The organism is Collimonas sp. GW821-FHT02H07 (assembly GCF_059421505.1).
The window spans coordinates 364,756-476,108 of the sequence record NZ_JBWKVC010000002.1 but is presented as its reverse complement, the minus strand read 5'-3'; the positions used below and the strand labels follow the sequence as shown (position 1 = coordinate 476,108).

At 60.1% G+C, this 111,353-nt stretch carries 106 protein-coding genes, 1 tRNA gene, 2 pseudogenes and 1 riboswitch (2 of these 110 only partly in view); of the genes and pseudogenes, 50 read left to right on the top strand and 59 right to left on the bottom strand.

Annotated features, from left to right (window positions below; all coding sequences use genetic code 11):
• The 4 genes from AC07V8_RS05350 to AC07V8_RS05335 form a co-directional block, all read right to left on the bottom strand.
• On the bottom strand, nucleotides 1-315 hold the 5' end (the start) of the coding sequence (locus tag AC07V8_RS05350; RefSeq protein WP_494721450.1) for a nicotinate-nucleotide adenylyltransferase. 360 nt of this gene lie to the left of the window's left edge; the window shows 315 of its 675 coding nt (coding positions 1-315); its start codon is at nucleotides 313-315; its stop codon lies off the left edge, out of view.
• Between the two features lie 23 nt (nucleotides 316-338).
• Nucleotides 339-1,277, bottom strand: a complete 939-nt coding sequence (hemF, locus tag AC07V8_RS05345; protein WP_494677614.1) for an oxygen-dependent coproporphyrinogen oxidase — start codon at nucleotides 1,275-1,277, stop codon at nucleotides 339-341.
• Between the two features lie 143 nt (nucleotides 1,278-1,420).
• The gene (purD, locus tag AC07V8_RS05340; RefSeq protein WP_494677613.1) at nucleotides 1,421-2,695 is read right to left on the bottom strand and encodes a phosphoribosylamine--glycine ligase; all 1,275 of its coding nucleotides are present in this window, start codon (nucleotides 2,693-2,695) and stop codon (nucleotides 1,421-1,423) included.
• Nucleotides 2,696-2,721: 26 nt separating this feature from the next.
• Complete coding sequence (locus AC07V8_RS05335; protein WP_494677612.1) at nucleotides 2,722-3,447, bottom strand: YebC/PmpR family DNA-binding transcriptional regulator; 726 nt, start codon at nucleotides 3,445-3,447, stop codon at nucleotides 2,722-2,724.
• 91 nt (nucleotides 3,448-3,538) lie between these two features.
• Here AC07V8_RS05335 and AC07V8_RS05330 point away from each other — a divergent pair, with 91 nt between their 5' ends.
• The 4 genes from AC07V8_RS05330 (at nucleotide 3,539) to AC07V8_RS05315 (ending at nucleotide 7,336) form a co-directional block, all read left to right on the top strand.
• Nucleotides 3,539-5,041 (top strand): helicase HerA-like C-terminal domain-containing protein, encoded by a 1,503-nt coding sequence (locus AC07V8_RS05330; RefSeq protein ID WP_494677611.1) that lies wholly within the window; start codon nucleotides 3,539-3,541, stop codon nucleotides 5,039-5,041.
• A 127-nt stretch (nucleotides 5,042-5,168) separates the two neighbouring features.
• A complete protein-coding gene (locus tag AC07V8_RS05325; protein ID WP_494677610.1) occupies nucleotides 5,169-6,080 on the top strand; it encodes a DMT family transporter in 912 nt (303 codons plus the stop codon).
• Nucleotides 6,081-6,163: 83 nt separating this feature from the next.
• Nucleotides 6,164-7,138 carry a quinone oxidoreductase family protein gene (locus AC07V8_RS05320; protein ID WP_494677609.1) on the top strand — a complete coding sequence of 325 codons (975 nt, stop codon included), beginning with the start codon at nucleotides 6,164-6,166 and terminating at the stop codon, nucleotides 7,136-7,138.
• Nucleotides 7,139-7,156: 18 nt separating this feature from the next.
• A complete protein-coding gene (locus AC07V8_RS05315; protein WP_494677608.1) occupies nucleotides 7,157-7,336 on the top strand; it encodes a hypothetical protein in 180 nt (59 codons plus the stop codon).
• An 81-nt stretch (nucleotides 7,337-7,417) separates the two neighbouring features.
• Here the strand turns inward: AC07V8_RS05315 and AC07V8_RS05310 are convergent, their stop codons facing one another.
• On the bottom strand, nucleotides 7,418-8,068 hold the full coding sequence (locus tag AC07V8_RS05310; protein WP_494677607.1) for a DUF4136 domain-containing protein: 651 nt from the start codon (nucleotides 8,066-8,068) through the stop codon (nucleotides 7,418-7,420).
• 485 nt (nucleotides 8,069-8,553) lie between these two features.
• On the opposite strand from AC07V8_RS05310, the gene pepN reads away from it, so the two are divergent.
• The 4 genes from pepN (at nucleotide 8,554) to AC07V8_RS05290 (ending at nucleotide 13,547) form a co-directional block, all read left to right on the top strand.
• Nucleotides 8,554-11,265 carry an aminopeptidase N gene (gene pepN / locus AC07V8_RS05305; protein ID WP_494677606.1) on the top strand — a complete coding sequence of 904 codons (2,712 nt, stop codon included), beginning with the start codon at nucleotides 8,554-8,556 and terminating at the stop codon, nucleotides 11,263-11,265.
• A gap of 67 nt (nucleotides 11,266-11,332) precedes the next feature.
• The gene (locus AC07V8_RS05300) at nucleotides 11,333-12,334 is read left to right on the top strand and encodes a class 1 fructose-bisphosphatase (protein ID WP_211444045.1); all 1,002 of its coding nucleotides are present in this window, start codon (nucleotides 11,333-11,335) and stop codon (nucleotides 12,332-12,334) included.
• Between the two features lie 138 nt (nucleotides 12,335-12,472).
• Nucleotides 12,473-12,757: a hypothetical protein gene (locus AC07V8_RS05295; RefSeq protein WP_098495752.1), complete on the top strand. Its 285-nt coding sequence runs from the start codon at nucleotides 12,473-12,475 to the stop codon at nucleotides 12,755-12,757.
• A gap of 232 nt (nucleotides 12,758-12,989) precedes the next feature.
• The gene (locus AC07V8_RS05290; RefSeq protein WP_494677605.1) at nucleotides 12,990-13,547 is read left to right on the top strand and encodes a DUF2726 domain-containing protein; all 558 of its coding nucleotides are present in this window, start codon (nucleotides 12,990-12,992) and stop codon (nucleotides 13,545-13,547) included.
• A 23-nt stretch (nucleotides 13,548-13,570) separates the two neighbouring features.
• Here the strand turns inward: AC07V8_RS05290 and AC07V8_RS05285 are convergent, their stop codons facing one another.
• The gene (locus tag AC07V8_RS05285; protein WP_494677604.1) at nucleotides 13,571-14,974 is read right to left on the bottom strand and encodes a GGDEF domain-containing protein; all 1,404 of its coding nucleotides are present in this window, start codon (nucleotides 14,972-14,974) and stop codon (nucleotides 13,571-13,573) included.
• A gap of 238 nt (nucleotides 14,975-15,212) precedes the next feature.
• Between AC07V8_RS05285 and AC07V8_RS05280 the strand changes: the two genes are divergently transcribed.
• Complete coding sequence (locus AC07V8_RS05280) at nucleotides 15,213-15,599, top strand: nucleotide pyrophosphohydrolase (RefSeq protein ID WP_494677603.1); 387 nt, start codon at nucleotides 15,213-15,215, stop codon at nucleotides 15,597-15,599.
• Nucleotides 15,600-15,640: 41 nt separating this feature from the next.
• Here the strand turns inward: AC07V8_RS05280 and AC07V8_RS05275 are convergent, their stop codons facing one another.
• Nucleotides 15,641-16,081: a MerR family transcriptional regulator gene (locus AC07V8_RS05275; protein WP_494677602.1), complete on the bottom strand. Its 441-nt coding sequence runs from the start codon at nucleotides 16,079-16,081 to the stop codon at nucleotides 15,641-15,643.
• A gap of 66 nt (nucleotides 16,082-16,147) precedes the next feature.
• On the opposite strand from AC07V8_RS05275, the gene AC07V8_RS05270 reads away from it, so the two are divergent.
• Nucleotides 16,148-17,383, top strand: a complete 1,236-nt coding sequence (locus tag AC07V8_RS05270) for an NADH:flavin oxidoreductase/NADH oxidase family protein (RefSeq protein WP_494677601.1) — start codon at nucleotides 16,148-16,150, stop codon at nucleotides 17,381-17,383.
• A gap of 13 nt (nucleotides 17,384-17,396) precedes the next feature.
• Here the strand turns inward: AC07V8_RS05270 and AC07V8_RS05265 are convergent, their stop codons facing one another.
• A complete protein-coding gene (locus AC07V8_RS05265) occupies nucleotides 17,397-18,257 on the bottom strand; it encodes a PhzF family phenazine biosynthesis protein (protein ID WP_494677600.1) in 861 nt (286 codons plus the stop codon).
• Between the two features lie 210 nt (nucleotides 18,258-18,467).
• On the opposite strand from AC07V8_RS05265, the gene AC07V8_RS05260 reads away from it, so the two are divergent.
• From AC07V8_RS05260 to AC07V8_RS05245, 4 genes are all read left to right on the top strand, one after another.
• On the top strand, nucleotides 18,468-19,466 hold the full coding sequence (locus tag AC07V8_RS05260) for a M14 family zinc carboxypeptidase (protein WP_494677599.1): 999 nt from the start codon (nucleotides 18,468-18,470) through the stop codon (nucleotides 19,464-19,466).
• Complete coding sequence (locus AC07V8_RS05255) at nucleotides 19,459-20,268, top strand: alpha/beta fold hydrolase (RefSeq protein WP_494677598.1); 810 nt, start codon at nucleotides 19,459-19,461, stop codon at nucleotides 20,266-20,268. Before AC07V8_RS05260 ends, AC07V8_RS05255 begins: the two co-directional genes overlap by 8 nt.
• Nucleotides 20,269-20,327: 59 nt before the next feature.
• A tRNA-Arg gene (locus tag AC07V8_RS05250) sits at nucleotides 20,328-20,402 on the top strand.
• 421 nt (nucleotides 20,403-20,823) lie between these two features.
• A complete protein-coding gene (locus AC07V8_RS05245) occupies nucleotides 20,824-21,186 on the top strand; it encodes a hypothetical protein (protein ID WP_494677597.1) in 363 nt (120 codons plus the stop codon).
• Between the two features lie 403 nt (nucleotides 21,187-21,589).
• Here the strand turns inward: AC07V8_RS05245 and AC07V8_RS05240 are convergent, their stop codons facing one another.
• Nucleotides 21,590-22,150, bottom strand: coding sequence for a phasin family protein (locus AC07V8_RS05240; RefSeq protein ID WP_494677596.1), 561 nt, complete (start codon nucleotides 22,148-22,150; stop codon nucleotides 21,590-21,592).
• A 600-nt stretch (nucleotides 22,151-22,750) separates the two neighbouring features.
• On the opposite strand from AC07V8_RS05240, the pseudogene AC07V8_RS05235 reads away from it, so the two are divergent.
• Nucleotides 22,751-22,876: pseudogene (locus AC07V8_RS05235) on the top strand (GDCCVxC domain-containing (seleno)protein); the annotation flags it as partial.
• A 27-nt stretch (nucleotides 22,877-22,903) separates the two neighbouring features.
• Here the strand turns inward: AC07V8_RS05235 and AC07V8_RS05230 are convergent.
• Complete coding sequence (locus AC07V8_RS05230; RefSeq protein ID WP_494677595.1) at nucleotides 22,904-23,530, bottom strand: LysE family translocator; 627 nt, start codon at nucleotides 23,528-23,530, stop codon at nucleotides 22,904-22,906.
• A 248-nt stretch (nucleotides 23,531-23,778) separates the two neighbouring features.
• Between AC07V8_RS05230 and AC07V8_RS05225 the strand changes: the two genes are divergently transcribed.
• Both AC07V8_RS05225 and AC07V8_RS05220 read left to right on the top strand, forming a co-directional pair.
• Nucleotides 23,779-26,250: a S9 family peptidase gene (locus AC07V8_RS05225; protein WP_494677594.1), complete on the top strand. Its 2,472-nt coding sequence runs from the start codon at nucleotides 23,779-23,781 to the stop codon at nucleotides 26,248-26,250.
• Between the two features lie 263 nt (nucleotides 26,251-26,513).
• Nucleotides 26,514-27,509, top strand: a complete 996-nt coding sequence (locus AC07V8_RS05220; RefSeq protein WP_494677593.1) for a hypothetical protein — start codon at nucleotides 26,514-26,516, stop codon at nucleotides 27,507-27,509.
• Nucleotides 27,510-27,526: 17 nt separating this feature from the next.
• Here AC07V8_RS05220 and AC07V8_RS05215 read toward each other — a convergent pair whose 3' ends face one another.
• Complete coding sequence (locus AC07V8_RS05215; RefSeq protein WP_494677592.1) at nucleotides 27,527-28,291, bottom strand: MHYT domain-containing protein; 765 nt, start codon at nucleotides 28,289-28,291, stop codon at nucleotides 27,527-27,529.
• Nucleotides 28,292-28,712: 421 nt separating this feature from the next.
• Between AC07V8_RS05215 and AC07V8_RS05210 the strand changes: the two genes are divergently transcribed.
• A complete protein-coding gene (locus AC07V8_RS05210) occupies nucleotides 28,713-30,620 on the top strand; it encodes an ATP-binding cassette domain-containing protein (RefSeq protein WP_494677591.1) in 1,908 nt (635 codons plus the stop codon).
• Nucleotides 30,621-30,645: 25 nt separating this feature from the next.
• Nucleotides 30,646-31,230, top strand: a pseudogene (locus tag AC07V8_RS05205) (GNAT family N-acetyltransferase).
• 11 nt (nucleotides 31,231-31,241) lie between these two features.
• Here the strand turns inward: AC07V8_RS05205 and AC07V8_RS05200 are convergent.
• Complete coding sequence (locus tag AC07V8_RS05200) at nucleotides 31,242-32,093, bottom strand: SirB1 family protein (protein ID WP_494677590.1); 852 nt, start codon at nucleotides 32,091-32,093, stop codon at nucleotides 31,242-31,244.
• Between the two features lie 46 nt (nucleotides 32,094-32,139).
• The gene (gene murJ / locus AC07V8_RS05195) at nucleotides 32,140-33,690 is read right to left on the bottom strand and encodes a murein biosynthesis integral membrane protein MurJ (RefSeq protein ID WP_494677589.1); all 1,551 of its coding nucleotides are present in this window, start codon (nucleotides 33,688-33,690) and stop codon (nucleotides 32,140-32,142) included.
• A 324-nt stretch (nucleotides 33,691-34,014) separates the two neighbouring features.
• Here murJ and rpsT point away from each other — a divergent pair, with 324 nt between their 5' ends.
• Nucleotides 34,015-34,284 (top strand): 30S ribosomal protein S20, encoded by a 270-nt coding sequence (gene rpsT, locus AC07V8_RS05190; protein ID WP_038486574.1) that lies wholly within the window; start codon nucleotides 34,015-34,017, stop codon nucleotides 34,282-34,284.
• A 156-nt stretch (nucleotides 34,285-34,440) separates the two neighbouring features.
• Here rpsT and AC07V8_RS05185 read toward each other — a convergent pair whose 3' ends face one another.
• From AC07V8_RS05185 to AC07V8_RS05175, 3 genes are all read right to left on the bottom strand, one after another.
• Nucleotides 34,441-34,896 carry a DUF192 domain-containing protein gene (locus AC07V8_RS05185; RefSeq protein WP_494677588.1) on the bottom strand — a complete coding sequence of 152 codons (456 nt, stop codon included), beginning with the start codon at nucleotides 34,894-34,896 and terminating at the stop codon, nucleotides 34,441-34,443.
• 138 nt (nucleotides 34,897-35,034) lie between these two features.
• Nucleotides 35,035-35,256 (bottom strand): hypothetical protein, encoded by a 222-nt coding sequence (locus AC07V8_RS05180; RefSeq protein WP_494677587.1) that lies wholly within the window; start codon nucleotides 35,254-35,256, stop codon nucleotides 35,035-35,037.
• Between the two features lie 153 nt (nucleotides 35,257-35,409).
• Nucleotides 35,410-35,979, bottom strand: a complete 570-nt coding sequence (locus tag AC07V8_RS05175) for a pseudouridine synthase (RefSeq protein ID WP_494677586.1) — start codon at nucleotides 35,977-35,979, stop codon at nucleotides 35,410-35,412.
• Between the two features lie 139 nt (nucleotides 35,980-36,118).
• Here AC07V8_RS05175 and icd point away from each other — a divergent pair, with 139 nt between their 5' ends.
• Entirely contained in the window at nucleotides 36,119-37,372 is a 1,254-nt protein-coding gene (icd, locus tag AC07V8_RS05170; protein WP_494677585.1) for an NADP-dependent isocitrate dehydrogenase, read from the top strand.
• A gap of 142 nt (nucleotides 37,373-37,514) precedes the next feature.
• On the opposite strand, the gene cspE is transcribed toward icd, so the two are convergent.
• Nucleotides 37,515-37,718, bottom strand: coding sequence for a transcription antiterminator/RNA stability regulator CspE (cspE, locus tag AC07V8_RS05165; protein ID WP_009665919.1), 204 nt, complete (start codon nucleotides 37,716-37,718; stop codon nucleotides 37,515-37,517).
• A gap of 327 nt (nucleotides 37,719-38,045) precedes the next feature.
• Between cspE and clpS the strand changes: the two genes are divergently transcribed.
• Nucleotides 38,046-38,354 carry an ATP-dependent Clp protease adapter ClpS gene (gene clpS, locus AC07V8_RS05160; protein WP_014007243.1) on the top strand — a complete coding sequence of 103 codons (309 nt, stop codon included), beginning with the start codon at nucleotides 38,046-38,048 and terminating at the stop codon, nucleotides 38,352-38,354.
• A complete protein-coding gene (gene clpA / locus AC07V8_RS05155) occupies nucleotides 38,351-40,651 on the top strand; it encodes an ATP-dependent Clp protease ATP-binding subunit ClpA (protein ID WP_494677584.1) in 2,301 nt (766 codons plus the stop codon). The genes clpS and clpA overlap by 4 nt, the downstream gene beginning before the upstream one ends.
• A gap of 97 nt (nucleotides 40,652-40,748) precedes the next feature.
• Here clpA and AC07V8_RS05150 read toward each other — a convergent pair whose 3' ends face one another.
• From AC07V8_RS05150 to speE, 12 genes are all read right to left on the bottom strand, one after another.
• Entirely contained in the window at nucleotides 40,749-41,837 is a 1,089-nt protein-coding gene (locus AC07V8_RS05150; RefSeq protein ID WP_494677583.1) for a M48 family metallopeptidase, read from the bottom strand.
• 11 nt (nucleotides 41,838-41,848) lie between these two features.
• Complete coding sequence (gene dut, locus AC07V8_RS05145) at nucleotides 41,849-42,298, bottom strand: dUTP diphosphatase (RefSeq protein ID WP_494677582.1); 450 nt, start codon at nucleotides 42,296-42,298, stop codon at nucleotides 41,849-41,851.
• Nucleotides 42,299-42,473: 175 nt separating this feature from the next.
• Nucleotides 42,474-43,679 (bottom strand): bifunctional phosphopantothenoylcysteine decarboxylase/phosphopantothenate--cysteine ligase CoaBC, encoded by a 1,206-nt coding sequence (coaBC, locus tag AC07V8_RS05140; protein WP_494677581.1) that lies wholly within the window; start codon nucleotides 43,677-43,679, stop codon nucleotides 42,474-42,476.
• 58 nt (nucleotides 43,680-43,737) lie between these two features.
• Nucleotides 43,738-44,250, bottom strand: coding sequence for a signal peptidase II (gene lspA, locus AC07V8_RS05135; RefSeq protein WP_211444096.1), 513 nt, complete (start codon nucleotides 44,248-44,250; stop codon nucleotides 43,738-43,740).
• A 155-nt stretch (nucleotides 44,251-44,405) separates the two neighbouring features.
• Complete coding sequence (gene ileS / locus AC07V8_RS05130; RefSeq protein WP_494677580.1) at nucleotides 44,406-47,300, bottom strand: isoleucine--tRNA ligase; 2,895 nt, start codon at nucleotides 47,298-47,300, stop codon at nucleotides 44,406-44,408.
• 78 nt (nucleotides 47,301-47,378) lie between these two features.
• Nucleotides 47,379-48,377, bottom strand: a complete 999-nt coding sequence (locus tag AC07V8_RS05125; protein ID WP_494677579.1) for a bifunctional riboflavin kinase/FAD synthetase — start codon at nucleotides 48,375-48,377, stop codon at nucleotides 47,379-47,381.
• Between the two features lie 235 nt (nucleotides 48,378-48,612).
• Entirely contained in the window at nucleotides 48,613-49,068 is a 456-nt protein-coding gene (locus AC07V8_RS05120) for a YidB family protein (RefSeq protein ID WP_494677578.1), read from the bottom strand.
• A gap of 235 nt (nucleotides 49,069-49,303) precedes the next feature.
• Nucleotides 49,304-50,029 (bottom strand): 16S rRNA (uracil(1498)-N(3))-methyltransferase, encoded by a 726-nt coding sequence (locus tag AC07V8_RS05115; RefSeq protein WP_494677577.1) that lies wholly within the window; start codon nucleotides 50,027-50,029, stop codon nucleotides 49,304-49,306.
• 35 nt (nucleotides 50,030-50,064) lie between these two features.
• A complete protein-coding gene (locus tag AC07V8_RS05110; protein WP_494677576.1) occupies nucleotides 50,065-50,472 on the bottom strand; it encodes a DUF350 domain-containing protein in 408 nt (135 codons plus the stop codon).
• A 67-nt stretch (nucleotides 50,473-50,539) separates the two neighbouring features.
• The gene (locus tag AC07V8_RS05105; protein WP_494677575.1) at nucleotides 50,540-51,685 is read right to left on the bottom strand and encodes a glutathionylspermidine synthase family protein; all 1,146 of its coding nucleotides are present in this window, start codon (nucleotides 51,683-51,685) and stop codon (nucleotides 50,540-50,542) included.
• A 2-nt stretch (nucleotides 51,686-51,687) separates the two neighbouring features.
• On the bottom strand, nucleotides 51,688-52,107 hold the full coding sequence (locus AC07V8_RS05100; RefSeq protein ID WP_494721449.1) for a hypothetical protein: 420 nt from the start codon (nucleotides 52,105-52,107) through the stop codon (nucleotides 51,688-51,690).
• A 42-nt stretch (nucleotides 52,108-52,149) separates the two neighbouring features.
• A complete protein-coding gene (gene speE / locus AC07V8_RS05095) occupies nucleotides 52,150-53,409 on the bottom strand; it encodes a polyamine aminopropyltransferase (protein WP_494677573.1) in 1,260 nt (419 codons plus the stop codon).
• 281 nt (nucleotides 53,410-53,690) lie between these two features.
• Here speE and tkt point away from each other — a divergent pair, with 281 nt between their 5' ends.
• From tkt to AC07V8_RS05075, 4 genes are all read left to right on the top strand, one after another.
• Nucleotides 53,691-55,685, top strand: a complete 1,995-nt coding sequence (gene tkt / locus AC07V8_RS05090) for a transketolase (protein WP_494677572.1) — start codon at nucleotides 53,691-53,693, stop codon at nucleotides 55,683-55,685.
• Nucleotides 55,682-56,257, top strand: a complete 576-nt coding sequence (locus AC07V8_RS05085) for a GNAT family N-acetyltransferase (protein ID WP_494677571.1) — start codon at nucleotides 55,682-55,684, stop codon at nucleotides 56,255-56,257. The genes tkt and AC07V8_RS05085 overlap by 4 nt, the downstream gene beginning before the upstream one ends.
• A 60-nt stretch (nucleotides 56,258-56,317) precedes the next feature.
• Nucleotides 56,318-57,331: a type I glyceraldehyde-3-phosphate dehydrogenase gene (gap, locus tag AC07V8_RS05080; RefSeq protein ID WP_014007231.1), complete on the top strand. Its 1,014-nt coding sequence runs from the start codon at nucleotides 56,318-56,320 to the stop codon at nucleotides 57,329-57,331.
• A gap of 117 nt (nucleotides 57,332-57,448) precedes the next feature.
• Nucleotides 57,449-57,799: a putative signal transducing protein gene (locus AC07V8_RS05075; RefSeq protein WP_494677570.1), complete on the top strand. Its 351-nt coding sequence runs from the start codon at nucleotides 57,449-57,451 to the stop codon at nucleotides 57,797-57,799.
• Nucleotides 57,800-57,815: 16 nt separating this feature from the next.
• Here AC07V8_RS05075 and glnE read toward each other — a convergent pair whose 3' ends face one another.
• Nucleotides 57,816-60,566, bottom strand: coding sequence for a bifunctional [glutamate--ammonia ligase]-adenylyl-L-tyrosine phosphorylase/[glutamate--ammonia-ligase] adenylyltransferase (glnE, locus tag AC07V8_RS05070; protein WP_494677569.1), 2,751 nt, complete (start codon nucleotides 60,564-60,566; stop codon nucleotides 57,816-57,818).
• Between the two features lie 25 nt (nucleotides 60,567-60,591).
• Between glnE and AC07V8_RS05065 the strand changes: the two genes are divergently transcribed.
• From AC07V8_RS05065 to AC07V8_RS05035, 7 genes are all read left to right on the top strand, one after another.
• Entirely contained in the window at nucleotides 60,592-60,774 is a 183-nt protein-coding gene (locus AC07V8_RS05065; protein WP_494677568.1) for a hypothetical protein, read from the top strand.
• Nucleotides 60,775-60,800: 26 nt separating this feature from the next.
• Entirely contained in the window at nucleotides 60,801-65,012 is a 4,212-nt protein-coding gene (locus AC07V8_RS05060; protein ID WP_494677567.1) for a YhdP family protein, read from the top strand.
• A 30-nt stretch (nucleotides 65,013-65,042) separates the two neighbouring features.
• Nucleotides 65,043-65,867 (top strand): carbon-nitrogen hydrolase family protein, encoded by an 825-nt coding sequence (locus AC07V8_RS05055; protein ID WP_494677566.1) that lies wholly within the window; start codon nucleotides 65,043-65,045, stop codon nucleotides 65,865-65,867.
• A gap of 139 nt (nucleotides 65,868-66,006) precedes the next feature.
• Nucleotides 66,007-67,467 (top strand): metalloprotease TldD, encoded by a 1,461-nt coding sequence (gene tldD, locus AC07V8_RS05050; protein ID WP_494677565.1) that lies wholly within the window; start codon nucleotides 66,007-66,009, stop codon nucleotides 67,465-67,467.
• A gap of 4 nt (nucleotides 67,468-67,471) precedes the next feature.
• A complete protein-coding gene (locus tag AC07V8_RS05045; protein ID WP_494677564.1) occupies nucleotides 67,472-67,945 on the top strand; it encodes a GNAT family N-acetyltransferase in 474 nt (157 codons plus the stop codon).
• A gap of 9 nt (nucleotides 67,946-67,954) precedes the next feature.
• The gene (locus AC07V8_RS05040) at nucleotides 67,955-68,977 is read left to right on the top strand and encodes a cupin-like domain-containing protein (protein WP_494677563.1); all 1,023 of its coding nucleotides are present in this window, start codon (nucleotides 67,955-67,957) and stop codon (nucleotides 68,975-68,977) included.
• Nucleotides 68,978-69,056: 79 nt separating this feature from the next.
• Nucleotides 69,057-69,428: a cupin domain-containing protein gene (locus AC07V8_RS05035; protein ID WP_494677562.1), complete on the top strand. Its 372-nt coding sequence runs from the start codon at nucleotides 69,057-69,059 to the stop codon at nucleotides 69,426-69,428.
• A gap of 34 nt (nucleotides 69,429-69,462) precedes the next feature.
• Here the strand turns inward: AC07V8_RS05035 and AC07V8_RS05030 are convergent, their stop codons facing one another.
• The 5 genes from AC07V8_RS05030 to AC07V8_RS05010 form a co-directional block, all read right to left on the bottom strand.
• Complete coding sequence (locus AC07V8_RS05030) at nucleotides 69,463-69,702, bottom strand: Ada metal-binding domain-containing protein (RefSeq protein ID WP_494677762.1); 240 nt, start codon at nucleotides 69,700-69,702, stop codon at nucleotides 69,463-69,465.
• Between the two features lie 38 nt (nucleotides 69,703-69,740).
• Nucleotides 69,741-70,820, bottom strand: coding sequence for a bifunctional DNA-binding transcriptional regulator/O6-methylguanine-DNA methyltransferase Ada (gene ada, locus AC07V8_RS05025; RefSeq protein ID WP_494677561.1), 1,080 nt, complete (start codon nucleotides 70,818-70,820; stop codon nucleotides 69,741-69,743).
• Between the two features lie 88 nt (nucleotides 70,821-70,908).
• Nucleotides 70,909-71,568 (bottom strand): DNA-3-methyladenine glycosylase family protein, encoded by a 660-nt coding sequence (locus AC07V8_RS05020; RefSeq protein WP_494677560.1) that lies wholly within the window; start codon nucleotides 71,566-71,568, stop codon nucleotides 70,909-70,911.
• Nucleotides 71,568-72,221: a DNA oxidative demethylase AlkB gene (gene alkB, locus AC07V8_RS05015; RefSeq protein WP_494677559.1), complete on the bottom strand. Its 654-nt coding sequence runs from the start codon at nucleotides 72,219-72,221 to the stop codon at nucleotides 71,568-71,570. The genes AC07V8_RS05020 and alkB overlap by 1 nt, the downstream gene beginning before the upstream one ends.
• Nucleotides 72,222-72,230: 9 nt before the next feature.
• Nucleotides 72,231-72,974 carry a 2OG-Fe(II) oxygenase gene (locus tag AC07V8_RS05010; RefSeq protein ID WP_494677558.1) on the bottom strand — a complete coding sequence of 248 codons (744 nt, stop codon included), beginning with the start codon at nucleotides 72,972-72,974 and terminating at the stop codon, nucleotides 72,231-72,233.
• 232 nt (nucleotides 72,975-73,206) lie between these two features.
• On the opposite strand from AC07V8_RS05010, the gene AC07V8_RS05005 reads away from it, so the two are divergent.
• Both AC07V8_RS05005 and aroG read left to right on the top strand, forming a co-directional pair.
• Nucleotides 73,207-74,412, top strand: coding sequence for an MFS transporter (locus tag AC07V8_RS05005; RefSeq protein ID WP_494677557.1), 1,206 nt, complete (start codon nucleotides 73,207-73,209; stop codon nucleotides 74,410-74,412).
• Nucleotides 74,413-74,707: 295 nt separating this feature from the next.
• Nucleotides 74,708-75,775, top strand: a complete 1,068-nt coding sequence (aroG, locus tag AC07V8_RS05000) for a 3-deoxy-7-phosphoheptulonate synthase AroG (RefSeq protein ID WP_494677556.1) — start codon at nucleotides 74,708-74,710, stop codon at nucleotides 75,773-75,775.
• Between the two features lie 66 nt (nucleotides 75,776-75,841).
• On the opposite strand, the gene AC07V8_RS04995 is transcribed toward aroG, so the two are convergent.
• Both AC07V8_RS04995 and AC07V8_RS04990 read right to left on the bottom strand, forming a co-directional pair.
• Nucleotides 75,842-76,483: a retropepsin-like aspartic protease family protein gene (locus AC07V8_RS04995; RefSeq protein WP_494677555.1), complete on the bottom strand. Its 642-nt coding sequence runs from the start codon at nucleotides 76,481-76,483 to the stop codon at nucleotides 75,842-75,844.
• A 124-nt stretch (nucleotides 76,484-76,607) separates the two neighbouring features.
• Entirely contained in the window at nucleotides 76,608-77,093 is a 486-nt protein-coding gene (locus tag AC07V8_RS04990; protein WP_014007212.1) for a YajQ family cyclic di-GMP-binding protein, read from the bottom strand.
• A 197-nt stretch (nucleotides 77,094-77,290) separates the two neighbouring features.
• On the opposite strand from AC07V8_RS04990, the gene murB reads away from it, so the two are divergent.
• Complete coding sequence (gene murB / locus AC07V8_RS04985) at nucleotides 77,291-78,322, top strand: UDP-N-acetylmuramate dehydrogenase (RefSeq protein WP_494677554.1); 1,032 nt, start codon at nucleotides 77,291-77,293, stop codon at nucleotides 78,320-78,322.
• A 177-nt stretch (nucleotides 78,323-78,499) separates the two neighbouring features.
• On the opposite strand, the gene ppnP is transcribed toward murB, so the two are convergent.
• The 6 genes from ppnP to AC07V8_RS04955 form a co-directional block, all read right to left on the bottom strand.
• Nucleotides 78,500-78,814 (bottom strand): pyrimidine/purine nucleoside phosphorylase, encoded by a 315-nt coding sequence (gene ppnP / locus AC07V8_RS04980; protein ID WP_494677553.1) that lies wholly within the window; start codon nucleotides 78,812-78,814, stop codon nucleotides 78,500-78,502.
• A gap of 86 nt (nucleotides 78,815-78,900) precedes the next feature.
• Complete coding sequence (gene argG, locus AC07V8_RS04975; protein WP_494677552.1) at nucleotides 78,901-80,235, bottom strand: argininosuccinate synthase; 1,335 nt, start codon at nucleotides 80,233-80,235, stop codon at nucleotides 78,901-78,903.
• Between the two features lie 25 nt (nucleotides 80,236-80,260).
• Entirely contained in the window at nucleotides 80,261-80,656 is a 396-nt protein-coding gene (locus AC07V8_RS04970) for a VOC family protein (RefSeq protein ID WP_494677551.1), read from the bottom strand.
• A 3-nt stretch (nucleotides 80,657-80,659) separates the two neighbouring features.
• The gene (gene argF, locus AC07V8_RS04965; RefSeq protein WP_061938174.1) at nucleotides 80,660-81,577 is read right to left on the bottom strand and encodes an ornithine carbamoyltransferase; all 918 of its coding nucleotides are present in this window, start codon (nucleotides 81,575-81,577) and stop codon (nucleotides 80,660-80,662) included.
• 255 nt (nucleotides 81,578-81,832) lie between these two features.
• A complete protein-coding gene (rsgA, locus tag AC07V8_RS04960; RefSeq protein ID WP_494677550.1) occupies nucleotides 81,833-82,798 on the bottom strand; it encodes a ribosome small subunit-dependent GTPase A in 966 nt (321 codons plus the stop codon).
• Nucleotides 82,791-84,062: a M48 family metallopeptidase gene (locus tag AC07V8_RS04955; protein WP_494677549.1), complete on the bottom strand. Its 1,272-nt coding sequence runs from the start codon at nucleotides 84,060-84,062 to the stop codon at nucleotides 82,791-82,793. Before AC07V8_RS04955 ends, rsgA begins: the two co-directional genes overlap by 8 nt.
• A gap of 209 nt (nucleotides 84,063-84,271) precedes the next feature.
• On the opposite strand from AC07V8_RS04955, the gene orn reads away from it, so the two are divergent.
• Entirely contained in the window at nucleotides 84,272-84,877 is a 606-nt protein-coding gene (gene orn / locus AC07V8_RS04950) for an oligoribonuclease (protein WP_494677548.1), read from the top strand.
• A gap of 60 nt (nucleotides 84,878-84,937) precedes the next feature.
• Here orn and AC07V8_RS04945 read toward each other — a convergent pair whose 3' ends face one another.
• A complete protein-coding gene (locus AC07V8_RS04945; protein WP_494677547.1) occupies nucleotides 84,938-85,648 on the bottom strand; it encodes a UPF0149 family protein in 711 nt (236 codons plus the stop codon).
• A 142-nt stretch (nucleotides 85,649-85,790) separates the two neighbouring features.
• Between AC07V8_RS04945 and AC07V8_RS04940 the strand changes: the two genes are divergently transcribed.
• Nucleotides 85,791-86,324, top strand: a complete 534-nt coding sequence (locus AC07V8_RS04940) for a GNAT family N-acetyltransferase (protein WP_494677546.1) — start codon at nucleotides 85,791-85,793, stop codon at nucleotides 86,322-86,324.
• Here the strand turns inward: AC07V8_RS04940 and AC07V8_RS04935 are convergent.
• The 3 genes from AC07V8_RS04935 to AC07V8_RS04925 all read right to left on the bottom strand — a co-directional run bounded on the left by AC07V8_RS04935 (nucleotide 86,302) and on the right by AC07V8_RS04925 (nucleotide 88,201).
• Nucleotides 86,302-87,174: a DNA ligase gene (locus tag AC07V8_RS04935; protein ID WP_494677545.1), complete on the bottom strand. Its 873-nt coding sequence runs from the start codon at nucleotides 87,172-87,174 to the stop codon at nucleotides 86,302-86,304. The two genes, AC07V8_RS04940 and AC07V8_RS04935, sit on opposite strands and share 23 nt — an antisense overlap.
• Nucleotides 87,175-87,269: 95 nt before the next feature.
• Nucleotides 87,270-87,662 carry a VOC family protein gene (locus AC07V8_RS04930; RefSeq protein WP_494677544.1) on the bottom strand — a complete coding sequence of 131 codons (393 nt, stop codon included), beginning with the start codon at nucleotides 87,660-87,662 and terminating at the stop codon, nucleotides 87,270-87,272.
• A gap of 137 nt (nucleotides 87,663-87,799) precedes the next feature.
• On the bottom strand, nucleotides 87,800-88,201 hold the full coding sequence (locus AC07V8_RS04925) for a type II toxin-antitoxin system MqsA family antitoxin (RefSeq protein ID WP_494677543.1): 402 nt from the start codon (nucleotides 88,199-88,201) through the stop codon (nucleotides 87,800-87,802).
• 174 nt (nucleotides 88,202-88,375) lie between these two features.
• On the opposite strand from AC07V8_RS04925, the gene AC07V8_RS04920 reads away from it, so the two are divergent.
• Nucleotides 88,376-89,368, top strand: coding sequence for a serine/threonine protein kinase (locus AC07V8_RS04920; protein ID WP_494677542.1), 993 nt, complete (start codon nucleotides 88,376-88,378; stop codon nucleotides 89,366-89,368).
• An 18-nt stretch (nucleotides 89,369-89,386) separates the two neighbouring features.
• Here AC07V8_RS04920 and AC07V8_RS04915 read toward each other — a convergent pair whose 3' ends face one another.
• Together AC07V8_RS04915 and AC07V8_RS04910 are read right to left on the bottom strand one after the other, a co-directional pair.
• Nucleotides 89,387-89,716 carry a DMT family transporter gene (locus AC07V8_RS04915; RefSeq protein WP_098495873.1) on the bottom strand — a complete coding sequence of 110 codons (330 nt, stop codon included), beginning with the start codon at nucleotides 89,714-89,716 and terminating at the stop codon, nucleotides 89,387-89,389.
• A gap of 64 nt (nucleotides 89,717-89,780) precedes the next feature.
• Complete coding sequence (locus tag AC07V8_RS04910) at nucleotides 89,781-90,677, bottom strand: LysR family transcriptional regulator (RefSeq protein ID WP_494677541.1); 897 nt, start codon at nucleotides 90,675-90,677, stop codon at nucleotides 89,781-89,783.
• 144 nt (nucleotides 90,678-90,821) lie between these two features.
• Here AC07V8_RS04910 and AC07V8_RS04905 point away from each other — a divergent pair, with 144 nt between their 5' ends.
• From AC07V8_RS04905 to fahA, 3 genes are read left to right on the top strand one after another with little or no spacing between them, the layout of a single operon-like run.
• Complete coding sequence (locus AC07V8_RS04905; protein ID WP_494677540.1) at nucleotides 90,822-92,186, top strand: MFS transporter; 1,365 nt, start codon at nucleotides 90,822-90,824, stop codon at nucleotides 92,184-92,186.
• Between the two features lie 25 nt (nucleotides 92,187-92,211).
• Entirely contained in the window at nucleotides 92,212-93,522 is a 1,311-nt protein-coding gene (gene hmgA, locus AC07V8_RS04900; protein WP_494677539.1) for a homogentisate 1,2-dioxygenase, read from the top strand.
• Nucleotides 93,523-93,535: 13 nt separating this feature from the next.
• Nucleotides 93,536-94,804, top strand: a complete 1,269-nt coding sequence (fahA, locus tag AC07V8_RS04895; protein ID WP_494677538.1) for a fumarylacetoacetase — start codon at nucleotides 93,536-93,538, stop codon at nucleotides 94,802-94,804.
• A 127-nt stretch (nucleotides 94,805-94,931) separates the two neighbouring features.
• Here the strand turns inward: fahA and AC07V8_RS04890 are convergent, their stop codons facing one another.
• The 4 genes from AC07V8_RS04890 to lpxO form a co-directional block, all read right to left on the bottom strand.
• Nucleotides 94,932-95,315, bottom strand: a complete 384-nt coding sequence (locus AC07V8_RS04890) for a type II toxin-antitoxin system HicB family antitoxin (protein WP_494677537.1) — start codon at nucleotides 95,313-95,315, stop codon at nucleotides 94,932-94,934.
• 8 nt (nucleotides 95,316-95,323) lie between these two features.
• Complete coding sequence (locus AC07V8_RS04885; RefSeq protein WP_494677536.1) at nucleotides 95,324-95,506, bottom strand: type II toxin-antitoxin system HicA family toxin; 183 nt, start codon at nucleotides 95,504-95,506, stop codon at nucleotides 95,324-95,326.
• Nucleotides 95,507-95,827: 321 nt separating this feature from the next.
• Nucleotides 95,828-96,892 (bottom strand): purine-nucleoside phosphorylase, encoded by a 1,065-nt coding sequence (locus AC07V8_RS04880; protein ID WP_494677535.1) that lies wholly within the window; start codon nucleotides 96,890-96,892, stop codon nucleotides 95,828-95,830.
• Between the two features lie 141 nt (nucleotides 96,893-97,033).
• Nucleotides 97,034-97,936, bottom strand: coding sequence for a lipid A hydroxylase LpxO (gene lpxO, locus AC07V8_RS04875; protein WP_494677534.1), 903 nt, complete (start codon nucleotides 97,934-97,936; stop codon nucleotides 97,034-97,036).
• 157 nt (nucleotides 97,937-98,093) lie between these two features.
• A riboswitch (yybP-ykoY riboswitch) is annotated at nucleotides 98,094-98,269 on the top strand.
• 129 nt (nucleotides 98,270-98,398) lie between these two features.
• Here lpxO and AC07V8_RS04870 point away from each other — a divergent pair.
• The gene (locus tag AC07V8_RS04870; RefSeq protein WP_494677533.1) at nucleotides 98,399-99,403 is read left to right on the top strand and encodes a sodium:calcium antiporter; all 1,005 of its coding nucleotides are present in this window, start codon (nucleotides 98,399-98,401) and stop codon (nucleotides 99,401-99,403) included.
• A gap of 19 nt (nucleotides 99,404-99,422) precedes the next feature.
• On the opposite strand, the gene AC07V8_RS04865 is transcribed toward AC07V8_RS04870, so the two are convergent.
• Complete coding sequence (locus AC07V8_RS04865; protein WP_494677532.1) at nucleotides 99,423-99,746, bottom strand: YnfA family protein; 324 nt, start codon at nucleotides 99,744-99,746, stop codon at nucleotides 99,423-99,425.
• 166 nt (nucleotides 99,747-99,912) lie between these two features.
• On the opposite strand from AC07V8_RS04865, the gene sugE reads away from it, so the two are divergent.
• Nucleotides 99,913-100,233 (top strand): quaternary ammonium compound efflux SMR transporter SugE, encoded by a 321-nt coding sequence (sugE, locus tag AC07V8_RS04860; protein WP_494677531.1) that lies wholly within the window; start codon nucleotides 99,913-99,915, stop codon nucleotides 100,231-100,233.
• A 275-nt stretch (nucleotides 100,234-100,508) separates the two neighbouring features.
• Here the strand turns inward: sugE and AC07V8_RS04855 are convergent, their stop codons facing one another.
• Both AC07V8_RS04855 and AC07V8_RS04850 read right to left on the bottom strand, forming a co-directional pair.
• Complete coding sequence (locus tag AC07V8_RS04855; RefSeq protein WP_494677530.1) at nucleotides 100,509-100,829, bottom strand: ribbon-helix-helix domain-containing protein; 321 nt, start codon at nucleotides 100,827-100,829, stop codon at nucleotides 100,509-100,511.
• A 71-nt stretch (nucleotides 100,830-100,900) separates the two neighbouring features.
• Nucleotides 100,901-101,482: a DJ-1/PfpI family protein gene (locus AC07V8_RS04850; RefSeq protein WP_211444144.1), complete on the bottom strand. Its 582-nt coding sequence runs from the start codon at nucleotides 101,480-101,482 to the stop codon at nucleotides 100,901-100,903.
• Nucleotides 101,483-101,774: 292 nt separating this feature from the next.
• Between AC07V8_RS04850 and folE the strand changes: the two genes are divergently transcribed.
• Complete coding sequence (gene folE / locus AC07V8_RS04845; protein WP_494677529.1) at nucleotides 101,775-102,401, top strand: GTP cyclohydrolase I FolE; 627 nt, start codon at nucleotides 101,775-101,777, stop codon at nucleotides 102,399-102,401.
• Nucleotides 102,402-102,476: 75 nt separating this feature from the next.
• Here folE and AC07V8_RS04840 read toward each other — a convergent pair whose 3' ends face one another.
• Both AC07V8_RS04840 and AC07V8_RS04835 read right to left on the bottom strand, forming a co-directional pair.
• Nucleotides 102,477-103,721 carry an MFS transporter gene (locus AC07V8_RS04840; RefSeq protein WP_494677528.1) on the bottom strand — a complete coding sequence of 415 codons (1,245 nt, stop codon included), beginning with the start codon at nucleotides 103,719-103,721 and terminating at the stop codon, nucleotides 102,477-102,479.
• A gap of 176 nt (nucleotides 103,722-103,897) precedes the next feature.
• A complete protein-coding gene (locus AC07V8_RS04835; RefSeq protein WP_494677527.1) occupies nucleotides 103,898-104,806 on the bottom strand; it encodes a LysR family transcriptional regulator in 909 nt (302 codons plus the stop codon).
• Between the two features lie 143 nt (nucleotides 104,807-104,949).
• Between AC07V8_RS04835 and AC07V8_RS04830 the strand changes: the two genes are divergently transcribed.
• From AC07V8_RS04830 to AC07V8_RS04820, 3 genes are all read left to right on the top strand, one after another.
• The gene (locus tag AC07V8_RS04830) at nucleotides 104,950-105,834 is read left to right on the top strand and encodes an MBL fold metallo-hydrolase (RefSeq protein ID WP_494677526.1); all 885 of its coding nucleotides are present in this window, start codon (nucleotides 104,950-104,952) and stop codon (nucleotides 105,832-105,834) included.
• Nucleotides 105,828-106,544 (top strand): DsbA family protein, encoded by a 717-nt coding sequence (locus AC07V8_RS04825; RefSeq protein WP_494677525.1) that lies wholly within the window; start codon nucleotides 105,828-105,830, stop codon nucleotides 106,542-106,544. Before AC07V8_RS04830 ends, AC07V8_RS04825 begins: the two co-directional genes overlap by 7 nt.
• Nucleotides 106,545-106,931: 387 nt before the next feature.
• Nucleotides 106,932-109,748 (top strand): autotransporter domain-containing protein, encoded by a 2,817-nt coding sequence (locus AC07V8_RS04820; protein WP_494677524.1) that lies wholly within the window; start codon nucleotides 106,932-106,934, stop codon nucleotides 109,746-109,748.
• Nucleotides 109,749-109,885: 137 nt separating this feature from the next.
• Here the strand turns inward: AC07V8_RS04820 and AC07V8_RS04815 are convergent, their stop codons facing one another.
• Nucleotides 109,886-111,046: a saccharopine dehydrogenase family protein gene (locus AC07V8_RS04815; RefSeq protein WP_494677523.1), complete on the bottom strand. Its 1,161-nt coding sequence runs from the start codon at nucleotides 111,044-111,046 to the stop codon at nucleotides 109,886-109,888.
• Between the two features lie 155 nt (nucleotides 111,047-111,201).
• Between AC07V8_RS04815 and AC07V8_RS04810 the strand changes: the two genes are divergently transcribed.
• Nucleotides 111,202-111,353: the 5' portion of an Lrp/AsnC family transcriptional regulator gene (locus tag AC07V8_RS04810; RefSeq protein WP_061938265.1), read on the top strand. Its footprint extends 295 nt past the window's final position; the window shows 152 of its 447 coding nt (coding positions 1-152); the start codon lies at nucleotides 111,202-111,204; its stop codon lies off the right edge, out of view.

The following is a 111,353-nucleotide window of genomic DNA, read 5'->3' as shown; positions in this document are numbered from 1 at the left end:
GAGTTCGGCCCGCAATGATTGCAATGTATCAATGGTATACGTTGCCGTCTTGCGCTCGATTTCCTGGCTGTCGATGACCAGCGGCACGCTTTGCTGGCTGAAGGCGCGCTTCACCATCTCGACCCGTTGCTCCGGGCTGGCTTCCAGCCCGTGTTTTTGCCAAGGGTTGCCGGTAGGAATTACCCGCAACTCGTCTGGCGCCAGCAAGGTGACAAAATATTTCGCCAGCGCCACATGACCATTGTGGACCGGATCGAAACTACCGCCGAGAACTGCTACGCACTGCCTGGATCGTGGAGAATGATTGGATGTCATTGCGGACTTGCTTATCAAATCCATCAAACCCACTCGCGATGGATCAGGAAATCGGAATATAAACGGGCTTCCGGGCTTCCTGCCGCTGGTTGCCAGTCGTAGCGCCACTTGACCACGGGCGGCATCGACATCAGGATAGACTCGGTACGTCCCCCGGATTGCAGACCGAACAAAGTGCCGCGATCATACACTAAATTGAATTCAACATAGCGTCCGCGACGATATGCCTGGAAATCGCGCTCGTTTTCGCCGTAGGGAATATCCTTGCGGCGCGCCAGGATCGGCGTGTACGCCGGGATGAACGCATTGCCCACGCTTTGCATCATGGCGAAGCTTTGTTCAAAGCCCAGAGCATTGAAATCGTCGAAGAAAATGCCGCCGACGCCGCGCGGCTCCTTGCGGTGCTTCAGGTAGAAATAGTCGTCGCACCATTGCTTGAAGCGCGGATACAGTCCCGGGCCCTGGTCGCCAGCGGTGTCGAACGGCGTCAGCGCGTCGCGGCAGGTGCGGTGAAAGTGTTCCACATCTTCGCTGAAACCGTAATACGGAGTCAGGTCGATGCCGCCGCCAAACCACCAGACCGGTTCCTTGCCTTCAGCACTGGCGATGAAGAAGCGCACATTCATGTGCACGGTGGGCGCGAACGGATTGCGCGGATGCATGACCAGCGAGACGCCCATGGCTTCCCAGGTGCGGCCAGCCAGTTCCGGCCGGTTGGCGGCAGCGGAGGGCGGCAGGCTGCTGCCCATCACGTGCGAGAAGCCGACGCCGCCGCGTTCCAGCACATTGCCTTCTTCGATGATGCGGGAAATGCCGCCGCCGCCTTCGGCCCGTTGCCATTGATCGCTGCCGAAGGGCTTGCCGTCAATCTGTTCCAGGGCCGCGACAATGCGCGCCTGCAGGTCGAGCAGATAGGATTTGACGGCGCTGGCCGGACTGCCGGGAGAGATGTTTGAAGTCATCGTGCGAATCGGTGGTGCCTATAAATATGCTGGTTTGCCAACGTCAAAAGCATAAACCGTTTAGGTAAATTGGGGTCAGGATTTTTCGCCGTGCATGACGAAACTCCTGACCCCAACTTGTTTTGCCGCAGCCGCCAAGCGGCTCAGCCGTGCTTTTTCAGTGCGCGCCAGCCGATATCGCGGCGGAACTGCGAGCCGCTGAAATGAATCAGGTCGACCACGCCGTAAGCTTGTTTCTGCGCCATCTTGACGCTGTCGCCCAAACCCACCACGCACAGCACGCGGCCGCCGGAAGTGGTCAGGCGTTCGCCGTTCAGGGTGGTGCCGGCATGGAATGTCACGGTATCGGCGTTCTCGGGCGGGATGCCGGAAATCAGGTCATCCTTGCGTGGTGCGTCCGGGTAGCCGGCGGCTGCCATCACCACGCCCAGCGCGGTGCGGCGATCCCATTCCAGCTCGATGGTATCCAGCGTGCCGTTGACGGCATGCTCCATCACCACCAGCAGATCGGTCTTGAGGCGCGCCATGATCGGCTGGGTTTCCGGATCGCCCATGCGGCAATTGAATTCCAGCGTCTTCGGATTGCCTTTGTCGTCGATCATCAGGCCGGCGTACAGGAAGCCGCTGAACGGAATGCCGTCCTTGGCCATGCCTTGCACGGTCGGCGTGATGATTTCACGCATCACGCGCGCATGCAGCGCCGGCGTGACGATAGGCGCCGGCGAATACGCGCCCATGCCGCCGGTATTCGGTCCCTGGTCGTCGTCCTTGAGACGTTTGTGGTCCTGGCTGGTCGCCAGCGGCAGGATGTTCTTGCCGTCCACCATGACGATGAAGCTGGCTTCTTCGCCGGCCAGGAATTCTTCGATCACGACACGCGCGCCGGCATCGCCCAGGCGATTATCGGACAGCATCATGTCGACCGCGCCATGCGCCTCTTCCAGGGTCATGGCCACGACCACGCCCTTGCCGGCGGCCAGGCCGTCGGCCTTGATGACGATCGGTGCGCCTTTTTGGTCGATATACTGGTGCGCCGCGGCGACGTCGGAGAAGGTCTGGTATTCCGCAGTAGGGATGTGGTGCCGCTGCATGAAGGACTTGGCGAAATCCTTCGAGCTTTCCAGCTGCGCCGCTTCCTGCGTCGGGCCGAAGATCTTCAGGCCGCGGGCGCGGAAAATATTCACGATGCCGGCCGCCAGCGGCGTTTCGGGGCCGACCACGGTCAGCGCCACGTGCTCGCTTTCGACGAAGTCTGCCAGGGCGACCGGATCGGTGATATTGATGTTTTCCAGGCGCTGGTCAAGCGCCGTGCCGCCGTTGCCAGGCGCGACGAAGACCGTTTGTATGCGCGGGGATTGGGCGATTTTCCACGCCAGGGCATGCTCGCGGCCGCCAGAGCCCACTACCAGAATTTTCATATGAGTCCGTGTATCTGTCTTCAGTATCAGTCTTCAATGACTGCGTTGCTATAAATCTCTTGTACGTCGTCCAGGTTTTCCAGCGCGTCCAGCAGCTTTTGCATCTTGACCGCGTCGTCGCCTGTAAACACGGTTTCGGTCGCCGGTTTCATGATGATTTCCGCCATTTCAGCCTTGAAGCCGGCCTTTTCCAAGGCTTGCTTCAGCGCGGCAAAGTCGTGCGGGCCGGAAATGACCTCGATGCCGCCTTCTTCGTCGGTGATGACGTCTTCGGCGCCGGCTTCCAGCGCTGCTTCCATCAAGGCATCCTCATTGGTGCCGGGCGCGAACAGCAGCTGGCCGCAATGCTTGAACATGAACGCCACCGAACCTTCGGTGCCCATGTTGCCGCCGAACTTGGAAAAAGCGTGGCGCACTTCAGCCACCGTACGGATTCTGTTGTCAGTCATGCAATCGACAATGATCGCCGCGCCGCTGATGCCATAGCCTTCGTAGCGCACTTCTTCATAGTTGACGCCGTCCAGGCTGCCGCTGCCGCGCTGGATCGCGCGGGTGACGTTATCCTTGGGCATATTGGCGTCGGACGCCTTGTCGACCGCCAGCCGCAAACGCGGGTTGGCGTCGATGTCGCCGCCGCCCATACGGGCCGCAACGGTAATTTCCTTGATCAAGCGGGTCCAGATTTTGCCGCGCTTGGCATCGGTGGCGGCCTTCTTGTGCTTAATATTGGCCCATTTGCTGTGTCCAGCCATGATGGTTCTTTCTTGCTCTAGTTAGCTATAATCAAAGCGCAATTTTACCATATTGGCCTTTCTTGAAATCCACTTCTGAGCTCGCGAAAACATGTCAAACCCTCTCCTGATAGCCAAGAATGCCCAGCAAGACCTGATGCTCCTGCCGGCATTGGTGAACCGTCACGGCTGCATTACCGGCGCCACCGGCACCGGCAAGACCGTGACCTTGCAGGTGATCGCCCAGGCCTTGTCGGAGCGCGGTGTGCCGGTGTTCATGGCGGACGTCAAGGGCGACCTGTCCGGCATGGCCAAGGCCGGCGCCGCTTCCAGCAAGATGAAGCAGCGCCTGGAGACGCTCGGCATTGAGGAGCCGCAGTGGGCGGCGACGCCGGTCACCTTCTGGGACGTGTACGGCGTGCAAGGCCATCCGGTGCGCGCCACCATTTCCGACATGGGACCGCTGCTGCTGGCGCGCATGCTCAATCTCAACGACACCCAGCAGGGTGTGCTGCAGCTGGTGTTCAAGATCGCTGACGACAACGGCTTGCTGCTGCTGGACCTGAAGGACTTGCGGGCGATGCTGCAGCACGTCGGCGACAACGCCGCCAGCTTCCAGACCGAATACGGCAATATTTCGGCGGCCAGCATCGGCGCCATCCAGCGCGGCCTGATCGGCATCGGCGAGCAGGGTGGCGAGCAGTTCTTCGGCGAACCGATGCTGAATATCGACGACCTGATCCAGACCGACGGCAATGGCAAGGGCGTGGTGAATATCCTGGCGGCAGACAAGCTGATGAACGCGCCGCGCCTGTATTCCACCTTCTTGCTATGGATGCTGTCGGAACTGTTTGAACATTTGCCGGAAGTAGGCGATCTCGATCAGCCCAAGCTGGTGTTCTTCTTCGATGAAGCGCATCTGCTGTTCAGCGAAGCGCCCAAGCCCTTGCTGCAAAAAATCGAGCAGGTGGTGCGCCTGATCCGTTCTAAAGGCGTGGGCGTTTTTTTTGTCACGCAAAATCCGCTCGACATTCCCGACACCGTGCTGGGCCAGCTCGGCAACCGCGTGCAGCATGCGCTGCGCGCTTATACCCCGCGCGATCAAAAGGCGGTGCAGGCGGCCGCCGACACCTTCCGTGCCAATCCGGCCTTGAATACCGCGGAGGTGATCGGCGAACTTGGGGTCGGCGAAGCGCTGGTATCTTTCCTCGACGAGAAGGGCCGTCCGACCATTGTCGAACGCGCGTTCATCCTGCCGCCGGCTTCACAGATCGGGCCGATCAGCGATGAGGAACGCAAGCAACTGATGGCGACATCCATCGTCGCCGGCGTTTATGAAAACGCGGTCGATCGCGAGTCCGCTTACGAAAAACTCAAAGGCCGCAGCGCCGCTACGCCAGCGGCCAAAGGCGGCGCCGAAGCTGGCGCGGATTCATCGATAGGCGCGACCGTCAGTTCCTGGGGCAGCGCCCTGGGCGGCCTGCTCGGCGGCGGTTCCGGCCGCAAGGATAGCGTGGTGCAGGCGGTGGTGAAATCGGCTGCGCGCACCATCGGTTCGCAAGTCGGCCGCGAACTGATACGCGGCGTGCTGGGCTCCTTGCTGAAGAAAAAGTAACCCCCTGCGCTTTGCAGGCAATCCGTGATCGCGTGAACGGGAAAAAATGGCATGGCCATTTTTTCCTATCCAATCCCTTAACAACGCGATCTTCACATACCCATTACAATTCCCCCATGAGCATTCGATGAGCAGCAAGTTACCGGCGGTCGATCGCCAGCTTTTTCTTGGCGGCCTGGCAATTGCCGTCGCCGGCGCGATTCTGTTTTCGGCCAAGGCGATTGTGGCCAAGCTGATTTATCGCTATCCGGTCGATGCGGTGTTGCTGATCACTTTTCGCATGCTGTTCGCCTTGCCCTTGTTTGCTGCGGTGGCGGTGTGGAAGGCGCGCAGCGAAACGCCGCTGTCGAATCCGGACCGGGTGCGGATAGTGGTGCTGGGATTGATCGGCTATTACCTGTCGAGTTTTCTTGATTTCCTCGGCTTGCAGTATATTTCGGCCGGGCTGGAACGCTTGATACTGTTTTTGACGCCGTCTTTCGTGTTGCTGATGTCTTTCTTTTTTTATCAGCGCCGGGTGAGCTGGCTGGAGTGGGCGGCATTGCTGATTTCCTATCTGGGAACGGTGCTGGTGTTTTTGCACGACGTGCGCCTGGGCGGCGCCAATATCGGCCTGGGAAGCATGCTGGTGCTGGGCGCAGCAGTCAGCTATGCGCTCTACCTGATGCTGTCGGGCGAGCTGGTGAGCCGGGTTGGAGCGATGCGGCTGGTGGCGTATGCGATGTGCGTTTCATGTGCCGCCTGCATCGTGCAGTTCCTGCTGTTGCGGCCTTGGCCGATGCTGTTGCAGCAGCTGCCGCAAGTGTATGGCTTGTCGTTGATTAATGCGGTGTTTTGCACGGTGCTGCCGGTGTTCCTGACGATGATCGCGGTGGCGCGTATCGGCCCGGCGACGGCGGCGCAGGCGGGCATGGTGGGGCCGGTTTCAACCTTGTTTTTAGGTGCGCTGATCCTGGGAGAGCCGATTACGGTGATCCAGCTGACAGGCACCGGTCTGGTGTTGGTGGGGATTTATCTGATCTCAAAGAAGAAGGCGTAAAAGCCCAGTCAGGTAATGATTTTTGCAGTTTCATGCGATGTTAAGCAATAGCACAAGAGAATCATTAGGAGGTGAAAGCAATCATGGTAAAAGCAATCAGGATATCGAAAACCGGCGGTCCCGAAGTCATGGAGTATGTCGACGTGGAAGTTGGCGACCCTGGCCCGGGAGAGGTCCGGATCCGGCACGCCGCCTGCGGCTTGAATTTTATCGACGTCTATTTTCGCACCGGCCTGTATCCGCAGCCCTTGCCGGGTGGCCTTGGGCAGGAAGCCGCCGGCGTGATCGAGGCGGTCGGCGCGGGCGTGACGCACGTGAAAGTCGGCGACCGCGTGTCCTATGCGACCCGGCCGAACGGCGCCTATTCCGAGGCGCGCGTGATGCCTGCCGCATTCCTGATCAAATTACCCGATGCCATCAGCTTCGATACCGCGGCCGCCATGACCTTGCAAGGTTTGACCGCACAGTACCTGTTTCGCCGTACCTTCCCTTTGCGCGGCGGCGAAACCATCCTGTTCCACGCAGCCGCCGGCGGCGTCGGCCTGATCGCCAGCCAATGGGCGCGGGCGCTCGGGGTGACCATGATCGGTACCGTCAGCTCGGCTGAAAAAGCAGCGCTGGCGACGGCGGCCGGCTGTACCCATGTCATCAACTACAAGACCGAGAATTTTGTCGAGCGGGTGCGTGAGATCACCGGCGGCAAGGGCGTGCCGGTAGTGTACGACTCGATCGGCAAGGATACCTTCATCGGCTCGCTGGATTGCCTGGCGCCGCTGGGCACCATGGTCAGCTTCGGCAATGCCTCAGGCGCGGTGCCGCCGTTCAGCCTGAACGAACTGGCGTCGCGCGGTTCGCTGACAATTACACGGCCGTCGCTGCCGAGCTATATCTCGACCCGTGCCGATCTGGACGCCGCTGCAGCGGATCTGTTCCAGATGGTGGAGAGCAAAAAAATCACGATTGAAATCAACCAGCGCTATGCTCTGAAAGACGTGGCGCAGGCGCACGCGGACCTGGAGGGGCGCAAGACTACCGGTTCCACCATCCTGATTCCCTGAGTACCCACTGAGGCATGAATGAACGACCCAATGAAAGACCAGCCGCAGGCTGGGCTGGAAAATCCGATGCAGCATCCGGAAGAACAACCGGCCGGCAGTGACGGTTCGCCCAAATTCGGCCGCCTGCTGATCGTGCTGGTGCTGGTGGTGATACTGATCGGTTTTATCACCTTTGCCAGTGAATGGTTTTATAGCTAACGCCGCTGCATAAGAAAACGGCCTGTGACCCCGCTGGTGCGGGAGCACAGGCCGTTTTTTTTGACCGCTGTTTACTGCTGGTCACTGCTGGTCTCCCACCTTTATTTTGACCACATGCGGCACGCCGCTCTTGCCCGGGAAATCGGTAAAGGCGCTGCGCACCAGATACGGCATCACGGCCGGCAGCGAACCCATTTTTCCTTCGCTGTTCACTGTTACGTCGTACAGCTTTTGCCCGCCGGCGGCGCGCGTGATCGTGACATTCAGGCGGCGCAGGAACAATTGATAGTTATATTCGCGCTGGCCGACCACTTGGGGCGCATACCAGAACGGATCGTAGAAGGGATCATAAAAACGCGGACCATAGAATCCTGGCCGTCCCCAGCCATAGGGGCCATATCCGCCGTACCACATCGGATCGGCGACAACCGGTTCGACCACATGGACGTCGCGCGCGCTGATGCCGTAGTTCAGGGCGACCTTCAATTGTGCCGCAGAGGCATTGTCCTGCTGCACAAATCCCAGCCGTTGCAGTTCGGACCGCACCAGGCCTTCGTAGTTGCGGTATTCCAGGTCATTGTTTTGTGCATCGGTGTGCTCGAATACGAAGGATTTGTTCGGCAAGTCCGCCGGCCATTCGTTAAATGCGGTGACATTGCTGCTGACGACGGTGGCGCAGCCGCCTAGCAGCAATAACAGCGAGGCGAAACAGAGACTGATGATGCGTTTCATTGCGATTCCTCTTCGTGGGGGATATGCGCTGCAATTCCAAAGCTTGCCTGGCAGGCAAGGGCGGCAGCTGGCACATGGGACGAGCGGTCTTCTGGCTGGAGGCTGAAAGAGCAGCTTGATAACAGCATTTTAGCCAAGTCTTGATAGCGCTGCTCTATCGCATTGTCACGATCTGTAACTTGCGCCAGCGATCTATTCCGAATGGCAATTTCTATTACCTATTATTATATTGTTCGATTGATATTTGTTGTTTGGCGATACAGCGCATATCTCCCTCAAATTGGATGATGCATTGCGCTTTGATTGGTAGAATCACTGTCTGCCCGAATTATTAACACTGATTAAGACTGACCAGCACGTCATTAAGCAAGTCACTGGGCTATCGCCCATGCAGACCGCTTAGTTGCCGACTGTCGTTACCAACCATAGTTGTCAACCGAAGTTATCACCATTAACCCGTTACGTTACCTTAGCGACCATCTCCTATGCGCACCGATACTTCCGTCACGCCTCCAACCATCCATCGTAAGGATTACACCGTTCCCGCCTTCCTGGTCGACAGCGTCGACATGGGCTTCGATCTCGATCCGGCCGCTACCCGCATTGCCACCCGCATCACGATGCGCCGCAATCCGGCCAGCGCCAGCAAGGAAATCGTCCTGTTCGGCGAAGAACTGGAACTGGTGCAGTTGCGCCTCAACGGCAAGCAACTGAAGGCCAGCCAGTACCAGCTGGAAGGCGGCAAGCTGCGGATTCCGTCCGCGCCCGCCAAGGTGGTGCTGGAAATTGAAACCCTGACCAGCCCGGAAAAGAATACTTCGCTGATGGGACTGTATGTCTCCAACGGTAATTTCTTCACCCAGTGCGAGGCCGAAGGCTTCCGCAAGATCACTTACTTCCCGGACCGTCCGGATGTGATGGCCAAGTACACCGTCATGCTGCGCGCGGACAAGAAGCAGTATCCGGTGCTGCTGTCGAACGGCAACCTGATCGAAGAGGGCGACCTGCCTGACGGCCGTCACTACGCCAAGTGGGAAGACCCGTTCAAGAAGCCGTCCTACCTGTTCGCACTGGTGGCCGGCGACCTGGTCTGCCAGGAACAAAAATACACCTTGAAATCCGGCCGTGAAGTCTTGCTGCAGGTGTGGGTGGAAGACGGCAACCTGGACAAGACCCAGCACGCCATGGATTCCCTCATCAACAGCATCCGCTGGGATGAAGAGCGCTTCGGCCTGGAGCTGGACCTGGACCGCTTCATGATCGTCGCCGTTGGCGACTTCAACATGGGTGCGATGGAAAACAAGGGCCTGAACATTTTCAACACCAAGTTCGTGCTGGCCAATTCGCGCATCGCCACCGATGTCGACTACGCCAATATCGAGGCGGTGGTCGGCCACGAATACTTCCACAACTGGACCGGCAACCGCGTCACCTGCCGCGACTGGTTCCAGTTGTCCCTGAAGGAAGGCCTGACGGTATTCCGCGACCAGGAATTCTCGGCCGACATGGTCGGCACCGACAGCGGCCGCGCCGTCAAGCGCATCGACGACGTGCGCGTCTTGCGCCAGGCGCAGTTCCCGGAAGATGCAGGTCCGATGGCGCACTCGGTGCGTCCCGATTCCTACGTCGAAATCAATAATTTCTACACTGTCACGATCTACGAAAAGGGCGCCGAAGTCGTGCGCATGTACCAGACCTTGTTCGGCCGCGACGGCTTCCGCAAAGGCATGGACCTGTATTTCGAACGCCACGACGGCCAGGCCGTCGAGTGCGACGATTTCCGCGCCGCCATGGTCGACGCCAACGGCCGCGACCTGAGCCAGTTCGAGCGCTGGTACAGCCAGGCCGGCACGCCGCGGGTGCAGGCGCAGGGCAAGTACGACGCCGCCAAGAAAACTTACGAACTGACGCTGTCGCAGACTTGCGCGCCGACGCCAGGACAAAACAAGAAACTGCCGTTCCACATTCCGGTCGCGGTCGGCCTGCTCGACAGCAGCGGCAAGGACATGGCGCTGCGTCTCAGCACCGACAACAAAGGCAAGGCAGGCAACGAAACGACCCGCGTGCTGGAGCTGACCAAGGCGCAGCAGACTTTCCGTTTTGTCGATGTCGCCGAAGCGCCGGTGCCGTCCATCCTGCGCAATTTCTCCGCGCCGGTAGTGCTGGATGTCGAATACAGCGATGCCGAACTGGCTTTCCTGCTGGCGCACGACAGCGACGCCTTCAATCGTTGGGAAGCGGGCCAGCGCCTGGCGACCCGCAGCCTGCTGGCGCTGACCGCGGCGGTGCAGGAAGCATCGCAGGCGGGCCACGTGGTGGCGTTGGAAGAAGTGATGAACCACGCCGCGTCCAACAGCGCGGCGCTGGGCCAGGCGCTTGGCCTGATCCTGAATGACGGCGCACTGGATGCGGCATTCCGCGAGCAAGCGCTGACCTTGCCGTCGGAAGCACTGCTGGCCGAGCAAACCGAAGTCATCGATCCGCAAGCGATCCACACCTCGCGCCAATACTTGCGCGGCAAGCTGGGCGCAGCGCTGAAGGACGATCTGCTGGCCGCGTATCACGCCAGCCAGACGCCTGGCGACTACAGCCCGGACGCCCAAGCCGCCGGCAAGCGCGCCTTGAAGAACGTCGCCCTGTCGTACCTGATCCAGGCCGACGATGCCGCCGCCCATGCGCTGGCGCAGCAGCAGTACGACAACGCCAACAACATGACCGACCGCCTGGCCGCGCTGGTGGCGCTGACCAACAGCAGTGCGCCGGGCAAGGCCGCAGCGCTGGAAAAGTTCTACACGGACTTCGAACAGGAAGCGCTGGTGATCGACAAGTGGTTTGCCCTGCAAGCCATGGCCTATACCGCCGACGTCGCCACCATTCGCACCCTGGCCGAGCATCCGGCTTTCACGCTGAAAAACCCGAACCGCGCACGCAGCCTGATTTTCAGTTTCTGCAGCGGCAACCCGGCCAATTTCCATGCGGCCGACGGCAGCGGTTACGAGTTCTGGGCAGATCAGGTGATCGCGCTCAACGGCGTCAATCCGCAAGTGGCTTCGCGGCTGGCGCGCAGCATGGACCGCTGGCGCAAATATGCGCCAGCGCTGCAGGAAAAAATGCGCAGCGCCCTGCAGCGGGTGGCGGCAGCGCCCAACTTATCTAAAGATGTACTGGAAGTGATTGGCAAGGCATTAGCCAATTGATTTTGGCCGCTTCGCCGCCTTGGCATGCCAGCTCGGCGGCGAACAGCTACAACGAAGAAAGAGCAATATGAAACGTGTCAGTCTTACGCAGCACCTGATCGAGCAACAGCGTTTGCACAACAGCATCCCGGCCGAATTGCGCCTGCTGATCGAAGTCGTGGGCCGTGCCTGCAAAACCATCAGCCACGCGGTGGGCAAGGGCGCGCTGGGCGAGGTCCTGGGCAGCGCCGACAGCGAAAACGTGCAGGGCGAAGTGCAGAAAAAGCTGGATATCATTTCCAATGAAATCCTGCTGGAAGCCAATGAGTGGGGCGGCCACCTGGCGGCCATGGCGTCGGAAGAGATGGAATCCATCCACCCGATTCCCAACCGCTATCCGCAAGGCGAATACATGCTGCTGTTCGATCCGCTCGACGGCTCCAGCAACATCGATGTCAACGTTTCCATCGGCACCATATTCTCGGTGCTGAAGGCGCCGGACGGCATGACAACGCCGACCGAGCAAGACTTCATGCAATCCGGCCGCAAGCAGGTTGCCGCCGGCTACGCCGTCTACGGTCCGCAAACCATGCTGGTGCTGACCACCGGCAATGGCGTCCATTGCTTCACCCTGGACCGCGAAATGGGTTCCTGGGTGCTGACCCAGCGCGACATGCAGATCCCTGCCGAGACCAAGGAATTCGCCATCAACGCTTCCAATGCCCGCCACTGGCATCCGCCGGTGACGCGCTACGTCAACGAAATGCTGGCCGGCAGCACCGGTCCGCGCCAGAAGGATTTCAACATGCGCTGGATCGCTTCGATGGTGGCGGACGTCCATCGCATCCTGAACCGCGGCGGCATCTTCATGTATCCGGCCGATGCGCGTGAACCGGACAAGCCAGGCAAGCTGCGCCTGATGTATGAAGCCAATCCGATGGCCTTCATCGTCGAACAGGCCGGCGGCGCCGCTACCGACGGCAAGCAAGCCATCCTGGATATCCAGCCGGAGAAACTGCACCAGCGCGTGCCGGTGTTCCTCGGTTCCAAGAGTGAAGTGGAACTGGTGACGCGCTATCACCAGGAGTGAGGGAACCCTCTGCGCGGGGCCGAGTCAGAGTAGAAGACCCGGCGCCTGCGCGGCAGTGAAATGCCAGGCGTTGTAGAATCCCGCACTGGCAGCAAACGCTTGACCGCAACACACATTGATAGAAATAAGAGGAAAAGATTGAAAACTGCACTAGTCGGAGATAAGAGCATCCCCGAGTTCGACAAAGACATCATGACCAACCTGCTGATCACCATCGCGGAAGAGAAGCTGGTGCGGCAAGAACAGATGCTGATTGCTGTCCTCAATGCGAAGCAAGAGATTTACCGTGTTATCGGCGCCGCCGACCGCAAGCAGTTCAACAACGCGGTGGAAGAGCTGGAAGACCTGGAGCTGAGCAATGAGCTGAAGGAAATCGACCGGGTCAAGAACGGCTACGATGCGATTTTCGGTTTAAGCGCATAACGACATAGTTATCGGCATAGTTTTATCGCTTTATCGAAGCTGTCAGCGCGGCGCGCCGGCAGCTTCATGGCGACAACGGCAACTCATGCATCGGCGCCCGCTTCTTCCGCTGCTCGCGCTGCCATCCCTCCCGCATCCTCTCGTACTATCCCTCTAGCTTTACATTTTTGTCTTCATTATATTTCTATATGGAAATATAATGGCCGCTGCATTCAACCAGGGGAACAGAATAATGAAAGCAATCATCACACTGACGGTGCTGACGCTCATCATCTTGGCGGTGATTACCGTGCTCACCAGAGAGAAGCAGGCGGCACAGCAGAAGCGCCGCGAGTACATCAAGAAAAAACCTCTGTCGAACCATGAGCAAGTCCTGTACTGGCGGCTGGTCGGCGCCTTGCCGGACCATATGGTGCTGGCGCAAGTCAGCCTGGGCCGCTGCCTGGGCACCAAGGATAGCGGCGGCCTGGATTCCATGACCTCGAAGAATCTCGATTTTGTGGTGTGCGATAAAGCCAGCGACGTGGTTGCGGTGATCGAGATCGATACTAAAAACTACAGCTCCAAGATCGTCAGCAAGGAAGATGAAAGAAAATACAAGGCGCTGAAAAAGGCCGGCATCGACATCATCCGCTGGCGCGCCAATTCCTTGCCCAGCGAAGCCGATATCCGGGAGCGCTTCACCTTGCTCGATCCGAGCAAGAAGCTGCGGGTGGTGAAAAACAAGACCCATCAGACCAGCATCTTCGGCATCGGCATCGGCAGATACCGGAATACCGGCGCCGGTTAAGCCAGCAGCGCCGGGCGCCCGGTTTATGCCGTAATCACGCAGTTCCGGCCCTGATCCTTGGCGCGGTACAGGCGTTCATCCGCGGCCCGGAATATGGTGTCGATCGTGCTGCCATCGAGCTCGAACTGGGACACGCCGATACTCACCGTCAGCGTCAGCTTGGGAATCAGGATGCTTTCGAATACGGCGTTTTCGGTCGCCGAACGGATCCGCTCTCCTATCGTCACTGCCAGTTCCTGCGTAGCCTGCGGCAGCAATACCATGAATTCCTCGCCGCCCATGCGCGCCACGCTATCGTAGGGACGGATCTGTTCCGTGCATTTCTGCACGAAGCCCTGCAGCACCTGGTCCCCCACCTGATGACCGTAACGGTCGTTGATCGCCTTGAAATTATCCAGGTCCAGCGCCAGCAATGCGAATGACAGATTGTCGCGCTTGGCGCGGGCGATCTCGGCATCGACCCGTTCGATGAAGTGACGCCGGTTGGCGGCGCCGGTGAGCGGATCGGTCGATGCCAGGTGCTCCAGCATCTGGTTGCTGCGCTGCAGTTCCTGCAGGGCGTTTTCGGTCCTCACCATGGCCATCGCCAGGCGGTTCACCATCTCTTCCTGGTTATAGATATTGGCGAACGAGCGCGTGGTATGAAACGCCTTGACGATGCCGTAGCTGAGAATGAAGAAGCCGCCGGCAAAGATTGCGTGTGCTAGCCACCACATATGATTCCACGGCTTGCCGAGAATGAAGGCCAGCGAGGACAATCCAAACAAGGCGATGGCGATCCCGAAAATCGTCATCAGCGGCGAGCGGATCCGCCCCACCAGCATGACGGTGAGGTTGATCGCCGCAAACATCAACGCGCCTCCCTCCATCGCCAGCCGTAACGGCGGGCTGCCTGCGATCGGTGAATTGGCGGCAATCGCCACCGCCACGTTAATCGCCAGGAACGCCGCTATCCAGGCCAGCCATGTGCGCGGATTGACCCGTTGTGCCGGCGTGTCGGGTTCCTGGTTGAAAGACAGCAGGCCGATCAGCAGCAGGATCGCCATCGCCAGCCTCGAGGCCGGGCCATACAGCAGGAACAGCCAGATATTTTGGTGCGCCATGCCGGTGAATGCGCCGTGCGGCACATAGATCAGGGTGAAGCCGAGGAAGCCCAGTGTCAGCCAGCGAAGTAGCGGTTCTCCCGACGACAGATAGCAGCGCCAGCTGACATAGGTAACGAACAGGCCTTCGATGGTGGCGCCGGTAATGGCGATTTCATGGAACAGGTGGTTCTCGAATTTGAGCGTCGGATCCTGGAAAAAATACAGGTAAGCAATCAGAAAGGCGGGCGACAGGGCGAAACCGGCGATCAGGAAAGCAGCATAGATTTTGGTAACCCGGCGGATGGTTTCAGGCCGTTCGCCGATTTTTGCGCTCATGTCCATATGCATCCTTGGTCCAGATGATAATTCCGTCAGGTAACGGCGGCACGGCAGTTCACAAAATGTCTGTAGGAACATGTTCCTATACGCAAGGTAACAAACATTTCCCCATTTCGATAGGGTTTTATGTAGGATCGATTGTTAATCTGTTATTTTTAACAGTCTTTAACAGCCGGAGCAGGGACGCATTTTTGTCTCGGCTGCATATATGATGTCGGGAATTTCAACAGGGAGTTTCAGCATGAATGATCAGCCAGGCAAGGGTGAACACGGGGGCGAATTTGCCAAACTGCGCGAGGAAATTCGCGCTTTCGTCGACGAGCGCGACTGGGACCAGTTCCATACGCCGAAAAACCTGTCGTCCGCGCTGTGCGTCGAGGCGGCCGAACTGCTGGAACATTTTCAATGGCTGCAGACTGGCAGCAGCCAGGAGCTCGGCCCTGACAAGCTGCAACAGGTCGGACACGAAATGGCCGATGTGCTGGTTTATCTGATCCGGCTGGCCGACAAGCTGGATATCGATCTCAACGCGGCGGTGGCAGAAAAAATGGTGCTTAACCGCGCCAAGTATCCGGCCGATCAAGTGCGCGGCGATGCGCGCAAATACTACGAATACAAAAATCCCTGACCCTCCCGCAGGCCGCGCTGCCGTGCCCCTTGTACCGCCGGTCAGCCGTGGGCATTGGCTTTAGGGCGATGCGGGCGGGCCGGCTTGGCCAGTTTGTCTTGCGCCAAGGCGTCTGCATTCAGGCACTCGCCTTCAGCCCAGCTTTCACGCAGCGTCACGCGCAAGGCCAGCAAGTGTTGCTGCTGCTGGCGCAAGGTACCCATGAGCTGTTCGATCTCTTGCAGCCGGCCGCCCAGCTTGCTCAGCAACGCATCTTTGGCCAGGTCTCCATGGCTGGCAAACACGCTGCGTATCGCCTCCAGCGAAAAGCCCAGTGCCTGCGCCATCTGGATCCGCCGCAGACGTTCCACCGCTGCATCGGCATATTCGCGATAGCCGTTGGCGCCACGTTCCGCCTTGGGCAGCAGGCCGCTTTGCTCGTAGTAGCGGATGGCGGAGGGCGCCACGCCGGTTTTTTCCGCCAGTTCCCCGATCTTCATCATGCTTGACCTTCAAGTTGACTTTAAACTTAGGATACAGTATTTCCACCTTTCATTGACGGATCCGCCATGCAATCAGCCCTGTTTTCAAGCTTGCAACTACCGAATGGCAGCGTGCTGCCCAACCGCCTGGCCAAGGCCGCCATGGAAGAAAACATGGCTGACGCGGGACAGCTTCCCGGTCCGGCGATACGGCGTCTGTACCAGGCCTGGGCCGAGGGCGGCGCCGGGTTGATCATCACCGGCAACGTCATGATCGATGGCGCGGCGCTGACCGGTCCCGGCGGCATCGTGCTGGAAGCCGATACCCCGCTGGAGCCTTTCAGGCAATGGGCCGACGCCGCCAAACACAAGGGCGCGCAAGTGTGGATGCAGATCAATCATCCAGGCCGCCAGGTGATGGCGGCCATGGGTGGCCGCGCCTGGGCGCCTTCGGCGGTGGCGCTCGACATGGGCAAGCACAGCAAGCTGTTTGTGCAGCCGAAAGCCATGAGCGGCGCCCAGATCGAGGAAGTCGTCGGCCGTTTCGCCGCCACTGCCGCCGCCGCTGAGCGGGCCGGCTTCAACGGCGTCGAGATCCACGCCGCGCATGGCTACCTGATATCGCAGTTCCTGTCGCCGCTCAGCAATCAGCGCCAGGATGACTGGGGCGGCAGCCTGGCCAACCGGGCGCGTCTGTTGCTGGACGTGGTGCGCGCGGTAAGAGCAACGGTCTCGGCCGGGTTTTGCGTGGCGGTGAAGCTGAACTCCGCCGACTTCCAGCGCGGCGGCTTTACCGAAGACGACGCGCGGCAAGTGATTCTATGGCTGAACGAACTTTCCGTGGACCTGGTCGAGCTGTCTGGCGGCAGCTATGAAAGCCCGGCCATGCAAGGCACAGCCGCCGATGGCCGCAGCCTGGCGCGCGAAGCCTATTTTCTTGAATTCGCCAAAGAGCTGGCCGGCGTTGCCCGCATGCCGCTGATGACCACCGGCGGCATCCGGCGCAAGGCAGTTGCCGAGCAGGTGCTGGCCGGCGGAGTAGCCGTGGCCGGCATGGCCACCGCACTGGCGCTGGCGCCGGCTCTGCCGGCGCAATGGCGGGCAGGCGGCGACCAGGCTGCGCAAAGTCCGCAAGTCGACTGGAAAGACCAGGTCATGGCGGCATTGGCGCGCATGGCTCTGGTCAAGCGCAGCTTGCGCTTGCTGGGCGCCAGCCGCAGCACGAGCGGCAATCATTCACCGTTGCTGAGCCTGATTGTCGACCAGCTGCGTACGCGGCGGTTGACGCGGCGCTACCGGCGCTGGTCGCAGGCGCGCGCCTGACGCATGAATGCGCTTATAAGGTAATGGTGCCGCGACCCAGTTCGATGACATTGCCGCCCACCTGGATCGCGGCGTCGGCCGTTACTTGCAGGCGCAGCAGGCAAGGGCGCTTGACTGCCGCGCCCTGTTCAATCTGGTATTGCAGCGGCAGCGCATGGCCCTTGGCGATCAGCCAGCCGCCGAGATTGGCGCAGGCCGAGCCGGTGCCGGGATCTTCGACCACGCCGCCGCCTGCCTTGGCGAAGAAGTAACGCGATACCACCCGGCCGGGACGCTCAGGATCGAAGGCAAACACATAGACGGTCTTGCGTTCGAGGCTGCTGACCGGCCAGGCGTCGAGCCGCCCGCTGTCGGGACAGGCGCGCTGTACCGCATCGACGCTGCGCAACACCACCAGCAACTGATCGCTGCCGGTATCCACCCATAAAGGCGCATCCAGCACATCATCCGGATGCAGGCCCAGCAATGCCGCCATCGCGGCGCTTGTCATGTTCTCCGGCGCGGTCTTCAAGCCGTCCGGCTGCGGTGCGGTCAAGGTCCAGACATTACCTTCCGCGCGCACCGGCACCACGCCGGCCTTGAATTCCAGCGTCAGCGCGTCGCCAGTGCCGGCCAGCTCCCGCACCACCTGGGCCGTACCCAGCGTCGGATGGCCGGCAAAACGCATTTCATAGTCGGGTGTGAAGATGCGCACCTTGGCATCGGCCCGTTCCGAAGGCAGGATGAAGGTGGTTTCCGAGAGATTGAACTGCAGCGCCAGCGCCCGCATGGTGGCGTCGTCCATGCCGCGCGCATCTTCAAATACGCACAGCTGGTTGCCGCCGAAAGTGGATTCCGCGAAAACGTTGAGGAGCCGGAAGGCATATGTGCTCATGGATGTCCTGTGGTTCTTTAGTGAGTTGAAAAGTGAGTTGAAAAAGCCGCACGCACTGCATCTGCGCGCGATTCTTGCGCAAGGGCGAAAGCGCTATCCTACCGCACCGAGCATGTGGTTTTCAGGTATTTCCTTGACAATATCCACAACATGGCGCAAAAGTTTACCTTGTGCCGATCCATCGTTCATCGGTCAGCGGAGGCTCCAAAAATGGACTTCAATTTACCCGAATTGATCGAGCTGGAACGCATCATCCAAGAAGGCCAGCCTTACCTGGACAGCAGGATTGTGTGCGACATCGAACTGAAGGGCCATCGCTTTCCAGTCTACGTGCTCGGCATCGGCAGCAAGGATCCGGCTGCGCCCGCGGTCGGCTTCTTCGGCGGCGTGCACGGCCTCGAAAAGATCGGCACCCGGGTGTTGCTGGCCTTCTTGCGCAGCTTGCTGTCGCGGATGAAATGGGACGCGGTGCTGCATCACCAGCTGGCCTCGGTGCGCCTGGTTTTCATGCCGCTGGTCAATCCTGCCGGCATGTGGGACAGCACCCGCTGCAATCCGCGCGGCGTCGACCTGATGCGCAACGCGCCGGTCGATGCCAGCGAGAAGGTGCACTTCCTGCTGGGCGGGCAACGCATCAGCGCACGCTTGCCATGGTATCGCGGCGTCAGTGATGCGCCGATGGAAGCCGAAGCCCAGGCGCTTTGCAGCGTGGTGCGGGAAGAGCTGATGAGCCGCGAGTTCAGCATCGCCCTGGACTGCCATTCCGGCTTCGGCGCCAAAGACCGCATCTGGTTTCCTTACGCGCACAGCCGCACGCCGATTCGTCATCTGCCCGAAATTCTCGCCCTTGCCGATTTGTTCAACCAGACCTATCGCGAGCACAATTATCTGTTTGAAGCCCAGAATTCTCAGTACCTGACCCATGGCGACCTGTGGGACTACCTGTACTTGCAGATGCCGCCCGGCGGCGAGCAGGTATTTCTCCCGCTCACGCTGGAGATGGGATCCTGGCTCTGGGTAAAGGAAAATCCGCGCCAGCTGTTTTCTTTGCAGGGGATGTTCAATCCCAGATCGCCGAGCCGGCTGCATCGGGTGCTGCGCAGCCACCTGATCTGGTTTGAATTCCTGACCCATGCCGCCAGCGCCCACAAGAACTGGATGCCGGCCGGTTCCGCGAGTGCTGCGCAAAGCGCTGCCTGCCATGAGTAAGTGGGTGTTCCTGCGCGGGCTGATGCGGGAGGCGCGGCACTGGGGCGAATTTCCGGAGCTTTTTCGGGCAACAGTGCCAAGCGCAGACATCACGCTGCTCGATCTGCCCGGCAATGGCCGCCTGCATCAGGAGCGCAGCCCGACCCGCGTGGAAGACATGACCGAAGCCTGCCGCCGCCAGCTTCTGAACCAGGGTATTTTTCCGCCTTATCATCTGTTTGCCTTGTCGCTCGGCGCCATGGTCGCCGTCGACTGGGCAGTGCGCTATCCTCAGGAAGTGGCGGGCTGCGTACTGCTCAATACCAGCCTGCGGCCGGTCAGCCCGTTCTACCAGCGCCTCAGGCCGCGCAACTATCCGGCACTGCTGACCCTTGCCATGCCGGGCCTGCGCCAGCGCAATTTCGCCATACAGGAAAGCCTGCTGCTGCAGCTGACCAGCAATCGCTGCGCTACGCAAGCGGACGTACTGACAGCATGGATCGGCTATCAGCGCGACTACCCGGTCAGCTACAGCAATGCCTGGCGCCAGCTGTACGCCGCGATGCGCTACCGCGCGCCGCAACATGCGCCGTCGATGCCGCTGCTGATCCTGGCCGGCGGCGCCGACCGCCTGATCGATCCGCGCTGCTCGCAGAACCTTGCGCGTCTGTGGCAGGCGCCGCTGGCGGTGCAGGCCGCTGCCGGCCACGACCTGACGCTGGATGCTGGGGATTGGGTCGCTGAACAGGTGCGGAACTGGCTTGCAGCGATGCCGGCCCAGGCTGGAGAAACCGCCGACGCCGGCTTTGTATCACTTGATTAACACCAAGTAGGCCCGGCTCTGATACAATTTCGCCGCAGCCGATCCAGGCTGCGCGTTGTCTCGCCATAGTTCAATGGATAGAACGAGTGCCTCCTAAGCGCTAGATACAGGTCCGATTCCTGTTGGCGGGACCAAGTCCCTTTTCTTTAATTTCCCCATAGTCGGTCGTGAGTCGCGCAATTAAAGGCTCATCGTCGATTTCTAGTCCCCCGTGAATTCCGCGAAACCCATAATTTCCCGCCTTTTGCTGTTGCCATTCAAGGCAAAAAGACGCGGCGACGGGCGATACGTCTTAGTCTGACATTCCACCGTACGGGCAGCTGTCCCTCGCCAGTACAACCCAACGTTGCGTCACCCGGATACAGGCGTAGCAAGGCGAGCATAGCTGAACCAATATCCCCGGTCGGGAGTGGCCGGAAAAAGACACATGTCGGGGGATGGAATCCGTGTTTTTGAAAACAATCGTTAAATGCGGCAATTGCTCATGGACAAGTTGCACACGGATATCTAGGATGGTTTTCATCCTCTACCACAGCGCTGCCCGCAATCGGACCCATGAAAACCTACGCCAACGATCCATTTCTGAAGGACAGTCTCAACAAGATTTTGGGGCTGGCGACGTTGACGCTGTATGGCGTCAGTGTCCAACTTGCAGTTGATGCTGTCATCGATAACGTTTTTCATCACCTGTCCAAGGACAAGCCACGCGACCCCGATGCCTTTTTGCTGGCATTCAAAGATGGTTTGACGACGTTGGCCGACCGCGCGGATGACAGCATGACGTCTTACAGGAAAACGTTGCATGATGCAGCTTTGCTGATACGGATGACTCGCATTCCTCCACATATGAAATCTGTCGACTCAACACAGATAGCCGCTATGTTCCAGAAATTTCAGTTGGCGATAGGCCATTCTTAGCCTGAGTCTCTGTGTTTTTCCCTGAAAGTCGAATCCTGTCAAGGATTCCTAAGTAGTGGCGGCGGCTTTGTGCAATACAACTTTCCTGATAGTCGGCTTTTGGTAAAAACAATCCTCATCCTGGTCACCAGAATCCGAATCTGGGCCGGTACCAGAAGGGACAGGAGACGCTTAGGCGCATCGGACGTTGACTGTTGCAGGTGGCGGAGGAGTAATCCTTGGTATCTGGAAACGTTTCTCGTCGTTTTCCTTAGCCTATCTTAACGTTATCTTAATGTTGTTGAACTGATCCCGCTCTATACTGGCTCCGTCATGCTCCATGACGGTATCCCCATCCCTGATGTACCTTTTGCCCGCCGCTGAAAAGTTGGCGGGCATTTTTTTGCAATTTGTCCGATGTTGTTTAGTGATGAATGTCGGCGGCTTGGTGATCGCTCCTCTTCCGGGAGGCGTGGCGCGTGCCGGGTATTGATGAGGCCCCGGCGGCCGCTCCATCGCCCATCTGCTTGACGAATTCGTTTGCTGCTTCGAACGCCTCCATTGAGGAGGTCATGACGGTGAAGAGCTTATCGGCGTTGACTGGGAAATTCTTGGTCAATGCTGTCAGCAGCGCGGTTCCGTTCTGGCTGGTTTCAGCGGCTTTGGCCATCGCTGCCTGGTTAAGTTCGATCTGCGCTGCGGCGATAATGCGGGCTGTCTGCACGCCATAAAAGACGGCATTTTGGATGTCGCGCTTCATGTGCATTGCGCTCAGTAGAAAAAGCTCTTGTGCATCGTTTGCCTGCAGAATTTCTTTTATATCGGAGGAAGATTCCGTCACGGCTGCTTTGACGGCATCGACGTTCAGTTTCGCAAATTCATCGAAGTGTTTAATGAGCTTGTCTTTGAGTTCAACCGTGATCGCATGCTGCGCTTCCGCATTGCTCTTGATCACGGAAGCAAGTTGTTCTGGGAAATAGGACATGGATTTCTCCTCGATTGATAAATGCCGACGTGCAATCATGATGCTGCCAACACATCATTTGCGGTCATGCAAATTTCTTGTTGAAAAATGGATTCACACAAGACATATCCAGCACAAAAAAACGTCTCATAACCGGCACGAAAGCCTTGGTGTCACAGCGCTATTTTGTCGCCAAATTCAGTTCGAATAGTCGGTGAGCGACGGCCGCTAAAAATGATGTGTTCTCTCCTGTTCGATCAGGAGATTTTGGGAGATATGCTTGCGATTGACATACAGCTCCAATATTGTGAAACATCGTTCCGGCGAGAGCTGACATGCCCGGCCACGCATCCTTCAGATGGAATGCTCGAAGTTCGCAGTGCACTGAAAAATTATAGTGTGAGTCGGATGAGACTCAAGACAGACAGGGCGTTGAGCATCGAGTTGCATGCATAAATAAATGTCTGAAATCAATACATCGCATATCGTTGAAACAGAATCCCTGTGAAGCAATATAGGGAAATTTTTCTGCCCCGGAAACTGACAAGTTCTACAGGGGAGATCAGCCGCATGTCGCATCGGAGGAGCCTGTTTTTTTTCAAAGCAGGGGAACCTTGTTCAGGCGCATACGAGTGCAGTCAATGCAGGGTGTTGCTGCGTCCAAATCCAGGAGACTGCTGCGTGTTTTGTTCGTTCGGTTCGGTGACGTGTCCGCCGATTCAGCGGCAGCGCGGATGTTGCGGGTAGTTTTTCAAAACACTGACTAGTTAGTGTTTAAGAGCGCGAAATCGCCGACAGCAGCACGCCAGCCCCAACGAAGGCGCCGCCCGATACCTGATTGACCAGCTTCAGGCGCCGCGCGCTGCTGAGCCAGCCTGACAGCCGGGCGCCGCCGCTGGCATAGGCGAACTGCCAGCACGCTTCAATCACGAAAAACGTCGCCGACAGGATAGCGAGCTGGGGGCCTTGGGACAGCTTGGCGTCTATGAATTGCGGAAACAAGGCGGCGAAGAAAATGAACGCCTTCGGATTGCTCAAGGCCACCCAGAAGCCGGTGCGAAACATTGTCCAGGGCTGGTGCTTGCCGCCGCCTTCGGGGCTTTCTTGCAATTGCTGCGGCATGGTGCGCCAGGTTTTGATGCCCAGGTAGACCAGGTAGGCGGCGCCTGCATATTTCACGATCGAGAATAATTTTTCCGAGGTCGCCAGCAGGACACCCAGGCCGGCGACCGAGCAGATCATGATCAATCCCAGCCCGCACATGAGCCCAAGACAGGTCGCGACCGTCCGCCGCACGCCATGATGGATGCCATGGGTCATGGCCAGCAGCATATTGGGGCCTGGCGTGGCCGAAATGAAGAATACGGTAGTGACGAATAGCAGCCAGGTCTTGAGGAGCACGGTATTTCTCCGATAGGGATTTTTGAGAGGACAGGGCAGTATACCCAGATTGAAGCCTTTGACCGGAACGGACGTTCGGCACGCCAACGTCTTTCTGGCAGATGGAGTGCCGCTGTTGTCATTTGGAAAAGTTCGGTCATAATGGGCGATCCGGCGTTTTGCCAGCCGCCAGTCCAGCGCTGGCGTCACATCGCATTTGATCCGGCCTATTACATTCCTTCATCGCATTAACCCACATAGCCATCGATATGAAATTGTCTTCCAAAGGTCTCGCCCTCATCGGTTCCCTGCTGGTGGCGCAGCCGCCAGCGATCATGGCGCAAACTCCGGCCAAAACAGCAGGCGGCTATGAACTGCCGCCGCTGCCTCTGCAAGCCGTGGTGGATGCGCCGCTGCCGCCGCAGTTGTCGGTGAGTCCGCGGCGCGACCTGCTGGCATTGACGCAGACGCCGTCCTTGCCCGGCATCGACGCCGTCGCCCAGCCCGAGTTGAAACTGGCGGGCTTGCGCATCAACCCGCGCACCTATGCGCAAAGCCGCTTTTCTTTTGGCAGCGATCTGCAGTTGCTGGATATCGCCAGCGGCAAGGAAATCCGTCTGCAGGGTTTGCCGCAGCCGCTGTCTATCGCCAGTTCAAGCTGGTCGCCGGATCAGCGCTACATCGCTTTCAATCAGGTCGACGCCAAGGCTGGCGCCAATGAGCTGTGGCTGGTCGATGTCGCCGCGCGCCGCGCGCATCGCTTGACCAAGCTGTCCTTGAATACGGTCGCAGGAAACGGCTATCGCTGGATGCCGGACAGCCGGCAGCTGCTGGTGCAACTGCGGGTGGAAGGTGCTGCGCCGCTGTCGGACGGCATTCCGCGCGGCCCGAATACGCAGATGACGCTGGCGGGAGCGGGCGTCAAGAGCAATCCTACTTATCAGGATCTGTTGAAGAACGAGGACGATGCGCTCACGCTTGAGCATTATTTGCGCGCGCAGGCAGCGCTGATCGACCTGGATGGCAAGGTCGTCAAGCTGGGCGAGCCGGCGTTGACGCTGGCGCTGGAGCCGTCGCCGGATAGCCGTTATGTACTGCGCCAGCGCATCGAGCGGCCGTTTTCCTATCAGGTGCCGGTAACCAGTTTTCCGCGCCGGATCGAGGTGCTGGACCGCAGCGGCAAGCTGGTCAAGCAAATCGCCAGCCTGCCGCTGGTGGAAGGCCTGCCGACCGGCAACGACGCCGTGCCTACCGGCATCCGCAGAATCGACTGGCGCAACGATGCGCCGGCCACCCTGGTTTGGGCTGAGGCGCAGGATGGCGGCGATCCGGCGCGCCAGGCGGAGGTCCGCGATCTGGTGCTGATGCAGGCGGCGCCGTTCGAGCAGGCGCCGCAGACGCTGGCGCGTCTGAATTCGCGCTATGCCGGCATCTACTGGGGCAATGGCGAGCTGGCGCTGCTGAGCGAGTACTGGTGGAAGAGCCGGCAGGTCAAGGAATGGCGCATCGCGCCGGACCATCTGGAGCGGGCGCCGCAACTGATACGCGAAGGTTCTTCGGAAGACCGCTACAAGGATCCCGGCAGGCCGGTCATGGTGCGCGATGAGCATGGCGAAACGCGCCTGCTTGTCAGCGCTGACGGCGACAGCATTTTCCGCATCGGCAGCGGCGCATCGCCGGAAGGCGACCGGCCTTTCCTCGACAAGGTCAGCTTGCAAACGCTGCAGGCCACGCGTCTGTTCCACTCACAGGCGCCGTATTACGAAGCGCCGCAGGTGCTGCTGGACGATAGCGGCCGGCGGCTGCTGACAGCGCGCGAGTCGCCTACGGAACCCGGCAATTTTTTCGTGCGCGAGCTCGGCGCGGATGTGCAGTCGGCGCCGCGCGCGTTGACGCATTTCCCGCATCCGACGCCGCAGCTGCAAGGCGTCAGCAAGCAGCTGATCCGCTACAAGCGCAAGGATGGCGTGGAGCTGACCGGCACCTTGTTCTTGCCGCCCAACTACGATGCCAAGCGCGATGGTCCGCTGCCGATGCTGATGTGGGCTTATCCGGCCGAATTCAAATCGGCCGAAGCGGCCAGCCAGACCACCGATTCACCGTATCGTTTCAATCGTATCGGTTTCTGGCGGCCGCAGGCTTTCCTGGCCATGGGCTACGCCGTGTTCGATGAGTTTTCGGTGCCGATCGTCGGCGAAGGCAGCAAGGAGCCGAACGACACTTACGTGGCGCAGCTGGTCGCCAGCGCCGAGGCGGCGGTGGATGCAGTTGTGCGACTGGGCGTCGCCGACCGCGACCGCATTGCGGTCGGCGGCCATTCCTACGGCGCCTTCATGACTGCCAATTTGCTGGCGCATACGCGTTTGTTCAAGGCTGGCATCGCCCGCAGCGGCGCCTACAACCGTACGCTGACGCCGTTCGGCTTTCAGGCCGAGGAACGCAATTACTGGCAAGCCAGGGACGTCTACCAAGCCATGTCGCCGTTCAACTATGCCGATCAGATCAAGGATGCCTTGCTGATGATTCACGGCGAGCAGGACAACAATCCCGGCACCTTCCCGGTGCAGAGCGAGCGCATGTATGCGGCCATCAAGGGTTTGGGCGGGACAGCGCGTTTGGTAATGCTGCCGAACGAAGCGCATGCCTATCGCGCACGCGAATCGATCATGCAGATGCTGGCCGAATCGAACCGCTGGCTGGAAACTTATATCGGGCCGGGCAAGCCCGCAGTTCAACCCTGAGGCGATATTGTGGCAATAAAAAACAGGGATGCTTGGCGTCCCTGTTTCCCATCTGTGCCATGTTGTTTTGACATGCATTATTGAAATTGGAATGCAAAAACGACATGAAACAAATTCGGCGTGATTGACTCATATAGATAGACTTGCATCGTCGGGTCGCGTAATTTGATCGTCACAGAAGGACGTTCTTTATATGAGGAAGCCACATGTCTGATAAAAATAGAAGATTTCACAAGCTAGCACTGGCGTGTACGCTGCTTTGCTTGCCTCCCTTTATCCGCGCGGCAGAAACTTCCGCCGCAACCGATGGGGCGCCGGACCGCGACGGCAGCTATGCCTCGGTCGCGCTCGGCAACGGCATCCTCTACGGCACCAGCATGGATGGCCAGAAACCCATGCGCTGGCGCGCGGCGGAAATCAGGTTCGGACAGAATGTCGATTTCTTCGGACGCATGCCGGCAGGCGATACGATGCGGCTCGATTATGTGTATTACAACGAAGGCCATCCCGACAATAATCATCGCGACGGTTATGCCCTGCAGGCGGTGTACCGGAAAAACCTGCAGCCGCATTTCGGCCTGGAACTCGGCGCCGGTCCCTATTTCAGCATGAACAGAACCACGGTTAACGGCACCGAGCACGATGATGCGCGCCTGGGAGCTTTGCTGTCTGTGGCGCTGCTCGGCCGGCTGGATCAATATTCGCCCGGGCTGAGCATACGGCTGGCGTATAACCACGTGCTCACGCCCGGAGCGCCTTCCTCGGATGCCTTACTGCTTGGCATCGGCAAGGAACTCGGCGCCGCGCATGTGAGCGCGCCTGATGCAGCAGCCGACCATTCATTGTGGCTTGCTGCGCTGGGAGGTTTTGCGCAGACCAATCAATCGGGACCGGGGAAACGTTTCAGTTACGCGCTTGAAGCAAAAAAATATTACGGGCAATGGGCCGCGTCGCTTTCCGGCATAGAGGAAGGCGACGACGGGGTAAGAGTGAATCGCAAGGGCGTGGCGATGCAAGGCTGGTATGTGCAGCCGATTACCGAGCATTGGGATATCAGCGCCGGCGCCGGCCCTTATCTGGCGACCAATAAAAGGGATGGCGGCGATTGGCGAGTCAACGGCCTGATCACCTTGCAGGTTGGGCGCGACCTTGGCAGCAACCTGAAAGGCTTTGCCAGTTTCGGGCGCGCGGTCACCTTCAGGAATAAAAACGACGCCGACCTGATGACGGTCGGCGTCATGAAACGCTTTGATCTCTAAGGCTGGTTTTCTGATTCTCAGTGCAAGGTTTCGGCCAGCTTGTTGTCATCCATGCTGCGTCCCAGCACCACCCAGAAGATGCACAGGGAGAGCATGCCGGCGACGGCATAGACAGAAACATCGAGATAGTTGCCGCCGATTTTCAGCGGGATCAACGGGGCGTCGGTGGTGCAGACCATGTTGGCGGCGTACATGCCGACATAGTGCATACTGCATACCGCGAGCGCCATCACCAGCGCCGCCGCTATCCTGTGCAACAGCTGGCGCAGGTTAAAGGCCAGCCACAGCGCGGCGCTGGCGGCGACGATGGCGATCACCATCGAGATCGCGACCGTGGTGAGATTCAACGACATGGTGGCGCGCAGGTTCATTGCATACATGCCCATGTAGTGCATGACGCATACGCCCACGCCTGCCAGCAGGCTGCCTGCCAGCCAGCCGCCGATCTTGAACTTGCCGTGGCTGCCGGCCAGATACAGCGCAATGCCGGAAATCAGGATGGCGGCCAGCAGCGATGCCGCAGTGAGCCAGACATCGTAGGCTATCGGGACGGACAGGCGATAAGCCTGCATGGCAAGGAAATGCATGGACCAGATGCCGATGCCGCCCAGCGAGGCGGCGGCGCAGACAGTCATGCCGAGGTCCAGCGTGCCGTCTTTGCGGAACATGGATTTGGCGCATTGCAGCGCCAGCAGCGCGCCCCAGAATGAAATCAGGTACGACAGCAACACCAGCGCAGCGTCATACCTGGGCGTCAATAACTGGCCTAGCAATGGATCCATGGTTTTCTCCCTGTTTGAATATGAGCGGCAAGCGGCGCATGGCTGCGTCTCTTGCCATTGTTTTTGCAGCTATATTGTTTTTAATTTAAGTAATGCGTGCTGCGCCATGGCCTATATCTCTATCGGATACATATTTCCACGTAGAAATAATATAGGGCTTAAGTTTCTCGGTGACAATACATGCGGAGAAATAATTTGGTAACGTATTGTTGGAAAAGAATGGCAGCCGGACAGAAGTCGGCTACGCGGGTTTGCTCTGTGTTTTTCTGTTGAAATAGCGCCGGCAGGAAGGGATGAAAGCGACAAATGTATAACCAGGCGCGCCAGTATAGGTACAATGTACGGCTCATTCATCCAATTGACTGCGTGTCGCCCGCTTCCGCGCGCCGCAGGTCTTTCTTTTTCTGGTCTCATCCAAATTATGGCTGTCATTTCTATCTCCAATGCGCAACTCGCATTTGGTCATGTCGCGTTGCTGGACCGCGCGGAATTTTCTCTGGAAGCAGGGGAGCGGGTCGGTCTGATCGGCCGTAACGGCACCGGCAAATCGTCGCTGCTGAAAACCATTGCCGGCGTCTCCAGGCTGGACGACGGCCTGATGGTGATGCAGCAGGGGATCAAGATTGCCTACGTCGACCAGGAACCGCATTTTGAATCGGACATGTCGGTATTCGATGCCGTCGCTGCCGGCATGGGCGAGATGCAGGCGCTGCTGAACGAATACGATGCGCTCACCGGCCAGTTCGGCGGCGACAACGACGACGCCATCATGGAGCGCATGCATGAGATCCAGAGCAAGCTGGATGCCGCCGACGCCTGGAGTCTGACCAACAAGGTCGAAACCACGCTGGACCGCCTCAACCTCGACAAGACCCTGCTGATGGGCCAGCTCTCCGGCGGTATGCAAAAGCGCGTGGCGCTGGCTTGCGCCCTGGTCAGCACGCCTGACGTCCTGCTGCTGGACGAGCCGACCAACCATCTGGATTTCAGCTCGATCATGTGGCTGGAAGGTTTGCTGCGCGACTACAAGGGCAGCGTGCTGTTCATCACCCATGACCGCAGTTTCCTGGATAACGTCGCCACCCGCATCATCGAACTGGATCGCGGCCGCATCTTGTCCTTCCCCGGTAATTTCACTGCCTACCAGGTGCGCAAGGCCGAGCAGCTGGAAAACGAAGAAGTCGAGAATGCCAAGTTCGACAAATTCCTGGCGCAGGAAGAAATCTGGATCCGCAAAGGCGTGCAAGCGCGCCGCACCCGCGACGAAGGCCGCGTACGCCGCCTGGAAGCTTTGCGCCTGGCGCGCAGCGCACGGCGCGACCAGCAAGGCCAGGTCAAGCTGGATGTCTCTTCCGGCGAGCGCTCCGGCAAGATCGTCGCCGAGCTGACCGACGTCAACAAGGCTTACGGCAGCAAGGTGATCGTGAATAATTTCACCGCTACCATCCTGCGCGGCGACAAGGTTGGGCTGATCGGCCAGAACGGCGCCGGCAAGACCACTTTGCTGAAACTGATCCTGGGCGAAGACCAGCCGGACAGCGGCACGGTCAAGCAAGGCACCAAATTGCAGATCGCGTATTTCGACCAGATGCGCGCGCAGCTGAACGAAGACGCCAGCCTGGCCGACACCATCGCGCCGGGCAGCGACTGGGTCGAGATCAACGGCCAGCGCAAGCATGTCATGACTTACCTGAACGATTTCCTGTTCGCGCCGGAACGCGCGCGCTCGCCGGTCAAGTCGCTTTCCGGCGGCGAACGCAACCGCCTGCTGCTGGCGCGTCTGTTCGCCAAGCCGGCCAATGTGCTGGTGCTGGACGAACCGACCAACGATCTGGATATCGATACGCTGGAATTGCTGGAAGAACTGCTGGAAGACTATAACGGCACCGTATTCCTGGTCAGCCATGACCGCACCTTCCTCGACAACGTGGTGACGCAGGTGATCGCCGCCGAGGGCGACGGCATGTGGCGTGAATATGTCGGCGGCTATACGGATTGGGAACGCGTGCGCCCCAGCCAGTCGGCGGTGATCGCCAAGGCCAAGAGCGAAGCGAAAACCGAAGTGAAGGCAGCTGAGCCGGCCGCGCCGGCAGCCAAGCAGAAAAAGCTGAGCTACAAGGAGCAGCGCGAACTGGAAGAGCTGCCTGTGCTGATCGCCAAGCTTGAAGCAGAACAAAAGACGATTACCGGCCAGCTGGAAGATCCCGATCTGTACAAGCAGAAGCCGGAAGAAGTGAAGCGTCTCAACGAGCGTTTCGCGGAAATCGACGGCTTGCTGTTGGAGAGCCTGGAAAAGTGGGAAGTGATCGAGGCGCGCAGCAAGGGCTGATGCAGCAAGACGGGGCAGAGCGGCGATGAGTGGAGAGTATGAATTTCCAGTGATTTACACCGAGCGCCTGTTGTTGCGCGAGACGGTCGAGCAAGACGCCGAAGCTATCTTCGCGATTCATGGCAATCCCGAACTGATGCGTTGGTTCGGTACCGATCCACTGCCGGATCTGGCCGCGGCGCAAGGCTTGATCAGGAAATTCGCCAGCTGGCGCCTGGATGAGAATCCGGGCACGCGCTGGGCGATCCAGTCCCGCCGGCAGCCTGGCTTGCTTGGCACCTGCGGCTTGTTCAAATGGAACCCGGCATGACGCAAATGCATGATCGGTTATGAGCTGGCGGCGTACGCGCAGGGACAGGGCTATATGCGGGAAACCTTGTCTGCCGTGATGAGCTGGGGCTTTCAGCACATGGCGCTGAATCGCATTGAGGCCATGGTCCATCCCGATAATCTGGCATCGCTCAAACTGTTGCGCCAGCTTGGCTTTGTCGATGAAGGATGCGCGCGTCAGGCAGGATACTGGCGCGGCCAGTATCACGACATGCTGCATTTGTCGCTGCTGCGCAGCGAGTGGCCGGCGGCGGGCGCGGCAGAATTTAAACCGAGTTAAATCAAGTCGAACTAATTCAGGCGCCGGCTGGCTTCGCGCAAGTCGATCACCTGCTGGCGCAAGAGCGCTGCATCAGCTGCATGCGGCCGCTGCGCCAGATAATATTCCAGATCTTCCAGAGCGGCTTGCGGACAATCCAGTTGCGCAAAGGCCTGCCCGCGGTCGCGCCGCTCGACAGGGTCGCCTGGCAGCAGGATCAGGATCCGTTGCTGCACTTCCAGCAGCCGTCGCCAGTGATTGCCTTGTTGATAAATCGCTTTCAGGTTGCGCAGCACGCGCACCAGGATGTCATGCGGATGGGCCACTTGCAGATAGCTGATCAGCGACAGCCTGCTGGCCGCTCTTTCTTCATCGTTGCTGGTCGGCAGATAAGGCTCCAGCCGTTCTTCCAGCTCTTCGCGCGACAGGCTGGCGCCGTTGGCGGGGTCGATCATGATGTCGCCCGACGGCACCGTCAGTTTCATCAGGAAATGGCCGGGGAACGAAACCCCTTGCACCGGCAATCCAACCTGCTGCGCCAGCTCGATATAGATCAGCGCCAGCGAGATCGGAATGCCGCGCCGCTTGGCGATGACTCGGTGCAGGTAGCTGTTGTCGGTATCGTAATAATGATTGACGTTGATCGCGAATCCCAATTCCTGATAGAAAAAGTGATTCAGCGAACGTAGTTTCTGGATAGCGGTGGTGTCTGCCGCCAGGCGCTGGCGCAAGGTGTTGGCCAGCCGGTCCATCTCGTTTTGCGGAGCGTCGAAATCCAGCTGGGGATAGACATCCTGGGCAATCGCCAGTGCTGCCTCGAACAAGGGAACATCGCTGGCGTGCTGCACCAGCGAGGTAAAGTATTCCAGAGATGTGATCGTCATAGCCCCTATCCTAGTGGACTGTCACGACCAAATCAAGAGCGCCGGCCTAGCGTGCAATCCGCTTGAAATCCTGGAAACGGAATCCCATGGCCAGCAGTGCCCCGAAGTAAGTCGCTCCGCAGGCCGCCATCACGGCAAACAGGGCGCCGATCCGCATCAGCGAACTGGTGTGCGGTCCGGTCCAGTCAAATTGCTGCGAGCTCCAGAGGGCGACGCCAGCCATCAGGAACAGGGCGCCCAGCAGGCGCAGGAAGTAGCGGATCCAGCCGGCGTCCGGCTTGTAGATGCCGCGCCGCATCAGGCTCCACAGCAGGAAGCCTGCGTTCAGGCAGGCGCCGATGCTGATCGACAGCGCCAATCCGGCCACCGCGAAGATCGGCACGAAGATGTAGTTCATCAGCTGGGTGGCGATGAGGACGCCGACGGCGATCTTGACCGGGGTCCGGATATCCTGCTTGGCGTAGAAGCCCGGCGCCAGGATCTTCACCACGATCAGGCCGATCAGGCCGACGCCGTAGGCGATCAGCACCTGACTGGTGACGGCAACCGAAGCGGCGTCGAATTTACCGTGCTGGAACAGGGTGGAGGTGAGCGGCACCGACAAGGTCGCCAGCCCGACCGCGGACGGCAACGCCAGCAGGAAAGTCAGGCGCAGGCCCCAGTCCAGCAGCGACGAATATTCGGTGAGGTCCTTGTCGGCATTCGCTTTCGACAGGCTGGGCAGCAAGATGGTGCCCAGCGCGACGCCCAGCAGGGCGGTCGGAAATTCCATCAGGCGATCGCCATAGGTCAGCAGCGACACGCTGCCGTGGCCCAGGCGCGAGGCGATATTGGTGTTGATCAGCAGGCTGATCTGCGCCGCCGAGACGGCAAATACCGCCGGCCCCATTTTCTTCAGCACCCGTTGCACGCCAAGGTCGCGCAAGCCGGTCATGGGATTCATCGCCAGCCGCGGCAGCATGCCGACCTTGATCAGCGCCGGCAGCTGGATCGCCACCTGCAATATGCCGCCTACCAGCACCGCGAACGCCATGGCGTAAATCGGATGCTGCATATAGGGCGCGACGAACAGCGAAGCGACAATGAAGGCCAGGTTCAGCAGGACCGAGGTGAAGGCCGGGATCTTGAATTCATGCCAAGTGTTCAAGACGCCGCCGGCCAGCGCCACGAAGGACATGAAGCCGATGTAGGGAAACATGACGCGCGTCATGAAGATCGAGGCGCCCAGCACATCCTTGTTGTCGCCCAGGCCGGGGGCAATGAAATACACCAGCGCCGGCGTGGCGAGGATGCCGATGATGCAGGTGACCAGCATGGCCCAGGTCAGCACAGTGGCGACGTGGTCGACCAGCTGCTTGGTGGCGACTTCGCCTTTCTGGTTCTTGTATTCACCCAGGATAGGCACGAAGGCTTGCGAAAAAGCCCCTTCGGCAAACAGCCGGCGCAACAGGTTGGGGATGCGGAAAGCGATGGCGAAGGCGTCGGTATAGCCGTCGGCGCCGAAGGCGCGCGCGTACAGAATTTCGCGAATCAGGCCCGTCACACGCGACACCATGGTCATGCCAGAGACGGTGGCAAGCGTTTTATGCAAGTTCATGGAGCGGCATTATAGCTGGAGCCCATCGACTGCCGCAGCTTTCTCGGGAATCGGATGCGTTGTTGTTTTGATCATCATTCTGTGGGGTGGTGTGCTGTGGTGGGGTGCCGGCTGTGATAAGCTGCGCTCCGGAATGTTCCCGCTGCTGGCTTGATGCAGGATGGTCATTCCGCCATGTGTGCTTTCTTGCGACAGAATTGCTTTCGATGCAAGAGGTATTTGCCTGTTTCGCAAAAACTGGTTATAATCCGTGGCTTTACAGAATTCTGCGCCGCGGTCAGGTTTGCCGCGTAAGCATTCCCGACCTCGTTTTAGGAAATATAAATGGCAAATACCGCACAAGCACGTAAGCGTGCTCGTCAAGCAGTTCAGCAAAACCTGCACAATTCCAGTCAGCGTTCGACCCTGCGTACAGCGATCAAAGCTGCCCGCAAGGCAATCGATGCCGGCGGCGACAAAGCTGCAGCAGCGCTGGTTCTGCAAAAATCCGTATCGGTCATCGACCGTATCGCGGACAAAAAGATCATCCACAAGAACAAGGCTGCACGCCATAAGAGCCGTCTGAACGCTGCTCTGAAAGCGCTGGCTGCTTAATTAGTATTTAGCCGCCGGCCTGCCGGCGGATTTTACTAGCTTGTTGCTGGATCAAGAAAAACCCTGCATAAGTCATCTTATGCAGGGTTTTTCTGTTTGATTTTTTCGATTCTGCCGCTTCAGGCAGGCGGCCGGACCGCCGCCTGGCCCGCTTGCTTACTGTGGCAAGCCTTCGATCACAGTGCCCGGCTTGATGTTCTTGTCCTTGAACCAGCCCTTGTTCATTTCCAGCGCATAGGATGCCGCCCCCTGGGCGCAATGCGAATCCAGCGTCTGCGCTTTCATTTCCTCGACATTCAGGATCGCGCCTTTCTTATCGATGAAGGCAACCGACAGCGGGATCAGCGTGTTCTTCATCCACATGCAGATGCCGGCTGGCGTGTCGAACACGAATACCATGCCTTCGTTGCTGCCCATCCGCTTGCGGAACATCAGACCTTGTTCGCGCTGGTCTTCGCTGCGCGCAACTTCCGCCTTGATGACGTGGATGCCGATATTCAGCGGAGTGGTGGGGAGTTGCTGCTGGCTTTCCTGCGCTGTGGCCGGCAGGGCGGCGATAAGGGCAAGACTTGCGGTGATTGCTGCGAGGGAAACGGCGCGGATTTTTCTCATGTCGGTAAAGCTCCTTTAGGGTAGGGAGATTATACAGAGAGCTAAATCGGGGGAGGGGTGGCGGTGCGGGGATTTAATTGTTTCAGGACGTAAAAAAGGCAGGACTGGCCTGCCTTTCTCGTAAAGCTGATGCCGGAATTACTTGGCAGGAGCGTCAGCAGCTGGCGCTTCAGCTTTTTCAGCCTTTGCTTTAGCAGCTTTCTTGGCCTTCTTGACGTGGTGAGTAGTCTTCTTGGCAGCTGGAGCCGATGCTTCTGCAGCAGCGGCAGCAGGTGCTGCAGGAGCAGCTGGGGCTGTGTCAGCAGCGAATACGGAAGTAGCGAACAGGCCAGCAACCAGAGCAGCGATCAGTTTGTTCATTTTGGTATCCATTCTTTAGCGAGTTAATCAATCATGATTCACTTGAATCACTGCGAATAACGACGCTCGGAAGCGGATGGTTGACAGGCTTTTTTAAATTACGCAGATATCTGTATCAAATTGTATCAGCGGCGTATCCGCAATCTCCCTCTCTTATTTTTTCAAGTTGCTCAATTCGCCCGGATCGATTTCCATGGCCTCGCCCGGCCACAGCGGATGGCTTTGCAGCGATACCTGGCCGATCGCGACCCGCACCAGCCGCAAGGTCGGCAGACCGACCGCCGCGGTCATGCGCCGCACCTGGCGGTTTTTTCCTTCGGTCAGGGTCAGCGCCAGCCAGCTGGTTGGCTTGTCATGGCGTTCGCGGATCGGTGGATCGCGCGGCCACAGCCAGTCCGGCGCTTCCACTTGGCGCGCCTGGCACGGCAGGGTGACAAAATCGCCGAGATCGACGCCGCTGCGCAAGCGCGCCAGCTGCGCCGCATCGGCGATGCCTTCGACCTGCGCCAGATAAGTCTTTGGCTGTTTCAGCGCCGGATGACTAATATGATGTTGCAGCTGACCGTCGTCGGTCAGCAAAAGCAGGCCCTCGCTGTCGGCATCGAGGCGCCCGGCGGGATAAATATCCGGGATATCGATATAGTCGGCGAGGGTAGGACGGCTGGGATGCGCCGAGAACTGGCACATGACTTGGAACGGCTTATTGAATAGGATGAGAGGCATGCCGCTAGTGTCGCAAAAACATAGCGACTAGTAAAATACTAGTGCATAATAGAACACGCTTGTCTTATGTCTTATATAAGACCTATCGCGATACAGAAATCGTCCAGTAGCATTTCACGTACTAATTCCGGAGATACTGATGTCTCAACATATCAAAGTGCCTGCTGAAGGCAAGAAAATCACTGTTAACGCTGATTATTCGATCAACGTCCCCGACAATCCGATCATTCCTTTCATTGAAGGCGACGGCACCGGCGTGGATATCAGCCCGGTCATGATCAAGGTAGTCGATGCTGCTGTCGCCAAGGCGTACGGCGGCAAGCGCAAGATCAGCTGGATGGAAGTGTTTGCCGGCGAAAAATCGACCAAGGTGTACGGTCCCGACGTCTGGCTGCCGGAAGAAACCTTGGCGGCGGTCAGGGATTACGTGGTGTCGATCAAAGGCCCGCTGACGACCCCGGTCGGCGGCGGCATCCGTTCGCTCAACGTGGCGCTGCGCCAGGAGCTGGACCTGTACGTTTGCCTGCGTCCGGTGCGTTACTTCAAGGGCGTGCCTTCGCCGGTGCGTGAGCCGGAAAAGACCGACATGGTGATCTTCCGTGAAAACTCGGAAGATATCTACGCCGGCATCGAATGGCAGGAAGGCAGCGACGGCGCCAAGAAGCTGATCGAATTCCTGGTCAAGGAAATGGGCGTCAAGAAGATCCGTTTCCCCAATACTTCCGGCATCGGCATCAAGCCGGTCTCGCGCGAAGGCACCGAGCGCCTGGTGCGCAAGGCAATCCAGTATGCGATCGACAACGACAAGCCATCCGTGACCATTGTCCACAAGGGCAACATCATGAAGTTCACCGAAGGCGGCTTCCGCGACTGGGCTTATGCCCTGGCGCAAAAGGAATTCGGCGCTGAGCTGATCGATGGCGGTCCTTGGGCGAAATTCAAGAATCCGAAGACCGGCCGCGACATCATCGTCAAGGATTCGATCGCTGATGCATTCCTGCAACAAATCCTGTTGCGCCCGAATGAATACAGCGTCATCGCTACCCTCAATCTGAACGGCGACTATATTTCCGACGCGCTGGCGGCGCAGGTCGGCGGCATCGGCATCGCGCCGGGCGCCAACCTGTCGGATTCGGTGGCGATGTTCGAAGCAACCCATGGCACAGCGCCGAAATACGCTGGCAAGGATTATGTGAACCCGGGTTCGCTGATCCTGTCGGCGGAAATGATGCTGCGTCACCTGGGATGGCTGGAAGCGGCCGACCTGATCATAGCCGCGATGCAAAAATCGATCGCCTCGAAAAAGGTCACTTACGACTTTGCACGCCTGATGGAAGGTGCGACCCAGGTTTCCTGCTCAGGTTTCGGCGACGTCCTGATCGAAAACATGTAAGCCTGCAAGTCAAACAAAAAAGCCAGAACTTGTTCTGGCTTTTTTCACGCCGGCCTTCCGGTTAGCGCTAACAGAAGGCCATAAAAAAACCTCACCGCGGTGAGGTTTTTCACAAAAACTGCTGAATATCGCAAAAACGATATTACGGAGCTTGGATGTTAGAAGCTTGCTTGCCTTTAGGGCCTTGCGTGACTTCGAACTGGACTTTTTGACCTTCTTTGAGGGTCTTGAAGCCGTTCATCTGGATTGCGGAAAAGTGTGCAAACAAATCTTCACCGCCGTCATCCGGAGTGATAAAGCCGAAGCCCTTAGAATCGTTGAACCACTTGACTGTACCTGTTGCCATAAAATAGCGTCTTTCAAATAATAACAATCACACGAGCCGTAAAAGCAAGAAGCTTCGCGTAACGCTGCCCCTTCTAGAACTTGCTCACTTCTATTAATAAGCGGAAACATGCTCACCAATGAATGTCATTCTTTGCGCAAAAAATAAAAAAGTCAAGTAATTTCCTATGTGCAATTAAATTTCAGGAAACGATGTGTTTTTTACTCTTGATTTAATCTGTTCCAACGTCATCTGCATGGCAATCGGAAAACGCGTAATATCGATATAAACGTTATTTTATTCAGTGTGGCGCGTTGCGCATTTGCAGGAAGGTTTTAGAATAGGCGCATGGTAACCAAGCACGAAGACGGGACAGTAGCGACGCGACAAGAGCAAAAGCTCAAGCCGCCGCCCATGTATCAGGTATTTTTACTGAATGACGACTACACTCCAATGGAGTTCGTGGTCGCCATCTTGCAGGAATACTTCAACAAGGACCGTGAAGCCGCGACCCAGATTATGTTGAAAGTGCATCGCGATGGCAAAGGCATGTGTGGCGTGTATCCTAAAGATATCGCATCCACAAAAGTTGAACTGGTATTAACGCACGCACGCAAAGCGGGGCATCCCCTGCAATGCATGATGGAGGAAGCATGATTGCGCAGGAACTGGAAGTAAGTTTGCACATGGCGTTTGTCGAGGCACGACAAGCAAGGCACGAGTTCATCACCGTGGAACATCTGCTGCTGGCCTTGCTCGACAACCCGTCTGCGGCAGAGGTGCTGCGCGCGTGCGCCGTCAACATCGATGATATGCGCAAGACGCTGACCATCTTTATTGGCGACAACACACCGACGGTGCCGGGTTCGAATGAGGTGGATACCCAACCGACCCTGGGTTTCCAGCGCGTCATCCAGCGCGCCATCATGCATGTGCAATCGGCTTCCAACGGCAAGAAGGAAGTCACTGGCGCCAATGTGCTGGTGGCCATCTTCGGCGAGAAGGATTCGCACGCGGTGTATTACCTGCACCAGCAAGGCGTGACCCGTCTCGACGTCGTCAACTTCATTTCTCACGGCGTGCGCAAGGACCAGCAAGCCGACGCGCAGAAGTCTTCGGAAGGCGCTGAAGAAGTGCAGGCCGAGGGCCAGGCCAAGGAAAGCCCGCTCGACCAGTTCACGCAAAACCTGAACAAGCTGGCGACCGAAGGCAAGATCGATCCGCTGATCGGCCGCGAGTATGAGGTCGAGCGCGTGATCCAGACCTTGTGCCGCCGCCGTAAGAACAATCCCTTGCTGGTCGGCGAAGCCGGCGTCGGCAAGACCGCGATCGCCGAAGGACTGGCATGGCGCATCACCCAGGGAGAAGTCCCTGAGATCTTGCAGAATGCGATCGTCTACTCGCTCGACATGGGTTCGCTGCTGGCCGGCACCAAGTACCGCGGCGATTTCGAACAGCGCCTGAAAGCGGTGCTCAAGCAACTCAAGGACAGCCCGCACGGCATCCTGTTCATCGACGAGATCCACACCATCATCGGCGCCGGCTCGGCTTCCGGCGGCACGCTGGATGCATCCAACCTGCTGAAACCGGCTTTGTCGAGCGGCCAGCTGAAGTGCATCGGCGCCACCACCTACACCGAGTTCCGCGGCGTGTTCGAGAAAGATCACGCGCTGTCGCGGCGCTTCCAGAAGATCGACGTCAATGAACCGACCGTCGAGCAAACCGTGCAGATCCTGCGCGGCCTGAAGTCGCGCTTTGAAGAGCATCACGGCGTCAAGTACTCGGCTTCCGCACTGACCAGTGCGGCCGAACTGGCGGCGCGTTTCATCAACGACCGTCATCTGCCGGACAAGGCCATCGACGTCATCGACGAAGCGGGCGCGGCGCAACGCATCCTGCCGAAGTCGAAGCAGAAAAAGACGATTGGCAAAGGCGAGATCGAAGACATCATCGCCAAGATTGCGCGGATTCCGCCGCAATCCGTCAACCAGGACGACCGCAGCAAGCTGCAAACCATAGACCGCGATTTGCGCAATGTGGTGTTCGGCCAGGATCCGGCCATCGATGCGCTGGCATCGGCGATCAAGATGGCGCGCGCCGGTTTGGGCAAGACTGACCGTCCGATTGGTTCTTTCCTGTTCTCCGGTCCTACCGGCGTCGGCAAGACCGAGGTGGCCAAGCAATTGGCATTCATCATGGGCATCGACCTGATCCGTTTCGACATGTCCGAATATATGGAGCGCCATGCGGTAAGCCGCCTGATTGGCGCGCCTCCGGGCTATGTCGGGTTCGACCAGGGCGGTCTGCTGACCGAGGCCGTGACCAAGAAGCCGCATGCGGTGCTGCTGCTGGATGAAATCGAAAAAGCCCATCCGGACATTTTCAATATCCTGCTGCAGGTGATGGATCACGGCGCCTTGACCGATAACAATGGGCGCAAGGCGGACTTCCGCAATGTGATCATTATCATGACCACCAATGCCGGCGCGGAGAGCCTGCAGAAACGTTCGATCGGCTTTACCGACAAGAAGGAAGCCGGCGACGAGATGGCGGATATCAAGCGCATGTTCACGCCTGAGTTCCGCAACCGCATCGATTCCATCATCAGCTTCCATGCGCTCGATGAAGAAGTCATCCTGCGCGTGGTCGACAAGTTCCTGATGCAGCTGGAAGAGCAGTTGCACGAGAAAAAGGTGGAAGCGGTCTTCACCGAGAACTTGCGGAAATTCCTGGCCAAGAAGGGCTTCGATCCGTTGATGGGCGCGCGGCCGATGTCGCGTCTGATCCAGGACATGATACGCAAGGCGCTGGCCGACGAACTGTTGTTCGGCAAGCTGGTGACCGGTGGCCGCGTCACGGTCGATCTCGACGACAAGGAGCAGATCAGCCTCGATTTTGCCGAGAAAGATGCTTCGACGCCGCCAGCTCCTGAAGAAACGGTGGAAGTCGAATAAACCGTTCGTGAGTTGTCGCCGGCGTTAGCTCCAGTAAAGTAAAAAGCCTGGATCACTTGCGTGATCCAGGCTTTTTATCGTCGGGCGAAAATTTCGCTTACGGCTGGATGACAGCGCCGCTGGCCTGTTTTGTCTGGATATCGGCAACGGCTTGCTGGATCGCGCTCATGCGATAGTCGGTGGCGGGGTGGATCGCGGTATAGCCGTTCAGGACCGTAGCCGGATACTGCGTCGCCAGCCGTTGCCAGAAGGACGCCGCGTTGTCGACCTTGTAGCCGGCGCGCGCCACCATGTACAGCGACAGTTTGTCGGCGGCCGCATCGAGCTGCTGCGGATAAGGCTTGACGCCGGCCGCGCCGCTCAGCGAGGTAGTGTCGGGACGCAGGCGGATCAGGTTGTCGATGACCCCGGTCATGGTCGCCGTGTTGCGCTGACGCGAAGGATGGGTCAGCGAGTTGTGCGCCATTTCCTTGGCGATCACCAGCGCCAGTTCATCATCGCTTTGCGTGAATTTCATCATGCCGGCGCTGACCAGCACGCGGCGGCCGTCGGCATAGCTGATCACATTATCGGTGTTGCCGAGCTCGATGCCGAAGGCGCAGGCGCGGGTCAGCGGCACGTTCATGGTCTGGTTGCTGCCGTTGCGGGCGACGGTCACCTTGATGGTGTTGCGGCCGTTGACCAGCGGGCCGAGCATCAGCGCGGTCTGGCGTTCCGCATCGGCGCCTACCGGCACCGGCTTGTCCTGGATTGATACCAGCAGGTCGCCGCGCTGCAGGCCGACCTTGGCGGCGCCGCTGCCGGCCAGCACGCCGGTGATCTGCAATTGATCGGTCAAGCCGAGGGAAGAGGCGGCGGCGATGAATTCCGCGGTAAAGGAGTACTTGGTTTTTGCAGTGAAGCCCAGCAGATTGCGCGCGTTGTTCCGGCACAGCATGGCGTTATTCACCAGCAGGGGGGCGGCGACGTCATACAGGCGGTCCTGCAGGCCGATCAGGGTTTTCAGCTCAGCCTGTTGCGGCGGCGCGGTGATAGCCACCGGCTTGGGGGCCACCGGCGTTACCGGTTTTACTAACCCCGGAGGGATGGTCTCGGTAGTGGTGCAGGCTGCCAGCAATACCAGCGGCAAGGTCACCGCGGCATAGCGTTTGAGGCCATGCCATGCGGGAGCATTCGTCAATCTCATTATTTTCTCCATCAATGTTTTCCAGTGCTGCCGAAGCCGCCCGCGCCGCGTTCGCTGCTCTCGAAATCTGCTACGACATTAAAACGGACACGTGCTACCGGCACGATCACCAGCTGCGCCAGCCGTTCCATGGGATTTAGGGTAAATTCGGTCTGTCCGCGGTTCCAGGTGGATACCATCAGCTGACCCTGGTAATCAGAGTCGATCAAGCCCACCAGGTTCCCCAGCACGATGCCATGTTTGTGGCCGAGGCCGCTGCGCGGCAGGATCATGGCGGCATAGGCCGGATCGCCGATGTGAATCGCCAGGCCGGTCGGAATCAGATGGGTCTCGCCGGGCTTGATCGTCAGCGGGGTGTCCAGGCAGGCGCGCAGGTCCAGGCCCGCACTGCCTTCGGTGGCGTAGGCCGGCAGTTGATCTTGCATGCGTGGGTCGAGAATTTTGACGTCGATGATGTTCATTGAATTTGGTAACAATCTGTAAGGTGAAAATGAAACGATAAGCTAAGCAAATGAAAAAGCAGGACAGGAACATTCCCGTCGGGTGTTTGCATGTGAAGCCGATGCTGGTTTTCGATGCACGGCGCCGATGGTCAAACGGGCGGCGCCGTACGGATGCTAAAGTTGCCTGGCAATTCTATTTGCCGAGACGGGCGGCGATGGCGGCGATCAGCTGGCGCGCCAGTTCCTGCTTGCCGGCGCGCGCTAACTCGGTGTGGCCGCCGGCATCAAACAATACCAATTGATTATCGTCCTTGCCAAATGTGTCATGGCCGATATTCCCGACCAGCAGCGGCACATTTTTGCGGATGCGCTTGGCTTCGCCATATTGCAGCAGGTTCTCCGATTCGGCGGCAAAGCCGACACAGTACGGCGCTTTTGGCAGCGCTGCAACTGTTGCCAGAATATCGGGGTTTTGCTCGAACACCAGTTGCGGGGCGCTGCCGTCGGCATTCTTCTTCAGTTTCTGGCTGCTGGCATTGGCGACGCGCCAGTCCGCCACCGCCGCCACGGCGATGAAAATATCAGTGCCGCCATGCGCCGCCATTTGCGCCATCACGATATCGTGCATCTGCTGCGCGGTCTGGACGCTGATGCGGCGTACGCCATACGGCGTCGTCAGCGCGGTCGGACCAGACACCAGGGTTACTTCGGCGCCGGCCTCGTAAGCCGCACGCGCCACGGCATAACCCATTTTTCCGGAGGACAGGTTGGTGATGCCGCGCACCGGATCGATCGGCTCGAAAGTCGGACCGGCGGTGACCAGCACGCGCTTGCCTTTGAGCAGCTTGGGCTGGAATGAGGCGATCACTTCTTCCAGCAATTGATCGGCTTCCAGCATGCGGCCCATGCCGACTTCGCCGCAAGCCTGTTCGCCGGCGTCGGGACCGAGCAGCTGGATGCCGTCCGCCTGCAGTTGCGCCAGGTTGCGCTGGGTGGCCGGGTTCTGCCACATCTCGACGTTCATCGCCGGCGCCGCCAGCAGCGGTACGGTAGCGGGACGGGCGACGCACAAAGTCGACAACAGGTCGTCGCAGGCGCCGTGCGCCAGCTTGAAAATGAAATCGGCGGAGCAGGGCGCGATGACGATGGCGTCGGCGTCGCGGGTCAGGTCGATATGCGGCATGTTGTTGCCGATGCGGGCATCCCACTGATCGGTAAACACCGTCTTGCCGGACAGGCCCTGCATGGTGACGGGGGTGATGAAGTGCGTTGCCGCTGCTGTCATCACTACTTGCACCGAGGCGCCAGCCTTGGTCAGCGCCCGCGTGAATTCCGCCGCCTTGTAGCAGGCGATGCCGCCGGTGAGTCCCAGCACGATTTTTTTGCCAGCGAGATCCATGTCAGCTCCTGGAGTAATGCGTCAATTTATCTGCCTACTTGCTTATTCAATTGCTCGCTTATTTGTTTACGCGGCGCAATTCGTCAATGACGAACAATACCGCACCGACGCAGATCGCGCTATCGGCGATATTGAAAGCCGGCCAGTGCCAGTTGCGCACGTAGATGTCGAGAAAATCGATCACGTGGCCGTAGGCGATGCGGTCGATCACATTGCCAATGGCGCCGCCCAGGATCAGCGCAAGCGCGGTGCAGAACATGCGCTGGCCGGCATGCCGTTTCAGCAAGAAAGTGATGAACAATGCCGCGGCAATGCCGAGCGCGGTAAACAGATAGCGCTGCCAGCCGGATTCGGTCGACAGGAAACTGAAGGCGGCGCCCTTGTTATACACCAGCACCAGGTTGAAGAAGGACGTGACCGGCAGCGATTCGCCATAGCTGAACAGGCGCACGATGGTGATCTTGGTCAACTGGTCGAGCACCAGCACCAGCGCGGCGATCGCCAGCCATGGCGCCAAGCCGTATTTCGAGGACGTGGTAGAGATAGGGGAAGAGCGCTTTTTGGTGGCCATAATCAATTTTCAGAAATTTTCGTAGGGTGGGCACTGGTGCCCACGCGTGACTGCGATAACCGGCATGTCATTCTGCGCAGCGTCGAAATGGGCATCTAACGTGGCGTGAATTCAGTACGTGGGCTGAATTCACGCGTGGGCACGCTGTGCCCACCCTACGCAACATGCCGCAGTTCGCCCTTGCCAAACAGATTGGCGACGCAGCGTCCGCACAGGCCCGGATGCTCCGGGTGGCTGCCGACATCGGCGCGGTAGTGCCAGCACCGTTCGCATTTCTGCTGGGCCGACGGCGTCACCAGGATCGCTTCGTCCGCTTCGCTGGCGACTTCGGAAACGCTGGCGCTGGAAGTGATCAGCACAAACTTGAGGTCGTCGCCGAGGCTGGTCAGCAGCGCGTACTTGGCTGCCGCAGCCTTGATCTCGACTTCCGCCTGCAAGGAAGAACCGATGCCGCCGGCTACCCGCACTTCTTCCAGCTGCTTGGTGACGTCGGCGCGCACCGCGCGCACGGCATTGAATTTTTCGATCAGAGCCGCGGCGCCATCGATTTCCGGCAGCGTGTAATAGGTCTGCGTGAAAATGGTTTCATCGCTGGCGGCGAACGCTTCCGGGCTGGCGAAGAAGGACCAGGCTTCTTCCGCGGTGAACGACAGCGTCGGCGCCATCACCCGCAGCAGCGCCTGGGTGATGTGCCAGATCGCGGTCTGCGCCGAACGCCTTGCCGTCGAGCTGACGCCGCTGGTGTACAGGCGGTCCTTCAGGATATCCAGGTAGAAGCCGCCCAGGTCTTCCGAGCAGTACATCTGCAGCTTGGAGATCACCGGATGGAATTCGTAAGTCTCGTAATGATTCAGGATGTCGGTCTGCAGCTGGGCCATGCTGGCGATCGCATAACGGTCGATTTCCAGCAGCTCGGCGATCGGCACGGCGTCGGTCGCCGGATTGAAGTCCGAGGTGTTCGCCAACAGGAAGCGCAGGGTGTTGCGGATGCGGCGATATGACTCCGTCACGCGTTTCAAGATCTCTTCCGAGATGGTGATTTCGCCGGAATAATCACTGGAGGCAACCCACAGGCGCAGGATTTCCGCACCCAGCGAGTCAGCCACCTTTTGCGGCTCGACGCCGTTCTTCAGCGATTTCGACATCTTGCGGCCTTCGCCATCCACCACAAAGCCGTGCGTCAGCAAGGCGTTGTAGGGCGCGCGGCCGTTCAGCATGGCCGAGGTCAGCAAGGAGGAATGGAACCAGCCGCGGTGCTGGTCCGAGCCTTCCAGGTAAAGGTCGGCCGGGAATTGCAGCTGGCTGGCGTGCGAGCCGCGCAGTACGGTCTGGTGGGTCGAGCCGGAGTCGAACCAGACGTCCAGCGTGTCCTTGTTCTTGAGGTAATTGTCGGCGTCGTCGCCCAGCAATTCCTTCGGATCCAGCGCCTGCCATGCTTCGATGCCGTGCTGTTCGATGCGCTGGGCGATCTGTTCCAGCAATTCCGGCGTGCGCGGATGCAGCTGGCCGCTTTCCTTGTGCACGAAGAATGCCATTGGCACGCCCCACTGGCGCTGGCGCGACAAGGTCCAGTCGGGACGGTTGGCGATCATGCCGTGCAGGCGCGCCTTGCCCCAGCTCGGGAAGAATGCAGTTTCGTCGATCGCTTGCAGCGCGGTGGCGCGCAGGCTGCCGTGGCCATCCTTCGGCAGATTGTCCATGCTGGCAAACCACTGCGAGGTGGCGCGATAGATGATCGGCGACTTGTGACGCCAGCAATGCATGTAGCTGTGATCGAACATCACCAGCTTGAACAGCGCGCCGGCTTCGTCCAGTTTGCTGCAGATCGGCTTCGAGGCTTCCCAGATGGTCATGCCGGCAAAGAACGGCAGCCAGGATGCGAACTTGCCGTCGCCCATGACCGGGCTGATGATGTCGTCGTCCTTCATACCATGCGCTTTGCAGGAGATAAAGTCTTCGATGCCGTAGGCTGGCGCCGAGTGCACGATACCGGTGCCGCTGTCGGTCGTCACGTAGTCGCCCAGATAGACTGGCGACAGGCGGTCATAGCCTGGATCGGCGGCGGCCAGCGGGTGCTTGAAATTGATCAGCGACAGCGCCTCGCCCTTGCAGCTGGCGATCACGCTGCCTTCGAGGCCGAAACGCTGCAGCGAATCCGCCACCAGGTCTTGCGCCAGGATCAGCAGCAGCGGCTCGCCGTTGCGCGCGGTCTGCACCAGCGCGTAGTCGACTTCCGGATGGACGTTGAGCGCCTGGTTGGACGGAATGGTCCATGGCGTCGTGGTCCAGATCACCACATAGCCTTTGTCGGTCGGCAGCGCCGGCAGGCCGAAGGCGGCTGCCAGTTTTTCCGGCTCGGCGAACGGGAAACCGACATCGATCGACGGATCGCGCTTGTCCTGGTATTCCACTTCCGCTTCGGCCAGGGCAGAGCCGCAGTCGAAGCACCAGTTGACCGGCTTCAGACCGCGGTACACATAGCCTTTTTCCAGGATGGCGCCGAGCGCGCGCAGCTCATCGGCTTCATTGCCGAAGGCCATGGTCAGATAGGGGTTGTCCCATTCGCCCAGCACGCCGAGGCGGATGAAGTCTTTGCGCTGCAGGTCGATCTGTTCGTTGGCGTAGGCGCGCGCCTTGGACTGTACTTCCGCCACCGGCAGGTTCTTGCCGTATTTCTTTTCGATCTGGATTTCGATCGGCATGCCGTGGCAATCCCAGCCCGGCACGTAGGGCGCATCGAAGCCGGCCATGTTGCGGGCCTTGACGATCATGTCCTTGAGGATCTTGTTGACGGCGTGGCCCAGGTGGATCTCGCCGTTGGCATACGGCGGACCGTCATGCAGGATGAATTTCGGGCGGCCCTTGGACGCCTTGCGGATCCGTTCGTAGACTTTCTTTTCCTGCCATTGCTTGACCCATTGCGGCTCGCGTTTGGCGAGATCGCCGCGCATAGGGAATGGCGTCTCGGTCATGTTGACCGGGTATTTACTCTGCGGCTTAGCTTGCTTGGCCGGCTTGGTGGTTTCTGGTTTGCTGGTCTGATCGGACATAATTTTCTTTAATGGAATTCAGTGGAGCCTGCTAAGCGCAGGCATGACGCAAGCGACGATAAGTAACGGCACGCAGCGTCAAATTCGATCGGTGGCCGCAGTCGGCGCGCGCGAGGCGACGGCGGTTGCGCTCTCATGCTGGCGGAAATACGCCCGTGCATTGTCGACGTCGCGCTCGATGGCTGCGGTCAGGGTCGGCAGGTCGACGTATTTCTCTTCGTCGCGCAGCTTTTGCAAAAATTCGACCTGGATCAGCTTGCCGTAGCAATCGCCGCTAAAGTCGAGCAGATAGCTCTCCAGCAGCACCCGGCCGCTGTCGTCCACGGTAGGCCGTACGCCGATGCTGGCGACGGCCGGCAAAGGCTGTTCCGCCAGGCCATGCACTTTCACCACGAAAATCCCCGACAGCGCCGGCAGCTTGTGGCTGACGCGCAGGTTCAAGGTAGGGAAGCCGATGCTGCGGCCGAGCTTCTTGCCATGCACCACGTGACCCGAGATTGCATACGGATGGCCCAGCAGCGCCCGCGCGTGGCTGAAATCGCCAGCTGCCAGCGCGGCGCGCACCGCAGATGAAGAGACCCGCGCGCCCTGGTTCATCACGGTCGGCAAGGTTTCGACATGGAAGCCGTATTTCTTGCCGGCTTCGACCAAGGTAGCGATATTGCCGGCGCGGCGCGATCCAAAGCAGAAATCTTCACCCACCATCAGCCATTTCACGTGCAAGCCTTCGACCAGCACTTTTTCGATGAAGTCCTGCGGCGACATGGCGGCGAAACTGGCGTTGAAGTGTTCCACGATGACGCGGTCGATGCCGGCCTGCGACAGCGATTGCAGCTTGTCGCGCAGGTTGGCGACGCGGGTCGGCATATTGCCCGGCTGGCCGGCCCGCTGCGCAAAGAATTCGCGCGGGTGCGGCTCGAATGTCATGACCGCCGCATCCAGCCCCAGTTCGGTGGCCGCCTTGCGGACGTGCGCGAGCAGCACTTGATGGCCGCGATGAACGCCATCGAAGTTGCCGATAGTGAGCGCGCAAGGCGCGCGCGATTCGGCGTTGGGAAGTCCGCGAAATACCTTCATTGAAGTGACCGGAATATTTGTTGCAAAACCTTGGATTATAAATGCTTTCGGGGCCTTGCCCCCGCCAGGAAGAAGATCTGCGTCCGATTGCACGATTTAAAATTGGCAAAATGACTATTTTTTTCGCGTAGAGCCATTTATGCATCAAGGCGACCCGCAGGCTTACATTCTAGCCGCCCATAAAAAAATCGCCCCGAAGAGCGATTTTTATCAAGCGGCCAAGCTTTCGGCCAGATCAGGCCTGCTTGTTGCCGCCCAGCAGTCCACCCAGCAAACCGCCCAAGTCCAGGCCGCCGCCGGCTGCCGGAGCCTGGCCGTTCGGCGTCAGCTTGTCGACCAGGCCAGGCAGGATTTCCGACAGGTGGCCGGCTGCTTCGCTTGGGGAAATGCCGGCTGCCGCAGCCAGTTCCTGCAAGTGGCCGCCGCCCAGCGCCTGTTGCACCTGATCAGGCGAAATCGCCTGGTTCTGGCCGTTGCCTATCCATGACTGCACAACCGAGCCCAGACCCGCACCTTCGAATGCGCTGAGGAGGCCGCCGCCGGCGCCCGCAGCCTGGCCTGCGCCCGCACCGCCGCCTTGCAGCGCCTTCAGCAGCAACGGCACTGCAGCCGCGATCAGCATGGCTTTCGGATCATTCGATTGCTGCTGGCCGCCACCGAGGATGCCGCCTAACGAATCCAATAGTCCCATAATATTCTCCAGAGTAAGTAATGCGATAAGCCACGAAGGCTGATTTCTATCTTGCGGAAAATGCAAGCTAGCTACAAAGCAAATAAGCAGACCGATACTACAACGAGGCAAGCAGTTTGAGTAGTTGCGCAACTGAAAACGATTGTGTCTTGGCGTCCGTTCTTATTCTAGCCAGAGTTTCCATTTTTGCTTAGATCAATTTGTAGCAACCATAGGAAAGCTGCGATGGCGCACCCTACATCTCACCCCAGATCGCATTGATCGCCGCCAGCGCCGCCAGGCCGGCTGTTTCTGTGCGCAGGATCCGCGGTCCCATCGACAGCATCAGCGCGCCCTGGCTGCAGGCCAGGTTTTCTTCCGCTTCGGTAAAGCCGCCTTCCGGACCGATCAGCAGCGCCAGCGCTTGCGGCGGCTGATGGCGCGCCCAGTCCGACAGCGATTGCTCGCCGCGCGGCGACAGCAGGATGCGCTTGTGCAGATCCTGTTGCTGGACCCAGTCGTTGAACGGGCTGAGGGTGGCCAGGCTGGGCATGCGGTTGCGCCCGCTCTGCTCGGCGGCGGCGACAATCACGGCCTGCCAGTGGCTTTGCTTTTTCTCGGCGCGCTCGCTGTTCAGCCGGACCACGCAACGCTGCGCCGCCAGCGGCTGGATTGCCGCGACGCCCAGCTCGACCGCCTTTTCGATGATCCAGTCCAGCTTCGACGATTCCGGCAGAGCCTGCGCCAGCGTAATCGCATAAGGCAGTTCCACTTCGCGCGGCGAGAAAGTCTTGATTTCAGCGTTGACGCGCTTTTTTTCGATGCTGCTGATGGTCGCGGTGTACTCGCCGCCTTCGCCGTTGAACAGCGTGATAGGCGCAGCCGGCCCGAGGCGCAGCACCAGCAGGTGATGGGCGACGGCGTCAGGCAGGGCCAGCACCTGGCCGATTTCGAGCGGACTTGAGACGTAGAAACGAGGCATGTAGGAAAGGTTTCTTTAATTTCTTTGGTTTTTAGTTAATAGGTCATGCAGGCGGCATTCAAGATGCCCAGCCCAAGGCTGACTGTACCAAGAAAGAGGCCGGATGCGATCTTGTTTTCAGGAATATCCGCCACCAGCGTCGGCAGCAGCAGCCTGACAATCAGGAAAGCCAGCAGCTGCACCACCAGCGCCACCACGCCCCACACCAGCATGTCGAGCAGGTTGATGCTGTTCGAAATGGCCGACGCCAGGGCGACGCTATAGCCGAGCAGGGCGCCGGCCAGGCTGGCTGCCGCCGCATTGTTGCCGGCGCGGATCAGGGCCAGTTCATGATAGGGCGTGATGAAAATATACACCACGAAAAATATGCCGACCAGCAGCAGCGCCAGGCCGAAGTGGGACAGGAAGGCCGGCAGGCCGACGGGAAGAAAGGCAAGGCTCATGGGTCGATGCTCCTGGTAACGAGGTTGGCTGCGCTATGCAACGGCAGATTGATGCTTGGTTTGCTGCTCAATCAACAAAATAATGCGGGACGAAGCGGCTGGTGTCCTTGGTGATCAGCGAAACGTCTTCGCGGATGCCGATGCCGGCCGGCGCATCGCCTACTACCCATGAGCCGATTGAGGTGTAGGCCGGCGTGATGCCGTCGTCGAATTTCGGCTGCGGCGCAAACGCCTGGTAGACATAGCCTTCGGCGCCGTACTGCCCGGGTTGATGGTGGACCTCGCCGCCGGCATAGATCGTGATGTTTTCGCCTTCGCGCGAGTACAGCGGCTTCTTGACGAAATCGCCGCTGATGCGCCAGGCATCGAAAAACGCCGGCAGCAGATTGGGATGTCCCGGAAACAGTTCCCACAGCACCGGCAGGATGGCCTTGTTCGACAGCACCATCTTCCAGGCTGGCTCCACCAGGCGCAGCGGCCGCGCCAGCAGATGCTCGGCAAACGCTTCGCGGCATAGCCATTCCCAGGGGTACAGCTTGAACAGGTTGTCGATCTTGATGTCGTGGTCGTCGACGAATTCCGCGTGCCGCTCGTCCCAGCCGATGTTTTCTATCGCCAGCTGCTTGGTGGCGAAGCCGGCCTGGATCGCGGTATCGCGCAGATAGGCCAGGTTGCCCTCGTCTTCTTCGTGGCCGCCGATGCAGGCGAAATGCAGCAGGCCTTTGCATTGATGGCGGCTAGCCAGGGTCTGCCACTGGGCGATCAGTTTCTCGTGCAGCGAGTTGAACTGGTCTGCCTGCGGCAGCACATCCTGCAGCCAGTACCATTGCGCCACGCTGGATTCCACCAGGCCGGTCGGCGTATCGGCGTTATATTCCAGCATCTTCGGCGCGCCCTGGCCATTCCAGGAAAGATCGAAGCGGCCGTACAGCGAGAACTCCTTGTCGCGCCAGCTTTCTTCCACCAGCGCCCAGAACGGTTGCGGAATGGCGAACTGCTCCAGGCGCTCCTTGGCGATCACGTGCTCCACTGCCTGCAGCGCCATCTGGTGCAATTCGCTGGTGGCGTCTTCGATGGTATCGATCTGCGCCGCCGTAAAGCGGTAGGCATAGCGCTCATCCCAATACAGATCGTCGATCGAATGGTAGGTGAAGCCCAGCGCTTCGAATTGTTCCTGCCAGTTGGCGCGCGGCGTCAGGCTTTCGCGAATCATGTTTAACCGCCGGCCGAGGAAATGTGGGCGCCGCCAAAGCCGCCGCGCGACACGCTGCGGGCGACCGAGTGGTTGCTCTCGCCGCTGCCGCCGGCCAGCCCGAAACTGCTGCCGCCGCTGCGGGCGCTGCGTTGCGCGCTGGCGCGTTCGCCTTCATCGTAGCTGGGACCGTAATAGCGGCCGAAGTAAGCGCCGCCGTGGCCGCCGCTGGAGCTGCTGCTGCCAGGTGCCGGCTGGCACAGCTCGGGCCGTCCCCAGTCCTTTTTACAATCTTCCTGGCTGGCATATTCGTCGCGCGCCTGGCGCGGACCGCAGCCTGCCAGCAAGGTTGACGCCGCCAGCACCAGCGGCACGGCGCGGCTCTTTCTGGAAGACAGGGCGGCGTTTTCCAAGGTTTGCTTCAAAAGACCGGTGGTTGGCAAAACGCTCTCCCTATCAGGCAACGATGAAAATGCAGCAACAAACTAAGCGCCCAGATTTTGCACGAAATTGGGCAGGGCGAATAGTGCTGGATGGACATTTTCGTTGTAATACTGCAGCTCAGCCAGCGCCCGGTCTTGCAGGCGGATGGCGATTTCCTGGCTTGCCAATTGCCGCGGATCGAGCGTGTCGCTGGCCACCGCCATGCCCCACAGTGCGCCGTACAGCGGCACATAGACGGTGTAAGGACTGACATGCCGGAAGACATTGCCGAGCCGTTGGCGCAACTGGGCGAAGCGTTGCGGATGATGGAAGGGGCTGCCCAGGTGCATCACCAGCGCGCCGCCGGGGGCGAGCAAGGTCTGGCAGGCTTGCAGGAATTCCTGGGTATAGCAGTCTGCCGCCAGCGTGCTGCCGTCGGCTGCCTGCGGATCGGTCAGGTCCAGCAGGATCAAGTCATAGAGCTGATCTGCAACATGCGCTTGCGCCGCTTCTTTGACAAAAGCGAAGCCATCCAGCGCGATATGCTGTACCCGCGGATCGTCCAGGGCGCCGTGATGGATCTGCTGAAGATGCTCGCGCGCCAGCTGAATCACTAGTGGATCGATTTCGCAAAGCGTGATGTGTTCGATCGACGGGTGCTTGAGCAACTCCTCGCTGCTGCCGCCGTCGCCGCCGCCGACAATCAGCGCGCGCCGCGGATGCGGATGGCTGAGCGCGGCCGGATGCACCAGGCATTCATGATAGAAGAATTCGTCGCGTTCGGAAGTCATGAAAGCGCCGTCCAGCCGCATCACCTTGCCGTATTCGGCGGAATCGGCAATCTCTATGCGCTGGAACGGCGATTGGGTTTGCGCCAGCGGCGGCGCCAGACTGGTGCCGTAGGCGGTATGCGGCGTCAGCTGTTCCAGCGCCAGGGTCTGGCCGCTGGCGCCGTTGCCGCGCTGCAGGCGCTGGGTTTGCCACTGCGTCGCGGCGAAGCCGGCGATCAGCGCTTCCAGCAAGGCGCTGGCCTTGGCGCTGTTGTCTTCCGTGAAATTGCAGACATATACATCCAGCGTCACCGCCTGGCGTTCCGGCCAGGTATGCACCGCCAGGTGCGACTCGGCCAGCAGCAGGGCGCAGGTGACGCCGGCGGCGCTGCCGTCGGCGGCCTGGAAGGGATGAAATTTTTCACCGACGATGGTGAGGCCGGAGCGCCGGGTCTGCGCCAGCACAAATTCCCGCAATAGTACCGGATCGAGCAGCAAGCCCGGAGCGCAGCGGCAGTCGTAGCAATCTGCCGTCAGATGTAAACCTTGCATGGTCTGTTCAGTAAAAAAGGAGGCCCGGAGGGATAAAGTCGATATCGGATTGGCAATTTAGCCATTCAATCCGTATCGGATGCGCTTGCTCGCCTGCGGCGTTGCGGCAGCATTTTACTTCCCCGGAAGGGGAGAAATGCGCGGATTTGAACCGGTATCGACCGCATTTTGGTAAAATATCGGCCTTTGTGGCTGTTCTGGCAGCCGGTGCCGACGCCCGCTGCCCCGGATGACCGACACGCCCACTAACCAATTTTCAACCATTGCCTACCGCTCACACCATGACTTCCACTCTCCCGACCACCAAGATGGCCAATGCAATCCGCGCACTGGCAATGGACGCTGTACAGAAAGCTAATTCGGGCCATCCCGGCATGCCGATGGGCATGGCGGAAATCGCAGTCGCCTTGTGGGCTAAGCACTACCGTCACAACCCAAGCAATCCGCACTGGTTCAATCGCGACCGTTTTGTCTTGTCGAATGGTCATGGCTCGATGCTGCAATATGCCTTGCTGCACCTCACCGGCTACGATCTGCCGATGGACGAGCTGCGCAATTTCCGCCAGATGCATTCAAAGACGCCTGGCCACCCTGAAGTCGATGTCACGCCGGGGATTGAAACCACCACCGGCCCGCTGGGCCAGGGTTTGACCAATGCGGTCGGCATGGCGCTGGCGGAAAAGCTGCTGGCGGCGGAATTCAACCGCGGTGAACTGGCAATCGTCGATCACCACACTTACACTTTTGTCGGCGACGGCTGCCTGATGGAAGGCATCTCGCACGAAGCCTGTTCGCTGGCCGGTACGCTGCGCCTGTCGAAGCTGATCGTGCTGTACGATGATAACGGTATCTCGATCGACGGCCATGTCGAAGGCTGGTTCAAGGACGACACCCCGAAGCGTTTCGAAGCCTACGGCTGGAACGTGATCCGCGCCGTCGACGGCCACAATGTGGAAGCCGTCAGCGCCGCCATCCATCAAGCCAAGCTGTCCGACAAGCCGACCCTGATCTGCTGCAAGACAATCATCGGCAAAGGCTCGCCGAATTTGGCCGGCACCGACAAGGTGCACGGCGCGGCATTGGGCGACAAGGAAATCGCCGCCGTGCGCGAAGCGCTGGGCTGGAATTATGCGCCGTTTGAAATCCCTGCCGACGTCTACGCAGCATGGGACGCCAAGCCGCAAGGCCAGCAGTTCGAAGGCGACTGGAACGCCCTGTTTGCTGCCTATACCGCCGCGCATCCGCAGCAAGCCAGCGAATTCACCCGCCGCATGAAGGGCGAACTGCCGGGCAATTTCGAACAGACAGTGAGCGCGTACATTGCTACCTGCGTCGAGAAAAAAGAAACCATCGCCACCCGCAAGGCCAGCCAGAACGCGATCCAGGCGCTGGCGCCGGTGCTGCCGGAATTCCTCGGCGGTTCGGCCGACCTGACCGGTTCCAACCTGACCAACTGGAAAGAAAGCGTGGCAGTGCGCGCTGACCAGCCGGGTAACCACATCAACTACGGCGTGCGCGAATTCGGCATGAGCGCGATGATGAACGGCATGGCATTGCATGGCGGCTACATTCCGTTCGGCGCCACTTTCCTGACCTTCTCCGACTACAGCCGCAATGCCCTGCGCATGGCTGCGCTGATGAAGATCCGTTCGATCTTCGTGTTCACCCACGACTCCATCGGCCTCGGCGAAGATGGCCCGACCCACCAATCGGTGGAACATGTTTCCAGCCTGCGCCTGATCCCGCAACTGGACAACTGGCGTCCATGCGACACGGTTGAATCGGCCGTGGCATGGCAGCAGGCGGTGCAGCGCAAGCATGGTCCAAGCACACTGATTTTCTCGCGCCAGAACCTGCAATACCAGGAACGCGACGCGGCGCAGATCGCCAACATCCAGCGCGGCGCCTATATCCTGAAAGATGCGCCGGACGCCAAGGCGATCCTGATCGCCACCGGTTCCGAAGTCGAGCTGGCGATGCAATCGGCGGCAGCGCTGGCGCAGGAAGGCATCGCGGTACGCGTGGTGTCGATGCCTTGCGCCGACGTCTTCGACCGCCAGGAAGGCGCTTACAAGGCCAGCGTGCTGCAACGCGGCTTGCCGCGCGTGGCGATCGAAGCCGGCGTGACGGCGTTCTGGCACAAGTATGTCGGCCTGGAAGGCGCCGTGGTCGGCATCGACACCTTCGGCGAATCAGCTCCGGCCCCTGTGCTGTTCAAGCATTTCGGCTTCACTGTTGAAAACGTCGTGGCCAAGACCAAGCTGGTACTGGCATGAATCTGAGAGCTGCACGGGCGATCGGCAAGATGGACATCGCCAACATCGTCGGCGACGTCGTCATCCGCCGCGCCACCGTCGCCGATGCGGCGGTGATCGCGGCGGTGCGCATCGATAGCTGGCGCACCACTTACCGCGGCATCATTCCGGACGACTATCTGGACGGCATGAAGATTGAAGACAGCACGGCCATCTGGAGCCGCATCCTGTCGGCGACTTCGAACGCCGCCAATGTCTTCGTGGCCGAGGTGGACGGCGAGGTGCTGGGCTTCGCGGCCGGCATGACGCTGGCCGAATCCAAGCTCGGCTTCGACTCCGAGCTGTCGGCGATCTACCTGGAGCCGTCGGTGCAGCGCGCCGGCATCGGCCGCAAGCTGGTGGCGCACGTGGCCGCAGCCCTGGCCAGCGCCGGCGCCAACAACATGCTGGTATGGGTGCTGGCGGACAATCGCCCGGCACGCCAGTTTTACGAAATGCTGGGCGCCGAACTGCTGGCCGAGCAGCCGTTCAGCTGGGATGGACTGGAATTGCAGGAAGCCGGCTATGGCTGGCGTACCATCAGGGTCAGTTGAAACGTGTGTGATGAAGTTGCAGCAAATTTATTGTTATTGTTAATACCTTAGGAGAAAACCATGACTATCCGCGTCGCCATCAATGGCTATGGCCGTATCGGCCGCAACATCCTTCGCGCCCATTACGAAGGCGGCAAAAAGCATGACATCGAGATCGTCGCCATCAACGACCTCGGCGACTCGAAAACCAATGCCCACCTGACCCAGTACGATACTGCCCACGGCAAGTTCCCTGGCACCGTGACGGTCGACGGCGACTTCATCGTGGTCAATGGCGACCGCATCAAGGTATTGGCGCAGCGTAACCCGGCAGAACTGCCATGGGGCGAACTGGGCGTCGACGTCGTGCTGGAATGCACCGGCTTCTTCACCACCAAGGAAAAGGCCAGCGCGCATATCAAGGGCGGCGCCAAGAAAGTCATCATCTCCGCACCGGGCGGCAAGGATGTCGACGCGACTGTCGTGTTCGGCGTCAACCACGGCGTACTGAAAGCCAGCGACACCGTGATCTCCAACGCTTCCTGCACCACCAACTGCCTGGCGCCGCTGGTCAAGCCGCTGAACGACAAGATCGGCGTGCTGAACGGCCTGATGACGACCGTTCACTCCTACACCAACGACCAGGTGCTGACCGACGTCTACCACGAAGACTTGCGCCGCGCCCGTTCCGCCACCATGAGCATGATCCCGGCCAAGACCGGCGCCGCAGCAGCAGTCGGCCTGGTGCTGCCTGAGCTGAACGGCAAGCTGGACGGCTTCGCGATCCGCGTTCCTACCATCAACGTTTCGCTGGTCGACCTGTCGTTCGTCGCCGCCCGCGACACCACTGTCGACGAAGTCAACGCGATCATGAAAGATGCATCGGAAAACGGCGCTCTGAAGGGTTTGCTGACGTACAACGTCGAGCCGCTGGTATCGGTCGATTTCAACCACAATCCGGCCTCCTCGAACTTCGACTCCACGCTGACCAAGGTTTCCGGTCGCCTGGTGAAGGTCTCGAGCTGGTACGACAATGAATGGGGTTTCTCGAACCGCATGCTGGACACCACGGTCGCACTGGTGAACGCCAAGTAAGACCTTGGTTTTGCCTGCATGATGAAACGCCCCGTTGATCGGGGCGTTTTTTTTTGGGGGGGCAATGCGCTATAGTAGGTCGTGTTGCGAATAACCTAACCTGATCCGGGAGCCTGCATGACAGTCAGCGCAGATAGCCAGGGCGATTTCGAAACGATTGCCCGCTCGATGACGCCTTCCGACCTGGAAGTCATGCGGGCCTTGCTGGAGTCCGAGAGAATACCGGCGTTTGTGCTCGACGGCGGCATCAACCAGGTGTATTCGCTGCTGGCGGTTGCCACCGGCGGGGCGCGCCTGCAAGTGGCGTCCGAAGATGTCGCCGCCGCCCGCCAGATCCTGGCAGCCTTCGAGTCCGGACAGCTGACGCTGGAGGATGAAGTGATCGGCGAAGAGCGCCAGGCGGCGCCGGACAAGCGCAGAGGCCGCGCTCTTGTCCTCATGATCATGGGTTTTTTTGGGTTTGTCTGAATTCCTGCCTGCGGGATCAGATGACCTTGAACGTCTGCTCCCATAATTGCTTCACCACTGAGATTTCGAGAGCGATGCGGCTGGCCGCCACGCGCGCCCTTTCTTCTCCCTGCAAGCGGCCCTGATGCTGCAATTTGCGGAAGGTCCGGTAGGCGTCGGCCACCGCGCCGGCCAGCACCGCATCGATCAAGCCCAGTTCCCCGCACAGTTTCAGCAGCGCGATATTGCCGATATCTGCCGTCAGCTGCGCGTAGTCGGCGGCATGGCGCAAGATCAGGAATTGCACCAGGAATTCGATGTCGATCATGCCGCCGGCGTCATGCTTGAGATCGAAGCGCTCGCTGCGGTTAGGGTGGGCGTCGCGCATCTTCTGGCGCATGTCCAGCACTTCGGCCTGCAGCTTTCCGGCGTCGCGCACCTGGCGCAAGACCTCCACGCGCAAGGTTTCGAAACGTTCGCCGATGGCGGCGTCGCCGGCGCAGAAGCGCGCCCGCGTCAGCGCCTGGTGTTCCCACAGCCAGGCCGATTCGCGCTGGTATTTTTCGAACTTGCCGAACGATGACACCAGCAAGCCGCTGGCGCCGTCGGGGCGCAGCGCGATGTCGATGTCGAACAGGATGCCGGCCGAGGTGTGGCTGGTCATCCAGGTGATGAAGCGCTGCGCCAGCTTGGCGTACAGGCCGGGACCGTCCTGGTCCTCGTCGTCGTACAGGAACACCACATCGAGGTCGGAGACGTAGCCGAGTTCCTTGCCGCCCAGCTTGCCGTAGGCGATCACGGTAAACAGCGGGATGTCGCGGTGGCGCGCCGGCATCATGTTCCAGATCGCCTGCACCGTGGCGGCCACCAAGGCATCCGCCAGGCTCGACAGATGGTCGGCCAGCGCCTCGATACTGAGCATGCCTTCCAGGTCCTGCGCCAGCAGGCGGAACTGCTGGGCATGGTGCATTTCGCGCAGCAGGTCCATCTGGCGTTCGGTATCGCCGGGCGCCGTTTCCAGCTGACGACGGCATTCCAGGGCAAACGCCGGCCAGTCCGGCGCCGCGTTGAGGCTGCGCGGATCGAGCAGTTCGTCCAGCAGGATCGGATGCTGGGTCAGGTATTTGGCGGCCCAGTCGCTGGCGCTGATCATGCGGATCACGCGGTGCAGGGTGGCCGGATATTCGGTCAGCAGCGCCAGGTAGGCGGCGCGGCGCGCGATCGCCTCGAGAAAATCGAGCAGACGGTTCAGGGTCGGCAGGTGGCGCTCGGGTTCAGGAATCGCCGCCACCACCGGCAGCGCCGCATTGACCAGCGCCAGCAGGCGGCCGCGGCTGCTGACGGGCAGGTTCTGCACACGCGTCGATTGCCAGGTAGTCGCCAGCCGCTGCGCCGCCGCCGAGGCGTCGGAAAAGCCGCAATGGGTGAGGACGATGGTGATGGTTTCGTGATTGTCGCTTTCGCTCAGGGTATGCAGCACATTATCGGCGTCGTCCCAGTCTTTCTGCGGGTTGCGGTCCTGTTGCTTGTCGTTGAAGATGTCGGCGAACTGGGCATCGACCAGCGTGCGGTGCTGGTCGAGCACCTGCATCAATGCCGGCACGTCGGCAAAGCCCATGGCCTGGGCGATGATCAGGCAATCCGCGTCGTTGGTGGGGAAGGTATGGGTTTGCGCATCGTCCAGGTATTGCAGGCGGTGTTCCAGGTTGCGCAGGAAGTCGTAGGCTGCCAGCAGCTTGTCGACCACCTCGGCGTCGAGCAGGTTCTTGCAGGCCAGGGTGCGCAAGGTGGCGCGGGTGGAGCGGTCGCGCAGCTCGGCGTCGCGGCCGCCGCGGATCAGCTGGAACACCTGCGCCAGGAATTCGATTTCGCGGATGCCGCCGCGGCCGAGCTTGACGTTGTTGCTGCGTTCCGGATGCAATGCTTCCAGGCGCTTAACCTCGGTATGGATCTGCGCATGCATGGAGCGCATGGCGTCGATCGAACCGTAGTCCAGGTAACGGCGGAACACGAAAGGGCGGCTGATGTTGGCCAGCGCGGCGATATCTTCAGCCCGGCCGGTGAGGGCGCGCGCCTTGCACCAGGCATAGCGTTCCCATTCGCGGCCCTGGGTTACCAGATAGGTTTCCACCATATTGAAACTGGCCACCAGCGGCCCCGAGGCGCCGTTAGGGCGCAGCGCCATGTCGACGCGGAAGGTAAAGCCGTCTTCAGTGATTTCGGACAGGGCGCCGATCAGCTTCTTGCCCAGCCGGGTGAAGAATTCGTGATTCGACAAGCTGCGCTGGTCGGCGCTGGCAGGCTGGGTGTCGCCATCTTCCGGATAGGCGAAAATCAGGTCGATATCGGAAGAGACGTTGAGCTCGCAGCCGCCCAGCTTGCCCATGCCGAGCACGATCAGCTCCTGCGGCTGGCCCGATTCTTCGCCCTGCGGCACGCCATGCAGCGCCACCATGTCGGCGGTCAGCGCCGCCAGGTGGGTCTGCACCGCGAACTCGGCGAAATGCGTGACTGCGCTGACCACTTCATCCAGGTCGGCGAGGCCGCGCAAATCGCGCTCGATCAGGGTGCACACCAGCAGGTTGCGCAGGCGGCGCATGGCGCGCGGTAACGGCATGCCGGAATCTGTTTCTTTTTGTAACAACTGCTTTAGCAGCGCCGGGCTGAGGGTTAACCTTGCGGTTGAGGCCGCCAGCTGGGCGACCCGCTCGGCGCGTCCTGTTTCGGCATTGATCCAGCGCGTATAGAAGCGGGAGGCGGCGGTGCTGCTGATGAGGGATGGAGTCACGGGTCTGAACGGTAAATGAAGCGAATTGAAAAGAAAATTGGCGACCAGCGCCGGCCTTTTTGTTTTTTTAGCTATCTCGGGCTTTTTTAGCGATATCGGCACTGATCCATGCGAACATACGGGCTGGCAGCTTGTCGAACCTGAACAGCAACAGGCGCAGCTTGCCGCACTGGAATCAATCAGATGCTGTCATCTTATTCTACCTTGAGCTCTCTATTTTACCGATTCTGATTGATGTTGGAACAACAACCAAATTTACCGCCAGCTAGCCGACTTGCAATCTGCTGGCGCGCCGGAATTGCCACCTATAAGCACCTGAACCTGGTAACGCACCACTTGCTGGGCGCCTTGCTGAAGCTGCTGATCGTGGCGTATTTCCTGTTTTGCGGACTGTTTCTGGGTTTGCGCTACGTGGTGCTGCCGAATATCGGCTACTACAAGGCGGAAGTCGAGCAAATCGCCAGCAAGGCTGCCGGCAACCCGATCTCGATCGGCGCCTTGCAAGCATCCTGGCACGGTTTGCAGCCGCACCTGACACTAGATAACGTTGTCATTCACGATAAAGCCGGCCAGGCAGCGCTGACCTTGCCGCAGGTGGCCGCGACCATCTCGTGGCGCTCGCTGCTGGTGGGCGGGGTCAGGCTGGCGGCGCTGGAAATCAACAGCCCGGATCTGCAGATCGAACGCGATACGCAGGGCAATCTGTTCGTCGGCGGCATTCTGGTCAATTCCAAGGAAAAGAACGACGGCGCGGGCGCCGAATGGCTGCTGGCGCAGCACCGGATTGTCATCCGCAATGGCCAGCTGCGCTGGCGCGACGATCTGCGCAAGGCGCCTGAACTGACGCTTACCAATATCGATCTGGTGTTGCAGAACCGCTGGCGCCGCCATCAGTTGTCGGTGCGGGCGACGCCGCCGGCCGCGTTTGCCGCGCCGCTCGACGTACGCGCCAATTTCGTCCATCCGGTATTCGCGCAGAAAACCGCCGACGTCAAACGCTGGACCGGTACGCTGTATGCCAATCTGCACGATACCGATCTGGCGGTCTGGAAGGACTATTTCGATTACCCGCTGGAACTGACGCAGGGCCGGGGCACGTTGCAAGCCTGGCTCGATCTCGACCATGCCAAGGTGAGCAACTTTACCGCCGATCTGCAACTGAGCAATTTGTCGATGCGGCTGCGGCGCGATTTGCAGCCCCTGGCGCTGGAACATGTCAGCGGCCGCGTATCCGCCCGTGAAATGCTGGGGCCGCAGCCGTTGCTGCAGGACGATGCCGCGGCTTTCGGCGCCAACGGCCATGCCGTCGAGCTCACCGATTTTTCTCTGAAGACGGCGGATGGCCTGACGCTGCCGCGCACCAGCATCAGCGAAACCTATGTGCCGGCGCAAGGAAAGGCGGGAGAGAAATATACCTTGCAGGCCAAGGCATTGGATCTGCAGACCCTGGCCGGCTTTGCCCAGCGCTTGCCGCTGACGGCGCCGCAGATCAAGATGATCGACGACTTTGCGCCGCGCGGCCAGCTGCGCGATTTTTCCGCGCAATGGCAGGGGGCTTATCCAGCCATTACCGCCTACAGCGCAAAGGGGCGCTTCGAGGGCCTGACCATCAACCCGCAGCCGCCGCGCGCGGCTCAGCCGAAGACGGCCAGCCAGCCGGCGCAGGCTGCGGTGCCTGGCATTCCCGGGGTCGATAACCTAAGCGGCAGCATCGATGCCAACCAGGATGGCGGCAGCCTGAACCTGGCGTCTGAAAAAATGCAGTTGAATCTGCCCGGATTTTTTGAGGAGCCCTTGCTGCCGTTCGACAAACTGGATATGAAAGCCAGTTGGGCCTTCCAGCAAAAGAATGTGCTGCTGAAGATCGACAGCATGGATTTCGTCCAGGACGGCGTGGTGGGCTCCCTCTCGGGCAGCCATCTGCTGCCTATGCAGGACCGGCACGGCGTCGCGCTGGGGGTGATCGACATGAGCGCCACCCTGAGCGAATTCGACCTCAAGAAAATCGGCCGCTATTTGCCTATCCATACGCCGGAACATCTGCATAACTGGCTGGTCGGCGCGCTGAAGGAAGGCAGCGCCAAGGATGTGGTGATCAAGATCAAGGGCGACCTGGCTGATTTCCCGTTCCGCACGGATACGCCGAACGCCAAGCCGAAGGGCGAGTTCAGCGTCGCCGGCAAAATAGAAAACGGCACGCTGGAATATGAGCCCGGCCATTTCGGCCAGGATGGCAAGCAACCCCTGTGGCCCTTGCTGGAAAAAATAGACGGCACCTTTTCCCTGGAGCGTACGCGCCTGCAGATCAAGGCAGCCAGCGCCCAGACCTCGGCGGTCGGCGTGAGCGAGGTCACCGCCACGGTGCCGGACCTGGCGTCGCACGACGAGATGCTGATAATCGACGGCAATGCCGCCGGCGCCTTGCAGGACTTCCTGCAATTCACTAACAATAGTCCGGTGCTGCACTGGATCGACGGCTTTACCAGCGAGTCGCAAGGCAAGGGCAACGCCAAGCTGCAGCTGAACCTGCAAATACCGCTGGCGCATGCGATCGACACCAAGGTTGCCGGCGTCCTGCAGTTCCTCAACAATGACGTCGTCCTGCAAAAGATCATTCCGCCTATCGCCAATGCCAGCGGCAAGCTTGAATTCAATGAAAAGGGCTTCAACCTGAACGGCATCAAGGGCAACCTGCTGGGCGGCCCGGTGCAGGCCAGCGGCGGCACCCAGCCGGATCGCCAGACCGTGATCAAGATCGAAGGCACAGGCGGGATCGACGGCTTGCGCGCGATGTATCCCTATCCGGCGATGCAAAAGCTGCTGTCCCATGCCAGCGGCAACAGCCGCTACAGTGCGACCGTCGCCATCCGCGACCATCATCCGGAACTGTTGATCGAATCCAGCCTGCAAGGCATCGCCCTGGATTTCCCGGAACCGCTGCGCAAGAGCGTCAACGATGCCATGCCGCTGAAATTCGAGTGGCTGGGCGTTGCCTCCGACGACGCCGCCATTGCCCGCGATGAGCTCCGGCTGGCGCTGGGCTCCGGCATTGTCGCGCGTTATCAGCGGCAAAAGCCGGTGGTCAAGGCTGAGAATGGCGTTGCCGCTCCGGCGAGCAAGGCGGCCGACTGGAAGGTGGTGCGCGGCGGCATCGGCATCAATACGCCGGCGCCGGAGCCGGACAGCGGGCTGGCGATCAACCTGAATGCCAAGACGCTCAATCTGGATGCCTGGAACAATCTGACCAGCGCCTTGAACGAGAGCAGTGCCGCGAAAGCGGGCGAGGAATCGGCCTTGGCCGGCGTGGCGCAATATGCGGAACCGAACCTGGTGTCGGTGCGCGCCAACCAGCTGGTGTTGCTGGGCAAGACGCTGGACAACGTGGTGGTGGGCGCCTCGCACCAGAAGAATGCCTGGCAGGTCAATATCGATTCCAAGCAAGCCTCCGGCTATGTCACCTGGAGCGCATCGCCCAGCGGCCGTGGTCTCGGCAAGGTGACTGCGCGTCTGTCCTCGCTGATCATTCCGCAGGGCGGCGAATCGGATGTCGGCGAGGTGCTGGAGGGCAAGGGCGGCTCCACCCAGATTCCGGGGCTGGACATTGTCGCCGACGACTTCCAGCTGCTCGGCAAGAAGCTCGGACGGCTGGAGCTGAGCGCCAACAATGTGCGCGCCAATGTCGGCAGCGAGTGGCGCATCCATAAACTGTCGATCAAGAATCCTGACGCAGAATTGAAGGCCGACGGCAAATGGACCACGGTCGACGGCGACAACACTACCAGCCTGACCTATGCCATGGATATCACCGACGCCGGCAAGCTGCTGGACCGTTTCGGTTTCGCCCACGTGCTGCGCGCCACCAAGGGACGCATGGATGGCGAGGTCAGCTGGAAGGGCTTGCCGTTCACCATGGATATCCCGTCGCTTTCGGGCCAGGTCAACCTGGACATGGCTTCCGGCCAGTTCCTGAAAGTCGATCCCGGCGCCGCCAAGCTGCTGGGCGTGCTGAGCCTGCAATCCCTGCCGCGCCGCCTGACCCTGGATTTCCGCGATATCTTTTCCGAGGGCTTCGCCTTCGACAGCGTGGTCGGGACCGCCACGATTGCGCAGGGCAAGGCGCATACTGACAACTTCAAGATGCGCGGCGTCAGCGCCACTGTATTGATGGACGGCGTCGCCGATATTGCAAGGGAAACCCAGGACCTGCACGTGGCGGTGCTGCCGGAAATCAATGCCGGCACGGCCTCGGTGGTAGCGCTGGCGATCAATCCGGTGATCGGCATCGGCACTTTCCTGGCGCAGCTGTTCCTGCGCGACCCGCTGATGCGGGCCTTCACCTTTGAATATAATATTACCGGCGGCTGGACCGATCCGGTGGTGACCAAGCTCGATCACAAGACCGAGACGCCGACCGCGAGCAATCCCGATCTGTCGTCCGGTCGCTAATCAGTCATCTCAGCACAGGAGTTCGGCATCATGAGCCAGCAGATACCCAGTTCAGCCAGTGTCAACGTCGCCGCGATCCAGATGGTGTCGACGCCGGTGCTGGAAGAAAATTTCAACACCGCGCGGCGCCTGGTGGCCGAAGCTGCAGGCCAGGGCGCGCAGCTGGTGCTGCTGCCTGAATACTGGCCGATCATGGGCATGCAGGACACCGACAAGCTGACTTGCGCCGAAATCCTGGGCGAAGGACCGATCCAGACCTTCATGGCGCAGCTGGCGCGGGAACACGGCATCTGGCTGATCGGCGGCACCCTGCCGATGATCGCCGGTGAAGTCGGCAAGGTGCTCAACACCACCCTGGTCTACGATCCCGCCGGCCACCAGGTCAGCCGCTACGACAAGATCCACCTGTTCAGCTTCAGCAAGGGTGAAGAGTCCTACGACGAGGCGCGCACCATCGTCTACGGCAAGGAGACCGGCAGTTTCCAGGCGCCGTTCGGCAAGGTCGGCTTGTCGGTCTGCTACGACTTGCGTTTTCCGGAGCTGTACCGGGTGCTGGGCGATTGCGCCCTGATCGTGGTGCCGGCGGCATTTACCTACACCACCGGCAAGGCCCACTGGGAAATCCTGCTGCGTGCCCGCGCCATTGAAAACCAGTGCTATGTGCTGGCTGCGGCGCAAGGCGGCATACACCCCAACGGCCGCCGTACCTGGGGCCACAGCATGCTGATCGACCCATGGGGAGAAATTAAGTCGGTGCTGGCCGAGGGAGAAGGACTTGTCAGCGGCAGCATCGACCCCCATTTCCTCAAGGGAGTGCGGGAGAGTCTGCCGGCGTTGCTGCACCGCAAATTATAGCCATTGTTGGCGATTCACCATCTTTCGTTGGGCTGCCGAGAAGCCTCAAGGGGCCGCCATTGCACCATGCGCGGCCGGATGCTCTACAATCCGCATTAAGGCCACTCGCATTAACTCCACCCTATATAGCCGGAATACCATGAAACCATTTGAACCAAACCTGGGCACTTTAGCCATTGCTCGCGATATTTTACTGACCCCGTTCGGGCTGGACGAGTCGAGCTTGCTGAAAGCGCTGGGGACCATGTTCACCCATAAGGTCGATTACGCCGACCTCTACTTCCAGTTCACCAAGAGCGAGGGCTGGAGCCTGGAAGAGGGCATCGTCAAGACCGGCAGTTTCTCTATCGACCAGGGCGTCGGCGTGCGGGCGATTTCCGGCGACAAGACGGCGTTTTCCTATTCCGATGAAATTTCCGAGCGTGCGCTGCATGACGCTGCCGTAGCGACGCGCACCATTGCGCGCCAGGGCGCGGGCAAGATCAAGATCGCCGCCGGCATGCAGCAAAGCGGCGGCCGTTCGCTGTATCTGCCGCACGACCCGCTGGTGTCGATGGACGCCACCGAGAAAGTCAAGTTGCTGGAGCGGGTGGAACGCATGGCGCGCGCCAAGGACCCGCGCGTGGTGCAGGTCATGGCCGGCCTGGCGGCGGAATACGATGTGGTGCTGGTGGCGCGCAGCGACGGCGTCATCGCCGCCGATATCCGGCCCTTGGTGCGGCTGTCGGTGACCGTCATCGTCGAACAGAACGGCCGCCGCGAAACCGGCAGCAGCGGCGGCGGCGGGCGCTATAGCTACGACTATTTCAGCGACGCATTGATCGGGCAATATGCCGAGGACGCGGTTTCCTCCGCACTGGTCAACCTGGATGCGCGTCCGGCGCCGGCCGGTCCGATGACCGTGGTGCTCGGCCCTGGCTGGCCCGGCATCCTGCTGCACGAAGCGATCGGCCACGGCCTCGAAGGCGATTTCAACCGCAAGGGCTCAAGCACCTTCTCCGGCCGCATCGGCGAGCGCGTCGCCGCCAAGGGCGTCACCGTGGTCGACGACGGCACCATCGCCGACCGCCGCGGTTCGCTGAACATCGACGACGAAGGCAATCCTAGCCAGTGCACCACCCTGATTGAAGACGGCATCCTGAAGGGCTATATCCAGGACACCATGAACGCCCGCCTGATGAAGATGCCGGTCACCGGCAATGCGCGCCGCGAATCGTTCGCCCATCTGCCGATGCCGCGCATGACCAATACCTACATGCTGGCCGGCGACAAGGATCCGGCGGAGATCCTGGCCTCGGTCAAGAACGGCTTGTACGCGGTGAATTTCGGCGGCGGCCAGGTCGACATCACTAACGGCAAGTTTGTGTTCTCGGCCAGCGAAGCCTACATGATCGAAAACGGCAAGGTCACCTATCCGGTCAAGGGCGCAACCCTGATCGGCAACGGTCCTGATGTCTTGAACCGGGTCTCCATGATCGGCAACGACATGCAGCTCGACCCGGGCGTCGGCGTGTGCGGCAAGGAAGGCCAGAGCGTGCCGGTAGGCGTCGGCCAGCCGACCCTGCGCATCGACGGCGTGACCGTCGGCGGGACGGCCTGACAAGATGGCGCAACCAGCAATGATGGCATGGCGCTGGCTGCCGTTCCAGGACTTGAGCGCCGCGCAATTGTATGCAGCGATGCAATTGCGGCAGCGTGTCTTCGTGGTTGAACAAACCTGTGTATTCCTGGACGCCGATGGCCTCGACCAGGAATCCTGGCATGGCCTGGGATATCTGCCGGATGGTGCTCTGGGTGCGTATGCGCGCATCGTGCCGCCGGGTAAAGCCTTTCATCTGCCGTCGATAGGGCGGGTTGTCACTGCGCCGGAACTGCGCGGCAAGAGCGCAGGCCATGAGCTGATGCAGCAGGCGATGACGCAGACCGCAAAGCTGTTCCCCGGGCAAGACGTCAAGATCGGAGCGCAAGCGCACCTGCAGCGCTTTTATGGCCGTTTTGGCTTCGCGCCGGTCGGCGAGCTGTACGACGAAGACGGCATTGCGCACATCCACATGATTGCGCCGCCTGCTCAACCATAAGGATGCGCGATGAGCCATGAATTGCCATCCATTCCTGAACGCTTCAATGTCGATGACAGAACGTTCATGGAAGAGATCGCTGCGCAATACAAGCCTGTGGTTTTGCGCGGTTACGTAAGAAACTGGCCGGCGGTGCAATTGGCGCAGACCTCGGACGAAGCCGTCTGCGCTTATTTGAAAAAACTGGATAACGGCAGCGACGTCGACGCCATCATGACGCGGCCGGAGGCCAAGGGCCGCATCTTCTACGACGAAGCCATGAACGGCTTCAATTATCTGCGCAATCGCCTGCCGGTCTCGGCGATCCTGGATCAGTTGATGCGTTATCGCGGCTTCCCCAATCCGCCGGCGGTCGCCGCGCAAAGTGCGCTGATCGCCAATTGCCTGCCGGGCTTCCTGGACCAGAATAAATTGTCGCTGCTTGGTCCCGAGGTGATCCCGCGGATATGGATAGGCAATGCGGTGACCACCCCCGCGCATTTCGACGACGCCCACAATATCGCCTGCGTGGTCAGCGGCAAGCGCCGCTTTACCTTGTTTCCGCCGGAGCAGATCGGCAACCTGTATATCGGGCCGGTGGATTTTGCGCCGACCGGCGCGCCGATCAGCATGGTGTCGCTGAAAGAGCCGGACTTCGTGAAGTATCCCAAATTCAAGGATGCGCTGGCGGCGGCGCAGGTCGCCGAACTGGAGGCGGGCGATGCGCTCTACCTGCCGCCGCTGTGGTGGCATCATGTCGAGTCGCTGCAGGCCTGCAATATCCTCGTCAATTACTGGTGGGGCGGGGCGGTCGGCACTGCGGATTCGATCCATTCCGGCTTTGACAGCCTGATGCTGGCGCTGCTCAACCTGAAGCGCCGGGCGCCGGCCTACCGCCAGGCCTGGGCCGCTGTCTTCAACCATTATGTGTTTGACGAGAACGAAGAAGTCGCGACCCATATCCCGCCGCACCGGCATGGGATCCTGGGGAATATGTCGGCCGAGCAAGAGCAGCAGGTGAGGAATTATCTGGCGAACAAGCTGAAAGGCTAGGGCCTGCTTTGCCAGTCAATGACAGATAGAGATATCCGCATTGGCTGAAATGAAACGGTTGAACATCAATGGATGCAACATGACAGACATTACCTCGCCCAAGGAAATCGCCGCCTCGCTGACTGAACACTGGTCGCCGCGCGTCGTGGCGGAAGTCGACGATGCGTATATCAAGGTGGCCAAGGTCAAAGGCTCCCTGGCCTGGCACAGCCACGACAATGAAGATGAATTGTTCCTCATTCTTAAGGGGCATTTGCGGATTGAAATGGAACAGGGTTCGGTCGAGCTTTCCGAGGGCGAGATGTTTGTCGTGCCTAAAGGCGTGCGGCATAATCCTGTCGCCGAGGAAGAGTGCCACCTCATGCTGATCGAGCGCAAGTCGACGCTCCATACCGGCAATGTGGTGAGCGAGAAAACCCGTTCGCTGGCTGAGCAGCTGCGGCCCGTATGATTGACGGGAACTGCGCCTTCTTGCGTAGCATCGATCAGATTTTTTTTGCTTTCCAGGCCGCATAATCCTGCGGCAGGCAAACGGCGCAAGGCCGATAGCCGGCTGCTTCAGCGTTGGTCTTATCCAGGAAGAACACCCGCTGCGTGACATATCCGCCTCTGGCAATCGCTTGCAGCGCCGCGCGGCAGTCAAGACGGCCGTAGATGCGGCTGCGGCGATGGCCGCCCAGGCTGCCCGCCTGCGCGCTGTCATAGCTCTGGCCGTCCGGACCCATCAGTTGCCAGGTCCGGACGGCGTTGCCGGCCTTGATTTTCAATCGCGGCTTTCCCGTTCCAGCAGGGCGCGCTTGCGTTCCACGCCCCAGCGGTAGCCGGAACCGCTGCCGTCGCTGCGTATCACGCGATGGCAGGGAATCGCCACCGCCAGGGTATTGGCGGCACAGGCTTGCGCTACCGCGCGGACGGCTTTGGGCGAGCCGATGCGGGCGGCGATTTCGGCGTAACTCGCTGTGCTGCCGGCGGGGATTTCGCGCAAGGCTTGCCATACCCGTTGCTGGAACGCCGTGCCGCGCACATCCAGCGGCAGGTCGAGACCGAGTGCCGGCGCTTCGATGAAGCCGACCACTTGCGCCACCAGCTGCTCGAAATCATGGTCGGCGCCGATCAGGTCGGCGCGCGGGAACTGGTCTTGCAGGTCATGCGCCAGTGCGTTCGGATCGTCGCCCAGCAGGATCGCGCAGACGCCGCGATCGCTTTGCGCCACCAGGATCGCACCCAGCGAGCATTGGCCGATGGCGAAGCGGATCTCGGTGTTGGCGCCGCCGGCGCGATAGTCGGTGGGCGTCATGCCCAGCACTTTTCCAGAGGCTTCGTAGAAGCGGCTATTCGAATTGAAGCCGGCGTCGTAGATGGCCTCGGTGACGGAATGGCTGCGGCTCAGACGGTCGCGTACTTTCCTGGCGCGGTTGGCATCGGCATACCCTTTCGGCGTCAAACCGGTGACGGCTTTGAATACGCGGTGGAAGTGATACACGCTAAGGCCAGCATCGGCCGCGAGCATTTCCAGGCTGGGCAGTTCCAGCGCGGTCTCGATGCTGCGGCAGGCGGCGGCGACCAGTTCGGCGTGCTGGGCTGCGACCGTGGTCTGGTCGGCGCCGCGTTTGCTGGGCCGGTAGCCGGCCGCTTCAGCGGCCGCCGGAGTATCGAAGAATTCCACGTTTTCGGGACGCGGCAAGCGGGTCGGGCTGCTCGGACGGCAGTACACGCCGGTGGTTTTGACGGCATACACAAACAATTTGTCTGCAGCGGGATCTCTGGCCAGCACCGCGTTCCAGCGCGGATCGCGCTCGGCGCTTTGCTTGGCAGTGTATTGGTGTGATGTCAGGGTTCGCATATCGGCTTCCGGTTGGATTGGGGTAGCTCTACTTTAGCCACGCGGCTGGTTGCCTACACTCCGGGTCTTGCTTTCAAATTCAAATAATCTATTCGGCGGCGGGAGCTTTCGGCAGACGCCACAAATACCAGGACGCCACGGTGCGATAAGGGCTCCAGGCCAAGCCGATTTCGCTGATCTGTTTTTTGGTCGGCGTCTGTTCCAGGTTTTTCAGGCGGCGGTAGCCTTCGCGCACGCCGAAATCGTCGGCCGGCAAGATGTCCGAGCGCTCCAGCGTATAAATCAGCAGCATCTCGACGGTCCAGCGGCCGACGCCGCGCAGCGGCAGCAGTCTTTCAATCAAGGCTTCGTCGCTCATCTTCAGGGCTTCCTTGCGCAAGGGAACCACGCCGTCCAGCGCCGCCTGCGCAATGCCGTGGATGGTGGCGATCTTGTTGGCGGAAAAGCCGCAGCTGCGCAGCGTGGCGACGTCGGTAGCCAGCAGTTGCCGCGCCGTCGGGAAATTAGCTTCGCCCTGGTCGCCATACAGCGCCAGCATGCGGCCGAGGATGGCATCGCCGGCGCGCACATGCAACTGCTGATAGGCGATCGCGCGCACCAGCGCCTGGTACGGTTCGCGCGCCGGCTTGGCGGCGTGACGGCAAGGACCGATGTTGGCAATGTGGCGCGCCCAGTCCCGGTCCAGCGCTGACAGGAAAGTCTCTGCGCGGCGATAAGCGGCTTCCGAAATATCTGCGGCAATTTTCACTAGGCTACCTTGCGAAAAGTGAGGTTGATGCGCTGCCGGCCCAGCAAGGGATGCTCGGCTTCCTTCAGCGGCAGTATGCCGTGAAAGCGCAAGCGGGCGGGGCCGCCCCAGACCACGACATCGCCGTGGAACAGCGGCACCCTGGCAGCCTTGTCGCTGCGCTCATTGCCGCCGAACAGGAACATCGCCGGAATGCCCAGCGATACCGAGACGATGGGCGCGGCATAGTCGAGCTCATCCTTGTCCTGATGCAGCGTCAGCCTGGTTCCTGGGGCGTAGCGGTTGACCAGGCAAGCTTCGGGAACGAAGCCATCGTAGCCGGCCTGGGCGGCGGCGCGTTGCGCCAGCTGCAGGAAGCTGGCCGGCATCGGCGGCCAATGCTTGCCGTTGTCCGGATCGATGGCGCTGTAGCGATAGCCGCGGCGGTCGCTGGTCCAGCCGAGGGCGCCGCAGCAGGTCATGGCGACCGACATGCGGAAACCGCCCGGCGTCACCAGGTGGCGGAACGGCGATGCGCGTTCGATCAGCGCCAGCGCCGGCAGCAACTGCTGCACGTAGGGCAGGGCGAAGGCGCGCAGGATGACGGCGCCTGCGGCCAGCTGTTCCTGGCGCTGTTCGGTCGGTTCCAGCGAATCAAATAAATCGAGAGTCATGCTGTCTTTTCATTGAGCGTCGTGAAAAATCACGCCTAAGGTGTGCCGTGTCCCGGAACGGATGCGGCTGACGCCATGCCGTAAATTTACCCTATATGCGCCGCGCTGGCCTTGCAGCGGCCGATTGTTGACCGCGAAAATCACCGCATCGCCCCGAGCGAGCGGCACGACTTCCGCGCGCGATTGCATGCGCGGCCGCTGTTCGGTCATGACGAACTCGCCGCCGCTGAAATCCTGCCCCGGCTGCGACAGCAGGATTGCCGCCTGCAAGGGGAATACATGTTCGCCGTACAAATCCTGGTGCAGGCAGTTGTAGTCGCCCGCGCCATATTGCAGCATCAGCGGCGTCGGCCGCAGCTGACCCGCGGCATGGCAGCGGGCGATGAAATCGGCATGCTGCCGGGGGAAGCGGACATCGATATTCATGGCGGCATGCCAGCGGTTGGCAATCGCCACCAGCTGCGGATAAAGCATGCTGCGCAGGTCGCTGACCAGGTCCGGCAGCGGGTAATTGAAATACTGATATTCGCCGCGGCCGAAGCCGTGGCGTTCCATCACGATACGGCTGCGAAACAGATCCTTGCGGGCGTACAGCGCAATCAGCGCCTGGCATTCCTGCGGTGTCAGCAGCTGCGTTAGCAGAGCGCTGCCGTAACTGTCCAGGTCGAGTGCAATGGCGTCCCAGTCTGCGCCGACTATCCGTTCTGCGATTGAGGCCTGGCTGCCAACCGCCGCGCGCAGTGTATTCATCATTTCTCCGTATCGGTTTGATTGCAGCCAGTATAGGCAGGCGGTCCGTCGCACTGCACCCCGACTCTTGCGGTCAAATTCGGAGATGCAACGGCTGTATGAAATTACTGCGGAATAAACATTAAATTCCCTCTATATTTGATTTGTGGTCAAGTATGTATTGCCGGCACGGTGGTTTTTCTTTGCCTTTGCAGCGCGCAAACTGCATGGCGTTAAATTACAACAGGAAACCATCATGCCACTTGCACTCTGGGCGCTCACACTCAGCGCTTTTGCCATAGGAACCACCGAATTCGTGATTGTCGGCCTGATTCCCACCATTGCCGCCAGCCTTGGCGTCTCCGTACCTTCCGCCGGCCTGCTCGTCAGCCTCTACGCGCTCGGCGTCGCGGTCGGCGCGCCGGTGCTCACCGCGCTGACCGGCCGCGTGCCGCGCAAGCATTTGCTGCTGGGCTTGATGGCGCTGTTCACCGTCGGCAACCTGGTGGCGTGGATGGCGCCGGGTTATGAAGCCCTGATGGCGGCGCGCGTCCTCACCGGCCTGGCGCACGGCGTGTTCTTTTCCATCGGCTCGACCATCGCTACCAGCCTGGTGCCCAGGGAAAAGGCGGCCAGCGCGATCGCCATCATGTTCACCGGCCTGACCGTGGCGCTGGTGACCGGCGTGCCGCTGGGGACATGGATCGGCCAGACTTGGGGCTGGCAGTCGACTTTCCTGGCCGTGTCGCTGCTGGGTGTGATCGCCTTTGCCGGCAGCTGGATGCTGGTGCCGAATGATATTGCGGGCAGCAAGCCGGCCTCGCTGCGGACCCAGGCCGCCGTGCTGAAGAAACCGCGCCTGCTGCTGGTGTATGCGATCACGGCGCTGGGTTATGGCGGCTCCTTCATCGCTTTTACCTACCTTGCCCCGATCTTGCAGGAAATTTCCGGATTTTCCGCTTCCACTGTCAGCCTGGTGATGCTGGTATACGGCGTTTCGGTAGCCTTCGGCAATATCTGGGGCGGCAAGCTGGCCGACAGGAAGGGACCGGTACGCGCCTTGCAGCTCGTCTTTGCTTTGCTGGCGGTGGTTCTGTTTGTGCTGACCTTCACGGCAGCCAATCCGTGGCTGGCGGTGCTGACGGTGCTGGCCTGGGGGGCTTTTGCCTTCGGCAATGTGCCAGGCTTGCAAGTGTATGTCGTGCAACAGGCTGAACGGCATGCGCCGCGCGCGGTGGATGTGGCTTCCGGCCTGAATATCGCCGCTTTCAACGTCGGCATCGCGCTCGGCGCCTGGGGCGGCGGCCTGATCGTCAGTCATCTGGGCTTGATGGCGACGCCATGGATAGGCGCTATCGTGGTGCTGGGCGCGCTGGGACTGACTTCGCTGGCGGGTCGGCTGGACCGGCGCGACGGGATTGCGCCTATCGTTGGGTCGGGGCATGCGGTTGCCATGCATTGATAGCCAAGCCCGGTTAGCTGGATTGGCGATGGTTTTGGCGGGTCGCTGGCTGTGGTATTCCTGGCCTTGCCAAATTTCTAGAATTACTGCACTATTAGTCCTGATTTTAATAATCCTTTACTGAAAACCATGTCTTTCGCACGCGCTTACTTCTTTTTTTACTTTAGCTATTCCAGCCCCACGGCGGTGAAAAGCGGTAAGCGTTCGTAAGTAAAGAGCAAACCGAAATTTCTAAAAAACCGCCAGCGATGGCGGTTTTTTTATACCCAGTCACTTTTTGAGCCAGGAGAAAAACATGCTACGCACCGACGATCTGCGCATACGGGAAATGAAAGAATTAGTTCCACCTTCGCATTTGATCCGCGAATTCGGCTGTTCCGAGAAAGTGGCGGAAACCGCCGCCAATTCCCGGATCGCCTTGCATCGCATCTTGCACGGCCAGGATGACCGCCTGATGGTGGTGATCGGACCTTGCTCGATCCACGATACCAAAGCGGCAATGGAATACGCCGGCCGCCTGATCGGCGAGCGCGAGCGTTTCAAGGGCGAGCTGGAAATCGTCATGCGCGTGTACTTCGAAAAGCCGCGCACCACGGTCGGCTGGAAGGGCCTGATCAACGATCCTTACATGGACAACAGCTTCCGCATCAATGACGGCCTGCGCATGGCGCGCGAGCTGCTGCTGAACATCAATGAGCTGGGCCTGCCGGCCGGCACCGAATTCCTCGATGTGATCAGCCCGCAATACATCGCCGACCTGATCAGCTGGGGTGCGATCGGCGCCCGCACCACCGAATCGCAGGTGCATCGCGAACTGGCCTCCGGCCTGTCATGCCCGGTCGGTTTCAAGAATGGCACCGACGGCAACATCAAGATCGCCGTGGACGCCATCAAGGCGGCTTCGCAGCCGCACCATTTCCTGTCGGTGACCAAGGGCGGCCACTCGGCCATCGTGTCGACCAACGGCAATGAAGACTGCCATATCATCCTGCGCGGCGGCAAGGCGCCCAACTACGATGCAGCCAGCGTCGAGGCGGCTTGCAAGGATATCGCCGGCAGCGGCCTGGCGTCGCGCCTGATGATCGATGCTTCGCATGCAAACAGTTCGAAGAAGCCGGAAAATCAGATCCCGGTCTGCGCCGACATCGGCCGTCAGATTGCCGCTGGCGACGACCGCATTGTCGGCGTCATGGTGGAGTCGCACCTGATCGCGGGCCGCCAGGACCTGGTGCCGGGCAAGGAACTGGTCTACGGCCAGTCGGTGACCGACGGTTGCATCAATTGGGAAGAAAGCGTCGCGGTGCTGGAGGGCCTGGCGGCGTCGGTTCGGCAGCGCCGCTTGCTGAACGCCAGCCCGGCCTGAACAGAGCAATAGAAGGAAGGCCGGGTCAGGCTGTGCCAGCCTGATCTGGCCTGGCGCAATGCGGTATCAGAAGCGCTTGGTCAGCACCATCATCTCGCCTTCGCGCCGCATCTCGGTGCGGTTCAGGAAAGACATGCCGAGCAGGGCGAACGGCAGGCCGCTCTCCTGCACCAGGGCATCGACCTGGTTCATTTCAATGTCGCCGATCTTCACCGTATTCAGCTTGACCCGATAGGCCGGCGCCGGGCCGTTGGCGGTGTTCACCATCACCATCTGGCCTTGTTTGTACTTGACGCCCATCCGCATCGCATCCGATGCCGGCAGCGCAATCATGGTGGCGCCGGTGTCGACCAGCATGGTCATCATGGCGCCGTTGATCTGGGCGTCGGCAACGAAATGGCCTTGCGGATTGACCTTCAGGGTCACGCTGGACGATGCGCCCGGCGCGCTGCGGCTGACGTATTCGCCGATGCCGATCACCTGCCGTTTGCCCTTGACCTCCAGCGTTGCGGTATTGCCATTGGCTTCCACCAGCTTGACGTCGTCGGCGACCTTGCTGCCGACCGAATAGGTCTTTGGGGATGAACCGTCGATGACCAAGACGGCCTTGCCCGGAAACAGGCCGACCACGCCGATATCGGAAGCTTGTACCGCATTGGAAAGAGAGGCTGACAACAACAGACTGGTGATCAAAACGAACGGGCGCATGGAAGTCCGGCTTTCCTGACAAGGGTTGAGGTAGCGCCGCAGGCCGTTCAGGCGTGTTGAACGGCTGGCAACAGCGAGTGATGGTAACCCTGTCTGTTGCCAAAAGCCACTAAAAAGCCACTATTTAGTCGCGGAAATTATTGAATTCCAGCGGCAGGTCCGCGACTTCCTTGCGCAGCATCGCCATCGCTGCCTGCAGGTCGTCGCGCTTGGCGCCGGTGATGCGCACGGCGTCGCCCTGAATGCTGGCCTGAACCTTCATCTTGCTGTCCTTGACGATGCGCACGATCTTCTTGGCGGCTTCCGATTCGATGCCGTTCTTGATCTTGATCACTTGCTTGACCTTGTCGCCGCCGATCTTCTCGATCTTGCCGATATCCAGGAAGCGGGTGTCGACATTGCGCTTGACCAGTTTTGCGGTCAGCACGTCGCGCACCTGGCTGAGCTGGAATTCCGAATCGGCGTAAGCGGTCAGGTCGCGCTCTTTCAGCTCGATGCGGGCGTCGCTGCCCTTGAAGTCGAAGCGGGTCGAGATCTCCTTGTTGGCTTGATCGTTGGCATTTTTTACTTCGACCAGATTGGCTTCCGATACGGTATCGAATGATGGCATGGTGTTATTCCTTCAGTATGTTCAAATAAAACGGGCCGGCTTCAGGTTCTGGAGTGCGGCCATCAGGCTATGCGCATTCTATCGGACAAAAAACCCGCAGTGTGGGCTGCCGGGTCTATTTTCTTGCCGGACCGGCCATATTTCCGGGCGTACTGCCTGCCGTGGCATGGCCCGCTTGCGTTTATAATCCCGGTGCTATGACTATCTCCCAGCTTCCGTTCCAGTTCGATTTCTCACTACGCCAGCATAATACTTTCGGTATTGATGCCAAGGCACAGGCCTATTTGCCGGTGACTTCCGTAGAAACCTTGCATGCGCTCAGGTCGGATGCCGCGGCTTCCGCCTTGCCGCGCCTAGTGCTGGGCGGCGGCAGCAACCTGGTACTGACGCAGGACTTTCCCGGGCTGGTGCTGCACATGTGCAGCCGCGGCCGGGACATCGTCGGCGCGGACGAAGATACCGTTTATGTACGGGCCGCGGCCGGCGAAAACTGGCATGCGCTGGTGCTATGGACGCTGGAGCAGGGCCTGGGCGGGCTGGAAAACCTGTCGCTGATTCCCGGCAGCGCCGGCGCCGCGCCGATCCAGAACATCGGCGCCTACGGCGTCGAACTGCAGGACCGCTTCCATAGCCTGACGGCCATCGACATGGAGAGCGGCGAGATCCTGATGCTGGATCGCAAGGCCTGCGCCTTTGCCTATCGCGACAGTGTTTTCAAGCAGCGCCTGCGCGACCGCGCGATAGTGCTGGACGTCACGCTGGCCTTGCCCAAGCGCTGGCAGCCGGATCTGCGCTATGCCGACGTGGCGCAGGAGCTGGATGCGCGCAAATTGTCGCAGCCGAGCGCGCGCGATGTCAGCGACGCCGTGATTGCGATCCGCACCCGCAAGTTGCCGGATCCGGCCGTGATCGGCAATGCCGGCAGCTTCTTCAAGAATCCGATAGTGACGGAACAGCAACGCAATGCCTTGCTCGAACGGCATCCGCAACTGGTGAACTATGTGCAGCCGGACGGCGCTTATAAGCTGGCTGCGGGTTGGCTGATCGACCAGTGCGGCTGGAAAGGGAAAAACCTGGGAGCCGCCGGCGTCTATGAAAAGCAGGCGCTGGTGCTGGTCAACCGCGGCGGCGCCACCGGCCAGGATGTGGCGCGTCTGGCGCAGGCGGTGCAGGCCGATGTGCTGGCCAGGTTTGGCGTCGCGCTGGAGCCAGAGCCGATTTTCATCTAGGGAAACGTCGCATATTTGCGACAGGATAATTACTGCATTTTGCCGGCGCGTTTTGTCACTATCAAGTCACAATGCGCGATTATGCTTCCACCTGTCTCATATCCAACACTCCCTAAAGTAATGGATTTTTAAGCCCGTCATGCATCGCATCACGGGCTCTTTTTTTAGCCGTGGTGTTTAGCCGTAGTGGCAAACGTAGTTGAGCGTTTCCACGGTTTCGATATCGAAACTGGAATTGGCCGCGATTTCAAAGCGGTCGCCGCTGCTGTAGCGGGTCCACAGCTGCTGGCCTTGCAGGCGCACCCGGCAGACGCCGCTGGTGACGTCCATCACTTCGGCAACGCCGGTGCTGAAGGTCAGCGAGGATGGCAGGATGACGCCCAATGTTTTCTTGCTGCCGTTGGCGAAGATCACGGTATGGGAAACGCATTTGCCGTCGAAATAGACATTGCCTTGCTTTACAACAGATACGTGGTCGAATTGTGTGCTCATGAGGATTCCTTGCAGGATTTTTGACAAAAAAGAACCGGCGTGAAGCCGGTTCTGCGTACGTTAAGGTTCTTGCCGCCGGCTTGCGCTTACTCCGCGTCTTTGTCGAGCAGCGGCAGCGATACGGCATTGCTGGAGGCCAGCAGGCCGGTGCTTTGATAGATCGCCAGCTTCTGGCGTGTATCGCTGATGTCGAGGTTGCGCATGGTCAGCTGGCCGATACGGTCTTGCGGCGTGAAGGCGCCTGCGCCCTTTTCCATGGTCAGGCGGTCCGGATGGTAGGTCAGGTTGGCCGACTCGGTGTTGAGGATCGAGTAATCGTTGCCGCGGCGCAGTTCGATCGTGACTTCGCCGGTGACGGCGCGCGCGACCCAGCGCTGTGCCGATTCGCGCAGCATGATCGCCTGCGAATCGAACCAGCGGCCCTGGTACAGCAGGCGGCCCAGGCGGCGGCCGCTTTCGCGGTATTGCTCGATGGTGTCTTCGTTGTGGATGCCGGTGACCAGGCGCTCGTAGGCGATGAACAGCAGGGCCAGGCCCGGCGCTTCATAGATGCCGCGGCTCTTGGCTTCGATGATGCGGTTTTCGATCTGGTCGCTCATGCCCAGGCCGTGGCGTCCGCCGATGCGGTTGGCTTCCATCATCAGCTCGACCTGGCTGGCAAACACGACGCCGTTGAGGGCGACCGGACGGCCTTCTTCAAAACGCACGGTGACTTCTTCGCGCTTGACTTCGACGTCGTCGCGCCAGAAGGCGACGCCCATGATCGGTTCGACGATCTTCATGCCGGAGTTCAGGAACTCAAGGTCTTTCGCTTCATGCGTGGCGCCGAGCATGTTGGAATCGGTCGAATAGGCTTTTTCCACCGACATCTTGTAGTCGAAGCCGGAAGCGATCATGAATTCCGACATTTCCTTGCGGCCGCCCAATTCCTCGATGAACTTGTCGTCCAGCCAGGGCTTGTAGATGCGCAGGTTGGGATTGACGAGCAGGCCGTAGCGGTAGAAACGCTCGATATCGTTACCCTTGAAGGTGCTGCCATCGCCCCAGATGTCGACCTTGTCTTCGCGCATCGCGGCCACCAGCATGGTGCCGGTGACGGCGCGTCCGAGCGGGGTGGTGTTGAAGTAGGTGACGCCTGCGGTGGAGATGTGGAAGGCGCCGCTCTGCAATGCGGCGATGCCTTCGGCCACCAGCTGTTCGCGGCAATCGACCAGGCGCGCCAGCTCGGCGCCGTAGGCCTTGGCCTTTTGCGGGATGGCGTCGTAGTCCGGCTCGTCGGGCTGGCCCAGGTTGGCGGTATAGGCGTAAGGAATGGCGCCTTTCTGGCGCATCCAGTGCAGCGCGGCGCTGGTATCGAGGCCGCCTGAAAAGGCGATGCCGACTTTTTCGTTGACCGGAACGGATTGCAGGATATTGGACATGATATTTCTAAGTAGGTTGAAATGGTTACTGAGGATCGTGGCAAACGGCTTCGATGTTGTGGCCGTCAGGGTCTTTCACGAACGCGCCATAATAGTTTTGGTGATAGTGCGGCCGTGGACCGGGTGCGCCGTTGTCGGCGCCGCCCGCTTTGAGTCCTGCTTGATAAAAGGCGTCGACCTGGGCTCGGCTCGCTACCCTGAAAGCGAAATGAATGGCTTGCTGATGCGCCGGCTTTTCCGCGGTCGCCCGGTAGATCCAGAAATCGGGCTTGGGCGCTTCGCCGAAGCCGGCGACGTCGGTGCCGGCCACCGCTGCCGGAAACTCCAGCAGCAGCTCATAGCCGATCGCACCGAGGACGGCGCTGTAGAACGCCTTGCTCTTCTGGTAGTCGCTAACGGTAACGCCGGTATGGTCGATCATGGCTTACTCCGCAACCTTGCCCAGCACCAGGTATTCGAGCAGCGCCTTTTGCACATGCAGGCGGTTCTCTGCTTCATCCCAGACCACCGATTGCGGGCCGTCGATCACTTCGGCGGAAACTTCCTCGCCGCGGTGCGCCGGCAGGCAGTGCATGAACAAGGCGTCCGGATTGGCGCGCTGCATCTTGGGCTGGTCGACGATCCAGCCGTCGAAGGCTTTCAGGCGTGCCGTGTTTTCATCCTCGTAACCCATGCTGGTCCAGACATCGGTGGTGACCAGGTCGACGCCTTCGCAGGCATCGGAGGGGTTGGCGAAGAAGGTGTAGCGCTGGTTGTCGGCGGCCACCTGGCTCGGGTCAATATCGTAACCCTTCGGGGTCGAGACGTTGACATGGAAACCGAAGACCTGGGCCGCTTGCAGCCAGGAATACAGCATGTTGTTGGCATCGCCGATCCAGGCCACTTTCTTGCCGGCGATGGAGCCGCGGTGCTCGATGTAGGTGAAGACGTCGGCCAATACCTGGCAGGGATGCTGTTCGTTGGTCAGGCCGTTGATCACAGGCACCCGCGAATGCGAGGCGAAGCGCTCGATGATGTCCTGGCCGAAGGTGCGGATCATGATGACGTCGCACATGCGCGACATCACCTGCGCCGCATCTTCCACTGGCTCGCCGCGGCCCAGCTGGCTGTCGCGCGTGTTGAGATAGATGGCGGCGCCGCCCAGCTGATGCATGCCGGCTTCGAAGGACAGGCGGGTGCGGGTCGAGTTTTTCTCGAACACCATCACCAGCGTGCGGTCGAGCAGCGTGTAGTGCGGTTCGTAATTCTTGAATTTGCGTTTGATGAGACGGCTACGCTCAATCACGTACTCGTATTCGTCCAGCGAAAAATCAGAAAACTGCAGGTAGTGTTTGATTGCCATAAATGAAAACGGCGGCCGCTGTGGCGACTGCCGCCGAAAGTTGGAATTCCATTTTTAAATCAACCGCTGGTTTTGCAGGCCGTCGAAGATGTTGTGCGCGGGCTTGCATGAGGGCCCCGCGATTGGCTTAGAAATGAAATAAGTGCTTCAATTATAAGGGATTTCAATAGAAAAGATACCCGTCAAAAGATTGCTTATCTGGCATTAATAAGATGGCACGGCATTTCCTGGCGGCAGCCGCGCCGCCACACTCGCTTAATATAGTTTCTGCGACGATTCGTGCAGCAACTGCACGTAAAGCTGGTGCCGCATGGACGCAATCTTGTTTTCCTTGACCGCTTCCAGCACCGCGCAGCTCGGCTCGATCAGGTGATGGCAGTTGTAGAACTTGCATTTCCCCAGGTAGGGCGTGAACTCGACGAAAGCGCGTTCCAGCATGCCTTCGCTCAGCTGGTACAGGCCGAATTCCTGGAATCCCGGCGAATCGATGATGTTGGCCGGCTTGCCGTCCAGGCCGGTGTCATCGGCATCCATCTCGTACAAGCGGGTGAAGGTGGTGGTGTGCTTGCCGGTATCCAGGGCTGCCGAAATTTCGCGCACCGCGATATCGGCATCCGGCACGATCAGGTTGATCAGCGATGATTTGCCCATGCCGGACTGGCCGATCAGGATGGTCGACTGGCCTTTCAGCAAAGGCCACAGGGTGGCGCAGGTTTCCTCAGGAAAAGCGCGCGCCGACACTTCATGCACCGGATAGCCGAGGCTTGCATACATCTGCAGCCGTTGCCGGGTCTTGTCCAGCGCCTCGACGATATCGGTCTTGTTGAGCACGATATGGGCCTTGACGCCGGCCGCCTCCGCCGCCACCAGCGCACGTGAAATCAAATCGTCGGCAAAGCCCGGCTCGGTCGCCACCACGATGAACAGCTGCGTGACGTTGGCCGCCAGCAGCTTGGATTTGTATTGGTCGGAGCGATACAGCAGGCTGTGGCGCTCGTCGATGGCTTCGATCACGCCCTGGTTGGGCGAGGTGGTCTTCAGCTGGACCCGGTCGCCGACCGCCACATCGCTTTTCTTGCCGCGGGTGACGCATTGCAGCTTCAGCGACTGGCTGCCGATTCTGGCTTGCACCAGGTAATGGCGGCCGTGGGCGGCGATCACCAGGCCGCTGCCGGCCTGGTTGCTGTGCTGTTTTCCGTGTTGCTGGGCTTGATCAACCATGTGCCGCCAGCAGTCGGTTGATGCGCACGGTGGCTGGCGGATGCGAATCGTAGAACGCCGAATGCAGCGGATCCGGAGTCAGGGTAGAAGCGTTGTCTTCATACAGCTTGACCAGCGCCGTCACCAGGTCGTTGCCATTGGTGTGCTTGACGGCAAATGCATCGGCTTCGAATTCATGCTTGCGCGAGCTGATCGAGGACAGCGGCGAGAGCAGGAAGGTGAAGATCGGCAAGGCCAGCATGAACAGGATCAGCGCCATCGCATCGTTGTTGCTAAGGTCGGCCAGCAGCAGCGGGTTGACGCCGAGGCCGGTATAGAACCACAACTGCTGTTTCAGGTAGCCCAGCAGCGCCAGGAAAGCCAGCGAGATCGCGAACATGACGACGATGCGCTTGACGATGTGCTTCAGCTTGAAATGGCCGAGTTCGTGCGCCAGCACTGCTTCGATTTCATGCGGCGCCAGACGCGCCAGCAGGGTGTCGAAAAAAACGATGCGCTTGCCGGCGCCAAAACCGGAGAAATAGGCGTTGCCGTGGGCGCTGCGCTTGGAGCCGTCCATCACGAACAGGCCCTTGGAGGCAAAGCCGACGCGTTTCATCAAGCCTTCGATGCGGTCGCGCAGGGTGTCGTCGGCGAGCGGCGTGAATTTGTTGAAGAGCGGCGCGATCACGGTCGGGTACAGCACCAGCATCAGCAGCTGGAATCCGCTGAACACCAGCCAGGCGTAAAACCACCAGAGATCGCCGGATTTGGCCATCAGCTGCAGCACTACCCAGACCAGCGGCAAACCGATGGCGGCGCCGATCAAGGTGTTTTTCAGCATATCCATGAAGAACAGCTTGACGCTCATCTTGTTAAAACCGAAACGCGCCTCCAGCACAAACTGCTTGTAATAATCCAGCGGCAGGTCGATCAGGCCGGAAATTGCGCCGAAGGCCACCAGCAGGCCCAATTGATAGAGCATGCCGGGGCCGGCCCAGTTGAAAATGATGTTGGAAAGCAACTGCAAGCCGCCCAGCAGGGTGAAGCCGATCAGCACCGCTGCGCTCAGCAGCATCGAAAACATGCTGAATTTGGTCTTGGCGACGGTGTAGTCGGCAGCCCGCTGATGGGCTGCCAGGGGAATCTTTTCGGCGAATTCGGCCGGCACCGCGCTACGGTGCGCCAGCACATGGCGAATCTGGCGCGAGCCAAGCCAGAAGCGCACGATTAAGGTGATTGCCAGGAAAACCACAAACAAAACTGAAAATGCAAATGAAGACATGTAGTCCCTATGTGAGAAAATACCGTGCAATGGGCGCCTCTGATAACCTGCTGCGCGGCCCAATCTCTGGTCTGTGATGCTCGCTGTACTGAAGTACAGCTGCGCTTCTCTACCAGACCTTGGGTCGCTCGCTACGGTTCTCAGAGGCGCTTTACAGCCAGTTTCAATTGAAATGCCGCAATACTGCTTATATAACCAAGAGAACAATTATGTCACAAGCCGCCGATATCTCAGCTACCACAGCTGCTGCACCCGCTCCCGCTGCGCCGCTGCGGCCGAACGAATTCAACCTGATCTGGGTCGACATGGAAATGACCGGGCTTAACCCCGATAGCGACCGCATCATTGAAGTCGCGGTGGTGGTGACCGATCCGCAGCTGAACATCCTGGCGGAAGGCCCGGTGTTTGCGATCCACCAGGCCGACGAGATCATGGACGGCATGGATGCCTGGAACAAGGGCACGCACGGCCGTTCCGGCCTGATCGAGCGCGTAAAGGCGTCGACCGTGACGGAAAGCGACGCTGAACTGGCCCTGATCGAGTTCCTGAAAAAATATGTGCCGAACGGTAAGTCGCCGATGTGCGGCAATACGATTTGCCAGGATCGCCGTTTCATGGCGCGCGGCATGCCGAAGCTGGAAGCGTTTTTCCACTACCGCAATCTGGACGTATCGACCTTGAAAGAACTGTGCCGGCGCTGGAAGCCGGAACTGGCGAGCGGCTTCAAGAAACATCAGAAGCACACCGCGCTGGCCGATATCCTGGAATCGATTGAAGAGCTGCGCTACTACCGCGAGCATTTCATCAAGGAATAAAAAACCGGCCGGGTTGCGCTGTGCGCACCCGGCCGGCGATTGCGGCAAGCGCGTCAGCGCTTAATCTTCATTCTTGTTTTCAGTATTGTTCAAGCCGCAGCATTTCTTGAATTTCTTGCCGCTGCCGCAGCTGCAATCGTCATTGCGGCCGACTTTGGGCGCTTCGCGCTGGATGGTCTTGACCGCGGATTTGCGGTGCGGCAGCCAGTAGCGGTAGATTTCCGGAATCGCCGCCTCCACTTCCACCGCCAGCTTGTGGCGTTGCACCGGGTCCTCGCGCAGCGCCATTTCCTCTTCTTCCAGTTCTTCCGCGCCCAGCAGGTAGATAGGCCGCACGACCGTCGCCAGGTTGGAATGCCAGATCGGCTCCCAAGCCTTTGCGCGCAGGTTGATGCCCTCCCAGAAGCCCCAGGTCCAGGCTTCGCCGTCGAGCAGGGCCTTGCCTTCGTGCTCCTGTTCGCAAAACAGCGGTTCGTATTCTTTCGGCGCCACTTCCAGCGTGACCGCGATTTCATTCATGTAGCGCGCGATCAGGCCGACGATCTTTTCGTATTCCTTGTCGGACTTGAATTTCGGCGCATCCTTCAGCGACGGCCCCCACACATGCGGCAGCCATTCGCCCAGCAGCACCTGCTCCGGCCCGATCACCAGCGCCGTCAGGTAGCCATGCAGGGTATCCATGGTCATGCTGTCTTCAGCACAGCGATCAGACAACAGGAAATCGTCCAGTTCGTCAAATTCTTTGTCTGAGAGGGGTTCGTCGAGGTTCATGGTGATAGCCGCTTAATATACGATGGAAATGGGGATACGGATTTTACGATTGAAATGGTCGCGCGCTGCAAAATATTCGGGCTGCTTGCCTGCCGACAATCATTTATCCTGTGATAAGTCCATCCAGATCAGGTCATCTTATATGAAAATCAGAGCATTAACCCCGGCAGACCTCGCATCCTATCGCCGGCTGAGGCTGGAATCCATCCTGGAATCGCCGTCTTCATTCGTGCCCACGCATGAAGAAGAAAGCGCGCTGCCCGAGGAACAGATGGCGGCGCGTTTGAAAGCGAGCCCTTTCCAGGTGACTTATGGCGCATTTCAAGGCGAGGCCTTGGTCGGCACCGTCGGCCTGGTGCGCGATTCCCGCTCCAAGATTCATCACCGCGCCACCGTCGTCGGTGTCTACGTTACTCCCAATGCGCGTTCCGCCGGCGCGGTGCAGGGCATGTTCGAGGCGGTTATCGCTTACGCAAGGAATATCCCGGAGCTGGTCCAGCTGGACTTGAAAGTCAACACCATCAATCCCCGCGCCAGGGCGGTGTACGCCAAACTGGGATTTACCTCCTGCGGCATCGACTACCGCGCCCTGTGCGTAGACGGCCGGTTTCATGATGAAGAGCGCATGGCCCTGTATCTCGATGCCGCCGGAACTATTGTTCGTAAACCCGCATGAAGCTGGCGAACCTGGGTATGCCGCTGTCATTCAAGCCGCGGAAGCGGTAAGTCACGACGCTGCCCAAGGCCGGCGGCTGGCGCCGCTGGGCGTCGCTGAAGCCGCTGCCCAGCTTGAAGCGCAGGCCGTTTGGCGTTTCCACCAGGAGCGCTCCCAGCATGCCCTGGTATTTTCCTTTGCCGGGCAAATGGCCGATGACTCTGGCTTCGGCATCCTCGTGGGTTTTGACTTTCAGCATGTCGTCGCTGCGTTGTGCGCGGTAAAGCGATGCGCCCCGGTGCAGCATCAAGCCTTCGCCGCCTTGCCTGACGGTCTGTTGCAGCAGGCGTTGCAAGGCCGCGTGGTCGGCCAGCTTGAGCTGTTCCACCGGCTGTACCCAAGGCACTGCAAGTTTGGCGAGCGTGTTTTGCAACGCCGGCAGACGCTGGTCGAACGTGCCGGGATACGCGGGCAGGTCGAACACCATGAAGCGCATGCGGCGCCAGGCGGCATCGTCCGGCGTTTCGCGGCGTACGGTGGAAACCGCGTGGCTGAACTGCCGGCGGCCGGCCCACAGCTCGCCGTCCAGCGCTGTTTTCGGCCAGTTGGCGGTGAACCAGGGCGGTGTGTTTATGCGCTGGCCGCCGCGCGTCAGCAATTTCTCGCCATCCCAGTAGCCGCGCACGCCGTCCAGTTTTTCGCTGACCCAATAATCCGCCAGGCTGATGCCGGGATGATAGAGATTTGCCAGCATCAACGGCGGCGCCGGCGTTGCGGGCAGGGCAGCGGCAGGCAGCCACAGAAGGATGCCAAGCAGCAGGGCGCTCAGCTGCCTGGCAATGCGTGGTGGAACAGATGATGGCGTGGACATGGGGCTCGGCTGTCAGACATGAAGCCTGTATCGTAAAGCGATGTTGCCCTTCGCTGGCTACGCAGAAGTGCCAAGGCTGCGATTCGATATTTAGCTTATGTGCGGCTTATGTGCGCGAAATTCAGTTCAACCCCGTTCCCGGCGGGATCGTGCAGGAAGATCTGCTTTTGCTGCAATGACGGGACAAACGCGACCTGATAGGGTAGCTGGCGCGCCAGCAAGAGCGCTTCCATGCTGTCCGGATCGACGCAGCTGAAGGCGACGTGGTCGAAGGTGGTGGCGCAATCGGTATGCCTGACATCGCCTGTCCGCGCTACGCTCAGATGCAGCACGGCTTGCCCGCCGGCGTACAGCCAATAGCCGACACTGTCGAAAGCCGGTCGCGCACCGACTTCCAGGCCGATCACTTCGCAATAAAATTCCTTCAGTTGCAATAGCAATGCTCGCGGCGCGCGCAGATTGTAGTGGTTGAGGGCAATGGCTGGCATATAAGGGGCTTGGCGCGATGGCTGCGGGACTATCAGTGTAATCGATCCAAATTGATGCAATAAGCGGACCGCCGGCAGCGTGTATCGGCGGCGTTGCGCAAGCCCTTCTGGACGCGCGCTAACCGTTGCTTTGCCCGCTAAACCGTCTTTATTTCCGCCAGCAAGTCAGGATGCCGGTCCAGCAGCTGCAGCAACTTCACCAGCGCCACGGAGGGTTTGCTTTTACCATTTTCATAGCGTGAGAAGGCATTCACACCGCCACCAAAAATCTCGGCGGCTTCGCGCTGGTCGAGAGCGAGCTTTTTGCGAACACTGGCAATGAAAGCAGGATCGACGATCGATGCATTCACTTGCTTGTTGAATTCATTCATCAATGTCATGGTGCGGCGCGATTCGACGACATCCAGAATGGCTTCGCCGCAGGCGGGGCAGTAGTCGCCGCTAACCGCCGGAATCGTGATGCATTCGCCTTTATAAATGTAGGGAATGGGGCGTGTGTCATGCACCAGTTCAGCCGCTCCGCAAGTCGGGCATTTCATGTTCATAGTTCCTTGAATGACACGATGATCAATTCATCAATCACGGTAAGTTTCAGGTAGATCTTGCCAATCGAATTGTTGTTTTTGAAACTTATCATGGAGCTTTAGCGTGCATCTATGGCTTTAGCGCTTATTCACCTCAGGAAGTAAGCCGCCGGCGCTTACAATGGCCGGATGAATACTTCACCGCCCGCATCATTCGCTACTCTCACCCCCGACACCGTACTGGATGCGCTCGACAGCATCGGCCTGCATGGCGATGGCCGCCTGCTGGCGCTCAACAGCTATGAAAACCGCGTGTACCAGATCGGCATGGAGGAGGGGCCGCCGCTGGTGGCCAAATTCTACCGGCCGCAACGCTGGAGCGATGCCGCCATCCTGGAAGAGCATGGCTTCGTGCAGGAACTGGTGGAGCGCGAGATTCCGGTGGTTGCCGCCTGGGCGGCGGAGGACGGCCGCACCTTGCATCAGTTCGACGGCTTTCGTTTTGCCGTGTTTCCACGCCACGGCGGCCGCGCGCCCGAATTGGAAGACAGCGCCACGCTGGAATGGCTAGGCCGCTTCCTCGGCCGCATCCATGCCGTGGGCGCACTCAGCAACTACCAGCACAGGCCGACGCTGGACATCGTCAGTTTCGGCGAAGAACCCAGCGCTTTCCTGCTGGCCAACGGCTTTGTGCCGGAGGATCTGCTGGAAGCCTATCGCAGCACCGTGACCCAGGCGCTGGAGGGCGTGCGCCGCTGCTTCGAGCGTGCCGGCACGGTCGGCGCGCTGCGCCTGCACGGCGATTGCCACGGCAGCAATGTGCTGTGGACCGATGCCGGACCGCACTTCGTCGACTTCGACGACAGCCGCATGGGGCCGGCGGTGCAGGATCTGTGGATGCTGCTGTCCGGCGAGCGCAGGGATATGGTGCGGCAAATGGGCTCACTGCTGGCCGGCTATGAGGACTTTTGCGATTTCGATACCCGTGAGCTGTACCTGATCGAGGCCCTGCGCACCCTGCGCCTGATCCACTACGCGGCGTGGATAGCGCGGCGCTGGGACGACCCGGCGTTCGCCGTGGCCTTCCCCTGGTTCAATACCCAACGCTACTGGCAGGATAGGGTGCTGGAACTGCGCGAGCAGATCGCGCTGATGGACGAGCCGCCGTTGTGGCAAAACTGAGGCCGGCTTGACTGGCGCTTAGTGCGCCACGGTCTTGGAAAACACGTTCAGCACCAGCACGCCGGAGACGATCAGGCCGATGCCGACCAAAGCCGCGGCATCCAGGCTCTGCTTCAGGAACAGCCAGCCGACCAGCGCGATCAGCGCAATGCCGATGCCAGACCACATCGCATACACGATCGCCACCGGCAGGGTGCGCAAGGTCAGCGACAGGAAATAGAAGGCGGTCAGGTAGCCGGCCACCACCACCACCGACGGCACCAGCCGGGTGAATTCGGCGCTGGCCTTGAGGGCGCTGGTGGCAATCACTTCGGCGACGATGGCGATCAATAGATAGACCCAATGCATGACTTCTCCTGGCTGATAGAACGTAGATAAAACCGCGTAGATAAAACGTGGAAACAGCGAAACTCTAATCGATAGCGGCAAACAGCTCTGTAACGAAATCGACAAATACGCGTACCTTGGCCGACAACTGATGACTCTGGTGGTACACCACCGACACCGGCGGCCCCGGCGTGGCCCAGTCCGCCAGCACCGGCGCCAGCAGGCCGGCGCGGATCTGCGGATTGAGCGAGAGCGTCAGCAGCTGGACGATGCCGGCGCCGCTGGCGGCTGCGTGGATCAGGGTTTCCGCGTGATTGATGGCGATGTTGCCGGGCGGCGCCCAGCTGAACTCCTGCTTGCCCTTGCTGAAGGTCCACGGCACGTTCTGGCCGCTGTTGGGGTGGATGAAAGCCAGGCAACGGAAGCTGCTTAGTTCCTGCGGCGTGCGCGGAGTTCCATGCTGCGCCAGAAACTCGGGGGCGGCGCAGCACAGGTTGCGGGTCTGGTAGATGCGGCGCGCCACCATGCTGGAATCCTTCAGCTCGCCGATGCGGATCCAGACGTCGCCGCGGCCCTCTACCATGTCGACCATGCGGTCGCCGACATTCAGGCGGATCGACAAGTCGGGATACAGCGCGCTGAAGCGCGCCAGCGCCGGCGCCAGGTAGATGCGGGCGATCACGGTCGGCACGTCGACCCGCAATATCCCCTGCGGCGTCACGCGCCGCCCTTGCAGCCCGTCTTCCAGTTCGCTCATGTCGCCGAGCAGGCGCTGGGCGCGTTGGTAACAGCTGTGGCCGTCGTCGGTCAGTGAAATCTTGCGCGTGGTGCGGTTCAGCAGGCGCACGCCGAAATGCCGTTCCAGGGCGGCGATATGGTTGGTGATGGTGGCGTTCGACATCTCCAGCTGTTCAGCCGCGCGGCTGAAGCTGTTCAGTTCCACCACCTGGCAAAATACCCGCAACGATTCCAGCCTGTCCATGATGACGATTTTATATTATTTAAGTTATTTAAAAAATGATTTTAATTATTGCCTATTTTTCTGATTATTAAAAAGGATGATAATGGCAAAAAACAGATCGTATGGTAGGTATCGATACGGCCCAACATCTTCCCGGAGACACGCATGGCCATTGCGACGGACAGCACGAATACCAGCCTTATAGACATTCCGGCCCTGATCGACCGCAGCCGCATCGGCGGCTTCCAGATCGTCATGCTGACCCTGTGCGCCATCTGCCTGATTATCGACGGTTTCGACGTCCAGGCCATGGGTTATGTGGCGCCCGCTATCATCCAGCAATGGGGCATAGACAAGGCCAACCTGGGGCCGGTGTTCGGCGCCGGCCTGTTCGGCATGCTGCTCGGCTCGCTTACTTTCAGCATCCTGGCCGACCGCATCGGCCGCCGTCCGGTGCTGATCGCCGCCACGCTGTTCTTTGCCGCCTGCATGCTGCTGACGCCGCTGGCCGGCACGGTCGATCAGCTGATTGCGCTGCGCTTCATCACCGGCCTCGGGCTGGGCGCGATCATGCCCAACGCCATGGCGCTGGCCGGCGAATACAGCCCGCTGCGCAAGCGCGTGACCCTGATGATGCTGGTGTCCTGCGGTTTTACGCTGGGCGCGGTGCTGGGCGGCTTGTTATCGGCAGCGTTGATCCCGCGCTTCGGCTGGCAGTCGGTATTCCATGTCGGCGGCGTGGTGCCGCTGGCGGTCGGCGTGCTGATGATTTTCTTGCTGCCGGAGTCGATGCAGTTCCTGGTGTTGCGCGGCAAGCGTCTGGAGCAGGTCGGCAAGTGGCTGCGCCGCATCGATCCGGCTGTCGCGGTTGACCGGGACACGCGTTACGTGGTCAACGAAAAAGCCGGCAAGGGCGCGCCGGTGATGCAGCTGTTCCAGCAGGGCAGGGCCAAGGTCACGATCCTGCTGTGGATCATCAATTTCATGAACCTGGTGAACCTGTACTTCCTTTCCAACTGGCTGCCGACCATTGCCAAGGACGCCGGCCTGTCGACCGCCGCCGCGGTCATGGCCGGCACCACCTTGCAGATCGGCGGTACGCTGGGAACCCTGATCATGGGCCAGCTGATTGACCGCTCCAGCTTCCGCCGCGTACTGATTCCGGTGTTCCTGACCGCCGGCATGGCGGTGGCCCTGATCGGCCGTCCGGAAATATCGCTGCTTTTCCTGTTTGCCAGCATCTTCGTCGCCGGCTTCTGCATCGTCGGCGGCCAGCCGGCGGTGAATGCGCTGGCGGGGACTTACTACCCGACCACCTTGCGCTCCACCGGCATCGGCTGGAGCCTGGGCGTCGGCCGCATCGGTTCGATCGTCGGGCCGGTGCTGGGCGGCGAGCTGATCCGCTTGAACTGGCCGAACAGCAGCATCTTCCTGCTGCTGGCGGTGCCGGCCCTGGTATCGGCGGTGATGCTGATGTTGATGCAGGAAACCTCGAATCGCAACAATGCGCAGGCTGTGATTGCGCATTAAGATCAGACCATCAAGGATCAAATCCATGGAAAACACAAACGCACTTCGTTATCAGTCGGGATTCTGCAATGACTTCGCCAGCGAAGCCTTGCCAGGCGCCTTGCCCGCAGCGCAGAACTCGCCGCAGAAAGCGCCCTACGGTCTCTATGCGGAACAGCTGTCCGGCACCGCATTCACCGCGCCGCGCGCGCACAACCGGCGCTCGTGGCTGTACCGCATCCGGCCGGGCGCGATGCATCACGCTTTTGAAAAGCTGCAGCAACCGCTGCTGGCCAGCGGCCCCTTCACCCAGGTCGACACGCCGCCTGACCAGCTGCGCTGGAATCCGCTGCCTATGCCGACCGACGGCCATGCCGCCGATTTCATCGACGGCATGGTGACCTTCGCCGGCAACGGCGACGCTGCGGCACAGGCCGGCATCGCCATCCACTTGTATGTGGCGAACCGCTCCATGCACGACCGCTTTTTCTACAATGCCGACGGCGAATTGCTGATCGTGCCGCAGCAGGGGCGTTTGCTGGCGAGGACGGAAATGGGCGTGCTGGAAGTCAAGCCCGGTGAAATCGTGGTCATCCCGCGCGGCGTGCGTTTCCGCATCGAACTGCCGGACGGCGCGGCGCGCGGCTATGTCTGCGAAAACTACGGCGCTGCGTTCCAGCTGCCGGAGCTGGGACCGATCGGCTCCAACGGCCTGGCCAATGCGCGCGACTTCCAGGCGCCGGTGGCGGCCTATGAAGAGCGCGAAGGCGAGTTCCAGCTGCTGGCCAAATTCGGCGGCAAGCTGTGGGCGGCGCGCATCGATCATTCACCGCTGGACGTGGTGGCCTGGCACGGCAACTACACGCCGTACAAATACGACCTGAGCTTGTTCAACACGATCAACACGGTCAGCTACGATCATCCCGATCCATCGATCTTCACGGTGCTGACCTCGCCTTCGGATACGCATGGCACGGCGAATGTCGATTTCGTGATTTTCCCGCCGCGCTGGATGGTGGCAGAGCATACCTTCCGGCCGCCATGGTTCCACCGCAACGTCATGAGCGAATACATGGGACTGATCCATGGCGCCTACGACGCCAAGGCCGACGGCTTTACGCCGGGCGGCGGCAGCCTGCACAATTGCATGAGCGGCCACGGCCCGGATGCCGCCACTTTCGAGAAGGCGTCCAGTGCCGAACTGGCGCCGCACCGCATCGACAATACAATGGCCTTCATGTTTGAAAGCCGCTACCTGATTCATCCGACGCCCTATGCGCTGGCGACGCCGCTGCTGCAGAAAGATTACCTGCAATGCTGGCACGGTCTGAAAAAGAACTTCAACGGTCAACCCTAAGAGAAAAGACATCATGCAAGCCAACGATCCGACATTGAAATCCTTCATCCCGACTCCGGCGGAGTCGCATTTTCCTATCCAGAACCTGCCTTTCGGGGTGTTCAGCAATGCCGCCGATCCGGCGCCGCGCGTCGGCGTCGCCATCGGCGATCAGGTGCTGGACCTGGCCGCGCTGGCTGACTCCGGCCTGCTGAGGCTGAGCCCGGAAGTGTTCCGCCAGCCGACCCTGAATGCCTTCATCGCGCTGGGCCGCCAGACCTGGCGCAGCACCCGCGCCAGCATCAGCGAGCTGCTGCGTCACGATAATCTCCAGCTGCGCGATAATCAGGCGCTGCGCGACAAGGTGTTCGTTGCGCAGGACCAGGCGACGATGCATCTGCCGCTGGAGATCCCGGGCTACACCGATTTCTATTCCTCGAAAGAACATGCGACCAACGTCGGCTCGATGTTCCGCGACCCGGCCAACGCGCTGCTGCCGAACTGGCTGCACATCCCGATCGGTTACAACGGCCGCGCCAGCTCGGTGGTGGTCAGCGGCACGCCGCTGCAGCGTCCGATGGGCCAGCTGAAACTGCCGGACGCCGACGCGCCGGTGTTCGGCGCTTGCCGCAAGCTGGATTTCGAGCTGGAGACCGGCTTCATCATCGGCCAGCCGAACAACCTGGGCGAGCCGATCGACATCGCCAATGCCGAGCAGCATATCTTCGGCATGGTGCTGCTGAACGACTGGAGCGCACGCGATCTGCAGCAATGGGAATACGTGCCGCTGGGCCCGTTCAACAGCAAGTCCTTCGCCACCTCGATCTCGCCGTGGGTGGTCACGATGGATGCGCTGGAACCGTTCCGCGTCGCCAGTCCGGCGCAGCAGCCGCAACCGCTGCCCTACCTGCAGCAGAGCGGCAAGAACGGCTACGACATCACGCTGGAAGTAGCGCTGCAGCCGGGCGCCGCGGCCCAGCCGCAGACCATCTGCCGCACCAATTTCAAAGCCATGTACTGGACCATGGTGCAGCAGCTGGCGCATCACACCGTTTCCGGCTGCAACACCCGCATCGGCGACCTGATGGGCTCCGGCACCATCAGCGGCAGCACGCCGGAAGCCTACGGCAGCCTGCTGGAGCTGACCTGGAACGGCAAGAATCCGCTCAGCCTGGCCGACGGCAGCCAGCGCAGCTTTATCCAGGACGGCGACGAAGTGGCGATGACCGGCTGGTGCCAGGGCGATGGCTATCGCGTCGGGTTTGGCGTGGTCAGCGGCAAGATCTTGCCGGCGCGGGGTTGATGGAATAGATGTGCAGGCGATGCGCGATTCGAAAGAATGGCGCATCGCTTTGTCTTTAGACTGTCTTTCAACTATCTTTGCTTGTGGCATGGCCCTGGGCCTTGCCGCGACTACAGGTATTGATTTTTTACCGGGCCATCGCTTTTAGCGCAGCCTGAGCCAGAAAGCCCGAACGCGTCAACTGATGCGCTTTAGCGAAGGCATCAATCTCACGCAGCAGGTTTTCCGGTAATGAAATGTTGAGCCGCACAGGCTTGGTGTTGATTTTGGAACGGTCAATATTGACCAGCATCCAGTAGCCATCGGCATAGCCTGCCGCGTCTTTCCATTGCTCGATGGAGGTCGCTTCAGGAATATGCGCTTCGCCTTCGTACATGGCCTCTGCTGCTTCCTGGGCTTTTGCCGGCAGGTCGTTCAAATCGTCCGCCGCGGTAAACACGCCGGGAAAATCCGGAAAGCTGGCGCCGTAAGCGCTATTTTGATCCTTCCATACATACAGCGGATATAGCATTTTCGTCCTCATTTCAATCCGGCCTGTTTCAAGATGCTCTCGGCCGTGCCAAGCGGCAGGTCCTTCTTCGGATGTGGCACAACCACAGATTGTCCGCTGACAGGATGACGGTATTTATGGTGACTGCCGCGGGTGGAGACCTGTCGCCATCCTGCGGCCTTCAATTGCTTGATAAGATCTGAGCTGTTCATCTTTATTTTACACAAAAATACACAAAATAAGCATTAATTGTGTATTTTTGTGTATTGCTTGTTGTTTGGAGATTGGCAATGGGACGCATCCGGAGGTCTTCGGCGATCAATTGTGAGGAAGAAAAAATCGCGGTAGCAGTGGCAAAAATCTTAAAAAATGCGTGGGTTACGGGTCGTGCCATCTATTCGCGATGACTTGGGTCGCAAAGAACGGGCGCAAAAAAAGCCGCAAATGCGGCTTAGCGCGAAGCAAGTGCTGCTTCACAAGCAGGTCACGCAGTCAAACGTGACCTTATATCCTTGGGTCACCGAGTCACCGAGTCATCGACGCGGCACGCCATCGCGCCACTCGCCCCAATGCGTCACGATATCCTGCACCAACGGATTCCCCGCGCGGTACAGATTCTCGGTGGCCGGCACGAAGCCGCCCTGGTCGGCATAGTTGAGCAGGTTGTCAGCGCTGGTTTGTCCTTGATACGGACGGTCGAAATCCGATCCGGTGCGCAATGCCGCTACCCGGCTCAAATCAACCCGCTTGATGCTGGATGCGCGTTTCAAGGCTTCGAAAGTGGCATTGTCTTCCTGCGCCGTCATGCAGTACACGCCCTTGTTGTCGGTCAGGATCTTGGTCCACTGTCTTGCGCGTTCGCCCAGCAGCGTGCCTGACCACCAGGTATTGCCGGAGGCGATATCGCACTGGACCACGGTCGGCGGCTGGTTGGCCGGCGCATAGCTGAACTTGGAGCGCGCTACCTGCGCCTGCGGGCTGTCCGCCAGCACCACATTGCGCGACAAAGCGAAGGCGGCGTCGGCCAGTTTCGGATTCAGCTGGAATACTTCGTTGCGGTAGTCGAGCGGCGGTTTGTCGCTCGGGCTCTTGGTGTTGATGCCGAGATAGCCGGTATTCCAGCCGGCCGGAATTTCACGCGCATCGAGTTCCCACTGGATGCCGAAATCGACCAGATACTTGGCCCATGCGGCCGAGCCCACAGTGGCGCGCCCAGGATCGACGCCGGCAATCCCGGAGATCAGGAAATAGGTATGGCGCAGGTCGAAGCGCGAAGAGAAGGTCAGGGCCATGATCGAGGCCGAAGCATTGGCGTAGCCCATGCCGGTGGTGACCACGCAGACATCTTGCCGGTTGCAATGCACGTCCGGATAGTCGGGCGACAGGCCCGGCACGGATACGGTTTTCCAGGGACCGATGCGATCCAGCCAGGCCTGGCCTTCGGGGCCGAACATGGTGATGATCATTACCTTGACCGGACGGTTCTGGGCATTGGATTCGGCGAGTCCATCGCTGCCCCGGTCCTGCGCCAGCGACGGCACGGAGGAGCAGGCAGCAAGCGACAGGAAAGCTGCGGAAATAAGCGAGCGAGTCATCATGGGTTTTCCTTATGGCAAATAGAAGCCGTAGTCTACCCGTGAAAACCGATTTATGTTGTCGCGATGCAATATAAAGACCTGTCTGGCAGGCGTAAAAAAGCCGCCTGCAGGCGGCTTGCTGAAACGCGTTTTACGCGGCGATCAGAGGTAGACGATGGCCAGCACGACGCCGACGATCAAACCGAACTTGATGCACATGTACAGCGGCTTGCTGAATTTTTTCAGGCGGCGCCGGTATTGGCCGGCGGCCCAGACGAAGCGGAACAGCTTGTTGATGCCGCCGGTTTCGTCGCCGGTTTCGTTAGGCGAAGCCGCGGCGCTCATCATGTGGCGGCCGAGCCAGCGATTGATGGCTTGCGCCCAGCGGTAGCGCATCGGCCGCTCGATGTCGCAAAAGATGATGATGCGGTTGCTGTCGCAGCCGTTCTGCGCCCAGTGGATATAGGTTTCGTCGAACACCACGCCCTGGCCGTCGCGCCAGCTGTAGCGCTGCTGGTTGACTTCAATGAAGCAGCGGTCGTCGTTCGGCGTCACCAGGCCCAGGTGATAGCGCAGCGAACCGGCGAACGGATCGCGGTGCGGATTCAGGGTGCCGCCCGGCGCCAGCTCGGCAAACATGGCTGCCTTGACGCTCGGCGTGCGGCGCAGCAGCTCCACGGTTTTCGGACAGAATTGCTCGGCCGACGGATGGCTGGCGTCATACCATTTCAGGTAGAAGCGCTTCCATCCGGCCTTGAAAAAGGAATTGAAGCCGGCGTCGTCATTCTTTTCCGCCGCGCGGATTTTTTCCAGGCCGATCAGGCCCTGCGCTTCATCGCGGATGGTTTCCCAGTTGTCTTCCAGGATCTTGAGGTCGGCGAAGGTGCTGGTCGGCAGATAAGGCGTGTTGGTCGGCACTTTCGAGAACATGTACATGAAGATGTTGAGCGGCGCCATGATCGACGAATGGTCGAATATCTGCCGGAAGAAAGGCAGGCGGGCCTTGCCGCGGAAGTGCACGTACAACACCGATAAAATAAAAATACTGACTACTGCCCATTTCATGAAAATGTGCTCCGTTACAAATAAGCCGCCATTTTATCTCTTTTGCGCTTGTTATCCGTTATCCAAGCCGTTTGTTGCCCTGATCTATTGCGAAGGGGAATATTTAAGGCGGCGGCGCCGTGATTGCCGTGGCGAATGTTTCAATGATAAAATTGCGCCTCCTTAGGGGAGTAGCCGCCTTCGCATCTTTCGAAGAGCGCATGTCAACATACTTGGCGCTGTATCCAATTTACGCCATGGCATGCGCGACCGCACGGTTTGGCAAGACCTATGGTGCATGTCCTTTACCCGGCCGGGCGAAGGCGTTGCGCCATTCGTCAGTGCCCGGCCCTCAGGATGTCTTATGCTTAATTACCGCCAATGGCAGCGCCGGCGCGCTGCTGCAGCCAGCTTATCCAAGCAGCCCTTCTTTCCATCTGCTTCATTTTCTTTGTCGCTCGCATTGCCGTCCGAGGTGTGCGCATGATTCTGTCGATCGCCTTGTTGCTGGGCTCAGCCGTTGTCATCTATTTGTCGTGCGAGTATTTCGTCAACAGCATTGAATGGGTCGGCCGCCGGCTCGGGATCGCCCAGAGCGCGGTAGGCACAGTGCTGGCGGCGTTCGGCACGGCGCTGCCGGAAAGCGTCGTGACCTTTGTCGCCGTGGTGTTCGGGCGCGATGCAGCGCACCGTGAAATCGGCGTCGGCGCCGCCCTTGGCGGGCCGCTGGTGCTGGCCACCATCGCCTACGCGGTAGTCGGCCTGATGTTCATCCTGAACCGTAAAAAGCTCGGCAATATCCTGCTGTCGGCCAGCGCCGCCGCGTGCCTGAGCCGCGATCAAGCCTGGTTCATCGGGATTTTCGTGGTCAAGGTCGGCCTCGGGCTGGTGGCGTTTGCCGTCAAGCCCTGGCTGGGCGCATTTTTCCTGCTGGCTTACGGCGTGTACATCTGGGGCGAAATGCGCAAGGAAGAAGACGCCGACGCCGAGATCCATGAGCTGGAGCCGCTCAAGTTCCGCCCTCATGATCCGCAACCGCTGCTGGGCTGGGCGCTGTTGCAGACACTGGTGGCGTTGGTGGTGATTTTCTTGAGTTCGCAGCTGTTCGTGCATCAGCTTGGCGAAATTTCGCCATGGCTTGGCATCTCGCCGCAATTGACTGCCTTGCTGCTGAGCCCGATCGCCACCGAGCTGCCGGAAATCCTGAATGCGGTGATCTGGGTCCGGCAAGGCAAGCAGACGCTGGCGCTAAGCAATATCAGCGGTGCGATGATGATCCAGGCCACCATCCCGACCGCGCTGGTGCTGATTTTTACGCCGTGGATGCTCAGTCCCGCATTAATTTGGGCGGCCGCCGTGACCATGATCTCGATGTTCGGTTTGTACGCGCTGCTGCGCAAGGGCATGCTGAGCGGCGGCGTCCTGGCGCTGTTCGGTTTGCTGTATGCGGTGTTTGCCGCCGGCCTGGGATGGATAGGCGTGCATTGATCAGGCCGCTTGATTGCTGTCAGGCGCGCGCGCCCAAGGCGATCACCGCCGCGCCCGACAGCGCCAGTCCCGCTCCCAGCAGATCGGTCCAGCGCGGCGCAATACCGTCGACGCTCCACAACCAGAAAATCGCGGTGGCGATATACACCGCGCCATAGGCTGCATATACGCGGCCGCTGGCGGCGGGATGCAAGGTCAGCAGCCAGACGAAGGCCAGCAGGCTGATGGCCGCCGGCAGCAGCAGCCATGCCGAACCTTTGCCGTTCAGCCATAGCATCGGCAGGTAGCAGCCCAGCAATTCGGCGACGGCGGTCAGGAGGAACAGGGCAAGGGTTTTCGTCATGGCAGGATTGGCGAACTCGGGTTTGGAAGATTGCCGCACATGCGGGCATGGCGGAAAAAAAATATAATGGGCGGCATTGTCGCATTCCATTCCGGCGCCAGGACGACCTGGCGCTGCCGCACATTGTATTTCAACCGGGGACGACCCCATCTTTTATGGAGGTCGCATGGCCTGGATCATTCTCTTACTTGCCGGCATAGCGGAAGTCATCTGGGCTGTCGGCCTCAAATATTCCGAAGGTTTTACGCGCACCTGGCCGTCGATCATTACTTGCGTCGGCATGGCCGTCAGCATCTGGCTGCTGGCGATCGCCATGCGTACCTTGCCGCTTGGTACCGCCTATGCGGTTTGGACGGGGATCGGCGCGGTGGGATCCTTCATTGCCGGCATCGTGCTGCTGGGCGAAGCGGCCAGCCTGGCGCGCATCGCCAGCGTTGGCCTGATCGTGCTGGGGCTGATCGGCCTGAAGCTGTCGACGGCAAGCTGAGTCAAGCGGACTAGGGCCTGTTAACATTTGATTTGGGAGTGCGAACGCGCGGCAGGCGTTACAGGCCTAGGCGCGACGACGCGACGTAGCGGTGCTACGGCAAGGAGTCGTAACGACGGCATGTGACGCCTGCAGCCGTTCCCGGAGGGTTCCCACCAAAACGTGCGCTGGCGGCGTTGCATGGCTTGCTGGGGCACCAGCCCCAGCTACGCCACGCGCCTTGCCAGCACACGTTTTGGCTGGAACGCATCTCTCAAATCAAATGTTAACAGGCCCTAGGCAGAGGCGCTGATCCTGGTTGCAGCGGTAGCTGCCGCGGTTTCCAATCCGGCGTGGGTCTTCAAGGTCTGGTAGCGCAGGCAGGTGACGCGCAGGAATGAGGCGAAATTGCTGGCTTCACCCAGATGGGTGGTGACTTCATCGTGCAGTTTGGCGATCAGCTGGTTGGTGGTCAAATCGTTGTCCGCCGCCAGTTCCGCCAGCGTTTGCCAGAACAGGTTTTCCAGCTTGATGGTGGTGATGACGCCCATGATGCGCACCGAGCGGGCGCGCGATTCATACAATATGGGATCGGCCTGGGCATAAATCTGGCACATCGGACGCCTCGTTTCTGGTTGTTGCCAATAGCTGGGAAAGTGCAGCCGGCGCGCCGGCTGCACGGCGCCTATCATAACTCGATGCGAGTCCCCAATGCGGCCAGGAACAATGCCAGCCAGGCCGGATGGGCCGGCCACGCCGGTGCGGTCACCAGATTGCCGTCGCGGTGCGCTGCGGTGACATCGATTTCCGCGTACTTGCCGCCGGCCAGTTTGACTTCCGGGGCACAGGCAGGATAGGCCGAGCAGGTTTTGCCTTCCAGCACGCCGGCCGCCGCCAGCAGCTGCGGGCCATGGCATACCGCGGCGATCGGCTTGTCGGCGGCATGGAATTGCTGGACGATTTCGATCACGCGCGGATTCAGGCGCAGGTATTCGGGGGCGCGGCCGCCGGGAATCAGCAAGGCGTCGTAGCGGCTGACGTCGACGTCGCTGAACGCCGCATTCAGGGTGAAGTTGTGGCCTGGTTTTTCGCTATAGGTCTGGTCGCCTTCAAAGTCATGGATGGCGGTGCGGATCCGGGCGCCGGCGGCTTTGTCCGGACACACCACGTCGACCTGGTGGCCGACCATCTGCAGGGCCTGGAACGGCACCATCAATTCATAGTCTTCAACGTAGTCGCCGGCCAGGATCAGGATTTTCTTTGCGCTCATGATGGATCTCTCAGTGAGGTTGGTGGGGCAGGGAAAGTCGAGTATGGGACCGTGAAATCTTGTGCAGGTAATAACGGGTTATTACCGCCGCATGTTTCGATGTTGCATTGCGCAAACCGCGGCTTTGACGAATCCAATGCAGTAATGCGATAGCTGAATTACACTGTCGGCATCAGCCACCGCGGTTGATTCGCGGTTGATTGTTGATTGCCGAGGTCAACAGGCCCCGGATTCAGCATATGTGCGCGGCTGCACTGCGGCAAGTAAAAATTTTTTTAGAAAAGGTAATCAGATGGCCTCAAAAGATTCATTGCCGGCGACGGCGGCTGGCGCCTTGCTGGAACGTCCAAGCCGGGCCGAGGCGGAGTCGGCGATCCGCACCCTGCTGCGCTGGGCGGGCGACGATCCCGACCGCGAAGGCTTGCTGGACACGCCGGCGCGCGTGGCGCGCGCCTATGAAGAATTCTTTGCCGGCTACAGCAAAGACCCGGTCGAGATTTTATCGACCACGTTTTCCGAAGTGGAGGGCTATGACGAGATGGTGGTGTTGACCAACATCCGTTTTGAAAGCCATTGCGAGCATCACATGGCGCCCATCATCGGCAAGGCGCACGTGGCCTATCTGCCGGACCGGCGCGTGGTGGGAATCTCGAAACTGGCGCGCCTGGTGGATATTTATGCCAAGCGCTTGCAGATCCAGGAAAAAATGACAGTGCAGATCGCCGATACCCTGCAGCAGGTCTTGCTGCCGAAGGGCGTGGCGGTAGTGATCGAGGCATCGCACGGCTGCATGACCACGCGCGGCATCCACAAGCCGGGCACCAGCCTGGTGACCAGCCGCATGCTGGGCGCGTTCCGCGACGATCCGTCGACACGGCGCGAGTTCATGAGCATCATCAGCCAGAAGCGCAACGAGTAAACCCGCTGCCATTACCGGCTGCCGGCGCCGTCCGGCGCCAAAGCAGGGAGCTGCATGCGCTCCCTGCATTCCTCCTCAAATCAACGGTCCCGTTTCTTTCTCTTCATGGCCGGTCACCCGCGCCTGCATGGCGCGCGCCACCACGCTGCGCGACAGGTGCCAGTACAGCGCAATGACAGCGGTCGAGAACAGCGCAAAGCCCATCATCCCCGCGTACAGGTAAAACACCTTGTACAGTTCGATGCCGACGCCGTACAGGGTCATGTTGATCATGCCCATGGTGGCGGCCACGGTGGCTTTCGAGACCGGGCTTTCGGTCAGGGTGAAACGGATCATCACCGCCGCCGACAAGCCTTCGCCGAAGGCGATCACGCTGATTGCGGCCACCAGGAAGTAGGGCGTATCGAGGAAGGCGGCGCCGAACAGCATGATCAGGATGCCGAGCGCGATCGGATACAGCGCGATCTTGATCGAACTGCCCAGGCGCCAGCGGTCGACCTGGCGCGCCAGCACCAGGTTGCCGGCGATCAGGCAGGCGAACACTGGAATCTGCCAGTAGCCGTATTCGATCACGCTCAGATGGCCGTCGGCCACCAGGATTTCCGGCGACATGGCGATCCAGCCGATCAGCGGAATCGCCAGCAAGGGCATGCACATTGCCGCCTTGAGGAAATGCAGGTTGCCGACCACTTCACGGTAGTCGTGCCAGATCTGCGTCAGCGGCAGTTTTTCCTTGCGCGGCTTGACGGTTTCAGGCATGTGGCGCGCCAGGCCGATCAAGGCGATGGTGGCGATCGCGGCGATGAACACGAACACCATGCGCCACGGCAGCACTTCAATCATGAAGGCGCCCGCGACCGGGCCGATCAGCGGCGCAATCAGCGCCACATTGGCCATCAGCGCGGTGACCCGGATCGCCGCTTTTTCTTCGAAGGCCTCCTGCACCACGGCGTAACCAACCGAAGAAATGAAGCACAAGCCCATGCCTTGCAGTACGCGCAAGGCGATGAAGCTTTCGATGCTGCGCGAAAACAGCGTCGCCAGGCAGGCGATGATGAAAAACAGGGTGCCGCCCAGCATCACAGGGCGGCGGCCGATGCGGTCCGAGAGCGGTCCGAACAGCCATTGGAAGATCGCGCCGCCGACCAGGAAGGCGGTCATGGCAGACGCCATCCAGGCCGCGCTGGCGCCGAATTCGCGGGTCACTGTCAGCATGCCCGGCTGGATCATGTCGTTGGCGATGTACACCGAGAACTCGAACAAAACCAGGGCCAGCGGAAACATCAGGGTGCTGCGGGTAAGCGTGGAAATTTTTTGCATTGTTTGATTCGCTTGGTAAAGACGGGGTGAAGCTGTAAAGCCAGAGATCGGGCATCGCGCCGGACTGGCCGGCTTGCGATTAGGTACAGGGTGCTGACCGTGCTGCTGCGGCAAAGCCGCACATGGCGTCAACGGGTGAAGTTGTCTGGCGAAATCGCCTGAAGAAATTGGTTAATTCAATTGACCGGCGCTTCCCAGCCGGAGTCTGCGCTGAATTCCTCGACCAGGAAATCGAGCATGGCGCGCAGGATGGCAGGCATTTGACGGCGCGAAGCATAGACGCCGTAAATACTCAATTCGCGCGGGCGATATTCGCCGAGCAGCGCCCGTAGTCTACCATCATGCAGCAATCCTGAGGCGGCGTGCAGCGGCTGCAAGGCAATCCCGGCTCCGCACACCGCCGCTTCCAGCAGCACCGACGATTCGTTGGCGCTCATGTTGCCGCCTACCGGCACGGCGATCGGCGCGCCGTCCTTCTCGAATTCCCACAGGCTCTTGCCGAAATAGGAATAGGTCAGGCAGTTGTGCAAGGCCAGGTCTTCCACGGTTTTCGGCGTACCGTGTTCTGCCAGATAGGACGGCGCTGCTACCACTACCGAATGGCAAACCGCCAGCTTGCGCGCAATCAGGTTGGGGTCGAGCGCGTTGGTGATGCGGATCGCCAGGTCGACCCGTTCTTCGATCAGGTTGACGGTGCGGTCCACCATCAGCACGTCGATCGCGGTGCCGGGATAGCGTTTGAGAAAGCGGGTCAGCAGCGGCACCAGATAGGTTTGCCCCATCGACATGCTGAAGGTCAGGCGCAGCGTTCCGCGCGGTGTGTCTTCGGGCGCTGCCGCCGAGGACTGGATGTCGCCGGCCAGGTCCAGCATCTGCCGGCAACGCGGCAAGGTGTCGCTGCCGGCCGAGGTCAGGCTGAGCTTGCGGGTGGTCCGGTGCAGCAGGCGCGCGCCCACCCATTCCTCCAGCTCGGCCAGGTAGCGCGAGACCATGGCGCGCGACATGTCCAGCTTGTCGGCGGCGGCGGTCAGGCTGCCTTGGTCGGCAACCTCCACAAAGACTTGCATCGCGATCAGTCTGTCCATGGCTATTCCTGTCTACGTGATCGATTTGATCGATTTGATTGATTTGATCGATTCATGCAACAAACTAATCGCCATTATGGGGTTTTTTGCTTCGTTTTTGGCAACTATGATGATGGTTCTTTCACTTCACTCTGGAGATATCGATGTTCAAACGCACTGTATTCCGCTCGTTGCTGGCAGCTACCGCCGGCCTGATGATCACTGCCGCCGTTAGCGCAGCACCGCAGCCGCTCAAGCTGGAAGTCTATAACCCGGGCGCCAGCGGCATTTTCCCGGTGTCGTCCGAGCTGATTACCGGCAACACCGACGCCATCGTCATCGATGCCCAGTTCGACCGCGCCAGTGCTGAACAGCTTCTGAAAAAAGTACAGGACAGCGGCAAGAAGCTGACCACCATCTACATCAGCCACGGCGATCCCGACTACTACTTCGGCCTGGAAGTGTTGAAGGCAGCCTATCCGGACGCCAGGATCGTGGCGCCGGCGCCGGTAGTCGCCCACATCAAGGCCACCATGGAAGGCAAGCTGGCGTTCTGGGGCCCCAAGCTGGGCGCCAACGCGCCTAAGCAACTGATCGTGCCGGAAGCGCTGGAAGGCAACACGCTGACCCTGGAAGGCCGCAAGCTGGAAGTCATCGGCCTCGACGGCGCCAGCCCGGACCGCAGCTTCGTCTGGATTCCATCGCTGAAAGCCGTGGTGGGCGGCGTGCTGGTGGTCGGCAACGAACATGTGTGGACGGCCGACACCCAGACCCTGGCCTCGCGCCAGCAATGGATCAAGATGCTCGACAAGATCAGCGCCCTGCATCCGAAAGTCGTGGTGCCCGGCCATTTCAGCGCCGGCGCGCCACAGAACATCGAATCGGTGCGCTTCACCAAGGATTACCTGAAAACCTATGAAGCCGAAACCGTCAAGGCCAAGGATTCCGCCGCCCTGATCGAAGCGATGAAGAAGCATTATCCGAACCTGGACGGCGTCTCTTCCCTGGAACTCGGCGCCAAGGTCAGCAAAGGCGAAATGAAATGGTAGAGCGCGATCATTGCAACGACGGCAGCTGCGAACTTCCTGACGCCGCAGCCAATGCCGAAGCAGCGGCGCCTGCAGCCGCCAGCGGCACGGTGCTGCACTATATCTACGATCCGCTGTGCGGCTGGTGCTACGGCGCCGCCCCCCTGCTGACGGCGGCCCGTGAGATCGATGGCCTCGCCATTGTGCTGCACGGCGGCGGCATGATGACCGGCAGTAATCGCCGGCAGGTCAGCATGCAGCTGCGCAACTACGTGATGCAGCACGATCACCGGATCGCGGCGATGAGCGGCCAGCCGTTTGGCGAGGACTACTTCAATGGGCTGCTGCTGGACACCACGGCGATACTGGACTCGGAACCGCCGATCAGCGCGGTGCTGGCTGCCGAAGCCGGCAGCGGCCGCGGGCTGGACATGCTGGCGCGGATCCAGACTGCGCACTATGTGCAAGGCTTGCGGGTGGCCGATGCGGCGGTGCTGCGCAGGCTGGCGCTGGAGCTCGGCTTTGATGCGGCCCAGTTCGACAGCGCATTTGCGGCCCAGCAAGGCGCTGCCACGCAGGCGCATATCGCTGCCAGCCGGGCGCTGCTGAACAGGGTTGGCGGCCAGGGCTTTCCCACTTTCGCCCTGCAGCGCGGAGAGAAACTGCAAACGCTGGATGCCGGACGCTTCCTCGGCCAGGCGGAAGCCTGGAAAGCGGCTTTGCAGGGTTGATGCAGGTCATTTAATGTCCGATGTTTTTCGATAAGAAGTCTGCCGAGAGGCAGGCTTTTTTTTCGTCCCGATCCGTTGTCTCAATGTCGAAAAAAGGCTTTGCGCCGAAATATTTGCAGTTTGATATTTAGTTGTTAATTTGTGGTCATTTATTGGTAACTACTTGCTATTTTTCGGTAAAGATGACGATCTTGCATGCTGTGATTTCACAACAATTCACAAAAACTGCTCATTTTTTTAGCATTTAGTGACAGCTTTGTATTGTATCGATTCTTGCGCGACGGTATCTTTGCAAGCAAATTTTCACCACGTAATTTGGCGTAAAGCACTGGGAGGACAATTGTTTTCAGACTGTGTTTGCCGCAAGTTATTCAATCGAGTAGGCCCATGAATCGCAAACACATCAGTCGTTTTCCTTTGTCAGTAGTTTCCATCGCCGTCATGAGCACGCTTGCAGCCTGCGGCGGCGGAGGCGGCGGCTCCAGCAGTCCCGATGGCGCCCAGCAGCCGGTCTCCACCAATCCGGCGCCAACCACAGCGGCGCCGGCAGCGGCAGCGCCAATCCTCAGTACCAGCGATCCGAGCAATGCCAATGCGGCCCATGCGCGCGGCCTCACCGGCGCCGGCGTGACGGTGGCGGTGGTCGATACCGATTTCAACGTCTCCGATCCGGAGTTTGCCGGCCGCTTGACCAAATACGTCTATGCCAGCGGCGGCGCCGGCAATCCGCACGGCAGCGAAGTGGCGGAAGCCCTGGGCGGCAGCAGCTACGGCGTGGCGCCGTCGGTGAGCATGCTGGGGGCCGCGGTCGGCACCGGCGGCGACAACGTTTCCTTTAACACCCCGGTGTACCAGGATTTGTTCAACAAGGGCGCGCGCATCTTCAACCAGTCGAACGCCTTCGGCTCGATCGCCGCGCCGGCCGGCAATGGCCCCACCTTCTACAACATTTATCAGCCTTTCGTCAGCCAGGGCAGCCTGTTTATCTGGGCTGCGGGCAATGACGGCAGCGCCCATCCCAGCCTGACAGCCGGTTTGCCTGCCCTCTATCCGGACCTGCAAAAGGGCTGGCTGGCCGTGGTGGCGGTGAATGCCGCCGGCGGCGCGCAAGGCTACAGCAGCAGCGATACCACGCCGGGCGTGCTTTCCAGCTATTCCAACCGCTGCGGCGAAGCCGCCAACTGGTGCCTGGCGGCGCCCGGCGATTTCATCTCGGCGACGGCCAACGGCCGCGTCTACGGCACCTCGTTTGCGACGCCTGCGGTCACTGGCGCCGCAGCCCTGGTGCAGCAAGCCTTCCCCTGGATGAGCGCCGACCAGATCCGGCAGACCATCCTGTCGACCGCCACCAGCATGGGCGATACCGCCACCTACGGCTGGGGTTTGCTGAATGCCAGCAAGGCCGCCAGCGGGCCGGCTTTGTTCGATACCCGGCTGACGCTGGGCGGCAATTTCGTCGCCAAATTCGATGCTGTCAGCTCGACCTTCGGCAACGACATCGGCGGCAACGCCGGCTTGCTCAAGGATGGCAGCGGCACGCTGACCCTGGCCGGCAATAACACTTACAGCGGCGCCACCGAAGTACTCAAGGGCACGCTCAATGTCACCGGCGCGGTAGCCACCGCGGTGACGATTGACAGCACAGGCGTCCTCTCCGGCGCCGGCGGCAAGGTCGGCGGCAGCGTGTTCAACTACGGCCGCCTCAGCAATACCGGCAGCGGCATGACCATCAACGGCAATTACACGGCCAGCGCCAGCGCCGTGCTGGCCAATCAGTTCAATTCGACCTTGACGGTGGGCGGCAGCGCGGCGCTCGGCAATTCGCACCTGGTCGCCACCACGCCGGCCGGCAGCAGCGATCCGTCCGGCTACGTGGCGCAGCAGGTCGGTGTCAAAGGCAAGGTGCTGACGGCCGCCAGCGGCGTTAGCGGCCAGTTTCAGGACGTCTCGTTCGAGCATGACGGCACGGCATTCAATCCGGGCACTTTCCTGAGTGCGACGCTGGGCTATACGCCTAACGAGGTCGACCTCACCATCGCCCGCAACAGCGTGCAGGCGGTTGCGGCGCAAGCGTTTGCCGCCGATCCTACCCGCAACAACAGCGCCGCCAACGTCGAGCAAGGGCTGAAAGCGGCCGACGCCATGGTCGCCAGCGGCAATACCGGCGGCAGCAATGCGGCCTTCCTGAGCAGCGCCGCGGCGATCCAGCGCACGGCGGATATTGCCGCCGCGGGCCAGGTGCTGGACAGCTTGTCCGGGCAGATCTACGCCTCGTCGCAAGCGCTGACTTTCCAGCAGTCGCAAGCCATCAACCGCGATTTGTCGAATCGCCTGGCGCTGCTGGGCAGCCCGATGCCGTCGGAGGCCAAGGCCGGTTTGTGGGCCAGCGTGATCGGCGCCACCGGCAAGCTCGGCCAGTCCGGCTACTCTTCGGCCGATACTTCTACCTGGGGCGGCCAGTTTGGTTTCGATACCCATCTGAACGACCAGGCGATCGTCGGCGCCGCGCTGTCCTACTCGGAAAGCAAGGCCAGCTTCGACCGCTTCGGCGGCGCCTCCAACAGCCAGGACGCCAGCCTGTCTCTGTATGGCCGCTATGCGCTCAGCAAGGACGGCGTGTATGTCTCCGGCCGCGCCGGCGTCGCCAGCATCAGCAGCAAGATCAACCGCACGGCGATACTCGGCAGCGAAGTCGACAGCCTGTCCGCCAAGCATAACGACAGCATGCTGTCGGCCTATGCCGAAACCGGCTACGTACGCCAGCTGTCGCCGACAGCGACGCTGACGCCGTTTGCCGGCATCAGCTACGACCGTCTCAAGCGCGGCGGCTTCAGCGAAAGCGGCAGCGCGTTCGGCCTGACCGCCGGCAGCAGCGCTTATCAGCAGACTGCAAGCGTATTGGGTTTGCGCGGCGACACCAGGCTGGACTGGTTTGCCGGCAGCAGCAATCTGCAAGCCTATGGCGCGTGGCAGCACGGCTTCAACAGCGGCAAGCTGGATTTCAGCGCGGCCTTCGTGGGCGCGCCGGCAGCGGGATTCAGCGTGCAGGGCATCGGCCTGCCGCGCAACAGCGGCTGGGCCGGCATCGGCATCACCACCGCGGTCAGCCGCAAGTGGAGCTGGTACGGCAATTACGATGCCCAGTTCGGCAAGGGCGGCGTGGTCAACAATGTGTTCTCGGTTGGCGCCCGCATGTCATTCTGATGATGGCTGAACCCATCACGTTTTGATCTCGGCGCTACGGGACAATAAAAAACGGCCGGTATGACTCGCGAGAGCTATACCGGCCGTTTGCCAACTACTCTTTGTTTGCGTGTTTCCGATCAGCTTCTGCAACCAGCTTATGCAACCGCTTTCAATTTGTTGAAATCGGTATTGCTGGCCGGCGCAAAACCGCCGTGGCCTGGCGCGTGGCTGGCGTAGAACTGGCCGAAGCGGTTGCCCAGGAAGTCCGACAGGGTTGCTTGTTCCTGGCGCACGAAGCCGCTTTGCGGCAGCACGCCGGTCACTACCAGGTCGACCATCGCGCAAATGCCTGCCGCGGTAGTCAGCTGGATCGCCGACAGCAGCTGGCCGTTGACGTGCTGGCTGTAGATCTTCTTGGCATAGGTTTCTTGTTCAAGACGGCCATCGCGCATGCCGCTGACGCTGACGAAAGTCAGCACCACGTCTTGCTTGGTGATCGGGATCGAGGTTTCCAGCACTTCCTTCAGGATCGGACGGCGTTCCAGCTTGCCCAGTTGCAGGTCGCGCACCAGGATCTTGATGATGTCGCGGTGGCCTGGGTAACGCACGGTCTTGTAATCCAGGTTCTGGATCCGGCCTTGCCAGCTTTCGCACAGGGTGCCGAGGCCGCCCGATGTGTTGAAGGCTTCGTAGTCGATGCCGTCCAGCGAGAAATGCTCCAGCTCTTCCAGCGGCGACGTTTCGCGCAGGGTGCCGTCGACAATCGCTTCGCAAGGATTGCAGTACTCGTTGATCAGGCCGTCGGTGCTCCAGGTCAGATTGTATTTGAGCGCATTGCTCGGGAAGGTCGGCAGCGCACCCACGCGCATCTTGACGTCGTGCAAGGTTTCAAAACGGTTGGCGACATCGTTGGCGACGATCGAAATGAAGCCAGGCGCCAGGCCGCATTGCGGCACGAAGGCGGTGGTCGAATCCTGGGAGATCGATTTGACGAAACGGGTGCTCTCGACATCTTCGGTCAGGTCGAAGTAGTGCGAGTGGGCGGCCTTGGCCGCTGCTGCGATGACCGGGGTCAGGAAGTAAGGGCAGGCCGACAGCGTGACGTCATGGCCGCTGATCAGCTTGGTCACGGTAGGGGCATGCGAAATGTCCGCCAGGATCGTCGTCACGTTCGGAAAGCCCGCTTGCTTCACATATTCCAGGCGTTGCGGATCGCGGTCGGCCACGGTCAGGATATAGTCGCCGGTGTGCGACAACAGGTTGAGGATGGCATCGCCGATCTTGCCGGCGCCTAATAGAATCAATTTGGTAGTCATGTCGTCGCTCACTCTTGATTATGTAGTTATGGTCAATGCTGCTGTTCTGCTGGCACCATTCTAAATTCAAGCAAAGTCAGATAATAGAGTGTAAATAGTCGTCAAAATGTATAATAACGATACAATTTGACGAACATTAGAGATGGATTGTCGCGATGAGAGAGAAACTCGACGAAGTCGACCACAAAATCCTGGCCTTGCTGATGGATGATGCCCGCCTTTCCATGGCCACCGTCGCCAAGCGCGTCGGCATCGCCCGGACTACAGCGATAGCGCGCCTGGCGGCAATGGAAAAGAAGGGTGTGAT

Excerpts from the sequence above, each read along its gene's own strand:
- AC07V8_RS05315 (WP_494677608.1), top strand. The coding sequence starts at position 7,157 with ATGAACGACCCAATGAAAGACCAGCCGCAGGCTGGGCTGGAAAATCCG.
- AC07V8_RS04870 (WP_494677533.1), top strand. The coding sequence starts at position 98,399 with ATGATTCTGTCGATCGCCTTGTTGCTGGGCTCAGCCGTTGTCATCTAT.
- AC07V8_RS04880 (WP_494677535.1), bottom strand. The coding sequence starts at position 96,892 with ATGATGACTCGCTCGCTTATTTCCGCAGCTTTCCTGTCGCTTGCTGCC.
- AC07V8_RS04890 (WP_494677537.1), bottom strand. The coding sequence starts at position 95,315 with ATGCTATATCCGCTGTATGTATGGAAGGATCAAAATAGCGCTTACGGC.
- AC07V8_RS05200 (WP_494677590.1), bottom strand. The coding sequence starts at position 32,093 with ATGACGATCACATCTCTGGAATACTTTACCTCGCTGGTGCAGCACGCC.
- AC07V8_RS04970 (WP_494677551.1), bottom strand. The coding sequence starts at position 80,656 with ATGATCGACCATACCGGCGTTACCGTTAGCGACTACCAGAAGAGCAAG.
- AC07V8_RS05125 (WP_494677579.1), bottom strand. The coding sequence starts at position 48,377 with ATGAAGGTATTTCGCGGACTTCCCAACGCCGAATCGCGCGCGCCTTGC.
- AC07V8_RS05210 (WP_494677591.1), top strand. The coding sequence starts at position 28,713 with ATGGCTGTCATTTCTATCTCCAATGCGCAACTCGCATTTGGTCATGTC.
- AC07V8_RS04815 (WP_494677523.1), bottom strand. The coding sequence starts at position 111,046 with ATGACTACCAAATTGATTCTATTAGGCGCCGGCAAGATCGGCGATGCC.
- aroG (WP_494677556.1), top strand. The coding sequence starts at position 74,708 with ATGCTACGCACCGACGATCTGCGCATACGGGAAATGAAAGAATTAGTT.
- speE (WP_494677573.1), bottom strand. The coding sequence starts at position 53,409 with ATGCAAGGTTTACATCTGACGGCAGATTGCTACGACTGCCGCTGCGCT.
- AC07V8_RS05265 (WP_494677600.1), bottom strand. The coding sequence starts at position 18,257 with ATGAGCACATATGCCTTCCGGCTCCTCAACGTTTTCGCGGAATCCACT.
- AC07V8_RS05260 (WP_494677599.1), top strand. The coding sequence starts at position 18,468 with ATGGACTTCAATTTACCCGAATTGATCGAGCTGGAACGCATCATCCAA.
- murJ (WP_494677589.1), bottom strand. The coding sequence starts at position 33,690 with ATGAACTTGCATAAAACGCTTGCCACCGTCTCTGGCATGACCATGGTG.
- AC07V8_RS05150 (WP_494677583.1), bottom strand. The coding sequence starts at position 41,837 with ATGAGATTGACGAATGCTCCCGCATGGCATGGCCTCAAACGCTATGCC.
- AC07V8_RS05275 (WP_494677602.1), bottom strand. The coding sequence starts at position 16,081 with ATGATGAAGATCGGGGAACTGGCGGAAAAAACCGGCGTGGCGCCCTCC.
- AC07V8_RS05030 (WP_494677762.1), bottom strand. The coding sequence starts at position 69,702 with ATGGGTCCGGACGGCCAGAGCTATGACAGCGCGCAGGCGGGCAGCCTG.
- AC07V8_RS05055 (WP_494677566.1), top strand. The coding sequence starts at position 65,043 with ATGAGCCAGCAGATACCCAGTTCAGCCAGTGTCAACGTCGCCGCGATC.
- AC07V8_RS05035 (WP_494677562.1), top strand. The coding sequence starts at position 69,057 with ATGACAGACATTACCTCGCCCAAGGAAATCGCCGCCTCGCTGACTGAA.
- AC07V8_RS04940 (WP_494677546.1), top strand. The coding sequence starts at position 85,791 with ATGAAAATCAGAGCATTAACCCCGGCAGACCTCGCATCCTATCGCCGG.
- AC07V8_RS04855 (WP_494677530.1), bottom strand. The coding sequence starts at position 100,829 with ATGTGCCAGATTTATGCCCAGGCCGATCCCATATTGTATGAATCGCGC.
- AC07V8_RS04910 (WP_494677541.1), bottom strand. The coding sequence starts at position 90,677 with ATGGACAGGCTGGAATCGTTGCGGGTATTTTGCCAGGTGGTGGAACTG.
- lpxO (WP_494677534.1), bottom strand. The coding sequence starts at position 97,936 with ATGAAATGGGCAGTAGTCAGTATTTTTATTTTATCGGTGTTGTACGTG.
- AC07V8_RS05075 (WP_494677570.1), top strand. The coding sequence starts at position 57,449 with ATGACAGTCAGCGCAGATAGCCAGGGCGATTTCGAAACGATTGCCCGC.
- rpsT (WP_038486574.1), top strand. The coding sequence starts at position 34,015 with ATGGCAAATACCGCACAAGCACGTAAGCGTGCTCGTCAAGCAGTTCAG.
- AC07V8_RS05320 (WP_494677609.1), top strand. The coding sequence starts at position 6,164 with ATGGTAAAAGCAATCAGGATATCGAAAACCGGCGGTCCCGAAGTCATG.
- icd (WP_494677585.1), top strand. The coding sequence starts at position 36,119 with ATGTCTCAACATATCAAAGTGCCTGCTGAAGGCAAGAAAATCACTGTT.
- hmgA (WP_494677539.1), top strand. The coding sequence starts at position 92,212 with ATGGAAAACACAAACGCACTTCGTTATCAGTCGGGATTCTGCAATGAC.
- AC07V8_RS05325 (WP_494677610.1), top strand. The coding sequence starts at position 5,169 with ATGAGCAGCAAGTTACCGGCGGTCGATCGCCAGCTTTTTCTTGGCGGC.
- coaBC (WP_494677581.1), bottom strand. The coding sequence starts at position 43,679 with ATGGATCTCGCTGGCAAAAAAATCGTGCTGGGACTCACCGGCGGCATC.
- AC07V8_RS05185 (WP_494677588.1), bottom strand. The coding sequence starts at position 34,896 with ATGAGAAAAATCCGCGCCGTTTCCCTCGCAGCAATCACCGCAAGTCTT.
- AC07V8_RS04865 (WP_494677532.1), bottom strand. The coding sequence starts at position 99,746 with ATGACGAAAACCCTTGCCCTGTTCCTCCTGACCGCCGTCGCCGAATTG.
- gap (WP_014007231.1), top strand. The coding sequence starts at position 56,318 with ATGACTATCCGCGTCGCCATCAATGGCTATGGCCGTATCGGCCGCAAC.
- AC07V8_RS05175 (WP_494677586.1), bottom strand. The coding sequence starts at position 35,979 with ATGCCTCTCATCCTATTCAATAAGCCGTTCCAAGTCATGTGCCAGTTC.
- AC07V8_RS04945 (WP_494677547.1), bottom strand. The coding sequence starts at position 85,648 with ATGAACCTCGACGAACCCCTCTCAGACAAAGAATTTGACGAACTGGAC.
- AC07V8_RS04920 (WP_494677542.1), top strand. The coding sequence starts at position 88,376 with ATGAATACTTCACCGCCCGCATCATTCGCTACTCTCACCCCCGACACC.
- lspA (WP_211444096.1), bottom strand. The coding sequence starts at position 44,250 with ATGGCCACCAAAAAGCGCTCTTCCCCTATCTCTACCACGTCCTCGAAA.
- dut (WP_494677582.1), bottom strand. The coding sequence starts at position 42,298 with ATGAACATCATCGACGTCAAAATTCTCGACCCACGCATGCAAGATCAA.
- AC07V8_RS05335 (WP_494677612.1), bottom strand. The coding sequence starts at position 3,447 with ATGGCTGGACACAGCAAATGGGCCAATATTAAGCACAAGAAGGCCGCC.
- ppnP (WP_494677553.1), bottom strand. The coding sequence starts at position 78,814 with ATGAGCACACAATTCGACCACGTATCTGTTGTAAAGCAAGGCAATGTC.
- AC07V8_RS04850 (WP_211444144.1), bottom strand. The coding sequence starts at position 101,482 with ATGAGCGCAAAGAAAATCCTGATCCTGGCCGGCGACTACGTTGAAGAC.
- AC07V8_RS05115 (WP_494677577.1), bottom strand. The coding sequence starts at position 50,029 with ATGCCTCGTTTCTACGTCTCAAGTCCGCTCGAAATCGGCCAGGTGCTG.
- tldD (WP_494677565.1), top strand. The coding sequence starts at position 66,007 with ATGAAACCATTTGAACCAAACCTGGGCACTTTAGCCATTGCTCGCGAT.
- AC07V8_RS04915 (WP_098495873.1), bottom strand. The coding sequence starts at position 89,716 with ATGCATTGGGTCTATCTATTGATCGCCATCGTCGCCGAAGTGATTGCC.
- AC07V8_RS05255 (WP_494677598.1), top strand. The coding sequence starts at position 19,459 with ATGAGTAAGTGGGTGTTCCTGCGCGGGCTGATGCGGGAGGCGCGGCAC.
- AC07V8_RS04990 (WP_014007212.1), bottom strand. The coding sequence starts at position 77,093 with ATGCCATCATTCGATACCGTATCGGAAGCCAATCTGGTCGAAGTAAAA.
- AC07V8_RS05005 (WP_494677557.1), top strand. The coding sequence starts at position 73,207 with ATGCCACTTGCACTCTGGGCGCTCACACTCAGCGCTTTTGCCATAGGA.
- AC07V8_RS05180 (WP_494677587.1), bottom strand. The coding sequence starts at position 35,256 with ATGAACAAACTGATCGCTGCTCTGGTTGCTGGCCTGTTCGCTACTTCC.
- rsgA (WP_494677550.1), bottom strand. The coding sequence starts at position 82,798 with ATGGTTGATCAAGCCCAGCAACACGGAAAACAGCACAGCAACCAGGCC.
- AC07V8_RS05240 (WP_494677596.1), bottom strand. The coding sequence starts at position 22,150 with ATGTCCTATTTCCCAGAACAACTTGCTTCCGTGATCAAGAGCAATGCG.
- AC07V8_RS04840 (WP_494677528.1), bottom strand. The coding sequence starts at position 103,721 with ATGCAAAAAATTTCCACGCTTACCCGCAGCACCCTGATGTTTCCGCTG.
- AC07V8_RS05225 (WP_494677594.1), top strand. The coding sequence starts at position 23,779 with ATGAAATTGTCTTCCAAAGGTCTCGCCCTCATCGGTTCCCTGCTGGTG.
- AC07V8_RS05290 (WP_494677605.1), top strand. The coding sequence starts at position 12,990 with ATGAAAGCAATCATCACACTGACGGTGCTGACGCTCATCATCTTGGCG.
- purD (WP_494677613.1), bottom strand. The coding sequence starts at position 2,695 with ATGAAAATTCTGGTAGTGGGCTCTGGCGGCCGCGAGCATGCCCTGGCG.
- AC07V8_RS04925 (WP_494677543.1), bottom strand. The coding sequence starts at position 88,201 with ATGAAATGCCCGACTTGCGGAGCGGCTGAACTGGTGCATGACACACGC.
- clpA (WP_494677584.1), top strand. The coding sequence starts at position 38,351 with ATGATTGCGCAGGAACTGGAAGTAAGTTTGCACATGGCGTTTGTCGAG.
- AC07V8_RS05330 (WP_494677611.1), top strand. The coding sequence starts at position 3,539 with ATGTCAAACCCTCTCCTGATAGCCAAGAATGCCCAGCAAGACCTGATG.
- AC07V8_RS04930 (WP_494677544.1), bottom strand. The coding sequence starts at position 87,662 with ATGCCAGCCATTGCCCTCAACCACTACAATCTGCGCGCGCCGCGAGCA.
- AC07V8_RS05010 (WP_494677558.1), bottom strand. The coding sequence starts at position 72,974 with ATGATGAATACACTGCGCGCGGCGGTTGGCAGCCAGGCCTCAATCGCA.
- AC07V8_RS05105 (WP_494677575.1), bottom strand. The coding sequence starts at position 51,685 with ATGATTCGCGAAAGCCTGACGCCGCGCGCCAACTGGCAGGAACAATTC.
- AC07V8_RS04835 (WP_494677527.1), bottom strand. The coding sequence starts at position 104,806 with ATGGACAGACTGATCGCGATGCAAGTCTTTGTGGAGGTTGCCGACCAA.
- AC07V8_RS04825 (WP_494677525.1), top strand. The coding sequence starts at position 105,828 with ATGGTAGAGCGCGATCATTGCAACGACGGCAGCTGCGAACTTCCTGAC.
- AC07V8_RS04905 (WP_494677540.1), top strand. The coding sequence starts at position 90,822 with ATGGCCATTGCGACGGACAGCACGAATACCAGCCTTATAGACATTCCG.
- hemF (WP_494677614.1), bottom strand. The coding sequence starts at position 1,277 with ATGACTTCAAACATCTCTCCCGGCAGTCCGGCCAGCGCCGTCAAATCC.
- ileS (WP_494677580.1), bottom strand. The coding sequence starts at position 47,300 with ATGTCCGATCAGACCAGCAAACCAGAAACCACCAAGCCGGCCAAGCAA.
- sugE (WP_494677531.1), top strand. The coding sequence starts at position 99,913 with ATGGCCTGGATCATTCTCTTACTTGCCGGCATAGCGGAAGTCATCTGG.
- AC07V8_RS05040 (WP_494677563.1), top strand. The coding sequence starts at position 67,955 with ATGAGCCATGAATTGCCATCCATTCCTGAACGCTTCAATGTCGATGAC.
- AC07V8_RS05310 (WP_494677607.1), bottom strand. The coding sequence starts at position 8,068 with ATGAAACGCATCATCAGTCTCTGTTTCGCCTCGCTGTTATTGCTGCTA.
- AC07V8_RS05285 (WP_494677604.1), bottom strand. The coding sequence starts at position 14,974 with ATGGACATGAGCGCAAAAATCGGCGAACGGCCTGAAACCATCCGCCGG.
- argG (WP_494677552.1), bottom strand. The coding sequence starts at position 80,235 with ATGTCCAATATCCTGCAATCCGTTCCGGTCAACGAAAAAGTCGGCATC.
- fahA (WP_494677538.1), top strand. The coding sequence starts at position 93,536 with ATGCAAGCCAACGATCCGACATTGAAATCCTTCATCCCGACTCCGGCG.
- AC07V8_RS05270 (WP_494677601.1), top strand. The coding sequence starts at position 16,148 with ATGCAATCAGCCCTGTTTTCAAGCTTGCAACTACCGAATGGCAGCGTG.
- AC07V8_RS05215 (WP_494677592.1), bottom strand. The coding sequence starts at position 28,291 with ATGGATCCATTGCTAGGCCAGTTATTGACGCCCAGGTATGACGCTGCG.
- argF (WP_061938174.1), bottom strand. The coding sequence starts at position 81,577 with ATGGCAATCAAACACTACCTGCAGTTTTCTGATTTTTCGCTGGACGAA.
- orn (WP_494677548.1), top strand. The coding sequence starts at position 84,272 with ATGTCACAAGCCGCCGATATCTCAGCTACCACAGCTGCTGCACCCGCT.
- murB (WP_494677554.1), top strand. The coding sequence starts at position 77,291 with ATGACTATCTCCCAGCTTCCGTTCCAGTTCGATTTCTCACTACGCCAG.
- tkt (WP_494677572.1), top strand. The coding sequence starts at position 53,691 with ATGACTTCCACTCTCCCGACCACCAAGATGGCCAATGCAATCCGCGCA.
- AC07V8_RS04820 (WP_494677524.1), top strand. The coding sequence starts at position 106,932 with ATGAATCGCAAACACATCAGTCGTTTTCCTTTGTCAGTAGTTTCCATC.
- AC07V8_RS05085 (WP_494677571.1), top strand. The coding sequence starts at position 55,682 with ATGAATCTGAGAGCTGCACGGGCGATCGGCAAGATGGACATCGCCAAC.
- AC07V8_RS04885 (WP_494677536.1), bottom strand. The coding sequence starts at position 95,506 with ATGAACAGCTCAGATCTTATCAAGCAATTGAAGGCCGCAGGATGGCGA.
- clpS (WP_014007243.1), top strand. The coding sequence starts at position 38,046 with ATGGTAACCAAGCACGAAGACGGGACAGTAGCGACGCGACAAGAGCAA.
- cspE (WP_009665919.1), bottom strand. The coding sequence starts at position 37,718 with ATGGCAACAGGTACAGTCAAGTGGTTCAACGATTCTAAGGGCTTCGGC.
- pepN (WP_494677606.1), top strand. The coding sequence starts at position 8,554 with ATGCGCACCGATACTTCCGTCACGCCTCCAACCATCCATCGTAAGGAT.
- AC07V8_RS05280 (WP_494677603.1), top strand. The coding sequence starts at position 15,213 with ATGAATGATCAGCCAGGCAAGGGTGAACACGGGGGCGAATTTGCCAAA.
- AC07V8_RS05110 (WP_494677576.1), bottom strand. The coding sequence starts at position 50,472 with ATGAGCCTTGCCTTTCTTCCCGTCGGCCTGCCGGCCTTCCTGTCCCAC.
- AC07V8_RS04935 (WP_494677545.1), bottom strand. The coding sequence starts at position 87,174 with ATGTCCACGCCATCATCTGTTCCACCACGCATTGCCAGGCAGCTGAGC.
- AC07V8_RS04995 (WP_494677555.1), bottom strand. The coding sequence starts at position 76,483 with ATGCGCCCGTTCGTTTTGATCACCAGTCTGTTGTTGTCAGCCTCTCTT.
- AC07V8_RS05300 (WP_211444045.1), top strand. The coding sequence starts at position 11,333 with ATGAAACGTGTCAGTCTTACGCAGCACCTGATCGAGCAACAGCGTTTG.
- folE (WP_494677529.1), top strand. The coding sequence starts at position 101,775 with ATGGCCTCAAAAGATTCATTGCCGGCGACGGCGGCTGGCGCCTTGCTG.
- alkB (WP_494677559.1), bottom strand. The coding sequence starts at position 72,221 with ATGACTCTCGATTTATTTGATTCGCTGGAACCGACCGAACAGCGCCAG.
- AC07V8_RS04955 (WP_494677549.1), bottom strand. The coding sequence starts at position 84,062 with ATGTCTTCATTTGCATTTTCAGTTTTGTTTGTGGTTTTCCTGGCAATC.
- AC07V8_RS05060 (WP_494677567.1), top strand. The coding sequence starts at position 60,801 with ATGTTGGAACAACAACCAAATTTACCGCCAGCTAGCCGACTTGCAATC.
- AC07V8_RS05120 (WP_494677578.1), bottom strand. The coding sequence starts at position 49,068 with ATGGGACTATTGGATTCGTTAGGCGGCATCCTCGGTGGCGGCCAGCAG.
- ada (WP_494677561.1), bottom strand. The coding sequence starts at position 70,820 with ATGCGAACCCTGACATCACACCAATACACTGCCAAGCAAAGCGCCGAG.
- AC07V8_RS05245 (WP_494677597.1), top strand. The coding sequence starts at position 20,824 with ATGAAAACCTACGCCAACGATCCATTTCTGAAGGACAGTCTCAACAAG.
- AC07V8_RS05045 (WP_494677564.1), top strand. The coding sequence starts at position 67,472 with ATGGCGCAACCAGCAATGATGGCATGGCGCTGGCTGCCGTTCCAGGAC.
- AC07V8_RS04830 (WP_494677526.1), top strand. The coding sequence starts at position 104,950 with ATGTTCAAACGCACTGTATTCCGCTCGTTGCTGGCAGCTACCGCCGGC.